Raw genomic sequence first — 115,343 nt, forward strand, 5'->3', positions numbered from 1 at the left:
ACGAGCACGACGACGCACGCTCGCACGGCAATTTTATGAGGTGATGGCTTCGCTTGCGTTCCTTCCGAATTCACCCACCTTGATGAACGCAGGACGGCCGCTTCAGCAGCTCTCAGCCTGTTTTGTCTTGCCTGTGGACGATTCGCTGGAATCCATCTTCGATGCGGTCAAGCATCAGGCACTCATCCATCAGTCAGGTGGAGGAACCGGATTCTCCTTCAGCCATATCCGCCCTCACGCCGACCGAGTCACGACCACCAGCGGACTCGCATCAGGCCCTATCTCCTTCATGCGCGTATTTAACATGTCCACCGATGTCATCAAACAAGGAGGCACGAGGCGGGGCGCCAACATGGGCATCCTGAGGGTCGACCACCCCGACATCCTGGACTTCATCACGTTGAAGCAGCAGCCGAGTGAAATGACGAACTTCAACCTCTCGGTCGGTCTCACGGATCGATTCATGCGAGCGGTACACCGAGACCAGTCTTATGCCTTGATCAACCCACGCACTGCGAAACCGGTTCGGCGTCTTCCCGCCAGGGCGGTCTTCGACCAACTCACAGAGGCAGCCTGGCGATCCGGCGAACCAGGCGTCCTGTTTCTCGACACCATCAACCGGGCAAATCCCACGCCTCATCTCGGCCAAATCGAAGCCACCAACCCCTGCGGTGAACAACCGCTGCTTGCCTATGAATCCTGTACGCTCGGATCGATCAACGTCGCGCGCCTCCTCACGGCACAGCGCGGCAGAGTCGCCATCGACTATGAGCGGCTGGCAACTATCATTCCGCTGACAGTTCGATTCCTCGACAACGTACTCGATCGGACCTTGTTCCCTCTCACATCGGTTGAACGTCATACCAAACAGACCAGAAAGATCGGTCTTGGCATCATGGGCTTCGCCGATGTCTTGATTCGGCTCGGTATTCCGTACGATACCGACGAAGCCTTGCAAGTCGCCGATCAGTTGATGGGATTTATCCGATTGCATGCTCACGAGGCATCTCGCCGACTCGCGCAGGAGCGGGGAACGTTCCCAGCGTACAAAGGCAGCCGACTCGAATCCAGGGGGTCCCGACTGCGCAACGCCACCGTCACGACGGTCGCCCCCACCGGCACCATCAGCATTCTGGCCGATTGCTCTGCCGGAATCGAGCCGCTGTATGGCATCAACGTCGTTCACACCATCATGGAAGATATTCGCCTTGAACGTCTCCATCCCGAATTCCTCAAGCAGGCCAAATCCAGAAGACTGCCTCTCGCTGAATTGCGTCAGGAGATCGGTCGTCACGAATCAATTCAGCACCTCTCCGGGATTCCAGTCGACCTTCGTCGGTTGTTTGTGACGGCCCACGATATTACTCCCGATCACCATGTTCGGATGCAAGCGGTCTTTCAACGGCACAGCGACAGCGGCGTGTCGAAGACGATCAACCTGCCTCCCACGGCAACAACGAAGGAGGTGGCCGCCGCGTTTCTGCTGGCCCACGAGCTCGGGTGCAAAGGCCTGACCGTATATCGATCCGGCTGCCGAGAGCATCAGGTGCTCTCTTGCTCTCACGTGCAATCCTGTTGAGTCTGAATCCGCACCTGGATTGGCACTGCTGAATATTCGCACAAAATTGACAGCCTATACGCTTGGTGATAAGTACTTTTTCAGATTGTACGATGCTGTCCGCTAGAGGGAGGTGCTCGATGTTCGTTATTGCTGGAGGCCCATCATTGGCCGGCAGTCCTCTGACTTGGAACCTATTCTTTGCTCGTCAGCCTGAGCCCGATTTGGAATTCACTGAAGAGGAATTGGAGCAGACAACCACGATTCGATCGCCATCGCCTGTGAAACCCCCCAAGCAATCGGGTGGGCGTCCGGTTCTGTGGGTTCTCTTGTTGGTGCTGATCGGCGGTGGCGCCTACGTTGCGATGGAACCGGAGATGATCATGGATTACATCGGTCCGCTCCTCGGCGAATCACCGGCGCCTCAACCGCAGCCGCCGGTCGCTCGAAAGCCGGCGCCCGTTACTCCGTCCGCTCAGCCTAAAGCTGTCACTCCGCCTCCTGCCATGGCACCAGTCGAGACACCGCAATCAGCAACACCGGCACCAGCTCCCGTTCCCACGCCGCCTTCTGTTCCACCTATGCCGACCGCTTCTGCTCCCGCACCCGTAACGCCGGCGCCTGCAGCTCCCGTCAGCGCTTCACCGGCTCCTCTGTTCAGCGAAGGGCAGCGGGTATTCGTACTGCCGAATCCCAGCGCTCCCGGTGAGAAAGTCGTACTTCATCAGGACGCAGAGGGGACAAAGCCCGGACCGGCCATTCCGCCGAGAACCGTGCTTACGATTCTCGACGGGGATCTGCAGGGTGACGGCTGGGTGTACTCCGTTCGCAGTGACTTCGGCACCAAGGGGTGGTTGGCCGAGCACCAGCTGAAATTGAAACCCTGATCGTCCGGACCACACACGTCATGCACAGAGGGTGGTGATCGCATCACCACCCTCTGTGCTATAATGCCGCCCGTCCACGCCTCCATCAAACAGGTGGTCCATCTCAATTCTCAGGAACCCATGCGCGCGGTGATCTTTGATTTCGACGGTGTCATCGCCGACACCGAGCCCCTCCACTTCGAAGGGCTGCGCCGGACACTTGCGGATATCCAGATCATCTTGACGGAGAAAGACTATTACGCCGACTACCTCGGCTTCGACGATCGCGGATGTATTCGGGAGGCACTGCGGGTCAATCACCGCCCAATCTCGACCCCGCTTGTGGAAGATCTGATGGCCAAGAAGGCTGTCGCTTATTTAGCCTCGATCAAAGACCACCTGGTGATTTTCCCGGGCGTGAGAGAGTTCGTCGAGGAGGCTGCGGCCGCGTATCCCATAGCGATCGCCTCGGGCGCGTTGCGCGCCGAGATCGAGCTGGTGCTGGAACGAATCGGCATCCGCAAAGCATTTTGTCATATTACAAGCGCCGAGGACGTGACGAACGGCAAGCCGGACCCTGAACCGTTTCTGCATGCGCTGGCCGGATTGAACCGACATCATTCGTCCGCACCGATGACATCCGCCTCGTGCTTAGTCATAGAAGATTCCCGTCCCGGCATCCAGGCCGCAAAATCGGCGGGAATGAAGGTCTTGGCGGTGACCAATACACACACCGTGCAAGACCTGCACGAAGCCGATGCCATCAGCTATAGTTTGAGTGAGACACGTCTCGCGGACTTGCGGGCCCGCTTGTGGCCGATATAACCTCGACACCATCATGAGAATCTGCTCACTTGTGCCCGGAGCTACAGAGGTGATCGCCGCCCTCGGTTTGGCCGATCAGCTCGTCGGTATCAGCCATGAATGTGATTTTCCTCACTCAGTTCGAGATGTTCCGGTGATGATCGATCCACTGGTCGAGGCGCACCGGACAACAAGCCAGGCCATCGATCAGCGGGTCAAAGAACTGGTGGCTGCAGGAAGCCCGCTCTACCAACTGAACGAGGAGGCGTTCCATCAGGCTCAACCCGATCTGATTCTCACACAAGACCTGTGTCACGTCTGCGCCGTGACGCCCGACCAACTCACACAGGCCATCCAGTCGCTTCAACACCGACCCCACGTGCTGACGCTGGGCCCGACGACGTTGGAAGAGATGATCCATGATATTGAACGGATCGCCGGGGCCTCAGGGTGTCCCGCCGAGGGACTGGCGCTTGCGAACAGCCTTCGTCAACGATTGAACCGCGTGCACGAACAAATGAGTGCGACTCGCTCGCGTCCCCGTGTGGTATGCCTGGAGTGGCTGGATCCTCTGTACGTCGCGGGCCATTGGGTCCCGGAGATGGTCGACTTGGCTGGTGGCTTCAATGTCCTTGGATCCAAAGATACTCCTTCATACCAAACCTCCTGGCGCGCGGTGGAAGCCGCGCAAGCCGATGTGATCATCGTGATGCCTTGCGGTTACTCCGTGGATCGTGCCGTCAACGAACTCATGCAGACCGGGCAGCTTCGAGACGCATGGCGACGCGCCTGTGATCATTGGCCGAATATTTACGTCGTTGATGCGGCATCATATTTCAGCCGCCCTGGCCCTCGACTCGTGGATGGTGTGGAACTGCTCGCTGCCATTCTGCACCCGGATCCTGATCATCCAATGGACACCGCGAAAGCAATCAAACTCGAGACCGACACACTCGCCGGGGGCTGCACATCATGACGGTCAGGGAAGCGCAGGCCTATTGCACGGCCTACACGAAGAAAAGCGGCAGCAACTTTTTCTACTCGTTTCTGTTCCTTCCCAAAGCGAAACGTGAGGCCATGTATACGGTGTATGCCTTCTGCAAGGCAGTCGACAGCGCTGTCGATGAACCGGACGCCGGCAGCAACCCGAAAGACGAACTGAAGCGTTGGCGGAGTGAGCTTGACGCCGTGTACTCGGGCACTCCTACCGACCCGATCATGGTCAGCCTGGCCCATCATGTGAAGACCATGGGGATTCCCAAGGCGTACTTTGAAGAGTTGATCAAAGGCGTCGAGATGGATCTCTTCAACAATCGCTACGTCACGTTCGACGAGTTGTCCCTCTATTGTTACCGCGTCGCCTCCGTTGTGGGGCTCATTTGCTTGCATGTATTCGGCGTCACGTCCGCCCGCGCACAGGACTATGCGGTGGCACTCGGCATGGCCTTTCAAATGACGAATATCCTTCGTGATGTGGGTACCGATGCCGCCGATGGCCGGATTTACCTGCCGCTGGAGGACTTGCGGAAATGGAACTACCCTGAAAAGGCCATGCTGAATCGAAGCGATTCCCCGGAATTCCGGGCGTTGATGGAGTATGAAGCCTCCCGAGCTCACCACTATTATAAAAGAGCCGATGCGGCCCTCATGGGTCTGCCGCCTTCCGAACGTCGGGCGCTGACGGTTGCTGAAATCATGCGCGGCATATACAGCCGGATTCTGGAACAAATCGAACAGTCGAACTATCAGGTCTTCGGACCTCGGATCAGTCTCACCACGACCCAGCGGGTGGTCATCGCCTTACGGATTTGGGTCCGTTCCCGGTTCTCGTGACCGCTCCACCCTCACACACGGTGCTCATTCTCGGCGCAGGGCTGGCCGGTCTTACAACGGCGTACCATCTGCATCAACAGGGCTATCACGTGACATTGCTCGATCATCCGGACTGGCTCGATGGATTCCGGACCAATGCATCCGAAGCCGCGCCGATTCTGCTTGGATGCCACCGGGAAACCAGGCGGATTCTTGACGCCCTGGAGAAGGACCGCGCTCCGGAAGCAGACCGCACCATTCCTCTCGAATTTCGCCTGCCGGATGGGCGCGTTGTTCCCTATCAGTCCGCCCGTCTTCCCGGAGCCTTCCAATGGATGATGAGTCTCTTCAGCTTCCACGGCCTCGCCTGGCAGGATCGGTGGAGACTCTTCTCGCACGTCGAACAAATTTGGGAACAAGCACAAACGCTCCCGGCAGACCTGGAGAACCGGACCGCAGACGAGTGGTTGACGGCAACCGGGCAGAGCCCCGAAGCACGAGAGCGGATTTGGGACCCGCTCGCTCGATGGTTGACCGGCAATACGCTGGCACGTCTCTCCGCCGCAACGTTCGTCCAGTTGCTTTCAACCGTATTTCTCAGCGACGCATCGGACGCCAGACTCACACACCTCTCCGGATCCGTCGGCCACCGGTTTATCGCACCGATGAAACAGGCACTCCAGCAAAACAATGCGCGGATTCTTCCCCTCACACATCGGCCACACCTCCGGTTTGGGCAGAACGGAGTGAGCGATATCCGGCTTCACGACGGCGCAACGTTGCAGGCACAATGGTACATCGTCGCGCTTTCATACCGGCATCTGCTTGCTCTTTTGCCGGATCGACTGCTGACGCGCTATGCCTACTTTGCGCAATTAACCGAACTGAACAGCGTGAGCGAGATCGTCGTCCAACTGACATCCCGGACAACCGTCCAGTCTCCTCGATTGCTCTTGTTACCAGGCCGACCATTTCAGCAGCTCACCGGATCATCCTTCACGACCGGCGAAATCCGTTATCGGCTGTCCGCCGTCGAAAGCCCGCTTACAGAATGGGACACCGATCAGTTAGTCGACGCAGCGATTACCGAGCTTGGCCTGTTGTTCCCCACCCTGACCAGGGAAAACCTGACATCCCAGGAGATCTTGCATGAGAGCCACGCCGCCCTGCTGCTTGCGCCTGGAGCGGCGCGGCTCAGGCCGCTTCAACAAAGCCCGATCCAGAATCTGCTCGTCACCGGTGCCTGGACCGACACCGGATGGCCCGCCGATCTGGAAAGCACTGTGGTGAGCGCCCGGCGCTGTGCGGAGATCATCGCCGGCCACACGACTTGATCACAGGGGAGTTGGATGGCACAAGGAGCCAATGATGGGAGGGATGCCTCTCTTGCAGAAACACGCTACCGACTAATTCGATCCGATGTGCAAATAGCACAGATCTTCAAACCGTTCGCCGCCTCGATACGTCGCGATTACCATCCATTCCCGTCGCGTATCCGTGAGACTCACATAGGCCGCCCCATCGAGCAGGAATGGTTGAAGTGAGAAGGCTGTCGTCAAGGTGTGAGGGGCTGGAGCCTTGTCGATCCTGAGCGCAGTCAGCGGATAGGTCCCGCCGGTCCGTTCAAACTTATCACGAGTCGCCAATAAGGGACCCGTATCCTGCCAACCCGCCTGTTCAAGGACAGTACTGTCGGCAGGAAATACATAGAGGCTGTCACTCGGCACGCTTTTCATGCAGAAAGTGGCCCTTACCACGAGATCCTCCCGCCCGTCGTTGTTCAAATCCATGCGGGCCTTGTCGAAGCTCGAACAGCGCCGTGTCGTAGGCCCCTGGCCTTTCAACTCGACCGGCGTCCATTCCACCGTCTTCCACAGTTCGGAATCAGAGCCCGTATGCCCTCCCAGCGATGTCACCACTTTTTCACAGAACAGCCTATCCGCGAACGCCGCCAGTTCCACAGAGGCCGCGGTTGCTAGGGCTGGAATCATGGCAATCAACGCCGTCCCCAGGCGTGCAAGGTTCATCGTCACCTCTCCAACAATCTGACCACATCATCTCGATTGACATCACAGCTCGGCGTTTCTAAGATACCCCCACCAGCTGTTTCAACTTGATCACGCATGACACTCACCCCTCTCCAAGAACTTGCCAAATCACTTCACGACTGCCAACGCTGTAAGCTGGCCAAGCTCGGGCGCAGCCAAGTCGTATTCGGCGTCGGTAATCCTCATGCGAGTATCATGTTTGTCGGGGAAGCGCCAGGATTCAACGAAGATCAGAAAGGCGAGCCCTTCGTGGGTGCAGCTGGAAAACTCTTGAACGACCTTCTGACCTCCGCAGGACTCTCGCGTGACCAGATCTATATCGCGAACGTCATCAAGTGCCGGCCGCCGAACAACCGCGACCCCGAACAGGATGAAGTGGAGACCTGCAAACCGTTCTTGCTGCAGCAGATTCAGTTGATCCGCCCGAAACTGGTCTGCACCTTGGGGAATTGGGCCACGCAGACGTTACTAGAACGGAAAGTCGGGATCACCAAAGTGAAAGCGCAGGCCTTCTACATGAAAGATTTCGTGATCTTTCCGCTCCTCCACCCGGCCGCCGCCCTTCATCAAGGGAATCTGCTGGTCACGCTGAAAGAAGACTTCAAGAAATTGAAAGAGTTTCTGGATCGGAACACCAAACCAGCCGAAACCACCAGCACAGCCCCTATCCCAGCCACACCAGTCTTGAATATTGAATCACCCCAGCCAGCGCAAATGGATTTGTTCGGGTAGCAGGCTGGTGAAAAAGTTCGCCAGCTTTGTTCTCGCCTCGCTGGACGACCATTTTGACCAGCCTGAAGATGAATGCGTTGGCCTCTGGTCGCTTCTAAATTCACAGCCTTGCCGTTTCAGTTTTCCCGGCCAAACACCGAGCTGTGAGACCTATGCTTTTGATTTGAGGGTCGGCGAGGAGTCTGGATCTGCGGCTTCGCCGCTTTCTTCTTCGGCAGGTTTCTCTTCTTCCGGCACGTCGAACCACTGGACCAGCATCTCGTCCCACCAGGCTTCGGTGACGTCAGTCCCTGGGTCAGTCCCTAGGAAAGCCACATCATCTTGCTTGATAGACGAACCGACGAGCTGCGGCTGGAACTTTGCTCGATTGATGACTTCCTTCGTGGCATAGCCGCCGATGATCCAAGAATCGGGATCGGCTCGGCGAGACTTGTACGCCTTCAACCCGTGCTTGAGATACATGAAGATTTGCTGCTGAATCGGGTCCGTGACGCCGGACTGCGGGAGGCTAAGAGTTTTTTCGATTCGCTTCCGCCACTGCCGATCGTCGTAGCGCGACGTGATCAGCTGCAGCATTTTCTTTCCGAGGTCGGCATCAAGCGGCATGGCGGCGTCTTCCTGGGCTATACGCAATTCGTGAGGTTGATCAAAATGGCGAACGACTGAGTACGAGACTGGAGGGCATTTTCATCAGCCGAGGTGTTGCTTAAAGAAAGTCTTTGCCCTTCCCCAGGCGTCCTTGGCTGCGTCCGGCCGATAGACGGAGGGGTCGTTATCTCGGAAGAACGCATGAGGCGCACCGGGATAGGTCTTGATCTCCCCCGCTTTCCCGTATTTCTTCAATGCCGACGCCAGTCGTTGCACGTCGGCCTTCGTAATCCAGCCGTCGTCCTCGCCGTAGAAATACAGCACCGGACAAGCCAGCTTCTGAATCGGCGTATCGGGATTGGGCACCTGGCCATAGAAGGGCACTGCCGCTTTGATGTCCGGATTGACGCAAGGCAGCATCAGCGCATAGGACCCGCCCATACAAAACCCGGTAACACCGATCTTTGTTGCATCGACTTCGGGAACTGACTTGAGATAGTCCACCGTCGCATTCAGATCGGTGAGGCCATCCTCTTGTTTGAGGGAATTCATCAGCTTTCCGGCTTCCGCGGCATCGGTGGTGAGTGGATGGCCGAGGCGCGAATAGAGGTCGGGAGCGATTGCAACATAGCCCTCTCCTGCATATCTTCTCGCGATATCTTTCATGTGGTCTGTGAGTCCCCACCATTCTTGGACGATGATAATGGCCGGTCGCTTATCCCTGGTGTGAGGAGCCGCGACAAATGCCCGCATCGTCACCACTTTTCCACTTGGGTATTGAACGGTCGTCTCTTGGATGGATTCAGCCATGAGTCACCTCCGCGCCTTCGCGAGTGCTGAAATTGAGTCCTGCATGCTGAGTGGTGAATTCCAAATTGGATACGTCAGCGGACGTGCGATCCTCAACTCAGGAGTCAACACTCGGGTCTCAGCACGTGTTCAGTTGCCTGCCACCATCAGCTCGGAGATCTTCAGTGTCGGGCTCGCAATGCGCCCCCGGAACACGAGATCGTCCCCGATCACTTCGATATCCTTGAACATCTGTTTCAAATTCCCGGCGATCGTGATTTCTTCAACCGGGTAGGTCAACTCCCCGTTCTCGATCCAGAACCCGCAGGCTCCCCGAGAATAATCCCCGGTCACCATATTGATTCCGAACCCGATCAACTCGGTGACATAGAGCCCGTCCTTCACTGAACCGATGATGTCCTGTGGGCTCTTTGATCCGGGGACGAGATAAAAGTTCGTCGGGCCGACGGAAGGACTTTCGCCCACGCTCCGTGACGCGTTTCCGGTCGAAGGCAGTCCCAGTTTCTTTCCGGAATAGGTATCGAGCAAGTAGCTCTTCAGCACGCCACGTTCGACAATTGTATTTTTCCGCGTAGCCAGCCCCTCGCCATCAAATGGGCGAGACCCCAGACCGCCCACCATCCTCCCGTCATCATAGATGGTCATCAGATCGGACGCGATCGGCTGGCCCAGTTTATCGAGAAGAAACGAAGCCCGTTTGTAGAGACCATAGCCGGAAACCGCACTGCACAAGTTAGCCAGCAGGCTCCCGGCCGTATCTTGATCGAACACCACCGGCACCCGCTTCGTCGCCACCTTGCGCGCACCGAGGCGGCGAACCGCTCGTCGTGCCGCTTCTTGCCCGATCGATTCGGCCGAGGCCAGCCGCGCAAACTTACGCTGCACCTCGTACCAGGCATCCCGCTGCATGGCTCCCGTCTCGGACTCGGTCGCGATCGGAGAGACGGATAGTGAAAAGTTCGAGCTCTTGTAAGAACCGACGAACCCGTGGCTGTTCGCCAGAACTACTCGTCCTGATGACGAATCGAACTCCGCTCCTTCGGAATTCGTCACGCGGGGGTCGGCCGCGAAGGCCGCCGCTTCTCCCCGCTTGGCCCAATCGATCTGAGTTTCCGTATCGAGCACGGTCCCATCATAGAGATCGAGGCCCGGCTGGTCTGTCGCCATCTGCGCAGCCTCAGGTAAGCCCGATACGTCATCCTCAACAACGGCGCCGGCTAGGGTGCAGGTATCTGCCACGAGCCGTTCGAGAGAGTCCTGTGAGAAATTGGACGTGGACGTGGTCGCCGATCGCTTCCCAATGAACACCCGCAAGCCCAGCCGCTTCTCTCGCGCCTTGGTCAATCGATCGACGGTGCCCACCCGCACTTGGACCGAAAAGGTCTCGCCGTCGGCCACCACAATATCGGCTTCCGTTGCGCCGCACGCCTTGGCTCGAGTCAGCACATCGGCAGCGAGCTGCGCATAGCCGTTGCCTGTTTCCTTGAGATGCGAATACGTCTGGAGCATGGTCTTATGACGCCTTCCTATCCCTGGGTCCCGCCGACTGTAATTTCCTCGATCTTGATGGTCGGTAACCCGACTCCGACCGGCACCGACTGGCCGTCTTTGCCGCACGTTCCGATTCCATTGTCGAGTTTCAGATCGTGTCCCACCATCGATACCTTGGTGAGGATCTCCGGCCCATTCCCAATCAACGTCGCTCCCTTCACCGGCTTGGTGATACGGCCGTCCTCGATGAGATATGCTTCGCTCGCAGAAAACACGAATTTCCCGTTGGTGATATCGACCTGTCCCCCTCCGAAGGAGACGGCATAGAGCCCTTTCTTGACCGACCGGATGATATCTTGAGGATCCGACTCGCCGGCCAGCATGAAAGTATTCGTCATTCGGGGAAGCACCACGCTTTGATAACTCTCCCGCCGGCCGTTCCCAGTCAGGGGTATCCCCATGAGACGTGCGTTCAGCTTGTCGGTGATATACCGACGAAGGATGCCCTTTTCAATGAGCGTCGTGCAGCTGGTCGGCGTTCCTTCATCATCCATATTCAACGAGCCGCGGCGGAACGGGAGCGTCCCATCATCGACGATGGTACACACGTCCGACGCCACGCGCTTTCCGATCAAGCTTGAAAAGGCCGACGTTTTCTTGCGGTTGAAGTCGGCTTCCAATCCATGCCCGATCGCCTCGTGCAAGAGGATCCCGGGCCACCCTCCGGCGAGCACGACGGGCATCACTCCGGCGGGAGCGTCGACGGCGGAAAGATTTAGGATCGCCTCTCTCGCGGCCTCTCGGGCATAGCTTAAATGGCGGTTGTCTTCTCGGTAATATTCGAACCCAACCCGGCCTCCCCCACCGAAACTTCCGACTTGGCGATTCTCATGATCTTCAGCGATGCAGGTGATCTGGAGGCGTGACAACGGCTGGATATCGCCGACTAAGGTCCCATCAGATGTCGCAACGGCCACCACCTTATATTCCGTGTTGAACGATGCCATCACGTTCTTAATACGGGGGTCATACCGCCGAGCCTCAGCATCGATTTCATTCAACAGCGCCACACGATCAGCGGTCGCCACTTCGGCCGTCGCTCGCTCGATCGGATACAGGTCTCTCGTCGGTCGTCGCTGTGTGGGGACCGGAACGGGGGACTCTCCCTTCGGTGAATTGGCGATGTAGCGGGCGGTGTCGGCCGCAATCTCCAAATCCTTCTTCGTCAATTCGTCCGAGTACGCGAACCCGGTCTTTTCGCCTGCAGTCGCCCGGACCCCGACTCCTTGGGAGACACTCTTGGCGGCGCGTTTGACGATGCCTTCCTCCATGGAAACCGACTCCGACGTGCGGGACTCGAAATAGAGATCTGCATAATCAACATCCCGCACCTTCAACCGGTCGAGTGCATGCTGGGCTTCAAGTTCGGTGACACCAAAGTTTGTCAATTGGACCGGCTCGGGCATGGTAAGGCTTCCTCTCCGTTTCTGTCGGCTGCTGGCCGAGTATAGCCCAATCATTTCCGCAGTCGCAATGCGATGATTCCTCACACCACGCATTTCTAAGTAGTTACCGAGTTATCGTTTGACATTCCATACCCCCACCAGTAGACTTTGGCCACCGCAGTTCCTCTCACTTTGGACATGAGGCGCTTGCGCAAAACTCTATGGCACACCAGCCGTCCTCAAGCCTCGCCCACCTCTCTGAAAGTGAGCTGACCGCCAAGTTGGAGCCCGAACTCCTCCCGAAACATGTAGCGGTGATCATGGACGGCAACGGGCGTTGGGCGGAGCTTCGCGGTCTCCCTCGCATCGCCGGCCATCGGGAAGGTATCAACTCCGTGAGGGAGATGATTACTCTGTGTCTGGAGCTCGGCATCCATGCCCTCACCATCTATGCGTTTTCGCAGGAAAATTGGAACCGCCCAACGCAAGAAATCAACGCGCTGATGGGTCTCTTGGAACATTACCTTTCTACCGAACGTGCCAGTCTGATCGAGCAGGGTGTTCGCTTCCGCGCCATCGGCCGCCACGATCTTCTTCCTTCATCGGCCCAACACTGGGTTCGCACGACCGAGAAGGAGACCTCACATCTTGACAAATTGATCCTCACCGTAGCTCTCAGCTACGGAGGGCGAGCTGAGATCGTCGATGCGGTGAAGGCATTGATCGAGGACGTCCAGGCCGGGACCGTACAACCGAGCATGGTCGATGAAACCACGATCCAACAGTACCTGTACACTCATCCGCTCTCGGACCCTGATTTACTCATTCGGACGAGCGGAGAAACCAGGATCAGCAATTTTCTCTTATGGCAACTGGCCTACACGGAACTGTGCTTCACCCCGACCTTGTGGCCGGATTTTCGACGACGGGAGTTTCTGCTGGCGCTGATCGAATATCAAAGACGTGAACGTCGCTTTGGCCGAGTCCTAAGCACCGTGTCATCCTAATCCTTGTGGGATATCCCCTCACCACCGACGCTATTGCCCACAGCTTGATATCTGTGACCACCTCACCAGCACGCACTCGTCGATTCGATCTTCGGCGTCTCTACACCGCGGCGGCGCTGATCCCGGCCGTGTATGTCATCATCGCCTATCTTGCTCCCTGGGCCTTGACGCTCCTCTTGATCGCCGTCGGTTCCATGGCCCTACTGGAACTCTATCGCCTCAGTTTCCAATCACGCTTGAACCGTCTCCTTGTCGGCGTCGGGTTGGCAACCTTTGTCATGGTACTCGCCCGCTCTCATGTGTCCCTCAGCTTACCGGAGCTGTTGATCGCCGGTACGCTCGTCGTGGGGGCGACCGTTTTCTTCGTCGCTCCATCGGCGGAGCATCGATGGAAAGATGCGTTTATCATCCTCTTCGGCGTGCTCTACGTCGGCTTCCCCCTTAGCACCGTGGTCTCGACCCGCTCACTGCCGTCCGGTGAATTCCTAGTCCTCTTCCTGGCGGCGGTCACCTGGGCTTCCGACACCGGCGCCTACTACGCCGGAACGCTCTGGGGGAAACACTTGCTTATCCCGTCGATCAGTCCAAAGAAGACCGTCGAGGGGGTACTCGGAGGACTCGCGCTCGCCGCGGGGGCCGCACTCCTGGCTCAGCAGTGGTTTGCCTTTCAGCTTTCATTGTCGGATGCGCTGATTCTCGGCGTGCTCTTGACCGGAGCGGGGCTGATTGGAGACCTGTTCGAATCGGTGATCAAACGTCGGACGGGAGTCAAAGACTCCGGGGGGATCCTGCCGGGCCACGGCGGTATGTTGGACCGGCTCGATAGTCTCTTGTTCACCGCCCCCACCTTCTACTACTATGTCGCCTGCGTCCGCGGCCTGTCGCCGTCTCTATAGAATTGAGAGGAGAGGATATGAAGTCGATTATCATCTTGGGGTCGACCGGATCGATCGGAACCAATACGCTCGATATCGTTCAGCGATTTCCCGATGAATTTCGTGTCGTCGGGCTGACGGCCGGCAGTAATATCGACAAGCTTGAAGAGCAGATCCGCCGGTTCAGACCCAAAGCCGTCGCCGTCTCGACGGAGTCCTCCGCAGCCGTGCTTCAAAAGCGCTGTGCCGGTCTTCCGGTTGAGATCATGGCCGGCGAAGAAGGAATTGCACAGGTGGCATCCGGGCTGGATGCCGAACTGGTCATTTCCGCCATCGTGGGCGCGGCCGGCCTCGTACCAACCTTATCGGCAATCCGCAGCGGAAAGCACATCGCCTTGGCCAATAAAGAACCGATGGTGATGGCCGGCAAGTTGATGCAGGATGAAGCCCGGCAACATGGTGTCCGGATTTTTCCGGTCGATAGCGAACACAGCGCGATCTTTCAGTCCTTGGAAGGGCATCGGATTGAAGATGTCCGGCGACTGATTCTCACCGCATCCGGCGGAGCCCTCTGGACACTTCCGCAAGAACAGCTTCAGGACGTGACCCCCGAACGGGCCCTGCAGCATCCAAACTGGAAGATGGGGTCCAAGATCACCATCGACTCGGCCACGCTGATGAATAAAGGCTTGGAAATCGTGGAAGCCCGCTGGCTCTTCAATATCCCCGAGTCCAATATCGACGTCATGGTTCATCGGGAAAGCATCATTCACTCTCTGGTAGAATATAAGGATCGATCGATCATCGCCCAATTGGGACTTCCGGACATGCGAACTCCTATCTCGTACGCCATGCGCTATCCAGCCAGAATGGCTCTCGACCTCCCCTCACTGGACCTGACGGAGATCGGACAATTGACCTTCTGCAAGCCCGACCATGATCGCTTTCCCTGTCTCAATCTCGGGTACGAGTCGCTTCGAATCGGCGGCACCATGCCCGCCGCTATGAATGCCGCGAATGAAATTGCCGTCGAGGCATTCCTGAACCACGGTCTTCGCTTCATCGAAATCGCTCAGGTCATCCGTAGTACGATGGAGGCGCATCCCCATCGCGAAATCACCTGCCTGGATGACGCATTGGAAGCGGATCGATGGGCGAGAGAGAAGGCGGAAACGCTGGTGCATGCGTTGCCTCGCTGACAATCGTTTTGTATTTCACGCGGCGAATGTTAAAGTAAAGGGCCAACCACTCGACAGGGAGTTCCGATGACGTCCGCATTTGCCTGGTCCCCCGATACCTTGTGGCTTCTCCTCCAGAAGGCCTGGTGGTTCCTTGTGGTGCTCGGCGTGCTGGTCGCTTTCCATGAGCTCGGCCATTTTCTAGCCGCCCGATGGGTTGGAGTCAAAGTCCTCAAGTTTTCGCTTGGCTTCGGCCCGAAACTATTCGGCCGCCAGGTCGGCGAAACCGAGTATCTCGTATCTGCCGTCCCGCTCGGCGGCTATGTCAAATTGTTCGGCGAAGATGAAACGGAAGCGACGACCCCCGACGACCGCCGGCGGTCGTTTTCGCACCAGGGTCTTTGGGGAAAGGTCCTCATCGTAGCAGCCGGACCCGGGTTTAATTTCATTCTGGCGTATTTGATCTTCGCCGGATGGCTGTCGACCGGCGCCCCGCTCTTTGTCCCGACATTCCGCGATCTGAGCGCCGATGTCGAGGCACTTGTTCCCGGTTCTCCTGCATCGGTCGCGGGGATAGAGGTCGGTGACCGCGTGGTCGGGGTCAACGGCAAAGAGATCTCGACCAAGACCGAGCTGCTGGATGTCGTATCCAAGAGCAAAGGGCAGCCTGTCTCCCTCCAAGTCCGACGGGAGGGGCAACTGAAAACCTTCACGGCAACCCCGGTGCCGATGGCGGGAGACGGAGCGGCCGGAGACGAACCGCTGTATACGATTGGCGTTGAAGAAACCCCACCGTTAGTCACCTCAGTCATGCATGGGTCGCCCGCGGCTGCAGCGGGACTCCAGCCCGGGGATCGCGTGGCCACGATAGACGGTCAAGCCATCTATACCTGGGCGCAGATGACCACCCAGGTGAGGGAACACCCGCAGAAGCCCTTGCAAGTCGAGGTGCTCCGCGATGGGAAACGCACTGCGTTGACGGTCACGCCGACCAGCGAAAAAATGACGGTCAACGGACAAACCTTGGAGGTGGGGAAGATCGGCATCTCCGGCCCGGGTCGTTCTTTGATGCGTTCCGACAACGCCGCAGAAGCCGTCTATCAAGGTCTTGAAGCCACGTGGGGATGGACCGAACTGACCGCGATTGGTCTCTACAAAATGATCGTGGGCGACATTTCAAGCAAAAATATCGGCGGACCGCTGACCATCGCCAATATTTCTGGTGAAGCCGCCTCTCAAGGCGCCTCCAGCGTCGTATTCCTCATCGCCATCCTCAGCATCAATCTCGGAGTCCTCAACCTGCTGCCGATCCCCATTCTGGACGGCGGCCACTTGCTCTTTTTCTTGATTGAGGGCATTCTGCGCAAACCGCTCGGCGAACGGCAACGGGAGGTGGCCCAGCAAGTCGGGTTGGTGTTGCTGGTTGGTGTGATGATCTTCGCGTTCTGGAATGACCTGGAACGCATCTTCTCCCGCTAGACAGAATGCTGAAACACGTCCCTAACTTCGTTCTCGGCTCAAAGAAATCCTCAACGTACTCCATCGGGGCAAAGAGCTGTCTTGGCAGCTCGGGGTGGGCGGGTGAGAACAGATACGCCTCCGGTTTCTTATCACCTGCGGCCTCGTTAGGCGCCTCGTTTGAGCATTCTGCGAAATCCTCCACAGTTCGATTCATATCCTAACAGCGACTCCAATGCCATGAAAACATCTCAATTGTTGATTCCCACGCTGCGGGACGATCCCGGAGAAGCGGAAACCGTCAGCCATCGATTGATGTTGCGCGCCGGCCTGATCCGGAAGGTTGCAGCCGGTATTTACACCTACCTCCCGCTCGGTCTCCGCGTGATCCGCAAAATCGAGCAGATTGTTCGCGAGGAAATGAACCGTGCCGGCGCTCAGGAGCTGCTGATGCCGATCGCGTCTCCTGCCGAATTGTGGAAAGAGACGGCCCGCTGGGACTATTACGGGAAGGAACTCCTGCGTTTCAAGGATCGCCACGAGCGTGATTTTTGCCTGGGGCCGACGCATGAAGAAGTCATTACCGATCTGTTCCGCCGTGAAGTACGCTCTTATCGCCAACTTCCGCTGAATTTTTACCAAATCCAAACCAAATTCCGGGATGAGATCCGCCCCCGCTTTGGGCTCATGCGGGGGCGTGAGTTCATCATGAAAGATGCCTATAGTTTCGACGTCGACGAATCCGGCGCCAAGATCAGCTATCAGAAAATGTACGACGCCTATACCCGCATCTTTACGCGGTGTGGACTCACCTTTCGTGCGGTTGAAGCCGACACGGGGTTAATCGGCGGAGATGTTTCGCACGAGTTCATGGTCCTGGCCGACACCGGAGAAGCGACGGTGGCATACAGCGACCAGGGATCGTATGCCGCCAATCTTGAACGGGCCGAAGTGCTCCCTCCCGCTGAGGTCGATGCGACGCCCCTGCTCCCCTTGACTCCAATCGCCACTCCACAGCGCCGGACGGTGGAGGACGTGACGGCCTTTTTGAAGATTTCACCGCGACAATTGGTAAAGACGCTGATCTATCGAGCCGGATCGGAAACCGTCGCCGTGCTGATTCGAGGCGATCATGAGTTGAACGAAGTGAAATTGGCGCGGCTGCTCAAGGTAAACGATGCAGCGCTGGCCGATCCCGCGACGGTACAGCAACTGACGGGAGCCGCTCCCGGATTCGCCGGGCCGGTCGGCTTAGAGAAGGTGCGTCTTCTGGCAGACCACGCCGTCAACGGACTGAAAAACGTCGTGATCGGGGCCAACAAAGACGATACTCACTACCTGAACGCCAATCTTGAGCGCGACTTCACCGTTGAACAATTTGCCGACCTTCGTAATGCGCAAGCCGGCGATCCTTCCCCTCGCGGATCCGGCAAGTTGATGCTCGCCAAAGGCATTGAAGTCGGACAGGTGTTCCTACTCGGCACCAAGTATAGCCAGAAAATGAACGCCACCATCCTCGACGAGCAGGGCAAGGAGCGCCTCGCCATCATGGGTTGCTACGGCATCGGCGTCGGTCGTACCGCCGCTGCTGCGATCGAACAAAATCATGACGAGAAGGGTATCATCTGGCCGTTTCCCATCGCGCCGTTTCATCTGCACCTCCTGACGGTCAGCCAATCGGAAAAGACCACTGAAACCGCCGCACGTCTCTATTCCGACCTCATGGCTGCAGGGTTCGAAGTATTATGGGACGACCGAGCCGATCGCGCAGGCGTCAAATTCAACGATGCCGATTTGATCGGCGCCCCGTTCCAGGTGGTCGTCGGCGATAAAGGTCTTGCGGACGGCATCGTGGAGATCAAAATTCGAAGAAGCGGTATCAAAACCCGCATCGCTCCCGGTGATCTCCTCGCGCATCTCAGGACACTTTCTCACGAATCCGATTCACCCCCGACGTGAGCCGTTTTTCAGTGTTCCGGCCTCACACGACTTTCCGATTTTCTCCGAACTCGACCGGCGGAAACCGCGTTTTCCTTGCCTTCTCGTGCCGTTCGGTTAGACTGAAGCTCAATTCACAACCTGTGACCCGTTCCGGCTGGTGCCTACTGATCCAGCGTACAATCTTATTGGTTCACGTCCCGACCTCGGAGAGAGCGCAGTCGGATGCAAGCCAAGCCGATGACTCAGAACCTTCAGGAGCTGCAGCAAAAGGTCGAGCACGCCGAGCACGTCAAACGGATCACCACTCAGGTTCACGCGGCCAGCAATCTTGATCAAATCCTCCTCGACTTGCACAAGGACATCCTGAGTCTATTCGACGCAGAAGACCTGACGCTCTTCGCATTTGACGCTGAAAAGAAAGAAATCTTCTCCAAAGTTCCGCATATCGACAGCGTCGAAGAAGTCCGCATCCCCATTACCGAGCAGAGTCTCGCCGGTTTCTGCGCCAAATACCTCCGCCCCGTCAATATCACCGACGCCTACAACATGATGGAGCTCCAAGCGATCCATCCGTCGCTGCTTCACGACACATCCTACGATAAGCGCACCGGCTTCAAAACCAAACAGGTTCTGACATATCCCATTGTCGCCGACAACAAATACCTGATGGGAGTCCTGCAACTTCTCAACAAAAAAAGCGGGAGTCGGTTTACCCGCAAAGATGAAGAGGCCGTCGACGAAATCGCGAAGGCGCTTGGAATCGCCTTCTTCAATCTTCGGAAGATCTCAAAAAAGAACCCCACCAAGTTCGATCTCTTGGTCAGCAACAACCGGATTACACAGAATGAACTCGACCAGGCTATCGCGGACTCCCGAAAAGGGATGAGCGACCTGGAGAGCATCCTGATCGAAAAATGCAAAGTCCCGAAGATCGATATCGGCAAATCGCTCGCCCAGTTCTATAAGTGTCCGTATATCGAGTACAGTGAGCGCACCCTTGTCGATGTGGAGTTGCTGAAGAACCTCAACGTCGACTACCTCAAAAAGAACCATTGGATGCCGCTCAAACGAGACCGCACGGCCATCGAGATTCTCACCGACGATCCCGGAGATCTTGACCGCGTCCAAGACATCAAGCGAACGTTTCCCGGGCTCAATATTCGCTTTGCCGTCAGTCTGCGCCGCGACATCGCGCAATTTCTGACCTCCGCCACCGGACAAACCGATACTGGAGGGAGGAAACTCGATGAAAACGTGTCCGATATTCTCGGCGAACTCGTTACCGAGGCACAAGCCGAGGCGATGGAGGATTCCGCCGGAGCCGGAGGTTTGGACGAAAACGACAGCGCGATCGTCCGTCTGGCCAACCAGATCATCGCCGATGCCTACCGTCAAAATGCATCGGACATTCACATCGAGCCGTATGGAGAAAAGCGCGAAACGCTCGTGCGTTTTAGAGTCGATGGGGATTGTTTCGAATACATGAAGATCCCTCAGAGTTACCGCCGCGCCATCGTCTCGCGACTCAAGATCATGGCGAGTCTGGACATTGCCGAGCGCCGCAAACCTCAAGACGGCAAGATCAAGTTCAAGCTTTCGGAGACGAAAGAGATCGAACTCCGCGTCGCGACGCTTCCCACAGCCGGATACAACGAAGACGTGGTCATGCGTATCCTGGCGGCAAGCGAGCCGCTGCCTCTCGACAAGATGGGGTTCTCTGATCGGAACCTCAGAGTGTTGAAGGAGATTTCGGAAAAGCCCTACGGCATCATTCTGTGCGTTGGTCCGACCGGCTCCGGGAAAACCACCACCCTTCACTCGGTACTCGGCAACATCAACACCCCCGACATTAAAATATGGACAGCGGAAGATCCGGTCGAAATTACACAGTATGGCCTTCGACAAGTGCAGGTCCAGCCGAAGATCGGGCTCACGTTCGCCAACGCGATGCGCGCCTTTCTTCGGGCCGACCCCGACGTCATCATGGTGGGAGAAATGCGGGACAAAGAAACCGCCGACACGGGCATCGAAGCGTCACTGACCGGCCATCTGGTATTGAGCACACTGCACACCAACAGCGCCGTCGAAACGGTCACGCGCCTACTCGATATGGGTTGTGACCCGTTCAGCTTCGCCGATGCCATGCTGGGTGTGCTCGCGCAACGTCTCGCTCGCCGTATCTGCAAAGAGTGCAAAGAGCAGTACATTGGAACCAAGGAGGAGTATGAAGAACTCCGACTCGGATACGGGGCTGAGTACTGGGATAAGCTCGGCATCAAACAGGATAATACCTTTCGGCTTTCTCGCGGGAAGGGGTGCGAAACGTGCAACCGCTCCGGCTTCAAGGGACGGGTCGCTCTACACGAACTCCTCTTGGGTACGGACCAACTGAAGCGAATGGTGCAACAGAAGGCTCGCACCGAAGAGATGCTCAAAACGGCACTCGAAGAAGGAATGACGACTCTTGTTCAAGACGGCGTTCAAAAAGTCTTGCAGGGCCATACGACCTATAAGGAAGTCAAAGCCGTCGCGATCAAATAGCACTTTCGATTCAGCCCGCTTGCTGATATCACCCTTTCATTCTTCGGCGGCAACCATGTAGAATGCGGCCCCGTTTAATATGGACAGCCGGCCGATGCGCATATCCAAACTCCTTCTCGCCTCATTGATCCTTCTCGCCGGATGCGAATCAGCCGATCGTGTCCTGACGAACGCCGACCGCGTGCTCGGCAGCCGCACCAGCAGGACTCTCCTTGACGTCGCGACGGGCAAGGATCCCAAGCAAATCCTCAAAGAGCGCGTCGATGCCTATCAGCGAGATCCCCAAGCCGTCATCAGGGACCTCCGGACGATCCAGCGCGACTTCAACACCATCATGGCCGCGCTGACGGGACGGGTGCGACAAACCTGGGGCGAGAAAGAAGTGAAGGTTCCGGAACAAAAGAAATACGTGAAATACACCCAGAACTATATGAGTCGTACCATCGTCGACTTCGACAGCGGGTCGATCGTGGTGGAAACCTTGGACGACAAGGCGCCGAAGGAGAGCTTGAAGAACGCGATCGTCACAACCTTGCTCACACCCGATGACCCGCGCTCCGTCGATCTCTTTTCCGACAAGCCGGTCACGTTGACCAGTGACCGGCCTCCCTATTTATTGGGCTTGGTGCTGGATCAACAAGGACAGCCGATCCGCACTCCCGCACAAGCCGAAGCGTTTGCGGCGTCGACCCTCGAGACCGCCGCCAAAACGAGACCCGTGGACCAGAATGGAGTCACCAAGCAGTCTCTGATCGCTGAGATCAAGATGGTGGCCAATTTCTCGAACCGGCAAGCAGACAAGTATCGGGCGACTGTCACCCGGTTTGCCGAGCAATTCAAGATCAGTCCCAGCCTTATTTTTGCCGTGATCAGAACAGAAAGCAACTTCAACCCCTTTGCGGTAAGCTCCGCCCCGGCTTATGGTTTGATGCAGCTGGTCCCGACCAGTGGAGGCCGTGATGCCTATCGAAAAGCCAAAGGCACGGATACGATTCCTTCACGAGATTATCTGTTCGATCCCGAGAATAATATCGAACTCGGCAGCGCCTATCTCAATGTGCTCTCGTATAATCTGCTCGAACAGATCGACAATGAAGTCTCTCGGGAATATTGCGTGATCTCGGCGTATAACACCGGCCCACGGAACGTCTTCAAGTCATTTGCCAACGACTCCGTAGCCGCCCTCAATCAAATCAATAGCCTCGAGCCACCGGCGGTCTATGACCGGTTGCGGAACAACCTGCCGTATCAGGAAACGAGGGATTACCTCGTGAAGGTCGTCACCTTCCGGAAGCAGTTTGTGTATCTGCCGGAAGGCAATGATCGTTGAGTGATTGCCGCAGCGATTGAGAAGGTCAGACCGTCACCGTCGGTCCAGAATTCGACAGGTGAGTGATGAAGCTCTGGAGATACTTGTTGTCGCTTGGAGAGATGCCCTCGAACTCCACACCGTAGGTGTGTTCTTTTCCCCACCGCACCGTGGCGGCCTCGATAAACATCGAGTTCGTCTGATTGGGCAACCGCAAACTCATCGCGATACGATCTCCGGGCGTGATCACGGCTTCGGTCATCACACGCGCGCCTTTTGCGGATACGTCGTACACGATGCCCAACCCTGCTTCGACAGCCGTCTTCCTCATCGCGCCGACGCGAGTTAAGGAACACGGAAATGGAGCCGTGACGCGAATACGAGGGTGCCTGCGCAGTTGCTGCGTAACAGACACGCTACCTGACTTGAAGATCGGCTCATCCATTTGAGTTACCCTTTCGCCATGGGCCTGCGAACACACCGGTATCAACGGGCCTCGTCAACAACCACTTCCCGTTGATGGACAGTCTGCGTAGAACTTCACCACGTAAGAAGCACTCTATCTCACGTGGTGCGTTCTGCGAACTATTTTCGTAGTTTATGAACGTATTGCGGTCGAGGCCGTGGATAAGGATGCTTCAGCTCGAGGCCTACCGGAGTTCGAACGGCCGTGAGGTCGTGACCGCTTCCACTGATTCGGCGAGGGACGCTCAGTCCGATGAGCCTGTCGGCCTTCCGAAGAAATCGCCGACGAGGGAGCCGCGCTTCCGGAAGCAAGCGGCACCGCATACCCTAACAGACGCTCGATATCTCGCAGTTGATGACGGTCTTCGCCTGTGACAAAACTTGTGGCGCGGCCGGTCGTCTTCATCCGGGCCGTGCGACCGATACGATGGACGTAATCCTCGGGGCAATTGGGCAGATCGAAGTTGATGACGTGCCCGATGTTCGCCACATCGATTCCTCTGGCGGCAATATCCGTTGCAACCAGTACACGAAATGACCCGCGCCTGAATCCCTCCAGCGCCGCGCGCCGCTGCGACAGACTTCGGTCCCCGTGCAGCACGGCCACTCGATGTCCTGCGCTATTCAACATGCGGCCCAGCCGATCGGCACGGTGCTTTGTCCTGGTAAACACGAGCGCCGTATCCTTGTCCGACCCCAAAAGCGACAAAAGCAGGTCACCTTTCGCGTCGTGCGACGTATGATGAATCGCCTGCGTCACGCCATCGGCGGTGGTTGCGGACGGTGTAATCATCACGCGAACGGGATTGCTGACGTTTGCGTGAATCAATCGCGCGAGATCGGTCGGTAGCGTAGCCGAGAACAGCAATGTCTGCCGCTCTTGCGGCAAGGCATCAAGTATCTGATTGATTTGGGGTGCAAACCCCATATCCAACATCCGGTCTGCCTCGTCCAACACCAACACCTTAATGGCCGACAACGAGATTGTGCCGTTCCACATATGATCGAGGAGTCGTCCGGGCGTCGCCACCAAGATATCCGGTCGCTGCCGCAAGCCTCGCACTTGAGCTTGCATGTCTGCGCCTCCCACGATGACCGTGGCTGAGATGCGGCGACGCCGCCCGAGTTTCTCGATGGTGGTTGAGATCTGCAAGGCAAGCTCACGTGTCGGTGCCAAAATCAACGCCTGCGGCTGGTTCTTCGGCAGCCCCGCGAGCCGTTCGACGATCGGAATCACAAAAGCTGCGGTCTTGCCTGTCCCGGTCTGAGCACACCCGATGACGTCCCGCCCGGCGAGCGCAGGTGGGATAGCTTGTGCTTGAATAGGTGTCGGTGAAGCGAACTTGGCATCAGTCAAGTCCTGCAAAAGTGCCTCGGACAAACCGAGAGCGTGAAAATTAGGGTGAACAGACGTATCCACTACGATATCCTTTCAGTTTGATCGCATGATGACGGGATCAGAGAACCGAGGGGAGAGACAACCGGGCAGGGTGCAACTCCAAACTGGACCTGGTCGCGATGCGATCGCGAAGTCCGTTATAGTTTGAGCATCTCCTCGCCGGACTGCCACGAGTGAAATACAGTGTCACCATACAGCATGGCACTCTCGGCGTCAACCTGTTCTTCAATAGATGCGAGAGAGCAGGAGATCGGCATACACACAGGTTATCGTCTATCTCAACGCAACGTGAGTCAATCTTGAGGTTTTGACTCCTTGATACGATACGTGTTAGGGTCATCCATCGTTTAGGTTATTTACCTCTCCGCGCACTCCCCGTACTCAATCTCAGTCTTTGCGCAACAGTCTGTAGTATCACGTTCTGACGCTCATCTGATTGAACGGCACCCGTTGTCTTTCACAGGTGAGAACCATTGTCGGCATAAGAACAGGGCTGCCGGTCTTTTCGCTGGGTGTGGTCCTGGTCAGAGCCCACACAGAAGGAGTATTTATGTATCTCTCTTCGATTCGGAGTCGCAAAACTGGAAAGAAGAAGTCCGCTCATAAGCCGAGAATCCGCTGGCAACTGCTGGGGCTGACTGATCCCGATTTGGCCAACAACGAATCCTCAATCGAAGTCATCAGGCAAGAAGTCGCCTCGTTGGCGAGACAGAGCTTCGGAGAGGAGACTCGCTTGCGTTCATCGTCTGGAAAAGCAAGTCGGTAGACAGAAGCCGACGCCAGCCGGAACGAGAAGCAAGCGCTGCGAAGCCACTGAGCAGACACGCTGCATAGGAATAGCAAACCTATGTCCCTCTTTCAGAACTTCGTCCAATGGTTCGTTCACAATCCTTTGGCTCTGGTAATCTTGCTGTACCTTGCGGGAGTCATCAGCGTCTTTGTCTATGCCTATTTTGAGCCCCAGGATCAGCAATAGCCTTGTCAGTACCGACGATCGCTTTGCGCAATAGGAGGACGATCTTGAATAAATGCGTGCTGTATGTCGGTGGCCTCTCGGACGCCGCTTCCGATTGTCACCTCCGTGACCTATTTGAGGTCTACGGCACCGTCGCGCGCGCCTATGTCGTGCGACACAAACACAGCGGGAGATCGGCCGGCTATGGATTTGTGGAAATGGGCTCGGGCGAGCAAGCCCTCAGCGCGGTCGTCGCCCTGGAAGGTGCGCTGTTTGAGGGCAATCGTTTGCGACTCTACGTCACGCCCCATGTATCCGCTCATACCTGAGATCTGCCCAACCGGACGAGAGGGAGCACACTCATGAGTCGCATCAACTTGGATCCGCTTCTGACCTTTGCGGACGGATCGCACCTGTTGATCAGCACACAGTGTTCAGTAGGTGGAGATTTCTCCTGCGCCTTGTACAGCGCGGTGGTCAAGACAGACGATCAAGCGGCATTCCAGATTGTTTCGAACCACTTTGCGGCCTCGACCTGCATGAGCGCCCAAGAAAACGCCTACAGTTACGCCCTTCGACTCTATCCCGGTTCCGTCGAATCGATGAAAAAACCACCATACCTCATTTGGCCGGGTCCACGTGCCTCCTTCCCCTAGCAAAGATTCGTCTGCTATGGCACCAAGATCCCGGGCACTCTATTAATCATCTCAACCGGACCCGAAACCCTATTTCTTTTTTTGGCAAATCTCGACTGTCGCTTCAACCTGACCATCTCTTGGACTGACCATCAACAGCATGCCCTTATGCTCCAAGGCCCTCTTGAACAGCGTGGCATAGCTATCATCGTATCGACGTTCCTCGATCGTCGTCTCGCCGCTTTGGCGGTCGTATGAACTTTCGACGACAAATGCGTCCACGGTTTGCGTGCCATTCAACCGCGCTTTGCTCGTGACCCGCCAGAAACGATTCTTCGGATCAAACATTCCGTTCGAGGTATCTAGGGTAGCATTGGAACACAGCTTAACACCTTTGGACACCTCCACATACTCACCTCTATCCATAAATTGGGCGAAGCCCGCTGAGGGAAATCCAATAACGATTGCAAGAACCAGCACATACAGAAACATGTCGCCCCTCCTTCATCGGGAAAGCATCAGCGCAATCGAGCAGATTGGTGGCACAGGCTGACGTCTAGACCTTTCCTTTCCAAGAAATTCGTAGAAGCGTTCCGTACTCGTCTCCTTCCAAGCCCCTCTTACAGGATGCTTGGTCTAAGATCTGCTCCCCTCTCTCCTCGATCAAATCCTGCACTAAACCACGTCATGATGTCTGGCCTTGAACCGGATTCTTCTGAGGCACCTTTTCTTCGGTCATCATCATCGATCCTGAAACGGCATCGACATAGACCGTCATAATCGATTCTTTGGCGGTCAGGATTTCGACCATCCATACAGTCTTGTCCGCTCTTTTCTCCAATTTGGCCTCAATGACCTGTCCTGCGACACTGGCCAACGCCGTCTCTGCCGCCCCCTGAACCGTGATCTTGGCGGAGGTTGCCACGGTAATAACATCCGCCGCGTTGAATTTCCCTTTATCGGCGCTCCAAACCATTTCACCCACAATCCCTGCCAGGCCAATCACCGTGGCCGCAATCAAGATTGCTCGCCATATCGTATAGTGCTTGTTCATGATGGCTGTCTCCTTCATGCATGGCCTAACATGTAGGAACATGACCGCAAGGCCCCACGCGATCACGTTCGCTCCATCCGCCGACGATTGCTCGAATTATTCCCATGGCTGCCATCCGTCCCGACGCTTCTGTATTATTTCTTTTGTATCCGCATGTCCTTTTTCACCGGTTGTTCAGCTGCCCCTTTCGACAATGGTTCGACAACTTGGATCTCGTGGGCCTCGGGACCCTTAGGATCGATCAGCACGGTGCTCACGGTTGTATCTCCGGACCTCGCGGCCTCCTCCATAGACTGGCTATAGGTCAAGTTTTTCCGACCCGTATCGTTCGCAAACTCTCCCCTTGACGGATATCCGGGATGCTTGGGGAGCATTACCGGATTCGCCAGAGCAAGTGCTGCCATTCCGAACACGAGTCCCATCAGCGTCATCGTAAAGAGCTTCATGATGGCCTCCCTTTGTTGTACAGCCCACTATCTCCTCGACAGACGACGATCCCGATCTGTGACCGGGAGGTCACCTCTGTCAGCAAAGGCAACAGGCTGAAGCCTCAAGATCGGTCTATGAGGGCACCCTCACAAGACCATCGTCGGCGCTCTGGCATTGAAGCGGCGGAGACTGAGGAATCGATCGCGCTAGGAAGGATGCGGGAAGCGCAAAGGATGGGACAGTCAGCGAAACTGGAACGTCAGAGTTTGAAGCAACACACCAACGTTACGTTCCCAACTTTCATGGCGCGCAAGAATGAGGAACACTTCCCTCCGAGAGTCACCTCTCCTCGCACAAACTAGCATACACAAGTTTACCATATTTAGTCAATTTATATATTTCACGGTCTACTTTTAGCAGCATATATTAACCATTTTTTGTTAATCTTCATGCGCACATGTCTAACCGACCAGTCCCAGCAAGCCACAACGCATGACGTCGTGCACGGAGCGCTCTGATGGATGAGGGGCCTCTGGGGCAGAACTCTATTTCTTCTTCTTCCCGCAAATTTCCACCGTTGCTTCCACTCGTCCATCTTGCGGGCTGATCATGAGGAGCATCCCTTTGTTCTCCGGGGATCTCTTGAAAAACGTGGCATAGTCTTCATCATACTGGCGTTCCTTGATCGTAGTCTCACCGCTTTTGCGGTCATACTGTGTTTCAAGGACAACTGCAACGACGGTCTGCGTGCCATTCGCCCGTACCTTACTGGTGACTCGCCAATAGACGTTCTCTGGATCAAGCATCCCCTTCGATTTTTCCAGGATAACGTTAGGACAAAGCTTCGTGCCTTTGGCCACCTCGACATACTCGCCTTTGTCCACGAATTGAACGAAGCCTGACAGAGGCAATCCAATGACGATTGTAAGAGCCAGCAGCCATACGAACACGTGATCTTCCTTCCTAAGACGGTAGGATGACATAATGGCGTAACTCAGACAGACTTAAAGAGAATGGGCTAAGGCACGTGTTTCAGATGCGCGGTCAATCGAAGATTGTCTCCACAACCACCGGACAATCGATTACGGCCAGACGTTTCGATGTTAGCGCTTCATGCAGGATCGGCGTGAGCGGGAATGCGCCTTGATTCCGGCTTTCTGGACATCCGAAATCAGGCGGTGACTTTGAGCCGGTCAAGAATCGCCAAAAGGACATCCTTTCGCTCTCGCAAGTCTTTCCGCATGGCCTGGTTGTCGGTGTGACCGATCTCGGTACCGAGGTCCGAGATGGCACTCTCGACCGCCCAGGACAATACCTCCTGCTCCTGTTGTGCCAGGGTCAGCTGCATATGATGCTCCTTCCTCAACCACACTCTTTAGCGGACATTGCCTGGAAAGGAAAACATCTGACATCGCGTCCACCACATTCAATCGACAGAGATGTCGACTCTTGTCCTCCGCTTAGCTCTCCCAGTTCGCACGGAGCAGATCTTCATTCTCCTCATAATGACAGGCGAATGTGCCGCGATGGGCATGATGCAACGCCTCACCGATGCGCCGCGCGAGATGGGGGTCCGTCGTGGTGATGACCACCCCTTCGGGTGCTTCGGCGTGGTCCTCGATCTTGATGATTCGAGCCAGCGGATGTTCGGATTTGAGCTGAGCCTCTTCATTGCGGGCAAGACCAAGCACCTCGTCTCGATGCTTGGCGACAAACTCACCCGTCAGCAGAAGCACCCCGCTTGGCACGCGGTCCCGGATCCGTTCACAGGCAGGACACATCACCTCGTGACTATCCGCCGGGACAGGCCCCCACACCCACCGCCCCTTGTGATACACCGCCTGGCACTCACGACACACCGACGGCTCCCGAAGCTTACCCTTGGATTTGTAGGGGTCGTGCTTTCGGGCTCGAACCGATCGATCTTTTTTATCTCGAGGATGGTGTGGTGTCGACATCTTCATTCTCTCCATCGCGTGAGAGATCTCTGATAAATCAGGCTGGGAGGGAATCCTCACTGCGTTGTACTTGTATCAGGCCCGCTTCATGAGTCCTCGTCATCCTACCGAATCGTGAAACTGCATGTGGAATGCCATTCTGTAACGGATATGCGGCATGCTCAAATCCGCGGAACTTCGAAATGACGAGGAGAGTCCATACTCGGCTGTGCGGATCCCCTCAAAGGACACTGTGGCGTTCCGGATCAGAGGAAGGCGGATCTCCTGTCCCCTAATGCCACAACCTAGATGCAAAGAGGCAGGATCAATCTTGACATTTGACTGACAACCATGACCGTGAAGATTCCGCACCGCGACACTCCGAAACAGCCGGTCGCGTGGCACGAAATGAATAGCCCCGGACAGGCTCAGCTCGACCATGACGCGGGTTCCATTTACCCGTCCGCTCTCATCCGTCCTTCCGGATCTCGATCACATTGCCAGCTTCATTTAGTTCGATGGTGATCGGCGTCCCCTCTTTCATCCCAGAGAGTTTGGTTTCTCCGTGCTGTACCGCAAATGTCCGTTCCCCTTCCGGTGTCGTGAGCTTGATCTCTTTCAAGTCCGCCGACGCATAGGTCAGCTTGCCGGAGATGAGGCGATGCACCCCCTCTTTCCCTTTCGCATGGTGGTCGATCGCAACATTATTGCTGCTCACCCAGAGCGTCAGTTTATCGCCGACCGTGACGTCCTGCGGAGCCGTCTTGGCAGTCACACTGTAGCGGCCCATGGATGTCTGCACGAAGACTAACCCGGACTTGATGTCTGCCACCACGCCCTCCAGCTTGATCCGAGAACCAGGGTCGGCATGAGGCATCGGGGCAATGGCAAGTTCCAATTCTAATCGGCGGTGTACATCGATGACTTCACCCTTGTCATTCAACTGCACGGTGATCGGGCTGCCTTCAGCATAGCTCCCGAACTTCGATCGATTTCGTTTCACGATGAAGTCCTTCTTGCCCTCCGGAGTCCAGAGGGTAATCGCTTCCTGATTCCCGGACGTGTAGGTCAGGTTGCCTCTCACCCAACGGTGATGTGGCCGTGCTTCACCCTTGGGGTAGGCATCGATGACGACATTGTTTTCATTCACCCATACGGTAATCTCATCGCCAACTTTAGCCTCGGTCAGCGCATCAGACTGGATACTCATGGAGCCCCAGGACGTGGTGACCATGATGAGACCAGACCGCATCTCGGAGATCACCCCATTTACTTTGGTCGTCCAAACCTGGTCATCGGCATTCACCTGGGTCGCCGTGATAGCGAGGAAACAAGCCGCAGCCAGGAAACACTGAGCAGTAGCTGTTTTCAAGAATGTGGACATGCAAGACTCCTTCTTTCAAATGATGAGCTGTCGCCCTGTGCTCGCTCGCAGGTACTGTCGAGCACCAGCCGCAAAAATCGTCAAACTGGTCGCCCTCACCGCTATGAGTGCTGACCTTCAGAAACCAGAGGACATTCGCGTTAGATGTGGAATGAGTCTACCCTAAAGACAATTCACGGTCTGGTCAGAACGGCTCAGTTCGCCAAGAGGCACCCGTCTCCCTGTGCCTACGAACGATCCTCCCACTCATCGCTCCCCCTACCGGTCAACTTTCCTCCATGCCAGCTTCTAGACCTAGGACCCCAAAGGGGCCGGACCGATCCGGCCTCGGTTGCCCCTTTGTCCGTTGCGAAGGCGACTTTTCTCAGTCCTCGCCCGAAGTGCCGATACCAATCCAGGCTCGCAGGAGATCGTGCCGTGTCACAGAGTAGGCAACCCTCCCATCCTTCTTCACAGGAAGATTCAGCAGGTGCTGTTCCTCCATCGTCTTCACCGCTTCTTCGATCGCGGTCCATGATGTCTTCCTTGGTCACTATCCCACCCCGCCCGTATCAACCGAGCACGATGCGAATCTGGTGCTCGCCGTCGACGACGAGCAGGATGTTCGTATTGTCTGTCGACGCTTTGCCATCCAGTTCAGTCAGCGCCACGCCGCGGCTCACATGACGTGGATTTTCCAATGTGATGTTGTAAACCGCCGAATGATACCGGAAACGAATCGAGTACCCCGGCCAGTGACGTGGAATACAAGGATCGATGGAGAGCATGGCACCGCGCAAGCGGAAACCCAGCATCCATTCCATACCGGCCCGGTAGAGCCAACCCGCTGATCCGCTGTACCAAGTCCATCCCCCGCGCCCAATGTGCGGCGGCTCGGCGTACACGTCACCGGCTACCACGTAGGGCTCGACTTTGTAGCGCTGGACGTTCGCTCGCGAAGAAATTCGATGAACAGGATTTAACATGCGGAACAACTCGCCGGCCTTGTCCCCGTCACCCAGGGCTGCGAATGCCAGCACGGTCCAAACGGATGCATGGGTGTATTGGCCGCCGTTTTCTCGAATGCCCGGGACATAGCCCTTGATATAGCCGGGATCCTTCGGCATTCGGTCGAACGGTGGTGCCAAAAGACGGATCAGCCCGTCCCGCCGATTCACCAGATGCCGTTCCACCGCGGCCATGGCACGTGCCGCGCGGCCTGGGTCTGCCGCGCCACTGATCACTCCCCAGGACTGGACAATCGAATCGATGCGGCATTCTGGATCTCCCGCGGAACCGAGCGGCGTCCCATCATCGAAGTACGCGCGGCGGTACCATTCTCCGTCCCAACCGTCCCGCTCGATCGCGGCTTTCAATGCACTGACGTGCAAACGCCACGTTTCAGCACGACCATGCTCACCGCGTTGGGCCGCCACCTTGGCGAACTCCCAGAGCACGGTATGGAGAAACCAACCCAGCCAGACGCTTTCCCCTTTGCCCAGTTGGCCGACTCGGTTCATCCCGTCATTCCAATCTCCGGTGCCCATGAGCGGAAGGCCGTGACAACCGACGACAAGGCTTCGGTCCAGCGCGCGCGCGCAATGTTCGAAGAGAGTGGCGCACATCTGGGACACTCGCGGCTCAAAATAGGATTCATGTTGTCCATCCACTAACACAGGTCCTTCGAGAAATGGCACCATTTCGTCCAGCACGGTCATATCGCCGGTGACTTCAAGAAACTGGATCACCGCGTACGGCAACCAGAGCAGATCGTCGGAAATGCGGGTTCGCACGCCGCGTCCGGACGGAGGATGCCACCAATGCTGGACGTCACCCTCGAGAAACTGCCGCCCTGCCGCTCGTAGCAGATGCTCGCGTGTGATATCGCGATCCGCCACGCTAAGGGCCATGACGTCCTGGAGTTGATCGCGAAACCCGTACGCCCCGCTCAACTGATAGAACGCCGCTCGTGCCCAGACGCGGCACACCAGCGTCTGATAGAGCACCCAGCGATTCAACAAGACATCCATGGCGCGCTCCGGCGTACGGACCTGTACAACACCCAGCACGTCGTCCCATCGGCGAGTGACCTCACGGAGGAGCGCGTCGACGTCCGCCCCACGGTAGCGATGAAGCAGGAGACGCGCCTGCTCTCTCTCCGCTGTCTGACCAAGAAACCAGATAACCTCCGCTTGTTCGCCTGCCTCCAACTCGATCGACAGTTGAAGAGTCCCACAAGCGTCGAGACCCGCCCCGACCCTACCGGATAATTCACCTCCCTTTTCCAATGCCAGGGGACGGTCAAAAGTCCCATTACGGCCGAGGAATTCCGTGCGGTCGCCGGTCCACGAGGTGTGTTTTCCGGCAAGATCGGAGAAGGCGATGCGACCAGCGAACTCGCCGCCTAACATACTGCGTGCGAAGAGGGCGCCGGTCTCCGGATCGATCTCGGTGATGATGTACGGCGCGGAGTCACTGCGGGAGTTCCCAAGTACCCATTCAGCATAGGCCATGACAGAAAGGCGACGCGAGCGGCCGGACGCATTCTGCAGGGAAAGGCGAGAGATCTTGATCGGATCTTCAGGGGGCACAAATTGCAGCAATTCGAGTAGGACGCCGTGTGAACCATGGTGGAAACGGCTATAACCCTGCCCGTGACAGGCGACATAGGGTGCCGGGTCATCACGAATCGGCAGGGCCGTGGGACTCCAAATCTCCTTCGAGTCGTCATCGCGAAGATAGAGCACCTCTCCCGACGGATCGGTTACAGGATCATTCGACCAGGGTGTCAATTGATTCTCGCGGCTGTTCAGCGACCATGTAAACCCGGAGCCTGATTCCGACACGAGGAAGCCGAACGACGGGTTCGCGATGACGTTGATCCAGGGTCGTGGCGTTCGCAGCCCTTCGCCGAGAATCGTGACGTATTCGCGCCCATCATCTGCGAAGCCGCCCAAGCCGTTGAAGAATTCGAGTTCTCGTTCAGGCAACGGCACGTCCAGACGTCTGCCGGCACGCCGCGTGGGCAGGTTCAACGGCGCCACACTGTGCCTGCGCTGTAACCGTGTAATCTGCTCCGCCAAGGTGCCGCGCCAGCCGAGTAGGACGACCCGAGCAAGCTGCTGCAGCAGGATCCGATCTTGTGCGGAGACCAGGTCGGTCCGCAGAAGATAAATACCACCTCGCGCCCCACCGGTATCCGGGCAGAGACGCAATTGACTGCCCCGCACCAGCCCTTCCAGCACGCCTTGCAGCCCCTGCTCATACGACGTGGCCTTCTCGTTCAGAATGATCACATCGGTCGATAATTGCCTCATCCGCCAGTATTCATGTGCCCGGAGCAACTGCCGGACAATGTCGATGTCATCCGTTTTGTCGATGCAGGCCAACACGATGGGCAGATCGCCTGAAATCCCATGCGCCCACAGCACCGCACGGTCCACCGTACCCTCGCTCAGCACCTCGGAGGACGGCCGCATCGACACATCAGCATACAAGACGGCGTTGGCCAGTCGTTGGAACAACTGCGCTTCATCGGCCCCGATACCGAGGTGATGTAGTTGTACCCGCGATTGCGTCCAAGCCAGCGAGAGGGCACGCTCAAAGACTCTCGGATCGCTGTACTTGTCCGCTAACTCCAACACCTGATCTCTGGCGGGGCCGATGATGGTCGAAAACACCACGCGCACGGTCTCACCTGGGGGCACGCGCACCGTGCGGCGCAAGCTCATCACCGGATCAAGCACAGACCCGACGGTATTCGAAAGCGGCCGCCCTCCAATCACCGAGACCGCCGTGCGCACATGGTGACCGCGGCCGAGAAACCGGGCGCGATCCGTTTCATACTGCAGATCCCCGATGCTCTCACCTTCGACCACAACCACCTGGGCCGCCCACACCGTCGCTTCTTCGTCCGATCGTCGGCGACGAGTAGCAAGCAACACGCCGTAGTCAGGCACAAATTCCGTTTGCACGAACAGATTTGCAAAAGCCGGATGAGCGACATCGGCGGCTTGTGAAACCAGAGACAGTTCGGCATAGGAGGTGACTTGCAGCTCGCGCGCACTGGCGCCCATATTGGTCACGGAGATGCGCCGCATTTCGGCATCATCCTCGGAGGACACCACAACCTCACACGTCGTACTCCAATCGCCATCCCGGCGGATGATCTCGGCTCGTTCTTCTGAAAAGGACGCTTCATAGGCGTCGGCCTCGGCACCACTGGGCTGATACCCGGCCGACCATACAGACCCGGTCACCATGTCGCGCAGAAAAATATGAGAACCCCAGCAGTCCCGCGTCGCATCTTCTCGCCAGCGTGTCACCGCAATATCTTGCCATCTGCTATAACCCGACCCTGCCGTGGTCAGCATAACCGCATACCGCCCGTTGGACAGCAGATGCGTCCGAGGTGTTGCCTCATGCGGCGAGGTAAATCGCCGCGCGACTGGCGGTATGAGGTCGCGGACCTGCGCCGCCGCAGCGACTTCCTCCGCGCGCGGCCGCGTCACCGGCACGTCGCGCGGTGTCCGTTCCTGGAGCAAGAGTTCAGTAGCTCGCACGATCGGCTCGGCATGAAACCGGCTCCTCATCACTCCGTTGTTCAAGACATTTGCGATCGAGACCAACGACATGCCCTGATGATGCGACATATAGGCCCGCACGATGGCCACGTCTTTTCCTTCGGGTACCCGTGTCCCAGTGTAATCCAGCGCTTCATAGAACCCGTAGGTTCCCCTCCCTCCCGCCTCGGCGAGGCGCGCGAAACCTTGCGTGGCTTCCATGGGATCGATCATCGCCGCGAGTGCCGTGGCATAGGGCGCGATGACCACATCCTCACTGAGGCCTCGCTTGAGCCCCAGACCCGGCACGCCAAAGCTGGAATACTGGTACGTCAGATCGAGATCGCGTGCATTATAAGCCGACTCCGACACACCCCAGGGCACGCCGCGCTCTCTCCCGTACTGAATCTGCCGATGAACGATCAGCTCATACGTCCGGCACAGCAAGCTGCCTGCCGGGAAACGCATCACCAACGCCGGCATGAGGTACTCAAAGATGGAGCCCGACCAGGACACAAGCGCCGAACCGTCTCCCACGGGCGTCAGAGCACGGCCCAAGTGGAACCAATGCGATGACGGCACGTCGCCCTTGGCGATAGCGATAAAGCTCGACAGTCTGGCCTCCGACGCCAGCAAGTCGTAGCAACTGGGGTCCAGGCTGTTTTCCGGCACGCGATAGCCAATGGACAACAGTTTGCGTATCGGATCGAAGAGAAATGTGAAATCCATGGCGTGAACCATGTGCTCCACGTTCTGTGCGATCGCCATAAGACGACGAGTCAAGACCGTGATATCCGCAACCGATTGCTGGATGGCATCAGCCAACAGGGTGATTCTTGCCAAGGTGGCCTGATCCTGTATGGGGCCACTGCGCACGTGTTCCCGCAAGTGCTCGAGCGCACGGAGTGCATCCGCAAACCGTTCAGGAGCAGCCGCCAGCGTAGGCATGGGATGGAAGAACGGCGCGATAACCGCCCATTCCGGCGATGGCTCAGACGGATGGTTGAACAGAGCCGCCCGGTCTTTCGCACTGAAGCGGACCCATGGAAGGAACAGCTCCACATCACGGAGATGACTATCCACGCATGCCCGGACCGCATCGGCCCAGGCACGCAACTCTCCATCGGGCTCATCACTGCGCTCCTGTCCCAGTGTCTGAGCCATATCGGAAACCGTATGAGACAAGGCGTTGAGCCTGCCGAACCTGGCCGTCCAGCCGGCGGCATCGACCGGCCTCGATAACAGCTCCATGGCCAGTACGTCGACGGCTTGGCTCAACTGCTTCTTGGTCACCGTATGAGTTTGTCGCTGATCTGAAACCTCCTCCAGCGCACCGCGTAACAATTGGATGGCATCGTCAATTCCGGCAAACAAATCGCCTTCGATGGAAGATTGCTGAATCAGCTCGCGACATCCGTTTCCCAATACCAACAAATGTCCCGCGAGGTTTCCGCTGTCGACGGAGGACACGTACTTGGGATCCAGCGGTTGAAGAGTACGTGTGTCGTACCAATTGTAGAAATGCCCACGAAATAGCTCGAGACGGCTCATGGTCGCCAGCGTGGCTTCCAGCCGTTTGGTGGCGTCGAGGGTGCCCAGCCATCCTAGGTCACGGGCGACCAGAGTTGAGAGCAGATAGAGCCCAATATTGGTCGGCGACGTACGATGGGCGACGACGGGTTTCGGATCTTCCTGAAAGTTATCAGGCGGCAGCGCATGGTCCTCGGGAGACACGAACGTTTCGAAGAACCGCCAGGTCCGGCGTGCGATCGATCGAAGCGTCCGCGCATCCGCGGGAGAAATCGGTTCTGCCCTCGTGAGTCGAGGCGGCAGGCTGACCCAGCGAGCCACGGCAGGAGCTGATATCCAGAGCAGAACGAACGGAGCCGCGGCAGCCCAGGACTCAGAGCGGCCCAACACGGCCACCCCGCCAGCCGCCACGACGGCGAGCATCACACCGCCCGCCATACGACGATACATTCCCGTCAAGTTGCACGTGTAGGCACCTTCGGCTTGAGCCGCAGTCACCCACTCCAACATCCGAGCGTGCGTGAAGACGAGCCGACCGAGCGTGCGAACAATCGCATCCGTCATGAGCCATGCCTGATGCGCGAGGAAGGTGACGGTCAATGCGATCTGTCTCGCGGCCAACGCTAGGTCGATATTTGCTCCACGGAAATGGGTGCGCAAGGCAATCCCGGATCGGCGCGGATAGAGTCCGAGCACGAAGGACAACAGCGAGGGAATCGCGATGGTGGTCAGAATGAACCCGGCCCAGACCCAGGCAGATGTTTCCGGCAGCATCCATCCGACCATCAGGGTCAGAAACGCCGCGGGAGCCGACAGGGTACGGCGGAGGTTGTCGAGGATCTTCCAACGGCCGATGGTGGGAATCACCACCGCGCGATGCGGTTCAGACCCGGTATGCCCTCGCCCAAACAGCCAGGGCAACAGCTGCCAATCGCCACGCGCCCATCGATGCTGTCTGGCTGCTGCCGCTTCATAGTGGTCAGGAAACGCTTCGAACAGCTCGATGTCGGTCGCCAGCGCTGCGCGCGCGAACAATCCTTCAAAAAGATCGTGACTGAGCATCGCGTTGTCCGGCACCTTGCCCGCCAGCGCCGCCTCGAATGCGTCGATCTCGTAAATGCCTTTGCCTGTGTAGGAGCCTTCCTGAAACAAATCCTGGTAGACATCAGACACGGCCGACGCGTAGGGATCGATCCCACTGGGTCCGGAAAACGTCTGTTGATAATACGACCCTGCGCCGCTGCCCGGGAGCGACGGTGTAATCCGCGGCTGCACAACCCCGTACCCTTCTACAACGCGTCCAGCGAAACGGTCGAACCGTGGCCGGTTCAGAGGGTGAGCCATGGTACCGATCAACCGGTGCGCGGCTCCATGAGGCAGCCGTGTATCCGCATCCAGTGTGATGACGAACCGGACCGACGGAATCGCCTCAGGGAACTGCCCGTTGACGGACATGAAGGTCGTGCTCGTCGAACCGCGTAGCCATTGATTCAACTCATGCAGTTTGCCTCGTTTCCGTTCCCATCCCATCCATACCTGCTCGGACTCGTTCCAAACTCGCCTGCGGTGAAACAGGGCAAAACGCGATCCGCCCCCGGCTGCGGCTCCATACCGCTTGTTCAGATGCGCGATCCCCTCCACCGCTCTTGCCAGCAGTTCGGCGTCCCCTGAAATACTTTCGCTTGGAGCGTCTCTCCAGTCTGAGAGCAGCGCGAAACGCAGGTCATCATCCGCATTCGCCAGATAATGCACTTCCAATCGCTCAACCAGCTCATCGATACTGTTCCGGCTCGTCAGCAACGTGGGGACCACCACCATTGTGCGCAATTCTTTGGGAATGCCATTCCGCAATGCCATCCGGGGCAATGACCGCGGCCCGAGGATGGCCATCACGGCACGATTGATAAGCGCCATGGCGAGGTCCGAGGCCGGCACGAGCGCAATGAGACCGAGACACACCAGGCCTGCGACGGTCACACCCGCTTCGGCGGCATGCCACAGCGGGAAGGCCAGAACCATGGCGGTCATCGCTGCGAGCGACCCCAGATAGCCAGGTGCAGACGCCTGGACATACCAGCGGAGGAGGCGTCGCTTCCAGGACACCCGGTAACCGAGTTCGCGTTCAAATGCCCGGCGGCCCTGAGAGATAAGGTAATAGCCGGGATCCGTGTGCCGATCTCGTTCCGGCTGCTCACTCGTGTGCGGCTCAACCCCAGCCAGCCTGGCTCGGTCCACGACCCGCGTGGTCACCTCGAGCTCTGAGAGACCCGTGCCGCGCGAGAGATCTTCGATCGCATGGCGGTACGTGTCCCGCGTGACAAAGTCCATCTCGGCATAGCGGGAGTCGCATCGCAGAATCTGATCGACGAGGCTGACCGCCTCGACAAATTCAGCCCAATTGAATTCAGACGTCAATCGCATGCTCGTAATAATGTTGCGAACCGTGACGCTCATGGCCGCCTGTTGCAGATGCTCGTCGTGCACCATGTCATCGGCGGTCGAGCCCTGCGCCGCCAGACGTTCGTCGAGCCACAGCAACACGGGACGTACCTTCGGGTCCAGGTCACGGAGCCGTTGAACAAGCTGCACGGCAAACGCCGTGTCCAACGGGCTGTGCTCAAATCGGCGTAATGCCTTGGCCGGTGACTCCAGAACCGACGCGCCGCTCCCCAACAAGCTATCCGCCAGTTCATCAGCTTCCAGCCGGGCCTCTCGGCTATGGACGATCCGCTCGGCCAGCCTTCGAAGATTCTCCACCAACACGACACGCAGCGAGATTGCCACAGCCCACAATTCACCGATCGTCAACGGTTGCACCCGTTGATAGGCTGTCACAAAGCGCCGGAGCATGTCAGGGTCGAAACGACTGTCGGTGTGGGCGACGAATGCCCAGGCAACGCCAAATACCCGTGGATGATCCTGCAAATGCCCTGATGTTAGTTTCGGCAATTGCCGGTAATAGCCGGGAGGCAAATCGTCGATGATTTCGCGAAGTTGTTCGTCGACAATATGGAAATTATCGACGAACCACTCAGCCGCGGGAGTAATGGCCTTCTCATCGCGAATCGTACGGGCGATACTCTGGTAAGACTTCACCAAGACTCGTCCATTCGCGAGGACTCGTGGCGTCAGTAACCGGCCCACCCGTGCCTCATCGGTAACGACCTGTGCCGCCGCTAGACTCGCAGCATGCTGTTCGAGCCGTTCGATCCCGAAGAGCTCGGCGCGAATCGGTTCTTCCAGCTCGGCACTCTTGGCAACAGGTGAAAAAATCGTATTCATGAGTTTCCTGCCTCACCCAGAGTCGTCAGGCTGAATCAGCTGCCGAAGCACACCTGCAGCCGAACAATGAGATCATCAAGTGCGGCAACGAGAAGGCTCGATCGGATTAGGAAGTACGGGTGAGACCGCCTTCGATCCATTTCGCATTGTGAGAATAGAATTGTCCGTTACACAAGAACCCGCCGAAGCCCTCTGCCAGCAGGTCACGCTTACGGATTTCAGCCGTTAGGCAGGCTCTGCGCACAGAAGCATTTCGACGCGACGATTCATTTTCCGCCCTTTTTGGGTCTCATTGCTCGCGATAATTGCGTTCTGCCAATCCATTCTGTTGTTATCCGAGACACGTCCCGTCTGAGTCGCGCGTTTGGAGAGGGCTCACACCTCGATAGGCGTGCTGGAACGGTCATAGGCCAAGGCGCTGTCTCCATGCCCTGAACACTCGGACTTCTTGCTCTCCTCTCTCTTTCACGATCAGCCTAGAGCGTCCGGAGCGCCTGCATTAGATAGACCACCGTTGTAAACCATGCACTGATCGAGCCGCCTATGCCTCCCAGAGGTTCCTTCCGCACCACCATTCAGCTATGACACAATGATTTCGACACGACGGTTCTTGGCGCGTCCCTCTGCCGTGTCGTTGCTGGCGACCGGGTGACTGTCCCCGTGGCCTGCTGCTGATACCTGGCTGCTGACACCCCCGTCCCGCAGCGCCTGTGCGGCACTGTCGGCCCGCGCGTTTGACAGCTCCTGGTTGGACGGATATTTCTTTTTCAACCCGTTCCGGACTGGAATGTTGTCAGTGTAGCCCGCCACATGCACTTGTTTTTCCGGGAAGTCTCTGAGGACGACGCCTACTCGATGCAAGACATCAGCCCCTTCGCCCTTCAGCTGGTCTTGCCCGGAATCGAACAGTAGACCGGACGCCAAACTGATCGTCAGGGCACTGCCGGATTGGTGAACCAACACCGTGCCCTTGGAAATTTCCGGTTGCAGCGCCCTTAAGAGGTCTTTCTCGGCCTTGGCTTGTTTGGGCGGCTCCACGGCCCTGGATCGGATTGCCGCGAGTTCACGATCATGATCGGCGAGCTGACGTTGCGCGGCCCCCAGCTCGTCAGCCAGCCGTTGACGCTCTCGCTCTAGCACCGCGAGGCGGTCGGCAGTGTTGTCTGGTACAATCGCGAGTACCGGCTTGGATGGACATTGCCCGCTCCGCTCATAGCCGTACCAACCCTCACTCGTACATACAGCCGGTTGTTTGATATATGAAGAACAGCCTGCGAAAGTGACCAGGCTGGTTACCAGGATGGTGGTTTTTAGTATCTGCATGATGATCTCCTCCTTCTGAATATCGCGGTTTGCATCCAGTGCGTCTCCCCCATCTCCCGCATCATGTGAAACATCTCTCATGACCAAGGCGGCGCTTAGTGGCGGTCTTTCAGCAGGTTGCCAAGTGTGAGAACGCTCTCCGGCCTTCTTTCTTAGCTTGGCTCGTCAGTGCGGCTCGCGTACCTCCGCAGTCGGTAGGCCATTCCCCGCGCGTCTTGGAAGCCTTGTATCTCTGCGGCTTCCCTGAGCTCCCCCCGCGAACCCGATGCGTTACACCGCTGTTGCTCATTGAGGACTCGCTCAACATCCTCCGCTCGAATGAAACCATGTACACAATGCCGGAGCCGAAAGAATGGCCACACTTTCGTGTGAGTCCCATCACATGAGACGACACAGCTTTGGTCCTTATCCCGGCAGAGGCGCTGTACGATCAGAGCGGACCAACACAAGCGCTCGCTCCCATCAAGACTTTTCAGTTGCCGACTGTCCCATCCGACCGATCAGGGTCAGAATAACCAGGACCAGGAGTAGGAAGCCCAGCCCGCCGCTGGGGAGATATCCCCAGTTACCGCTGTGGGACCAGATCGGAAGTACGCCAAGAAACAACACTCCTAATATGCCGATAAGAATAATACTCATCTTGATTCTCCTTTTGTTCGCACGCTCGCCACACAGTCCACCATTTGGTAGCCATGCATTCTGCGGTCACACCTTCTTGTCACCCGACAATCGCTCACGCTCCCTATGCATGGCCGTACGACCGGCTTCGGCAGCCTCAGTGAGGACCGCCCGCTTGTCTTTGATGAACTCGCGGCCCTTATCCAGCGCCTGATCCACAACCTCGGTGGCTTTGTCGGCCAGATCATGGATATTCTCCTCGGCTCGTCGCACATACCCTCTCAACTGCTCCTGCGATTTACGGCCGGACTGTGGGGCCAGCAACAACGCCGCCGCAGCTCCCAGCAACCCTCCGGTCACAAAAGCCAATCCCACCGCTCCTAATGAACACCCTCTGTTATCCGTCATTGATCCTTCCTCATCTTCCATTGAGCATCCCTCCTTCTCGGTGAATATGTGCCTTGACGACGGCCGTCATAGGGTGTCTCGGCTTTCATGTCGACCTGTACATGTCCTCCCTAAACTCCTCCCTCTTAGCCGAGTATGACGAGAAGCGTTGGAGCAGTCCGGTCAATATCGCTCAGTACGCAAGAGCCGAAGCGCGTACCGTTACTTGCAAAAGAATCTTACGTCTACCCAAGGAGGCTCCAATGGTAGCCATTCCAAAACTCGCCGTTGTCCTGTCGTGTGGATTGTTGCTGTGTCTCGGGCTGGCCAACACGGCGCAGGCAAAGCATTCGCCTTCGTCATCAGACGTTATGAAAACTGACTCTCAATCCGACTCCGGGCTAGGCTTTCAATCTGATGATGACAGGCAAAAGCCCGCGGACCATAAGAAGGGCATTAACCGCGTAGAGGACTCCAAGAAGATCACGGGTGAACTGTTCCGTATCAAAGACGGGAACTATTTCATCAAGGTGGAGGAGGGCAGAACAATACGTTTGCATACCGATAAAACAACCCAGATGATTGGGAAAATCATGAAGAGTGACCGTATTGAGGCAATGGTGAACGATCAGAATCACGCGCTGTCCATTCGCTCGGTGCGAAAAACCGATGCTGGGCATGATAATAAACAGGGCCGCGATTCGGTCGGTTCAAAGAACTGATGCCGGGCATGGAAGTGAAGCCGGCCGACTGACGCCACGCTTGAATCAGGTAACAGTGGCTCAAAGAGGCACTATTAATGGGTGGGGCGCTGTAGTCCTGCAGCCACTCGACAGGCGAGAGGGATCATCGAGGATAAAGCGCACGGCCTTCCTCTTCAGAGAACACACCTTTCTGGATGAGTAACTGAATGAGCTTGTCGGTAGGGGTCGTGGTTGGAGTCGGCGACACATTCTCCTTCGTTTTCGCCGGAACGGGCGACCGTTTCGTACCATACACACGAAAAACCGGAGTGAACACGATGAGATAGTCCTTGTTGCGAATGCGCACGGTAGCAGGACTACTTTCGGTGTAGGGGGGTAGGTTTGGACCGGATCCTCGGGGGATGCGAAAGTAAGGTTTGTCGCCGTCTGCTTCGCCGTCCTGTCCCAGAACCTCCATGCGTGTCAGATTTGATTGGCTCGTGCCCGCCATCCATTCGTCGCCACCGATATTGGTGATCTTGTCAAGAACGACGATAAGCGACTCTCCCACCAAAGGATCAGACGACAAGTTCTTCACACTCACATCGTACAGATACTCGCTATTGAAGTTGTCGCGGCCTTTGAGAGTGACCACGACCTGAGCCGCTTTGTCGGTCAAGTCAACAAGTTGGTCCAATACTCCGGCCAGGACGTGGGGAGGAAAGACCGCACTCGCCACCAGACACAGAAGCGCCCCCCGTACTCCGAACCTCCGATGTGAAACACAACGCGAGAACGGTTCAGACGGATGTCTTGTCCGAGCCTGCGAACACACATTCACATTATTTGCCACCATACGGCCCACTTTCTGCCATGCTCGGTTTCACGTTCCGGCGATTCAGGAATACTTTCTGCGACGCACGAGCGAATGTAGAACACCTGGTCAGGACGACGGTATGGTAGTGGCCCCCATCTCTCCGATGATGCCGGGATGCCTTATGCCGGCGGTTCAGGCGACCCGCCGATGTCTCATCGGCTCGCGCGGCGCGTGAGCAGAAAGCGCGAGGCGCGGGCTCACGGACTGAGCGCAGATCGAACACAGATTCGGCCCTAGAGTTCTTGAAACCACAGGCACGCTCACAGATGCCGAGCCACATTTAGAACAGCAAACGGGCTCCATCTGGTCACAGTATTGATACGACCGGGCGACTCGACAGGTCATGATACCACCTCCTCAGCTGAGAAAGACGGCGACTGCATATACATCTGACAGCATGCCAAAATGCCCGATGCCTGTCTGGTCACAATGGATCAGCGAGGAAGAGATTTGCGTGTGGCAGAAAGGACAGGTTGAACTCACATTGGGGAGCGGAGTTTCGTTGATTGACCATGTGAACTCTATGGGAAGTCGACGCAATGTTTTCTGAGGCGTTGGGCTGCTCCCGGGATTGCCTCAATCCTTCTCTCTTAGGAACGTCCCATCCTCCGTCTCCGGGGCTCACTGCGCTCCTGTCGATGATCGAGTTCCTCCAGCACGATCACGATGCTTGAGTCGTCGTGGGAATTGCGATCTGCCAATCCGAATCCACGCATCAGGATCCTGCGCCTTGCCCCAAGAAGGACACGCTTCAATTCGAAAAGCTCAAAGATATTGGCATCTCGGCGATGGTCCAGAGCTGTTTGGATCGCGTTCCGAAGGTCGAGGACGGACGCCGAATGAATCTCGCAGGCCGACCCAATCTCAGCCTGATCGAAATGGCCTGTCAGTTCCAGGGCTCTGCTGTTCAGGTGGAGCAATTGCTGCCGACGAGAGAACATCAGAATACCGGGCCGATAGCACGCTCTGTCATTCAACGGGATCGGCTCAGAGATTGACCCTCGTCCACGTTGCATCCGTAATATAAGGTTTCTCCGCCTTATGGTTTCACCGCTCATTTTGAGTACCTCCCTACGATCAGAAAGCGGGCGGCACATGCCGACACGGTGAGGCTCCTCTCACATGGTTGATCGTGAGATGTGCATTCGATCCAGCGGCATCCGCTCATCGAATCGATACCGACGTTGGAGAGTCAGGCTCGCTGAACACGACCTCTCCTTTCCTGGCCATCCTGCGTGGGATCGCCCGCGTTCTCACCAAACTGCGGAGGTGATTCGCACGAACGACGGCATCCTCGATACACCCACAATTGATGCACCGTATGGCCGTGTCTAGAGAGTTTGTCTCGATGTTCAATTCACCGAAGGTGTCTCGTACAAGCAGCCCTCGACAGCGTCGACAGAGCATACCTCCTCCTTCTGCGCCCAAGGACGCGCACATGAAGCACCAGGCGCCACCGTGCCCCGCACCTCCACCCTCATGACTCGTACGGCGGGTGATCAGCCCGCTGAGGCATGTATCCCTGGACGGCCCGAGCGAGACAGTTTCAGTTGGAGGCTCAGGCCCTCAAGAGGCTGGCCAGGGCTTCGGCATGCTCTTCTTCTTGCACCAAAATCCGCTCCAAGATATGTCGGGTCGTCGGATCATCGGCGCCGACATACGCGATCAGGTCGCGATAGCTGTCGATCGCACTCCCTTCGGCGAGCAGATCCGCCGTGATCATCTCCACCAAAGAATCCCCTTCAACATGTTCTGAATGGTTCCGGTTCAGCAGCCGTTCGGGTGACAAATCCGGCTCGCTCCCAAGCTGCACAATGCGCTCCGCCAATTAATCGGCATGAGCTTGTTCCTCGGTCACATGCTGGAGCAACTTCGCCTTCACGTGGCGAGAACTTATCCCGGCGGTCATGAAGTAATGCCGCTTGTAGCGCAGGACGCAGATAATTTCCATGGCCAGCGCTTCGTTTAGTAATCTGATCACTGCCTCGGTCTTGGCCTTACATCTCAAGGTCACAGCGCCACCTTCAACGTCTTCGCGTCCTACACATGGCCATCACTGGATGAAGCACCCACAATTACTCCCTTATGGATAAGTATACTGGAGTGACCGGCTGCCGTCTGTGCACAATTGCTCAGTAGGAACAATTGTGAGATGGTGGCGAGGCTGGGCGCAGGCTGGCTTGGCTCTCCTGAGTCAGCGGAGCGGAATCAGATGAAGATTCTAGTCGTGGAGCACGACATTGAGGAGAGAACTATGCACGTGCAATCCGTTGTTCCGGCGTAACCCGCCTTTATAATCAATGAACCCCAACTTGCGGAACTTATTCATAAAGAAACTGACGCGAGAGCGGGTGGTGCCGATCATCTCGGCCAACGTTTCCTGGCTGATCTTCGCAATGACCGTCTCCGGCTTACTCTCCTTCCCAAAGTGGGCCAACAACAGTAGCGCGCGCGCCAGCCGCTTCTCACTGGAATTAAACAGTTGATCCACTAAATCCTCTTGGACTCGAATCGAGTGCACCAGTAAATAGGACGTAAATGCCTCGGCGAACGTGGGTTGATCGCGAAGCATGCAGAGCATGACGGCTTTGTCGATGCGGAGAATCTGGGAGTCTTCCAGGGTCGTCGCCGTCGCCGGCCGAACAGTCTGTCCCACCAGGCAGGACTCTCCTAAAAAGGCACCGGACTCAAAGATCGCCACGACGGCTTCCTTGCCATGTGTCGAGACCACGGTCAGTTTAACCTTGCCGGCCTGGATATAGAACACCTCGTCAGCTGTATCCCCTTGTGCGAAGATAATCAGCTTCTTGCGAAACGTGAGCATCGTTTTGCCCTTGTCGATCTTCGTGAGGAAGGTGTCCAGATTGAACGGTATGTGCATGCGTGCCATAGGTCACCCTCCTTTTCATTTCGAGCGACTGAGCCAGTTATTGACGTAACAGAATGCTATGTCGTATCCAAGAGCCGTTAGCCATCCATCAGGGACTATGCACTCGTATCCACTCTGGGCTCACAGTCTCCCCGATCTCGATCTATACTCACTCGGCGAGGACATGACGCTATCGACCGCGGTTCAGGGAATAGGATCCCCCGGCCGATGGGACTGGGGCATGCAGGCTATCCACATTCTGTTGCATTTCCCTCAATGCCAGACCGATCTGTTTGACCGAGCAATGACGCAAGGCATGGATGCTGTCCCCCATCCATAACCGAAGGCCTTTTCGTGACGGTGAATTCAGTGTCAACACATAAGTCCGTGATATGGTCTTCATATTGTCCTCCGTGGTAATGGTGGCCCACCGCTTCACGCTCGAGACGAGCCTGAAACAACGGACTATGCTCCGTTTCCTGTCATGCCGCCCGAAATACCGCAAGCAGATCACTCAATGCCATGGTCTTGTGTTTCAGCATGGCCCGTTCTACCTTCAGCTCATTCAGAGCGACCGCCTTCGCGTCTCCTTCCGCGAGGCAGGACTCGATAAGCGAACACACCCGATTGCACTCCTGCTCGACCTTCGCCTTGACGACCTGATTGACAGACAGCATGTCCAGCACAGTGGCCTTGGTCGAGGCGAGATGCGACTGTAGTTCGGCTTCCGGATAGCTGATACGTGCTGCCTCGCTCACACAGCGATCCATGCTTTGCGCTAAGAAGACGTACAATCTGGCCAGCGTATCCGTGACCTCGATATGATTATGAATGACAGATGGGGTCTTCATTCTTCGTGCTCCTTCTCGTTACAGACGCTCGTGCGTCGCGGTGGTCGAGTGAGTAACCCGAGGTGACTAGTTACCCGGTCGCGGCGGGGTTTCCAGGGAAAGACTCGGCTCCGACGACCCCTGCATCGACGCCTTCAGTGCCTCGATAGCCTTCCCGACATCCTGTTCCGTCGATCCAAACCGGTCTCCCATCACCTTGATGGCCTGAGTGATCGCTTTCTTCATCTTCGAGATTTGTTCTTCAGGTGTCATGAGCCCTCTCTCGTTTGTAAGTCTCCGCGACCAATCTGACCGGTCAGGACATTCGAACGGTGCGTCGCGCCACCAGGTGAATCGCGAGCAAGACGATCCCACCCAAAAGCAGCGTCCAGGAACTCTGGGTCGCAACCGGGGCCACTCCAGCCAAATTCAAGGCTCCGGCAATCAACCCGACGAATAAAAACACCGCTGCGTAGCACACCATATTGAACTCCTCTCCAGAGTTGCGCACCGCTATTGGGAACATCTCCGCGCGCCTGCCCCCACTTCAAGTCGACTTGTGCCTGGCGGGCATACCCGATGAATCGCCATCGGGGAAAGCGATCATCGCCTGGAAATCCTCTCTGGCGTAGAAGCGGCGGAGACTGAAGAATCGGTCGCGCCAGTGAAGGAACCGAGTCGCGCGAGGGACTTAGGACAGTCGGCGTAGCTGGAACGTCAGAGCCTACAGCGATGCATCGATCATGCTACCCGTCACTACCCGCATCAGAAACATCACCGTGCATCAACCACGCTACGCGATTTAACTATAACTAGTCAAGTATTATGTTGCTATACACTTCTTCTGCTTCTATTATTGACCACAACTAGTTAACCCATTCGTTACATTGCAACAGGACGATCATTATGGACGTTGCGCTGCTCATCAGGAATCGATTGAAAGAGCTGGGGCTGGGTCAACGGACTCTCGCCCGTGCGGCTCACGTGACCGAATCATATATCTCGCAGTTACTCACACAAAAAAAGCTCCCGCCGGCGCCGAATCGGACTGACATGTACGATAAGATCGGACGAGTACTGAAATTGCCGCCGGGACAACTTGCCAAACTCGCCGATCAACAGCGCCGAGAACAGCTCAGAAAACGGCTGGGAGATCAGCCGAATCCGTTGCTGCATGACGTGCGAGAATTGATCCTCCGCAAATGTCATCCCGGGAAGACCCGGCAGATCCGCGCGATTTTTGAGAAGCAACCTTTCGGCGAACTCGAACGCTTCGTCACACAGAAACTCCTCGGCGTCGTCAAAAGTGTGGCTCGGCAGGAACTCGACAATCCGATGTGGGTACGCCAGGTGGCTCGACTGAACAAGAAAAGTTACCCACAGATGCGCGTCACCGTGCTGGAGTTCCTGGATACGACGATTTTCGATCTCTCGAACGAGAACTGCATCGCGTTTCTCGATCCCTTGATCGAATCCTGGAATATTGACCTCGTCACTTTTTGCATAGAGATTGTCTTGAACCGCCGGGTGGCATCAGGCCACCACAAGACATTCGAGTTTATGGAAAGAAGACCGGACAAGACTTCGGGAGAGGAGCCCGGGCTTAAGGAGTTTCTCCAAGATCCCTTACTGAGCGGGGATGCGACCGAGGAGGAGCTCATCTTTCTGCGCACACTGACGTTTGACAACAAACGACCAACCCCACTCTACTATTACCGTGAGCTTCAGAGCCTGAGAGACCCCTTGCATTTTCAGGCCCCTGACAAGAAAAATTCTCCAAGGTAACAACGCATTGACACCTTGTTACTTGGTCAGAAGGACAGTCACAAGCAGAGCAACCCCCCAGGCAATCGCATACGCAAGCAAGAGGAGTTCTGCTGCCATGTCACGCCTAAAATCACGCCACCTGCTCATAGTTTCCTCACGGTATTAACCTGTCGCCTTATGGACTGAATGAACTGTCTTATCCTCACGTCGTCTTTGCTGTCGGATTCTTCATCGCAAATCCTGAGCTGCGTGTGGTCTACATAATCTACTTTCGTACTGACCAGCAAAGGAGCGCTCTGTGATGATGACCCTGCGGTTCACCTCACTCGACCTTTTCCAGACCTGGCCGCCGGTGACCCAGGTGGGCGTGCACTGCTCCGAGCCGGTGGACTGTGACTCACTTGATTCGCCTCAATCCCTGGGTCCGTCGTCGCACCGCAGAGGAGGCAACGCCACCCCAATATCGGAGGCTGCCCCATGTCTCTCATTTGGATCGCGATCAAGAGACCTTGGCAACGTGGACAGCGCATGACATCTCCTATGGGCTCTTTCTACAACACCCTTCTCAAGGTCCCATTCCAGATAAGCGATGCATATATGGAATCTGAGTAACTTCGAAAGAAGCAATACCACCACACCTCGGCGATGAAATCCCATGGCCTGATCATGTCAGGCCTCCTTCCCGGAACACTAGCAAGCTTTGGATGGATGGTTGGCGGAGGCGACATTAAAGACCGCGAGATTTGGATGTTGGAACTCCAGTCGTTTCTCGCGTATCTGAAACGCACGATCCCCAATTGCCAACAGCTGTTGTTTGTTGAGGTACAGGTCCCGCTTGTCATAGACAGCCCACTCGTATTCCCGAGTCATCGCCAGGGCATCCACCGGACAGGCTTGAACACACAGTCCACAAAATAAACAGCGTGTCATGTCCATCGAATACGCACGTGCGTATCGCTTCGTCGGTTCTCCCGGTACTTCTGCGCTCTCAACGGCGATGACGCGAGAGGGACAAGCAGCCTCACAAAGATCACACCCGACGCACTTCTCGGTTTCATCCTCATACCGCAACAAGGCCAACATGCCCCGATAATTGTCCGGCAGAATCCGCTTCTCGTGTGGATACTGAAGCGTGATCGGCTTGTAGTGAATGAGATGGCTCATGGTCGACTGCATTCCCACAGCAATCTCATAGAAGGTGATCAGCTTGATCCACGCTGTGAATCCTCGATACTGCCTTGCCAATTTCTCGCTCAGTCTCATGTGTATTCTTTCTTGAACTTGACGAGCGGTCCGTCGATTCCCCACCGACACGATTCTGCGCTCTCGCCCTTGCGATCAAGTCCTCGAGTCACTTCAGTCCGTTCCGTCATGGCCGGGAGGGATGCCCGCCGCGAGACATAGATGGCTACAATCAAAACCAGGACCACTTTGGCCGCGAGTCTGATTGACCGATCAAGAGCGTCTATTTGCCTCTTCCTCTGGAATCGAGGCCCAAATGGTGATGCCCCACAGCAACACGACGATCGCGACGAGGCTATAAATCTGATACATGTTCATCACCTCCGGTTTGAGGTCCCTTCGAATGTGCTCGTGTGCCTCGTTTCATCCATCCTGCCTTCATCAGGTGGTGTTAAGAATGCTTCTTCAAAATGTCGGTGCCGACCGGATCGCCTTCCTCGTCTGTTCTGCACCGGCACAGCTTTGTTCAGCCAACATGCGTTGCCCAACACTGGCCAACTCCGGGATTCTGGCCTGACAGGCCGTGAGTGTATCCTCGGCTGCACCTGATGCGATGACGGAAAATTCTCCTCTCGAAATGCCACGCGCTTCTGACGGGGAGATAATCATGGTTCCTTTCACGTGCGAATCTTCTGCTTGAGCAGGCGGAATTGACGATAGGGATAGGGCTGCGAGCAGCACCACCATCCAAAGGGCTGCTCCTTGTGTTGTGATCGTGGCCATCATGATTACTCCTCCTCTCTCAATGTCCGCGCCCCGTGCACTCCAAGCGCAGATGACACCAACCCTCTGAAATGCGCTTTCGCCTCTTGCATCGCTGGACTCGATGACGGTCGTGTTTCGAAGAAACGGAAGCAGAGACTGAGGAATCAGACGCGCCGGAGTGGGGAGGAGGGAATGCGCGAGAGATGGGACAGTCGACGCGGTTCAATACGTCATAGCATCACCCTGGGCGCATTCAGCACCGGAGTCAAGCGGTATTATGGTTGAGGACGGTCTCTATCCTCTAATGAGGCATTCTTCATCTCCTTCTAACTCCTTCTTCATCCTGTGGGGCTACGTTACGGATATGTGGAGTGGAATTTGTGATTTTGCCGATACATGGAGGTGACATCATGGATGCAAACTGATTGACATTCAGTGCGGCGATTCTTGGAGTGGTAGTGGCGGCAGTCGTCGTCTACAAAAAGGATCAGAAGTCGGAGGGAGGGTGGCTAACCATATGGCCCTTCCTCGTAGCCTGTGAACTGTCTCGGACGTGCAGCCTGGGACGGTTCCTAGGTTTTCACCGTTTTGCCACTGACACTTGTCCGGCGTCTTGCAGCGCGTTCATCAAGGCTTGAATCGTAAGCGGGGCATTAGCTTCTGATTGTTCCTTGATGATCACATAGGTCTTTCGCTGAAAGCTTACATCCACAAACTGGTGGACCATCACTTGGCTGAAAAGGATAGGAAGTGGGCATCTGCCGAAGGGGGAGGAATCACCCAAACAAATCTATGAAGGTTTTCCCGAGGCTTGAGCTGAAAAGCGTATCCCCAGGACCCTCACCTTCTATGAACTGGAAAATTTAAGTACCCGCCGATTCCATATGCACACACGGCTTAGAATGGTCTATCGAAACAGACTGGTCTGTTCGGTTTAACCATTCTGGTCTCATTGGTCTCTATCCAGTTCATATTACGATTTTGGAGCGGCAGAACCCGACCGACCGGACAGCGTCAGGGCAACTAGAATCGCTAGGAGGAAAGCCACCCCACCCGTGGGCTTATAGCCCCATTGCGCACTGTACGGCCAAAATGGAAGTACTGACAGGAGTACGACCCCAAGTACGACGATCACGATAGTAGTCATTTTAGTTCTCCCTTGTTAGACGATTCACCCCGTCCGATTGAAACGCGTTTCCGGATCGAGGAACGCGCTCGAGATGTCTAAGCTAGTATTGGAACACAACCTCGCACCTTTCGACACCTCCACATACTCACCTCTATCCTCAAATTGAGCGAAGGCTGTCACGGGCATTCCAATCATGATTCCAAGAATAAGGAGGTACAGAGACATGGTGCCCTCCTCCATTCAAAATGGCATGTTCATGAATGCTCCTCAATCGACCTGTACCATCCGCTCATCGCATCGAGACAGGCGCGTGAGAGGCAGGCTTGCTCCGCGAGATCCCTCGCGTTCTCCCCACACTCTGAAGGCGATTGGCACGAACGACGGCATCCTCGATACACCCACAACTAATGCAGCGGGTCGCCATGTCTAAAGAGTTGGTCTCGATGTTCCATTCACCGAAGGTATGTCGTACCAGGAGCCCTCGACAGCGTTGACAGAGCATACATCTTCCCTCCGCACCCATTGGGTACAAGGCGGTTCCCATCGAATGGAAAGTCATTGTCACGAGCATCCACCCATTTTATGGAGAAGCATAATGGAAAAGCTGGCTGCCGTCTGTGCACAATTGCTCAGGAGGGAACGAATACATGGTGGGCCGGATGCGACGTGGCTTCCGTAGTTCTGCCGAATCGTCGATACTTGGACAACGAACTAGTCAACCGTGGTCGTCAGCATCGTCCTGCAACGCCACTTTCTCAGAATCATGGCTTAGTGAAACTCCACCATCCTTACGGATAGATGCAGGCGACTCTCAATCGCCATAACACTCAACCCATCCCAGACCGCCTGGACAGGACCTGGTGAATCTTTCCGTGAACAACGGAAGCTTGATCAAATGCCCAAGCGGCTTCCGCGCCCAATACAAAGACCACTGATGCGTAGTAGAGCCATAAGAAAAACAACAGGAAGGTTCCCAGTGCGCCATATAGAGGGATGCTGGACTGGGCAAAGTGTACATACCAGGCAAACCCCTGCTTGGCAAACCCGAACAGAATGACCGCCACGCCGGCGCCGACCGTGAGAGAACTGAGTTTCAACGTCGTGACGGGAGAGAATCGATAGATACCCAAGATCAAACTGCCGCCGAGTATGACCGCCATGATCTGATGAAGTACTTGCATGCCCTGTCCCCACAAAGCCCCCGCCCAGGGAACATCCTCACCAAGATTGCCGATGATGGTCTCCACCGATGCGAGGCCGATCAGCACAATCAGCAGAGCGACGCAGAAGCCCATCATCAACAGATCCTGGGCCGTCCCACGCAGGAAACTCCTCGCGGGGCCAGCTTGGAATACGATATTGAGCACATGCCGGGTCGAACCAAAGACCATCGTGCTCAACAGAAGAAACGAGATGAATCCGGCGATCCCCAGCAGTCCCCGATCGGCGACGATCGCTCCCACATGTTCCGCAAAGATCTGTTCCGACCGGGGAAGAAATTGTCGAATGACGGATTGCACTTCTTCCATGGCTTGCCCTGACTCCAGCACCGTGTAACCCAGAATGGATATCATGAGGAGCGCAAGCGGGATCACATACAGCAGCAGGCTGAAGGCCAGACCACTCGCGAGAAACAGTCCGTTATCCTGACTGAACTTGCTGACCATTGTGCGGACGATCGTCCATACGATGGTGCCGCCTCGATTCACGTGTGTGCGCACAGACACTTTCCCCAATGGTTTCACCCTGATTCAAGAGCGACGGCATCAGTTCACGCTCGATGATCTGCCATCCATTCGCAGGATAGATATACGGAAGTGGTTCTTGTCGTGGGTGCCGAATCATGGAATACGAGAGAAGTCTCCGGGCTGGTGTACGAGTTCATTTGAGCCAAACCTGTACCGCAATTGTTGTCAGTAATTTGTAACGCGATGATAGCAACAGGCTCTGACAGGTATACCCTGTCCATAAATATCCACTCTCTCCATGACAAGACTTTAGATTTGATTCAAACGATGAAACGGATCACGGGCGTCGGAGAACAGTCAAATCGGTGTTCCAAATATTTCGCAAAAAGCGACCGTTCTCAATCTTCGCCAGAAGTACCGAGACCAATCCACGCTCGCAGCAGATCATGCCGCGTGACAGAGTACGCAACCTTTCCATTCTTCTTCACTGGGAGATTATGGAGTCGCATTTCTTCCATCATCTTCACCGCTTCCTCAATTGTGGTCTCGGCTGTAACGGAAATGTGCTCGCGGACCATGATGTCTTCTGCCGTCAACTTCTAAAGATCCCTTCCGGCTTTCAATGATCGCAGCACATCAAATTCGCTAATAAATCCAATAAACGCGCCTTGATCATTTATCACTGGGGCGCCGGGAGTGTGAGTCGTGAGTAGTTCCAGTGCCACGAGCATTCCATTTTGGTTGGCACGGAGGAGCAACGCATTCGTACCCCTGATCTGCCCCACAGTACGTATACCTCCGGCTGGAACTCCGGATAATTCCCACGTGGATGTCTTGTTTTTGTCTTCAATCACCAGTTCCTCCTCTAGCGTGCCCTACAAGTTCCCCTACTATCCCGTTATATCAACTGAGCACCATATGAAGCCAATTATTTCGTATCCCCGATATCGGTTCTTATCGGTGCCTCTCTCGCTCCCATGAGTCCAGCATAGTGTGGACTGTTAATCATGATCGGTGCTGAGGCGAGCACGAGTGATGATGTGACGGAAGATATGAACAAACGACTGGGAGAACCCCGAGGGGCAGTGGCTTTTCGACAGTAAACCGGTTTCATTCCTTCCTGCCCACCTTTTGCTTTGGTGGCGCATTGCATAAAAGAGTGTAGAACCAAACCGGGTGTTAGCTTGAGTGGAGAGGACTGGAGTGGGCTTGATCACAAAATCAGCACACATTTCGCTGTCTGATCAATTCCTGCAAAGTGATCAAAGTTGACCAGTCCCCCTATTGTCTCTCGGGCATGATGTTCCCGCTCCTGAGTTTATACGCGTGAGGTTTTCTATACTCCTCGGACAAATCGAAATAGCCTCACTGCTTCCTTACGGGGATGCACATGAACCGCCCAAACAACACGAACGAGTTCGAACCTCATGATGATTCAGTCTTACGCGAAAGCCAGCGGCGCTATCGGACCTTATTCGACATGGCCCCTATTGCTGTCTATTCCTGTGATGCCTCCGGTATCATCCGGGAGTACAACAACCGTGCAGCGGAACTGTGGGGCCGCAAACCCGCTCCGGACGACAGCGATGAGCGGTTCTGCGGCTCATTCAAGCTGTACCGCCCGGACGGCAGTTTTATGCCACACGAGCAATGTCCTATGGGCGACGTGCTCTGTGGCAACGTACCGCAGATTCATGACGCAGAAGTGCATATCGAACGGCCCGATGGCTCGCGGGTTATCGTCATCGTCAATATTACTCCGCTGACTAACAAGCAAGGACACATCACAGGAGCGATCAATTGCTTCTACGATATCACGGAACGCAAGCAGACCGAGCAAACGTTGCGTGCGTCTGAGGCACGTTACCGGCATCTCTACGAGTCGATAGATGAAGGGTGTTGCGTCATTCAAGTGGTGCTTGATGCGAACAATATGGCGGTGGACTACAAGTTTCTCGAAGCCAATCCGGCCTTTGAAAAGCAAACTGGCATTACTCATGCCCCTGGCAAAAGCTTACGAGCAGTGGCCTTCTATCATGAAGACCACTGGTTTGAAATGTTCGGCCAGGTTGCCTTGACTGGTGAAGCGAGGCGATTCGAGTTTCCCACTGCCGACCTGCAGCGCTGGTACGAAGGGTATGCTTACCCTTTTGGCGAGGCGCGTGGGAGAAAGGTTGGAATTCTCTTTAATGACATTACGGAACGCAAACGAACAGAAGCACAGCTGCGGCAGCTGAACAACAACCTGGAAGCACAAGTGACTGAGCGGACCGAGGAATTGGCCGCAACGCAGACTCGGCTACGAGGCTTGGCTGCGGAACTCACCGATACGGAACAGCGTGAGCGCAAGCGGCTGGCGGCGGATCTGCATGATGAACTCGCACAGCTTCTGGCCCTGACCCGGATGAAACTTACCTTAGCGAAACGGCAGGCCATGCCGCCTCCGCTCGCGAAGATCATTACTGATGTGGACGGGTTCACAGACAAGGCCCTGACCTACACGCGAACGTTGATTTCACAGCTCAGTCCTCCGGCTTTAGCCGTGTCTGGCCTCCCGGTGGCACTGCAATGGCTCACGGATCAAATGCAGCAGCACAATCTCGCCGTCTCGATACAAGTCAAGACGCCGATTCCAACGATCCCTGAGGATCAAGCGCTGCTCCTGTTTCAGTCGATCCGTGAGCTTCTGTTCAATTGTATTAAACATGCTGCGTCGCATGAGGCGATGCTTACGCTCGACCTGCGTGACGGATCGTTGTACGCACAAGTTTGCGACCATGGTGTAGGATTTGACCCATTGTGCGCGACTAAGACAGCAAATGCTCCGGCACGCGGGTTTGGCTTGTGTAGTATACGCGAGCGGATGTTGTCGTTAGGCGGCCATTTCGAGCTCAGATCCTCGCCAGGGAATGGTACGACGGCTACGCTGGTGCTGCCACTGTGTGAGAGTCATGGCATCCCATCTTCGCTGACCGCCAGTCATGGATCGATCATGAATAATGGTGCTTCGGGCCGATGATGCCGTAAGTTGGGTGGCTCTCGTTCTGAAGAAGATTTGGGCTCGCCTAAGATTGCACCATCTGTTTCCTCGACTCTTTGGCATGAGCGGCTTCCTCGGCGGTTTTGACATCTTGTGCTTCCTCTGGCGGCGGAAGCACAGCCGGCAGTCCGAGCGACTCCATCCACAACTCCCGGCTCCAGCCCATGGAGTGGTAGAGGTGTTCGTCCTCTTGGTCCTCAATCTGTCCGCAGGCCTCCTTGAGAGTCTTCGCTTCAGCGGCGGGAAGTTTTTTGGCCGCTTCCCCGAGCAGCTCCCAGTTTTGGTGGTCTTTGGTTTCTGCGGTGACTACGCATTCCGCGGCCACGAGTTGAGCCGCCTGAGGGTTGTTGCCCTTGAGCGCCATTTTCATCGCCTCGACTAAGGCTTCGCCCTTGTGCCTGACGACCTGCCGCCCCAGCGTCTCCTTCGCCGGATCCAATCCCATCGACTCCAGGATCGATCGCATCATGCGCTCGTGGGTGCGCGTCTGCTCCAGGTACTTCTCCCATTCTTCCTTTAAATCTTCGTTGATTGCGCAGCGGACGGCGGTTTCGTAAACTTGCACGCCCCCGGCTTCCGTCTCTAGGGCCTGGTACAGCAGTTCCCGCAATTGTTCTTTTTTCATAATGTTCCCCTTATAAAACTTTGTTGTCCTGTGCCGTCGGCACAACGCATTATGCCGACATTTGTCCTTTGCTCTCCCTGTCCCAGTGCCGATGTTGAGCCAACGCCTTGATGAACTTGCCTGCAACTTGAACAATCTGTGTTCCTCGCCCCGTGACGATGCCTTCATCTCCCGCGAGCAGTTTGGTTTCATCGTGCACGACGCCTTCGGCGTGACTTATGGCCTTCTTGTCTCCACCCGGCTGAGCCGCCAGCAATAGTTCGAGACCGGCATCGGTCGCAGCAATTGGTTTACAGTGGAGATACGCTTCTTTGACGAAGACGATTGCTTTCGCATCACCCTTAAGAATTTCCACACTCTGTTCGCCACCAGGCACATACACGGCATCAAAGAGGACAGACCCAGCGGTCAAAAAACTAAAATCGATGACGATCTGCGCCCCCTTCGCTCCCTTCAGGAGTCCAAGTCTCGGCGCTACCACTTTGGCTTGAGCCCCGGCCGCCGTCAGAGCCTTCTTCATCCCGGTGAGAGCGGTCTCGTCGACGCCATCCGCGGCGAGAATGGCGACCTTCCGTGTCGCGATGCCTTTTTTCACTGTATTCGCCATGCTCAACGCAGGGGAACGATCAATGGTACGCACAGGCGGTTCCGGCTGAAACTGCTTCGGCTGACCGTCTGCAGGGACGCTCTGGTTGAGGGGACCCTCGACTTTCATAGGAACAGCCATACCCAGGCCCTGCGCCACCATACCCGCGAGCGTCTTGTCCACTTGTGCGAGCAAGAAGACCATGCGCTCGCGAATCGCCGGCACCGCCACCTTGCCCAACTCGAAGCGCAAGGCTTGCACGATGTGCGCCTTCTCGGCATGGCTCTGACTGTTCCAGAAGAGAGACGCCTGGCTGAAATGGTCGAAAAACTTCTCGCTCCGGGCGCGCACCTTCGCCCCTTCCACCCGCTCTGCATAACTGACAAACCCGCCTACATCGGCCTTGGCCTGCATTGGACAGCCGCCGCTCAACGAATTGGGATGATAGCTGACCCTGCCCTGATTGATGGTTTGCCGCATATGCCCGTCTCGCTGATTGTTGTGGACAGGGGCCACTGAACGGTTGATCGGGATCTCATGAAAATTCGGGCCACCGAGCCGGATGAGTTGCGTGTCTGTGTACGAGAAGAGGCGGCCCTGGAGAAGCGGGTCATTAGAAAACTCGATTCCGGATACCAGGTGGCCTGGATGAAACGCCACCTGCTCCGTTTCGGCAAAGAAGTTTTCCGGGTTCTTGTTCAACGTCAACTTTCCAATGCGTCTCACCGGAACGAGTTCTTCAGGAATAAGTTTGGTCGCGTCCAGCAGATCGAAATCGAAGCGGTGCTCGTCCTTTTCCTCAACCAGTTGGACACCGAGTTCCCATTCAGGAAAGTCGCCCCGCTCTATCGCGTCCCACAGGTCGCGACGATGAAAGTCGGGGTCCACCCCCGAAATCTTTTGGGCCTCATCCCAGGCGACGGAGTGCACGCCCAGGAGAGGTTTCCAATGAAACTTGACGAAGCGCGACGTGCCCTTCTCGTTGACGAACCGGAACGTATGCACGCCGAACCCTTCCATCATCCGGAGGCTTCGTGGAATCGCTCGGTCGGACATGACCCACATAATCATATGCATTGATTCCGGCATTAAGGAGATAAAATCCCAGAAGGTATCGTGTGCACTCGAGGCTTGCGGAATTTCTTGATGCGGTTCCGGTTTGATCGCATGGACCAAGTCGGGAAATTTCACCGCGTCCTGAATAAAAAACACTGGAATATTGTTTCCGACGAGGTCAAAGTTTCCATCATGCGTGTAAAATTTGACGGCAAACCCACGTGCGTCCCGCGCCAGGTCCGAGGAGCCGCGCGATCCCACCACGGTTGAAAAGCGCACGAAGACTGCCGTCCGCTCCGAAGGATTGTGCAGGAATCCCGCTTTGGTCACGGAAGCCATCGACTCATAGACCTGAAAAACGCCGTGCGCGGCCGCACCGCGCGCATGTACCACGCGTTCAGGAATGCGTTCATGGTCAAAATGGGTGATCTTCTCGCGTACATGAAAATCTTCGAGTAGCGAGGGCCCGCGTGGGCCAGCTTTAAGAGAATTCTGATCATCGTTGATCCGAAGGCCCTGGTTGGTTGTGAGGATCTGTTCGTCGTTGGTCTCCTGAAATGGAGCCAGGTCGCTTGTCTTTGGAGTATCCCTATCCTTCTTGTTCCGTTTCATTCTTCCATCTCCTTCATACCGATCATGTCACTCACAGACTGCTTACCCTTGCCGCTGAACGCAGACGGTCTATCAAATAGGATCCTCCTACTGAACATATGAATGTACTATTCGGATAGAGCTGCTGCCGCTAGGCCGTTCCCTAGCGTAGGGATAATTTTCAAGCACAGGACGATTGACGGTTAGATACGCCTGTTTAAGGCACGGGCTCACCGCGCCATGCGGCAATCGGGCATACAGAAAAGAAGAATTTCATATTGTGGTATAACCCAGCGCTGTAAATAGAAAATTTGTGAGTTTAGCCGATGCACGGAAGGAACATGATAGATGCAAATTGATTGTTATTCGGTGCGGCGATTCTTGGAGTGGTAGTGGCGGCAGTCGTCGTCTACAAAAAGGATCAAAAGTCGTAGGGAGGGTGGCTAACCATACGGCCCTTCCTCGTAGCCTGTGAACTGTCTCGGACGTGCAGCCCGGGACGGTTCCATAGGTTTTTTCTTGTGTCCTACGGCGAGTGATAGCTGGCCCTTACACAACTCATTGGCGCGGATTGATCCAATCCCATCTACCTGCCCCGCATACATCAAAACCTGCATCGTCCCGTTGCATTCCGTTGTCCTACTGTTGAGCGCATAGACACGTCAATCCGCGGCCACCCTCCACAATCTGCTGAGATCGTTTTTCCCGTCGTGGTGTTGATTTCCGGATCATTTATCTTCTCCCTACTATAGGTCTTCCTAGTACGACCTCATGGCAAGTCCTATAGGATAGGCGAACATTCACACAACAAATTAACATCTGGAGGTAACTATGTCAGGCAAAGCCGCAGTCGCACCCGGAGTGATCGACATGTTGAAAGAGGATCATGAGAAGGTAAAAAGGCTCTTCGAGGAGTTCGAATCAGCAGAGGGGAAAGCGCAGGCAGACATTGCCGCTACCGCAATTATGGAGCTGGAGGTCCATGCAGATTTGGAGGAGACGCTCATCTATCCTGCCATTCGTGAGGCCATTGACGAAGACGAACAGATGAACGAGGCCGTCGAAGAGCATCATCTCGTTCACGTGCTCATCAAGGAACTGAAGAAGCTCGCACCAAAGGATGACGCCTTTCAGGCCAAATTCACCGTCCTGGGGGAGTTGCTGAAGCATCATATTGAGGAAGAAGAAGGGGAAATGTTCCCAATGGCACAAGAAAGCAAACTCGACTGGGCAGCACTGGAGACGGCGGTGATGAAGCGCAAAGAGACCTTGGTGAATAAGTTTACTAGGGGCAAGAAGCCCGTTGCCAAAGCCTAGCAACTCTAGGGCCGCTTTTCTCCACACCATGAGAGAGAAGCGGCCCTGCCTACTCTCCCATTACAAGAGTACATAGCGAGTGAAGACGACCGTCTCAAACCGATCAGGCCAGAGCGTGCTGTATGGAACAATCACCCGACTCTCTCAGCGGAACGGACACAGCACCCTGTCCATCCGCACATGACCCGGCCACTCGTTGGGACGGTCATAGAAGCCTCGCTCTCATCCGACCACATCCTCCACCGTAGAGCCCTTCCGCGATGGATCATCGTTCAACTGCACGTCCCGAATGAGACCTCCGAAGGGAATAAATGCGGGCATCGATTCTCGTGTCCATGCGGTGCCAATGAGTGGCGAGTGCGATCATCGCCCACGTGATGGCCAGCATCCGTGCTGCGGCTTCGCTGTCGACATGGATCACTCGCAAAACCCCGGAGACGCTCAGAGTTGCGTCTTTGGCCGGATTGCAGACTCCGGTTGATAAGTATACAGCCAATTTATAGTTCCGCATTCACGGCAGATACCGAACGAGGCCCCTCTGGGCGGAAGCAGCCTGCTTGGATTTTCAACGATCCAACATTTCCAGCAAAGGAACGTCACATACGGAGGCAATCTGACTTTACGCATGAGAAGAGGGGTCCTCGAAAGCGGTTCGAACGTCAACGAGGAGAGAGTCTAGGTTTATACTCATACCTTAAAGCTCAAATTCTCTCGCGCTGCTTCAATGGATCGGTACCGATCATCTGGACCCGCCGACCCAAAATAGCGTGTCTATAACCTTAACCTTATCCAAGCAGGGTTCTGTATATAGATTCCTACTCGATTTCATGGTGATTTCAGCAGCTAGTAACGTCACAAACACGGCTCCCCACGCCACCGCATAGGCAAGGACAACATGTTCAGCCCGCATCTATCAGCCATGTGACACGAACTTTGTAGCGATTGAGTTTCACCCCGCCACAAACAGAAAGCTCCATCCTTTTTCAAGAACGGAGCCCTCCGCGAAACAGCGCAATTTTTATATCATGTATGCGCGATAACGTTTCCATTACCTTTCACAATATGTCCACTGCGTTCATTCGAGTCGCATGCTAACGTCACCACGTCCCAACGGGTACTGGGAGGGAACCTAGTTCATTGCTTATGTTAGGAGCATCGATTCAGTTCACTCGTTGCAAGGTTGTCGTATGGCCTTGATCCGTGACATAGGCTTTGACCAGGTCGCCCGGTTTCACCGTGTCCAACTTCGTGCTCTTATCGACATGGATCCTATGCTCTTTGCCATCATCATCTTTTATCGAGTAATACTCTCCCTCAATTCTCAACAACGTTCCCTTGAACGAATCGTTCGAGAAGCGCTCTTTGATCGTGGGACTCGCTTCTTTCTCCGCCATGGGATCAGCAGCGTAGGTCATGCCAGCTCCGGATCCCAACAATCCAACCACCAACATCGATAATATTCCTATTTTCATCGTGTCCTCCGTTTAGATTGAACTCATTCTCGCATGCGGCCATCGTATCCGCAGCTGGGAGAATACCGTGGATAAGCATTAGCTAACCAATTGATGGAGCGTGAACCTAGGGAAAAGCATCGTCGATCATGTGACGATAAAGAAAGAGGTTGCAGCATCTCCACAAGGCTACGTATGTCCGGCGCCTAAAGAATTCCAGCGGGGAAAGCATCAGTATTCCCACATTCTCTGTCGTGCCTCGCTTAGGAGATGATTGGCCTGGGCTTGAAATGCCAGCGTGCTGCCTTCTACGGCCGTGAGCGTTTGTTCGCACATCACTCGGTTGTCTTGTCTGGTATCGCTCAGCATTCTGGACTTACGAATGAGGTTCCTCCGAAGTTGATGGCTATACTTGGTCGTCCACGTCGCGCCACGTTCAAGAGAACAACGCAATTGGTAGAGTGACAACAGGTCTTCAATGATGCAGATGATGTTCGGGGTCGTCGTGGTTCCGTGCAGGAACCCAAGGGCGCCCTGCTCTATGGCTTGCCGCACGGCAGCGACTTCCTCTCGCTCCGTCGTGACAATAAAGGGCGAGCAAGGATGGTGAAGCCGATTGAGGCTGAGTAAAGAATACCCGTCGACTGAAGCAATGCGCTGAGGACAGATGACGACTTGGTAGAGGTTCAGCGGTATATACATCACAGCTTTCTTATACGAGGAACACACATTCACCAGAGCGCTCGAAAAGTATCGGCGGATGATTTCGTGGAGCTCAGGAGCAGGATCTATGAGTAAGATTGAGGCTGATGCGATAGATGCGGCCATGATCTCCGCTTTCCCACAGGTCGGCGGTCAAGACACTTCAGCAGGCCGCTGACTATGTGCAAGGAGTGTTTTGGAACTGTCGATGTAAGATTCTCGCATTAAACGCCAATGTAACCACTGGTATGTTCCCGAGGGCCTTCTCCATGCTAACCCGATGGATGTGGGTTCGTTCTCTAGTTAGCCTTATTTAGGAGTGGAATCGATGCGGACGGCTCCTTCGCCCGTCATCACCTGGCTGGAGGGAGTTTGATAGTTGTCACAGTAGATCTTGAAGGCAGCGATAGCGATCCCCAAGAGAATCGGGCCCAAGAATAGTCCGATAAAACCAAAGTACATCAGGCCACCGACGGAGGCAAAGAAGAGAAAGAGAACGGGTAAATCTGCGTCTGAGCCGACGAGAATCGGCTGTAGGATATTGTCCATGAGCCCAACGAGCCCCACACCCACGACGATCATGACGATCATTTTCCAAAGCGCAGCGGTCCAGAACAGATACGCGGCCACGGGAATCCATACCAATGCCGTGCCTCCGAACGGCAACAAAGATAAGAGAGCGCTTATCGAACCGAGAAATACCGGGAATGGGACATCAAGCACCCAATAGGTCAGCCCCGCTACGACGCCTTGTGCCAGAGCTGTGAGCAACGTGCCACGCACCACCGCCCGCATGGTCTGGATCAGGCGATCAAAAATGACCGTTTTATGACCCGCCTCGATGGGCATCGCATTATAAAAGCTAGTGTAGAGACGCTCGCCGTCGCGAAAGAAAAAGAAGAGGGTGAATAGCATAATGAAGAAGTCTGTGATGAGTTCAAACGTATTCTTGGCAAGCCCGCTGACGCCCGTGAAGAGGACTGCACTGACCGCCTTTCCTCCTTCGAGCAATGATCCTTGGAGGTCCCCATAAGCTTCTACAAATCGTTCTAGCACCCCTTCCGAAAGAGGGCCGATCACGGGTACGTGCGAGACCGCAGCAGGAACGCGCTGGATTCCACCGCTCTGCACCCAGGCCATGCCGGTTTGATAGGCATGAATAGTTTCTGTCACCGCCAAGAAGGCGAGATACGCCACCGGCAAGATGGCAATAAGTGTTACCACGATCGTACTCAACGCAGCAGAGAGCGTCCGCTGTCCACGCAGGAACCGTAACAGGTACTCGTAGAGAGGGAAAAAAAGCCGCGCCAGGATGAGCGCCCACAGAATTGGGGTAAAAAAAGGCGCGAAAATCAAGGCGAGCTGGTACAGCACCAATGAGCACAAGATCAGGAAGGCCGTCGAAAGTGTTTGCGGAGACATCTGGCGACGCTTTTCTTCGCTACGTTCTCACGACGTTTTCTCGTTCTAGCTCTAATGCATGATTTCTTATTGTTCACCACCATCGCGAATCCTGCTCGTTGAGGAGCCAATCTCGTGGCGACGTTCGAACCATTTGTCGGCTATTTTTACTCCTGGTTCTCCCCCGTCCTCTCGGTTGCGGCATTCCCTGAGTCTGGTGAAGGAGGGGCTGCATCCGGATTCGTCGACATGGTGGGATCACGGTTCGGTGGCGCTACAGAAGCCCGTGAATCTGGCTGCCCTCTTTGCATATGTTGCATCCCGGGGTCCATAACCGAAGGGGCTGCCTCTTGACTCGACTTAGACCTCCCTTCTGGATTCGAGTTTTGAGTGGATTCGGACGAATCTTCAAATGGTTCTGCGCACGCAGGGCCGATCCCCACCATCACTGACGTCAAGGCCAACGTCGCAACCGTAGGGAATACGTATCTGGTCATGGCGCACCTCTGCCGCAAGGGCATGTTCATTGTCCATCAATCGACCTGTTCCGTCCTCTACACGGTGACCATTACCATCTGTTCATCGCATCGAGACAGACGCTTGAGAGGCATGCTCTCTGTGCGAGATCTCCCGCATTCTCACCACACTCTGGAGGTGATTCGCGCGAACGACGGCATCCTCAATACACCCGCAATTGATACAGCGTGTGGCTGGGTCTAGAGAGTTTGTCTTGATGTTCAATTCACCGAAGGTGTCTTGTACAAGGAGTCCTCGACAGCGTTGACAGAGCATACATCCTCCCTCCGCACCCAATGGCGTGCTAGGCAGATTCCCATCGAATGGAAACCAGGCCTCTTGTCTGCGTCACACGCATCGACCTATTTATGGAGAAGCATAATGGAAGGGCTGGCTGCCGTCTGTTCACAATTGCTCAGGAGGGAACGAGTACGAAATGGACCGGACGTGGCCTGGCTTGGCTCCACCGAGGCCCGCCGCCTCCGGAGCTCAGCAATCCAACTACCAACATAAATGGTACCGTTGTTTACATAGAATCTCCGTTTAGTGTCGAATCATTCACCCATGAGACCACTGAATCGGGAGCTGGGAACACCGTGGGCATAGGAGTGAACGCCCTGATACCGAACTACTTCCCCATGCGTATTGGAGTATCGCCCCATCAATTGATGTTGACTGCTCGTGATCTCGCCTATGGTCTTTCCTAGTACGAGGCCCCGTTCAGATTCGCTATAATACATCACGGAGTGTTGAGGTCTTTGACGGGTATATTCATGAACTGGACTCGGAAAAGGTTAAGCTGTCTCGGTTTTTGGGATTGGTCGAAGGCAATGCACTTTACTTGGTGAAGATTTGGAGAAAGAGAAATAATCGGTGTGAATGCTCTTTTGTAGATGCCGACGTATCTATCGAGACAAGGTTACTCAAATAAGTGATGAGAAGGTGGGGCATGTGATGCTCGTGGACGTTGAATGGAATGCCCCTTGGAGCAGCCGCGATGATTGAGGACAAACTGGCGGGTATCAATTACAAAAAGTTGAAGGCTAAGTGTTTGGAAATGATGATGAGAGTCTTTTGGGTTTCTCATGAAGATGCAGAAGCGATCTATTGCCAAGTGATGAAAGAACAAGCATCTGGGCCACTGGCAGAGGCATCGACCTGGACGACAGAGAGGCCGGTGAAGAAAGGCTGGTATTGGCATCGTCGTTCCGACAAAGAACAACCATCAATTGTGCTCATCAACAATTATGATGATAAAGGATTCTCGATGTTCACTGCAGGAAACATTGAGCGATGGCCGATTCCTAACGGTGAATGGATAGGTCCCCTGAAGCCAACGCCATAAAAGTAACGGCCGCCGAGAAATCGGGAGCACGAGCCTGGAGAATGTCAACCAGACTCCTCACTCTCGAACTGGGGGCCGTATCGCGCAACGCAAGGGTATCGAGCGATCTTGGGGAGAAGCGCCTGGCATTGACCAATGCACAGCCCGAGAAAGTTGCACAATCAGGCTGAAGAAACACTGGGAAAAGAGAAATAACAACCCATGCTGGAACTCGGAAATTATGGTTTGCACGGTCCAGGGATGCTGGTCTACTTCATCCCGAGCTTTGTCGCCGTGGCGCGCAACCACGACAAGCGTTTTCCGATCTTCGCCCTCAATCTAGTTTTGGGCTGGACAGTGATCGGATGGATAGGCGCCCTGGTGTGGTCGTTGATGCGACAGGTGAAAGGATTGGAACGGAATTCAGCTGCTCCGTCGCGGTTGTCTACACTCCAGAATCTGAAGTCATATCTGGCAGTGCACGCAAAGGGTCGCGCCATGCTGGAGTATCCCGTGCATCGGCATCAGTATAAGGACCGCACAATCCAATTGTATGCGAACAAACGCGAAGATGACCAATGGACGTGTAGCTATTTGGTCAGTGAGAAATTCCGCCAAACACCGTGGGTCGAAAACACCGCCTGCCCTAACGGCCCATTCGCGTCTCGCCACGAAGCCGAAGCAGCGGGGCTGAACCAGGCGCAACAGATCATCGATTCAATAGTTCCTCATCCCTGCCCCGCCACCACTTAGCTCGCCCTCCTGCGCAACAAGCCGAAGGATCACTGAAAGAAGATCGGGCCTGGAATCGCAGGCCTGTCGCCAGTGGGCGCATCGACCCCGCCACGGTGGGCCCATTGCGTTTTAGCCTCACCATCGTAATCGACCCGCATATTGATGGAGGTCGTCGCTCCATCTTCGGTGTATCACCAGCCACGATCCGCCGTGGTGATAACATCGCAGGAAAACCGTGTGGCTAGATAGAACCGACGACAATCGGCCAATTACCGACCTCGGTCTACAACATCGCCCCAATCTCCTGTTCGGCACTGCAAGATTGGAGCAGCAGGAGAATACCAACAAAGAGGGTAATGATCACGGGCCAGATCATCGAGAGCGCACCGAGTACTAAAATAACCGTGCCCCCCGCCAACGCCTGCTGAACGAGCGCGCTCTTGACTCTCATCTTAACCTCCTCTCTCAACTAAAGCCGTGAATCCAGGAGACGGCTATGGCCATCTCTCGCTCAGTCTCATGTGTATTCTTTCTTGAACTTGACGAGCGGTCCGTCGATCTCCCGCCGAGACGACGCTGCGCTCTCGCCCTTGCGATCAGGTCCCTGAGTCACTTCAGTCCGTTCCGTCATGGCCGGGAGGGATGCCCGCCGCGAGACATAGATGGCGACAATCAAGACCACGACGACGAGCACATTCGCCCCAAGATCCATGAGATAGCGGTTGAACACCACATCGGTGAGTTCATTCATATACGAAATTTGAGCTCCGGTGGTCAGAATGCGCCGCGTTGACGCGATCACGCAGATATACAGAAACGGTTCCAGGGTAATCACTCTGGTCTTTACGAAATTGATGGTGGTCCTGAACAGCTCCAACAAGATGATGACCAATAAGAGATCATGCACCAGGCCGAGGACCGCGAGCACCGCGTCGGATCCCACTCCACTCATGAAGGCATACCAGGCACGGACAAACAGCACGACGCTGACGGCCAGGAAACTCACTCCTGTCGTGACGTAGCCGAGCCCGTCCAGGGTCTCCATCACTTTGACCGCCTTATCGCCGAGGACCCCGTCCAAGAAGGACCATCGAGTTGTCGGGCTTCGGCTGCTCGTTGCGATCGTACCGTCCATCATTTCCCCTTCTGTGCTGTTCGGTGTCCTGTTCTCGCAAAAGAACTACTGCTCACCATAGACGAACACCGCTCTCTGCCAACTACATGCGCCCGACTTTGGCCACGAGTCTGATTGACCGATCAAGAGCGTCTATTTGCCTCTTCCTCTGGGATCGAGGCCCAAATCGTGATGCCCCACAACAACACGACAATCGCAACGAGGCTATAAATCTGATACATGTTCATCACCTCCGGTTTGAGATCCCTTCGGATGTGCTCGTGTGCCTCTGTTCACCCATCCCCTCCTCCATCAGGTGCAAGTTAGAATATCCATTCACAATTTCGGTGCCAATCGGATCTCGTTCCTCGTTTGCTCTGCACCGGCACAACTTTGCTCAGCCAACACGCGTTGCCCGGCACTGGCCGACTCCGGGATTCTGGCCTGACACGCCTTGAGCGTATCCTCCGCTGCTCCGGAGGCCACAACAGCACGTTCTCCTATCGGAACGGCACGCGCTTGTGTTGGAGGGACAACCATGGATCCTTTCATGTGCGAATCTTCGGCTTGCACAGATGATGTTGACGGTATGGATAATGCTGCGAGCAGCACCACCATCCAAATAACCGCACCTTTTGTCGTGGTCGTTCTCATCATGATTCCTCCTCTCTCATTGTCGGCGCCCCATGCACCCCAGGTGCAGAAGACACCAACCCTCTGACATGCGCGGTTGGCCATGCAATGCTGGACTCGATGACGGTCGTGCTTCGAAGAAACGGAGGCAAAGACTGAGGAATCAGACGCGCGGGAGTGGGAGGGAATGCGCGAGAGATGGGACAGTCGACGTCGTTCTGGACGTCATGGTATCACCCTACAGACCCCCGCCATTTGCTGTCAATGCGTTAAAGAAGAGCGGGCCATATAACGCCTTGATTCTATGGTGGTATATTTATTTGTCTGGGGGAAGATAATCAATCGATCAGAGAGGCGGCCGGCCCTATGCAGCGTGTTTCATTTGTTCGTGCGCAGAACGCGGAGGAGTTCACTATCCGCCGGAGCTTTGCCCTTTCGATTCTCGTCGTACCGGAATTCTCTTAACATGAGACGGTCTCACAATCGCTGAACATGGCAACAATCACTAAAATTGTCACCAACCTGAGTCTTTCGCCCTACGGCCGAGGCCATCTTAACATTCTCCCATTTGGGAAGTTTATGCGATAATCCCTCCATGATCCTGAAACGCTGGCTCGTCGGAGATCCGCTCAAGACTGCTCAAGCAAGGCACGAACGGCTATCGAAAACGATCGCCCTTGCCATCTTCTCATCGAATGCCATTTCCTCCGTCGCTTATGGGACCGAAGAAATCCTGCTCGTGCTCATGCTCGCCGGAACTGCCGCAGTCGCCTGGTCGATCCCGGTCAGTCTGGCCATTCTTTTCTTGATCTTGGTCTTGACCATCTCCTATCGCCAGATCATTTATGAATATCCGCAGGGGGGCGGTGCATACGTGGTTGCCCGATCCAACCTGGGCGATATACCGGCCCTGGTGGCTGCGGCGGCCCTGATGATCGATTATGTCTTGACTGTGGCCGTCAGCGTGGCGGCAGGCATCGCGGCACTCACGTCGGCCATCCCGAGTCTGTTCATCCATCGCGAAGCCTTGGGCCTTGTCGCCATTCTCTTCATGATCGTGATGAATCTGCGCGGGGTTCGCGAATCAGGAAAGTTCTTCGCCGTCCCAACCTATTTTGCCATTGGAGCGCTGGGCCTCCTTGTCATCGTGGGTACAGTTCGGTCCCTCTCCTACTCCGGATCCCCTCCCCCTCCGACACACCCTATGGAAACAGAAACTCTTACCCTATTCTTAGTGCTTCGAGCCTTTGCTGTAGGCTGTTCGACGGTCACTGGCATGGAAGTCATTTCAAACGGGGTAAGAGCCTTTCGAGCCCCGGAATCCCAAAATGCCGCAATCACCATGGTCTGGATGTCCACGATCCTGGCATCGCTGTTCATGGGGATCAGCTGGATGGCCTATCACTACGGCATCCTGGCCAAGGTGGATGAAACGGTAGTCTCGCAATTGGCTCGCGTCACGTTCGGCACTGGGCTCATCTATTATGCGGTTCAGATCGGCACTATGGCATTGTTGGTGCTGGCGGCGAACAGCGCCTTCGCAGGCTTCCCGAACCTGGCGTCGATCCTGGCGCGGGACGGATTCATGCCCCATCAGATGGCCACGTTCGGTGATCGCCTGGTCTTCTCAAACGGTATCATCATTCTCGGAGTCTTCGCCTGCCTCTTGCTTGTCGTATTTGAAGGGGATACTCACGCGCTGATTCCATTGTATGCCATCGGCGTGTTCATGTCGTTCACCCTCTCCCAAGCCGGCATGGTGAAACGGTGGCTCGTCAAGAAAGGCCCGCACTGGCAGACCAAACTGATCGTCAATGGGGCCGGCGCCCTGACTACCGGTATCGCGACCATCATCATCGCCAGCACCAAGTTCACGCAGGGCGCCTGGATCGTGTTCCTGCTCATCGCCGTCCTTCTTCTGATGTTTCAAGGGATTCGCTCGCACTACAAGGCCGTCACGGAGCAGATCGCACTGGACCGTCGAGGGGAACGGCCTCCATTGCCCCGTCGCAATATCGTGATCATCCCGATCAGCGGCTTGAATCGCGCCGTCGTCCGAGCATTGGACTATGCCAGAAGTCGACCTGGTGAGGTTCGTGCCGTCTATGTGGACCTTGACCAGGAAGAAAGCGCCAAGGTCAAGATTCAGTGGGCCCAATGGGGTGGTGGGGTCAATTTGATCGCTCTGTCTTCCCCTTACCGCTCAATCCTGGGATCGCTGCTCGATTACATCGAGGAAGTACTGGAGAAAGACCCGAACACCTGGGTGACCGTCGTGATCCCGGAGATTCTTCCTGCCAGGTGGTGGCAGAATATCCTGCACAATCAGCGGGCGCTGATGCTCAAAGCCGCACTGCTCTTCAAAGACCGCGTCATTCTCACCGATGTCCCGTACCACCTGACAAGGTGAGTGTGGGTCATAGAAAGCTTAACGTGAACTGCCATCAGGTTGAGAGCAACCTCTTCTCTCCCCTTCTCGTCAAACTATTCATCTTCACGCTTTACTTTTGTTTCCTGACTGGACAGTCGTTCGCCTTCAATATCGCGTGGCCGAAGGAAGGGTCCACGGTCACGTCAGGAAGCACTGTTACGGCCCGTGTGGATTTGGGAAAAGACATGGGTCTCGTCAAGGTCCGCTATTATTGGTACGGCGAGCAGGACGACACACTGGTCGAACAGGATGATTCGACGGCCACCGGTTCGATCGTGGCGCCCGTGGCCATGATTGGACTGCCTGAACAGGACCCCGCCTTTGGCGGTCCGCTGAAAGTGCCTCACGACGGCATCGGACCGATGCGATTATTGGCCGTGGCCGAAATCTCCCGCGGGCGGTTGGGCACGCGATCGATTTTCGACGAGGTGATCGTAAATGTGGAACCGACTGCCGCCCTCACTGCCATTGATTTTGAGACGGATAAACCTTTGCAACTGGGACGGGCAGGACAATCCTCCGCGTTCGGCCACGTCGATTCGCTGGGCAAGGTTTTTGAACTCCCGGTTGTCGGCGATTTCGCCGACGGCGTCACCCGGGGTATCAGCACACCGGCCAGCGGCACCAGCTACACATCATCCAATGACAAAGTCATTAAGATTGTGAAGGCCGGCCTGCTTCAGATTGTCGGCAATGGAAAGACCACCATCACCGTCACCAATCGAGGCAAACAAGGCTCTCTTGACGTGGACGTGAATGTGAACGATGAACCAAACGACCCGCCGATCGCCGACGCTGGGACGAACAAGTCGGTCAAGGCCGGCTCCAGAGTGAAACTGAGCGGCCTCAAAAGCCGCGACCCGGAGGGCGAGGCCTTGTACTATAGTTGGAGCCAAGTACGCGGCAGCAAAGTCTCCCTCCTTGATGCCAACAACTCAGAGGCCTCCTTCCTAGCACCGTTGGTTTCAGAACCACGTACCTACCGCTTCAAACTACGGGTGACGGATAAAAAGGGAGCGGATAGCTTGCCGGCCTTTGTGGATGTGACGGTGGAACCGTAGTAATAGCTTCAGTCTCTAGGCGGCCCCGATGAACCACCACCATGCCGCCTACGCCTTGCTGAGCTTCACCGGTCCGTAGGTTTGGCGGGCTTGCTGGAGCTCTTTGATATGTTTCCGTAGTGTCGGGCCGAACTTGGAACGATCCACATCGCGCTTGAATCGCTTGCTCTCTCGCTCGACGTGATTGATGGCTTCCTCCAGCTGTCCGACTAAGCGCTGACCTGAACCGGTGAGCCACCCGAGATGATGATCGGCATAGTGCAGGTCTTGTAGCGAGTAGCGGACGGACTCGACCTCCTCCAAGCAACGAAATCGCGCTCGTTGCAGGTCTCGCCGGGTGAGCCCCGCGCTCTTCCATCTTTTTGCCCCGTCTCGCCCTGCGGACCAGGACACGAGCCGCTCGAACAAGAGCGCACCCATGGTAAACGTGAACGTGGCATGAAGAATACCGCGTAGCGGGCGAAGGCTCCGCCGCCAAGGCGAATAGAAGATCTGCTGATTATGGTCGCCCAAAAACATGACATGCTTGCGCAGCAGGAGATTCAAATGGTGATGGCTATTCTCATGAACGAGATCGTCGATCAAATCCAGATTGCCGCGGTCGAAACAGTTGATGAAGGACAGCCCAGGCCGATGCCGATAGCTGAAACTGACCACGCCCTTTGCCCGGAGTGGAACAATCCGCGAGGTCAATAGTGCCAACACTTCATGGCCTTCCGGCCAAGCGCACTGGATGGTCCGCCAGGCGCCGGCGATGCGCTCCACCTGTCGCCGTGCCGTGAGCTTCATTGTCTTCGGCTGGCGATCCTTTCCGTAGACAAGGGATGGGCCGACGGTGATTGGGTTGTTCTCGTTTTGGATGGCAACCACAGGTGAATGGTAGGTCCACTCCCATCGCCCCTTTTCTCCCCATCTCGACCAGATTGAGGATACGGTCTTTCCGACCTTCACAGTGATGCCGGTCGGCTCCACTCGAAACGTGACGCGTCCCGGCGACTGCCGCAATGCGCGTTGAACCTGGGACGGCGCTGAACACCATGCTCCATCGAGGTCACCAGCGAGCGTTCCCGCGACTTCGCCACGCTCAAAATGATCGGTCAGCGATCCCGACACATCCCATGGTCCCATCCTCTTCTGGCCACACCATTTGAGCAACGACGCCGGGTCAAACCACAAGGACTCCTGGGTCAATTCCTGGGCCAACCGACGACACAGAGCGAACAACCGCTTTTCAAGTCCACCGACATGAGGTCGCCCGGTCGGGAAGAGATCGTCAAGATAGCCATGTTCAAAAAACTTCTCCTGACATTCGTCATATAACTGCGCCGCAAAATCGGGTCGATCCTGCTCCATCTTCAATTGCCCGAGCACATCGAGGAGATAGACCAGATCATTGAGTGTTTCGATCCACCCGACAACTTTCCAGCTGGAATAGGTCTCTAACTTGAGGCTTGAATGAAGGACGTCGAAGAACCCGGTGGGAAGCCAGAACTCTCTCGCCAGATCGGAATAGTCGGCATGCAGTTCTTGGCACAGCTCGATGAGCAACCGCCGCATCGACAGACGAAACTCATCTCTTAATTGCGCGAGCGGCTGCGGATCAAGAAGGAGCATACCGGGACGACTACGCAAGTAATGCTCCCCAGACTCTAGCGTAATAAGAAGTCGGGCGCAACTTCGAGCTCTGCATCGATACGACCCGCTCTGAATGGACGCAATGCCGATGACAAACAGTTGGTCCCGCTCTTGCGGCTTCTCACTCCACATCGTACAGTGTCCGCTACAACACTTACCCGTACCAATTACACTTGTGCCCGGGCTGCTCGTATGAGACACCATGCGAGTAGGCCGCAACCTACAGAACGGCGTTGGCATTGACTCATGACCCTCAACTCTTCCGACCTGTCACAGATAGTACAGGAGCTTTCTAGGTCGTTACTCGGAGGATGGATTCAGAAAATTCATCAGCCGACAACTTGTACGTTGGTGCTCGACATTCGAGTACCCGGACAGACACATCGGCTGCTTATCTCATCCGAACCGGAAGCTGCTCGTCTTCATCTCACCGACCGCTCACTACCCAATCCCTCGACACCTCCGCCATTCTGTCAATTTCTTAGAGCTCACTTCCAAGGAGCGAGGGTCGACGATCTTCGTCAGATTTCGAATGATCGTATCGTTGAACTCCAGATCACAGGCAAGGGAGGGGCCGGGACGATCGTGTGTGAATTAACCGGGAAAAGGGCCAACGTACTGGTCCTCGATGCCGAACGACGAGTGCTGAGGGACCTGCTCCACCAGCAAGCTCTTGTCGGACAACCCTATGCGTTGCCGGCAGCACACACGACCGGACGGGAACACGCACCTGCCAGATTCACCGGAGCTGCCGGCTCCCTGTTCCCGATTTCAAAGGAAATCGATGCCTACTACCAGCGCCAGGATGCCGCACGAGAGATTGCTCAGGCCAAGGATGTACGCGTGCGATTCCTCAAGAAAACACTCAAGAAAGAGCTGCGATTGATTGAGGCCTGGCGGGGTGATCTGTCAAAAGCGAATACCTATCGAGACTATGCCCGGTATGGAGAATTGATCAAAGCCAACCTCAGCTCAATCAAGAAAGGGACTGATCATATTGAGGTGACAGACTACTTCGATGACAAGTTACCCGATATATCCATTCCGCTTGATCCTACGAAATCGGCCCAGCGCAACATGGATGAATACTTTCGGAAGCATCGCAAATATCTCGCTGCCGAGCGCGAGCTCAAACCGCGCATCGAACGGGCGGAGCAGCAGGTACATACACTTCGTGACGAGCTCAAAGAGACCGAGCTAGGAACTTGGACGCCTGCCCCCAGAGTTCCTACCCGCCCTGCCTCCGGCACCATTGCTTACCCGACTTCTGATAGATGTCGCTCAGCCAATGACCGGCGAGGCCCCTTTCGGCGGTTTACGTCGACGGACGGACTCCCGATCTTCGTCGGACGCAACGCCCGGGAGAATGATGAATTGACGTTCGGCCTGGCCAAGAGTGAGGATCTCTGGTTACATGCCCGCGGCACACCCGGCTCTCATGTCGTCGTGAGACTCGCCAAAGGCACTGAGCCCCCACCCGAAACCCTTCGCGACGCGGCAACCTTGGCCCTCCTCTATAGCGATTTGAAGAAGAGCGGCAAGGGCGATGTCATCTATACACGCCGCAAATGGGTCAGGAAAGCAAAGGGCCAGGCAGCCGGCGCCGTGAACGTCACCCAAGAGCGATCACTCCACATCAGTCTTGATCCGGTGCGGCTTGCGGCGCTCAAGAGCCGAGGACTTCAAGAGTAATCACGCCTTTCTCGCACTGATGCGAGCCTCAGCAGGACCTCCATCCTAACCTTAGGTTGGATTACGTGCACAAATACAAGTTTCTCTCGCCCCTTAGAGCGTTCTGAACTATGATGCGAGCAGGAGGACCCACACATGGAGGGTCAGCGGGCCGACAGGCCATCAGAAGCTTCATCGACCATCTTGGTCGTCGACGACGAATTGTCGATCGTCAAACTCTGCAAGGCTTTGCTTGAAGGAGCGGGGTTTCACGTGATCGAAGCGGAAGGCAGTTCCGAAGCCCTAAAGATTTGCACGCAGCATGAGGGGCCGATTGATCTCTTGCTGACGGACCTTGTCTTACCCCCTCCGGACTTTCAGCTTTCCTCTGCGTCCAACCAATTTCCACACGTCAACGGCCATCAGCTGGCCATTCGCGCCGCGACGATCCGGAACGGCCTCCGCATCATCCTGATGTCAGGAAACCCTGATAAAGAGCTGGCCAGTCATGGGATTACACGAGGAGCGTTACCGTTTCTCGCCAAACCGTTCGGAAAAGATGAGTTGGTGACCTTGGTGCGGGAGGTACTCGCACAACCGGCATCAGCACCCAATCTCGCGGAGCAGGGCAAAGCGGCGAACGACGTCGACTGGTTCGGCTAAACCGGAAAAAGGTTGTGGCCTTCTATGTCTGCTAAGAGACTAGGCATGCTCTGTCATGAACCATCCGGCGATCGACAATCGGCGATGCCGGCCCGCCATGGTATCCACACGACAGACCCGATGGAATCGAGGCACGGTGAACATCACAAGCGACCCGGGGCGGGGCTCGATACAATACATTGGGACAAGGTTGACGGAACCGTCAGCACGATCTACTCGTCGCTCGTAAATGATTAATTCTCCGCCCCAATCGGGCTTCCATTCTTCGTGAAAATACGTGACGACTGCAATGCGGCGCTGCAGCCTTCTGCGGCCCTCGACAAGACGCCCCTGATCCGTGTCATCATGAGTCAAGAGACAATCCCCTGCAGCATACGAATAGTAACTGAATCCCACGTGACGTCCGACGATGTTCGGGAAAGACTCGATACACTCTCGAATGCAGGGAAGCTGTAACCGCGAGAGAAACCGCTCACCCTCCAGCGAGCCGATTTCAGCCTTTGCCCAGTTGCCGGAATTGGGAAAATCGTCCCGAACGTTCGGCAGATCGGAGAGACTTTTCCAGGCCGCCTGGTTCATCCCTTCACGAAAGAATCGTCGTTCCTCCGCAGACCAAAAGTTCTCCACGACCACGACCGGACATCTCTGGAAGGAGAATGAGCGTAAATCGGTGATCTCTATCGTCGATTGAGCAACATTCATATCTTGTCACGGTCCCAGCGACCGGGCGTATTCATTATCGGCTCCGATCTAGTATCCTCCTGCCCAGTTCGCAAAGAAAGAAGGGGTTGCCACTCTCGATGGCAACCCCTTCAGTAGACTGCACACTGAACCGATCAATTACCAGCGATCGCGCTTTCCTCCCCCTCCGCTTCGGCCACCGCCTCCGCCGAATCCACCACGACCACCACCGCCACCGGTGCGCGGTTCCTGGGGGCGCGCTTCATTGACAGTTAGAGTCCGGCCACCCATCTCCGATCCATTGAGGGCCGTAATCGCAGCTTGAGCTTCAGCATCCGAAGACATCTCCACAAAGCCGAATCCACGGGATTGGCCGGTGAACTTGTCCGTAATGATCCGCGCCGAGGCCACTGCGCCATGGACCGCGAATAAATCACTCAATTGCTGCTCGGTCGCCGAATAGGGCAACCCACCGACATAAATCTTCGAACCCATCGGGGTTCCTCCTTTAGAATAATGACATTGTCTTGAGCACGAGGAACGGGGAAGGAGCGGGCCGAAGACGCGATCGATGCAGCGACTTAGGTCTGACTTCCGACGAGATTCCCGGACAAGGCAACATCGGCATTGTGGGCCTCCTCTCATAGACACTTGGTATCGCGAGGCCCGGGGCGATCCAAGTCAGGCATACACTAGCACAGCGATCTGTGGATTACAACCTTACTCCCCAACTCGGACCAGAAGTCCTTGGTCTTTACAGTACGCAATGGTGCGATAAAACCAGGCGATGACACCCACCAGCAACACACCGTTGAGCCCAACGGCCCAGACAAGATTTGAAAACGGAGCACTGCCTGTGCTCAAGACCGCCCGCATGCCCTCAAAAATGTGCGCGGCCGGGTTCGCCCATGCAATCCCCTTGAGCCACGTCGGAAGCACTTCCATGGGATAGAAGACGCAGGAGATCGGCTGAAACAAAAATACCATGCTCCAAGCGAGCACTTCAGCTTCTTGCCCGAATCTCATGATAAGTGAGGTCGTGAACACGCCGATAATCCACCCGGTGACCACGAGGTTCAGCACAAATGGAACAAGCCATACCCCGATCATCAAGACGTTATAAGAATAGAAGGCGACCGCACATACGCCCATGACGATCGAAACGACCGTAACCTTCAGCACACTCATCGCCATCGTCGCAGCCAAGAACTCGCTGGGCTTCAGGGGACTGGCAAATAGATTCATGAGGTTGCGCGCCCAGAGCTCCTCGAGGAAGGTGATGGTGATCCCCTGCTGAGCGCGAAACAGCATGTCCCAAAGAATCAGGGCTCCCAGGAAAAACGTGACGAATCCAGGAACCTGGCTTTGGTATCGACTGAGATAGAGCGTGATGAATCCCCAGATGACGAGATCCAAGAACGGCCAGTAAAAAATTTCCATAATCCGCGGTAAACTGCGGCGGTAAAGATACAAATGCCTGATCATCAATGCCGTGACGCGATGCAGCTTCATCGACAGGTCTCATGATCGTGCTCATGGTCGCAACCGCCGCAACCTTGATGTGTTCCCAGGATGTCCCCCATGAGATATCGAATCCCTTCAATCAGGTGCGTACCGGCTAGTTTTCCATCAGGCATCCGTCTCAAGCCGAGGGCCAACAACACCATCGGTACTCCCGTCAGGCCAATCCCGAACCACAATTTCTCACGCCCGGTTCCGCTCTCCCACCACACGAGCCCGACCAGCAGGAACATCGGCACAAGGCCTCCCATCAGACTCTTCAATACAACCCCCCATCCACAGGTACCTCGGCTCAATCCGATCACCCCGATAGCAAGCCAAAAGAATCCCCAGGTAGCGCTGACGACAAGCCCCCCCGCAAGGAACCCCACGCAAAGGTCGACGACTGTCTGCGTCATGATGGCAACAGGCTGTTCGATTCCCGTGCAAGCTTCAAAAAGACCTCCTCCAAGTCGGCTTTGCCGAACCGTGAAACGATGGCCTGTGCCGTCCCTTCAGCCACAAGCCGTCCGCGTTGAAGAAAAATAATGCGATCCGACATTTCCTCCATCTCCCGCATATTGTGCGAGGTATAGAGGATGCTCAAGCCGGATGAACGCCGCTCTTCTTTCAGCAAGGACCTGATTTTGTAGGCGATGTCGGGATCCAAACTGGCAGTCGGTTCATCGAGAAAGAGAATGCGAGGCTCCGTGAGAAAAGCCTTTGCCAACGTCAGTCTCGTCATCTGGCCGGACGACAACTTGCGGGTCACTTTGTGCCGAAATTCACCCATCTCCAGTTTTTTGACGATATGGTCCACCCGACGAACGATATCGGACAATCCATAGAGCCGCGCCACCACATACAGATTTTCCTCGACGGTCAGTGATTGAGGCATCGCAATATACGTGGAGGAGAAGTTGACCTGCTGCAAAACCGCCTCCCGATGAGCCGAAAGATCCAAGCCGAACGCTTCGATCACTCCCGCCGTAGGTGTGACCAACCCCAATAGCATCTGAATCGTGGTGGTCTTGCCGGCTCCGTTCGGCCCCAATAATCCAAGAATTTCGCCAGGTCTGATCTCAAAGGAGACTCCATCTACCGCCGTGAAATCCCCAAATCGCTTCGTCAGGTTCGACACTTTCAGCACGGGAGTCGTCATGAGGCTCATCGCGCCGTTCGGTTAATTGAACAACAAGGTGCCACTGATCCGATCCGGGATGTGGCAAGTCTCGCACTTTCGGTTCAGCACCTTACCGCGATATTCTGTTTTCCCATCGTGACAGCGGAAACAGTCATTGAGGCCCCTCACACGAAGGTGAGTTCCCTCCGGATGGGTCGGATACCAAGGTTTGCTGTCAGTGGACACATGGCCTCGAGGTATGACGATGGGATAGCCCTTGATCGGTTCATCATGCACCACACCGGCATGACAGGTCGTACACCCTTCCTCCTGTCCACGAGCCTGGAACGCCTCCATGTGTTGTCGATGGCCCATAATCAGCCCCACCTCTCTCACCGGTTGGGGGAGATCGCGCGGCGCCATCTCGGACTCTCGAAGGATATGGCGATGGCAGCTGAGACAGACTCCTGAATCCACTTTTGCCTGAAGATTGTGCGCATCGGTCGGCGTCCCGAACAAATAAATGGCCGCGTCTGTGGCGCCTGCCCAGACCTTATCGTGCAACCACCCATCGAGACCGGGCCTCACATGGCACGCAACACAGCTCACGTCTTTATGGGAGGATTTGGCCCAGCTCTCATAGGAAGGCGCGATGGTGTGACATCCGGCGCAGAACTTCGGCTGATCTGTATACGGCGTCGCAATTCCAACCAGAGCCGCAGCTCCGGCAACGAGGCTCAGGACCAGCGTGGCCTTAGACTTCCAGTTCATGCTCCCGGCGTCTAAGGGGGAATTGCTCGATCAAGAGGGCAGCGACACCGGCCACATCGTCGAGATGCAGCACCGGCACCGGCAGATCCATTGGTTTATCGGTGACCACTGCCAGCAGGCCGTCCGCAGAATAGGCGATCTCACCGAGTTGATCGCGGACAATCATGACTTTCGGGTAGCCCTCGCTCTTCCACCCTTCCGCGATGATCAAATCATACGAGCTATCCAAGAACCGGTCTCGGACTTCCTCCACCTTCATCTGCTCAGAGACGTCGGCAAACAGGGCAAGACTCCCTTTCGACACGACCACCACACTGCTGGCGCCGGCACGTTTATGGCGCCAGCTATCTTTTCCCTCCGTGTCGAGATCAAACCCATGACCCGCGTGTTTCACCGTCGCGACACGGTACCCGGCCTTCACCAACTCGGGGATGACTCGTTCGATCAAGGTGGTTTTGCCGCTGTTCGAACGGCCGATAAACGAAACGATGGGAATGGACATAGGAATCAATCGTCGCGCCTCAATCGTCATTCATCCAACCGCCGTGATTGATCACCGGCTCTGTGGACTCACAACCGATGAGGTCTGACCGCCTTTCTAACAACAAGAGACGCCGTGTGCGCCGGCATGCACATGCGAGGTCGTGCTGAGCCACGCGTCACCGCTTAACAACTGAACCGTTACTTCATCACCTGGATTCAATCGCTCGACATCTACGGGTACGTCGATGAGACAGTTGGCTTTCACCATCGACGTGAGAATACCTGATCCTTGATCTCCGGTCGTGCGGACTTTGAAGACGCCTTCTTCTCTGGTGAGGATCCCGCGTAAAAAGTGACGGCGATCACCGCGCTTGGAGAATGTCTCCTGGAAAACTGCCTGCACGACCGGACGGCCGTATCCTCGACATCCGCTCATCTTCAGCAGGGCAGGCCGAACCAACTGCTCGAAGGTTACCATCGAGGAGACCGGATTGCCCGGGAGACCAAAAGCGAGCTTGCCCTGAATTTTTCCGAAGGCCAATGGCTGACCCGGCTTGATCGCAAGCTTCCAAAAATTCATCTCGGCGCCGAGTTCAGAAAACACCGCTTTTGTGAAGTCATAATCGCCCATGGACACGCCACCGGACAAGACGAGAATATCCGCGTTCAACCCTTGAGAAATTTTTTCCTTGAGCGCCGTCGGCGTATCACGGGCAATGCCGAGCAACAATGGAACCCCGCCGGCTTCTTGCACAGCCGCAGCAATACCGTAACTATTCGAATTGATGATCTTCTCTTCACTGAACCGCTCATCCAAATCTGCCAACTCGTCACCGGTTGAAAGGATCGCAACCCGAGGCCGCTGGTGGACAAACACGAATGACTTCGCGAGGATTGCCAGCATCCCCGCTTCACCGGGACGAATTCTGGTCCCTTTCGCGATGATGCATTCCCCTTTCTTGACATCCTCACCCTGAGGTCTGATGTTGGCACCATGTGATTCCGTCTTGAACACGCGAACCGAATCAGGTGTATGTTCAGTATCTTCGACCTTCAGAACTGTGTCAGCCCCTCGGGGAAGCGGCGCCCCGGTCATGATCCGAATTGCCTGACCCGAACCGACCGTTTTCGACGGCATCATCCCGGCCGGCACATCTTCAATGACCGAGAGAGTCACCGGTTTCTGTATCGAGTGCTCCGGCTTGATATCCTCCCATCTGACAGCGAACCCGTCCATGGCTGAATTGTCCCATGGAGGATTGTCTCGCTCAGCAACGATGTCCTCACCGAGCACACGGCCCAACGCATCAAGAATCGAGATTTTTTCAAGCCCCAATACCGGCGCCGCATCGAGCACGACCTGTTGTGCGTCGTGCAATTGAGTCAGTCCGGTCATCGCATCGGCAGCCTTCACTGGGTGACTCCCTTCAACAATCCCATACCGGATCGTCCCGGTTTAGGCAACGACCCGCCCTTCTTACAGAACGCTTCAATCTGATTGGCGATTCGGTGGTATGCTTCAGCCGTCGGTGTGTCGGAGTTGAACATGGCAAAAGGCTCGCCCGCGTCCGACTGCGTCACCACATCCGGATCGAGCGGGATCCGACCCAAAAACGGAACCCCCATGTCCAGCGCGGAGGCCTCCCCTCCACCCTTGCGGAACACATCGATCTGGGCGTGGCAGTGAGGACACTCCAACCCGCTCATGTTTTCCACGATGCCGACGATCGGCACTTCGCTGTCCTTACAGAAGGTCACGGACTTCCGTGAATCGAGCAGCGCCACCTCTTGCGGAGTCGTGACGATGACGGCGCCGCTGACATTGCCGAGTAGGTCGATCGTCGTGACCGATTCGTTTCCGGTCCCCGGGGGAAGATCGATCAAGAGAAAGTTCAGGTCTTGCCAGTCTACCCCACCCAGCAGTTGATTGATGAATTCGTACTTATAGGCATCGCGCCAAATGATGGGATCATCCGAGTTCTGCAGCAAAAACGACATCGAGGCAATCTTCAAATTGTAGGCTTGGAAGGGAATAATTCCACCGGAGGTGCTGATCTTGAGCTTCTGACCTTCAGCCCCGACCATTTTCGGGATGTTGGGGCCATGAATATCCATGTCGCAGATCCCGACATGCCATCCTTTAAGCGCAAGGCTGACGGCGATGTTCGTGGTACAGGTACTCTTCCCTACGCCGCCCTTATTGCTCATGATCAGCACTTTGTATTCGATACGCTCCATCCGCTTGGCGACCAGCCAGCGACTATGTCCCTCCTTATCCTTTTGGCACCTCTCGTTTTCGTCGCAGATAGCGCAGGCCCACATATACGTGCAGGCATCCCCATTTCCACTGTTGATCACATTGAGTTCACGTGCCATAGAATTCTTTCCGGCGACTATATGATGTCCTTCGCCCGTACGACTAGTGGTGACGACCTCCAGGAACGTTCACATAATCATCGCCCGAGGATTTCGGCATCGCCATACCAGAGGCTGCTCCCCCGGCCCCAGCAACAGCCATCGCGACCGTTGGAACACCAGGTTGACTCCCTTCGGCGGGCGCTTTCTTGCCAAACACCTTAGCGCCAAAGATGCCGACCCAGTAAAGCAGGAACATGGGACCGGCCATAAGAGTTTGATTGAACGGGTCAGGCGTGGGAGTCAGGATCGCCGAGATGACGAACGATCCTAACAAGGCCCACTTCCAGTATTGTATTAGGAATGGCGCATCGACCCAGCCCAGCTTGGCCATAAGGGTGATCGCCAACGGCACCTCAAAGATGAGTCCAAAAACCATCAAGAACCAGAGGGCAAATCCGACGTATTGCGCGATCGAGATCTGAGGTACAAATCCGGCGTTGACGCCATACGAAATTAAGAAATTCAAGGCAAATGGAAGCACGAAGAAAAATGAAAATCCTGCCCCGGCGTAGAACGCCAGCGTGCTGACACACACAAACGGCCCGACGAATCGACGTTCCTGAGCGTGAAGTCCTGGAACCACGAATCGCCAGATCTCAAATAAGAGATACGGCATGGCGATCACGACGGCACACAATCCCGCCACCTTGACGTTCTGCCAGAGGGCCTCCGCCGGCGCGAGGAAGACAAAAGGCACGGTCGGCAAATCAGTAGGTTCCCAGGTCAATTTGCTTGGCACGAACATGTTCTGGAGCGGAACGCGCAACCATTTGACCAACGCATCGGCATACAGAAATGTCCCCATGAAGATGACCGCCATGGCGATCACCGCACGGGTGAGCCGGACCTGGAACTCCACGAGGTGCTCCATGACCGGCATCTTTTTGTCTTCCAGCGGCTTGAAAACCGAGTCTTGCAGCCACCGGTTCAGCTTGTTCAGCACAGGCCCTCGCAACGATGAGAACCCGTCCAACCGACGATCTGACGATCGCGGTTGTGGATTTCAACAGATCGACAGATCAACCCGTCCGACCTTTCTTCTACTTGGGATTAATGGCCACGAACAGGCTGTTCCCTTGTCGATTGACCAGCAACACCGCGAGCTCGTCTTTCTTGATCTTCTCCGCGGCCTTCTGATAATCGCTGATCGTCTTGACTGTCTCGTGATTGATCTCTTGAATGACGTCACCGCGCTGCAGCCCGGCCGCCTCTGCCTGTCCACCCGGTTCAACCGATATGATAACCACTCCGACGGTTTTCGCGGAAATGTTCAGTTGGCTCATCAGCGCATTGTCTAACGTTTGCACACGAAGTGACGCCAACACATTATCCGGGGGCTTGATCAGCTCTCCCGACTCCTTGGGCGGCCCCGGCTCCTTCTTGGCCAGCATTTCGTCCGATGGACGTTCAGCAACCTTCACCGCGATCAGCTGTTCCTTGCCTTCTCGTACAACCTTGACCTGCGCGTCCTTTCCGACCACCGTTCTCGCCACCAGGTTACGCAGCTGACTGACGCTCTGCACCTCTTTACCGTTGAACGCCACCACCACATCGCCCCGTCTGATTCCGGCGGCATGGGAAGGACCATTTTCATTGACATCGCTGATCAGCACACCCTTCCGCTGCTCCGGAAGTTTGAACGACTTGGCCAGCGCCGGTGTAATCTCCTGAATCGCGACCCCCATCCATCCGCGTACGACCTTGCCCGTTCGCTGGAGACTGTCCACGATATCAAGCGCAATGCTGCTGGGAATGGCGAATCCGATTCCTTCCGATCCGCCGGTTCGAGAAAAGATCGCCGTGTTGATGCCGATCAGATCCCCGTTCATGTTGACGAGCGCTCCGCCTGAATTTCCAGGATTGATCGCCGCGTCGGTCTGGATGAAATCTTCATAGTCGGCGATCCCAACATTGCCACGCCCCAGCGCACTGATGATTCCGAGCGTGACAGTTGAGCTCAGGCCGAATGGGCTTCCAACGGCCAACACAAGGTCGCCGACCTGTAGCTTTTCGTATTCAGCCCACTTGAGTGACGGCAAATCCTTCGCTTCAATCTTGACCACCGCTAAATCCGTCTTTGGATCGGTGCCGACGACCTTCGCGGCAAACTCGCGCCGGTCGCTCAGCGTCACGGTAATCTGCGTGGCTCCTTCAACGACGTGATTATTGGTCACGATGAAGCCGTTTGAATCCAAGATGACCCCGGAACCTGCACTCTGATCTGGGCGACCATGCGGTGCGGGCGGACCGTGAGGGCTCGGGGGAGGTGTCGGTAATTCTCCCCCGCCCGGCTCATCCCCTGGAGGAGGTGTCCCGAAAGGACTGGGTGGCGGAGTTCCACCACGGCGCCGGCTGCCCTCTCCACCGCCGGTCACGGCGATATTCACAACAGCTGGAGTCGTCTTTTTCACAATCTCCGAAAAGCCTTGAGCCCAGGCGGGAGGTACCCCGGCGGCTGAAGTCGGGGACACGTTTCCGCCGCCGACAAAACCGCACACTATCAGTCCGCTACCGATGAGCACTTTCGTCGCTTGTTGACGCCAATTGGTCATAACCGAATTCCTCCAGGATGAGACTCTCCCTGAGAGTCCTATTGGAAATGAGCATCTGCACCGACTCGAACACTACATATTACACCACTCTTTCAACAGGCTTCAAAGAGGAAAAGTCCGCTCCACAAGAGCGTGAAGTGGATCAAAGACACGCTCGATCCAATTCCTCGGTGCGGGAATGGCTTCGCCCCATACTGCACCGGCGGTCCGGTTGCTTTCATGCGGTCCTTCCAGTACGGTGACGCACGGCCAGAGCGCGATCATCATCATAGGCCAGGCAGTGATCCCCGAGAAACAGCTCAATCATAAAGGCTTTGTGGCAGGCGCATGGCTAGGTTGCACTCTGCTCTTTCTGGGCGCCTGTGCCGGCCACCTGGAGAATGCCAGATCGGCGGTTGGTGGCCAAGAAGTCACCCTCGATTCAACCCAACCAAATCCGTCAACCTTGCCTGCGTCCTCAACTTCAGCCTCGTCTCTCGCAGAACAGCCTCGTTCTGCGGCGTTGCCACCGTCAGCACTTCGATTCAAGGCGATGATCCTCGACGAAAACAGCAATCTGATTCTTGAAGGTGGCGAACATGTGCGAGTGCGTCTGGATGTCATCAATACCGGAATACACCTGATTGAAAACGCTTCCGCCTCGCTGACGGGAACTCCGGCGGTCATTGAGCAGTTTCCTACCACCCGCTTGGAAATTCCACCTCTGCCACCCGGCCAAACGAAATCTCTGGAATTTGTCGCGACCTTACCCCTTCTGACCCAACCACTGCATACCGAGATTCACGTCCACGTGGCGGAAGGAGATAGATCGGCAGCTCCCTCGCAGACCCTTTTGTTTACGGTCGCGCCGACAAGACCCGGATCCGACGATATCGATCAGCTTCCGACAGAAGCTTCGAGTCTTCAGCGCCGGCACACTTATCTCATTTCTATCGGACTCAGCTCCTATCTCGACCGTCGAATACTATCTCGCAAGTATGCCTCACGAGATGCAGAGATGGTCGCCAGGTATTTTCAGACTTTCGGTGGGGTCCCATCATCTAACATCCATCTCCTGGTTGATTGGAAGGCGTTTCATTCACATATGGAGAAGGCGTTCTCCGGCTGGCTCCGTTCGCAACCAACGAGCGATGCCGTCGTGATTGTCTATTTCTCCGGACACGCCATGGTCTCCCAGACCGGGGAAGTCATGCTGATCCCATACGACGGTGCCGCAGCAGCCACAACACTCTACCCGCTCAAGGCGGTTGAGTCAGTCCTTGCTAAGCTGAACCCCAAGCAGGCCATTCTCATTTTTGACGGGAAAGTGTCTCAACTTCAGAGCGGTTCCGAGATGAAGGTCACCCCTCGATGGGATTTGACTGGCGGCAATACCATTCGGTTGATCGCTGGTGAGGGACTGAGTCCCGGGCTCGACGACGACAGCCATCAGCATGGACTCTTCACCTATTACCTGTTACGAGGACTTCGTGGAGAGGCGGATTCGAACCGAAATGGGGAAGTGACACTCGGAGAGATCACCGACTACGTGCGACAAAAAGCTACTTGGGCGTCCAAATCGCAGTTTGACTCGGCGCAGCGCCCACAGATCATTCCCGCGCTGAAGCCGGGCGATTCAGCCGCCTTGCTCGTACTGACCGCACTTCCTTCCCTCACCGCTTCCGAAATGCCATAATCCGCGCGATTCCTGACGTTTCACCGGCAAGTGGATCCTCAGCAGCGCTCGCTACCCATTCCCATATTCACGGAGCCTATATAGGCAATGGCCGTCGCGGTCGGTTCGCGGCAAAAAAGAGGGTGGGGAGTTGCCTCCCCACCCTCTTTTGATCTGTAGCAAGTCTCAGTGCCCTGCAGAGTGTCGCCTCTATTGGTTTGCCACCTGCAGGTGAATACTCCCCGTTTCAGTCAGCGCAGGATTGATGGTCACTGTGTATGGTTCTGCTGAAGCCAGGGTCACCGGGTTGAGAGTAAAGCTCGATGCTGAACTCGTCATCCCAGCTTGCAGGATACCATTCGGGCTATAGAGATTGACTGTCACGTTGCCGAGATTATTGTTCGTGACCTTGATCGTGGCCTGTTGATTCGCGGCACCGGTAAACGTATAGCGCCCATTCTGGCCCGCGCGGCTGACCGTGATCGGCCGAGGAGCCGCATTCACCTTGAGCGAATCCGAAACCTCGCTCGAAAGAGTCAAGGTCATTTTGCCAGTGTAGCTGCCGACAGGATCAACGAGAACCGTGTACGTGCCGGTGGTCGGCAAAGGATTTTGATCTGCGAGGCCCCCGCCCGCCGTACCCACAGCCGTTGAGGCAAGAATGGTCCCATCGGATGTCAGAAGCGTGACCGCGGTGGATGTAATACTCACCCCCGTCAGCCCGAGATTCACCCATTGTCCGGCGTTGCCATTGAACGTGTACCGCGCCGTCTGGCCCGCCTTGTTCAGGCTGACCGGCACTGAGGCTCCATCGATTGCGATCGTACCCGTGACGGGAGAGGAAAGGGCGAGGGTCATACTGCCGGTGTAGTTACTAACCGGCTCGACCGCAATGGTATACGTCCCCGTCACTGGCAGAGCCGTCAACGGATCAAGACTGCCGCCACTTGGACCAACGGTGGTCGCTTCCCACTTGCTGCCATCCGGTTTCAGAATGGACACAGCAGTCATGGGAATTGACACCCCGGTCAGACCGAGATTCACCCATTGCCCTTCCGTCCCGTTAAATGTATAGCGTGCCCGTTGACCCGGCACCGTCAGGTTCGGTGTCACGGTTCCTTGGTCAACCGCGAGGGTGCCGGTCAGTTCTGGAGCGTTATACAGCGCGAGCTTGAGCTTCCCGGTATAACTCAGGTCCGATTCAATCAGGACAGCATAGGTTCCGGAAGCCGGAAGAACCTGCCCCGGAATCATAGTGCCACCACCCGCAGAGACAAATGAGACCGGCTTACCCAATAAACTCCCGTCCGGACCAACAATAGAGACATATCCGCTCCGGATTGTCACCTCACTCAACTGCAAACTCACCGATTGGCCACTTTGTCCCGAGAATTTATAGCGGGCCTTCTGCCCAGTCCGATCAATACCGACTGTTACAGCTGAACCATGAGGGACGATATCACCGCTAAGCTCGCTTGAAACCGAGATCTTGAAACTCCCCGTATACGTACTGAGCGGGTCGATGAATATTGTATAGGTTCCGGTCACCGGCAATTCTTCAAGATCGACGCTTGCGCCGTTCATCTCACTGGAAGAGATCGTGGCCGCCGAATCGGTTGAAAACTGGTACGCTGGCATGGAGGTATGCACCGTTGTCAGTGAGGAGACGGGCCGCTCGCCCATCGTCGCATAATAGTTCTTCACTGCGGAGACATGTCTGGGCATCACCCCGCCATCAGGCCGATAGACTGAAACGTAAAACTGTGTGAGCGTGACACCGCTGAAGCCGATATTGATCCGCTGGCCGGCTGTGCCGTCGAAGACCAGCAAGCCGTTCTTATTCGGAGTGGCAATTTTTACTGTGGCTGGTTCCCCATTGACTGCGATGCGACCGTTGTATTCAATGTCCGCGGCCGCGACGCCTGGCGGCGTGGCACTATCGCCGCCATAACTGATACCGATGGGTAGGAGAGCTGCCACGACAATCGCGAGCGCGGCTGTCGTAATCCCTGATCGACGGTTCACCCACTGTGAGAGGCTGCACATAGTCATCCTCCTATTGCAATATGAAAACCGACGGCTCGTTGTGGTTCTCACCTCGCTTGAGTACCAATCGCCACCCTGACCTGACGGGCGGACTTTACCCTTTTTTGTGTCCGCGGCGCAATCCCCTAGAGCGCTTTTTACTCTGATAACCTATACGCTCCCCCCTTTGGGGGGTGCAAACCACTGAACCACGGAGCGAGTGTTCCAGAACGCGAAGAGGTATGGACTTGTAGTGATGTTGAACGGTTGGAACCAGTCTTGAGGCGACGGTGAGAGGCACCGTCGGGCAGAGGGATAACGAATAAAAAAGGGTGGGGAGCCGCCTCCCCACCCTTCTTATGATTCTCTCGGACCTTCCGGACAACGACTCTTATTCGCCCTTGCAGAAGCTCCGCTCATAATTGATGATCGTCCAGGCTTCTTCCTCGGTGATTGCAGCCGGGATTAAAGAAACCATTCCCGTTCCAGGGCTGCCGTTCTTAATCACCCAGAAGAGCTCGCCATCTTTCCGTTTCTTGTGGAACTTGCAGTTGGTGAAGTCCCGTGGGCTGGGATTCAAAATCTTGCCGGCTTCGCCCTGGCCATCTCCGGCTTTACCATGACAGTTGAAGCAGGTCCCCTTCCCCTCGTACAATGCCTTGCCTTTGGCGATGCTTTCTGGGCTGGAGGCAACCGGATTCTTCATGCCCTTGGCATCTGCCGCTTGATCGGGCGGAACGCGAGGCTTCAAAGGATCTTTCTCCTCAGCCCCAACTACCGAGACCGAGAGGAATACAACTGCTGCGGTAATTCCTAAAAACTTGGACAAATACCCCATCACACATCCTCCTTTGTGTTTAACCTACCGACATCAAATTCAGCTCCAAATATCTATTTGCATGCGCAACGTTCGGAAGTCAGGTAAAACCGCTGGACTATACCAACGCCCTTGAATTCCTGTCAAGAAAACAACTATCTCATATCTACTGTATTCATAGTCTCTTGGTCTGAGGAAGATCAAACCTCATGCCAACATGAACTCAAAAAGAGGCAAGAAAAGGTTGGCATTTATGCGATGACCGCAATCCCATTCCAGGCTTTCATCCATTTCGTGACACCTTTGGGCCTCACCGACATCATCCATGCCTCATGGGCAGACGCGTGAAATCAACGGGGGATTCATTTACTGGCTAGAATAAGGAATACGCTCGAGAGAGGACTACCGCTTCAACACAATGTCGCGGGCAACTTTTCCGCTCGGCCCGAACGGCTTTTGAGGCTTCCCGTTTAACTCGGCCTTCACCCCTCCGGCGTTCCCAAGGGTGAGGATGAATTGGTCCTGCCCCTTCCAGTGAGCCCTTTCGCCCGGCCGAAGCAACGATTCCTGAGGACTCCCGTTGTCGATCTGCACAACGACCCAGCTCAACTCCGTCGCTTCAAGGTCCAAGACCAGCTGCCCATCGCCTTGACCCTCGATTGCATTCAATGAAATTCCACCCAATGGGCCATCGCTGCCGGGAGAAGCAGTCGATACCGACGAAACGATTTCTGGTTCCGGTCTGGAAGCCGCAACGACGGGTGGAGCCGCTTCGTGGCGCTGCGGAGCTTCGGTCACTGCCTTTGGCGCGACAGCAGGCATTTCGCTTGGCTTCGGAATCTCCGCCGGACGCTCAGGCTCGCGGATGATCGATTCTGCAGCATCTTTCGCCGGTGGGGTCGTTCGTTTGGCCACCGGAGCCGGCTCAGGCACGCCCCGCCGAAATACAGAAGATTGCTCTCGGCTTAAGAGAAAGATCAGGGTCAATACGGCGATCCCGATTGCAATAGTCACCGCTTTGCGATTGGCCTGACGCTTCCGATCCTCCTCGACCTGTCTTACCTTGAGCCGTTCACGCTCATCCTGTTTCTCGTAAAAGGAACCGGCCGATTGGATAAACCGGTGAATCGCATCTTCTTCATCCAATCCGAGCGATCTGGCGTAGGAACGCACAAAACCTCGAGCAAATACTTGGTCGGGCAACTTGGCGAAATTGCCGTCCTCCAGGGCTTTGACGAAATCCGTGCGAATCCTGGTTTTTGACGCGACTTCGTCTACGGTCAACCCTTTGGTCTCCCGGACTTGCCTAAAGAATTCGCCCACCGACTCCATAAGTCTCCTACTTCAATCGGGTCAAGAGTTCCGATGCGGCCGCCGCAAACTCCCCGCCTTTATCCAAAGTCGCAACTTTTTTCAGTACCTCGCGGGCTCGCGTCGTATAGCCCAGCTTATAGTATACTCGACCGAGTTCCAAATGAGTCATCGCCGGCGGCACACTGGGGGGACTGGCCGATGTTGCATCCTCCAACGCTTCCATGGATCCCTGAAGATCACCCTGGTGGGCAAGCGCGCGGCCGAGGTGAAATCGAGCTAAATCCGGCGTAGGGTAGAGTGGATTCGCCAGTGCCAGCCGGTAGGACTTGATGGCCTCCTCCCAGTGGTTTTGATTGGCCAAGACTTGCCCCAGATAGGTATGCGCCTCGGAATAGTTGTCATCGATCTTGATGGCTGCGCGAAATTGTTCTTCGGCGTTGGACAGCTTGCCTTGAAGCGCATAGACGTGTCCGAGCGCATACCGGGCTTCCTTGTTGTCCGGATTCAGTTGAACGGACTTTTGGAATGAGACAAAGGCCTTCTGGCGATCTCCTGGGAGACTGGCCACACCTTCCTGGTAATATCCTTGTGATTTCCGCAACGCTTCTTTGTCGGTCGCACAACCTCCCAAAATACTGATGAGTCCTAACCACACCAGTGTGGAGCATCCTCGCGGCCAATGAAACCGGCGGTTCGTCCTGTTCATTGAACATCCTCGAAGTGCGTTAACCGCTTGAACTCGGCAAACCGAGCCTGAATCTCTTTGTAATCCAGGATTCGCAATCGGTCAAGACTAAAGGCTTCTACTGTAAATGAGGCCATGACGCTTCCAAAGATGATTGCCTGTTTCATGGCTTCAGGCGAGTGATTTCCGGTCGCCGCCAAGTAGCCCAAAAATCCGCCGGCGAAGGTATCTCCGGCACCGGTCGGATCGCGCACGTCCTCGAGCGGAAATGCCGGAGCGCCGAAGACCTGCCTTTCGTTGAACATGAGCACGCCATATTCTCCGCGTTTCACGATGAGATGCTTGGGCCCTCGCGAAAGCACGAGCTTCGCCACTTTCACCAGATTGGAATCCTGGCCCAGCGCCCGAGCCTCACCGTCGTTGATGATCAGCACATCGACCTTCTCCAGCACCTTCCAAAGCGCCTCACGCTGGCCGTTGATCCAGAAATTCATCGTATCGCAGGCCACCAGCGCGGGACGTTTCACTTTGTTCAAGACATCCAACTGAAGCTCCGGGTGGATGTTTCCCAGGAACAACACATCCGGCGCGCGATAGGCGTCAGGAATCTGAGGACGAAACGTCTCGAACACATTGAGCTGGGTATCCAAGGTATGCGCTTCGTTCAGCTGATGGGTATACTCACCCTTCCAACGAAAGGTCGCCCCTGGGCGCCGTTCCAGACCCGTGAGATCGATTCCTCGGCTTTTGAGAAACGCAATATGCTGCTGAGGGAAGTCCTCTCCGACCACGGCAATGAGCGCCACCGAGGTGAAGAAGCTGGCCGCCGTCGAGAAATACGTAGCCGACCCCCCAAGAATTTCAGTTCCCTCGCCGAACGGAGTTTTGACCGTATCAAGCGCAACCGATCCAACAACCAACAGTTTCCCCATGACTAACAGGCTCCTTTCTTAGGTGTCAGCGCTCGGTCGACAAGCACGGCGAGTTTCCTCCGAACCGCTGCAGGGATTCGTTTCGGCGCCGTCAGAATGGCATTGTCCAATGCCCGATGACAGGGACACTCGATCGGATTGACGAACGACGGCATTGCCGAGCGGAGGATGTATTTGGCCAAGGCCACGTTGCGATGAAGGGTGGCCAACACGGCTTCCACCGTCACGGCTTCTTCCGTCTCATGCCAGCAGTCATAGTCGGTGACCAGCGCCAACGTCGCATAACAGATCTCCGCCTCGCGGGCCAGCTTCGCTTCCGGCATGTTGGTCATACCGATCACATCGACCCCCCACTGCCGGTAGAGCCGTGATTCCGCTTTAGTCGAAAACTGCGGACCTTCCATGCAGAGATAGGTCCCGCCGCGATGCAGTTTGGCACCCGCTCGCTCTCCAGAGGAGTGGAGAGCCTGGGCCAGCTCAGCACAAATCGGGTCACCGAAGGCGACATGCGCGACGATCCCACTATCAAAATACGTCGACACGCGCCGTTTGGTGAGATCGACAAACTGATCCGGGAGCACCACGTCGCCCGGCCGGATCGACTCTTTCATACTGCCTACTGCGCTGACTGAAATGATATGAGACACACCCAAAGACTTGAGCGCAAAGATGTTTGCACGATAGTTGATTTCGCTCGGATTCAAGACATGCCCACGCCCATGCCGGGAGAGAAACGCCACCCGAATCCCCTCGAGTGTCCCGACCGTGATCGTGTCCGAAGGCGGCCCGAACGGCGTACGGACACGGATGGACCGAGGTGACTTGAGCCCCTCAATGTCATAGAGACCGCTCCCCCCAATGACACCGACCATAGCCCGCTCAACCGTTTTTTTTCTCTTCATGCAGATCCTTTTCCCCACGTCGACTACTGCGACACCGCGGGCTGCTCCTGACGCCCAAGGGTTCCCAGAAATCGCTCAATATGCGCGGTTACTCGCTCGGCGGTTCGCTCATACGACTCGTCCTCTTTGATTGACAACCACACAACCCCCGATTCCTTTCGAAACCAGGTCATCTGTCGTTTCGCAAAGCGTCTGGTATCGCGCTTGAATCGACGCACCATTTCCGCGTAATCAGACTCGTTTGCCAGAAAGGCTCCCACCTGGCGATACCCCAGACCTTTCATCGCCCCAAGTTCTCGCCCGTATCCACTGTCGAGCAATGACCGAGTCTCTTCTACCATTCCATGAGTCAGCTGCCAATCAATTCGTTCTTCAATCCTTCGATAGAGCGCCTCTGCGGTTCGCTGAAGGCCTATGAGAAAAGCGGAAAAGGGCATCTCTTGAAATTGGTGTTCATCATGCATGGCGGACATTGGGCGTCCTGACAATCGGTACACTTCCAATGCCCGAATGACTTTGGATTCGTCATTCGGGTGCAACCGCGCCGCAGTCTGAGGATCGACACGCATCAACTCCGCGTAGAGGCCGTCGCGGCCCCGTTCTTCCTTCAACTTCTTGAGGTCTGCTCTCACCAGCGGGTCTGCCTGGGGCGCTGGACACAATCCCCTTACCAACGTTCTGATGTATAACCCCGTTCCACCGACAATGAATGGCAGCCTGTTGGCCGCATATAGCCGGTCGATTTCTTCCAGCGCGGCACGCCGATACCAGCCTGCGTTGAACGTTTGACCGGGATCGACCAAATCGATGAGCCGGTGCGGCACACCCTGACGTTCTTCGGTGGTGGGCTTGTCCGTTCCAATGTCCATCCCCCGATACACTTGACGTGAATCTGCCGCCAGCACCTCAGTATCGAAATGTTTGGCCACCTGCGTCGCGATCCGGCTCTTTCCGACGGCTGTCGGACCGAGAAGCACGACTAAGGGACGGTGGCGACGCACAAGTTCCGAAAGCATGTTCACGTAAAGGCCGGCGAAAATAGATCGGACGAGGCCACCGCTCTCAACCCTCCGTCCATCACCCTTTCTCCTCAGACTGTCTACGATGGTCTACCAGCCAACTCGCCCAAACATTTTCTCCAAATCATCGGTGCTGAGCCGGAATGAAGTCCTTCGTCCATGAGGGCAAGTTGTGATCTCCCCTTCCGCATGCCATTCCTCAACCAGGGCTTTGATTTCATCCAATTTCATCGGGCGGCCGGCTCGGACGGCGCCGTGGCAGGCCAACGATGCCAGCACCGACCGAACTCTTACCTCCAGACTGGGAACACTGTTCCATTGATTCAGATCGTCGACGAGGTCTTGCAGAAACGCTCCCGGATCGACTCGGCCAATGCCTACCGGGATCGACCGGATCAAGACCGTTGAGGCGCCGAACGGTTCGATCTCTAGTCCCAACTTCTCCAGATCATGCTGATACCGCTGGACCAGCGCAGCATGAGACGGGGACAGTTCCAGCGAATCCGGAATGAGGAGAGGCTGAGCCTGTATTCCCCGCGTGGTCCACGCGCGATACAGTCGTTCAAACAGGACCCGCTCGTGGGCCGTATGTTGATCAACCACCGTCAAATCGTTCCCGACCTGTGCGATCAAGAACGTGCGGTTGATCTGCCCCAACGCAATCACCTCAGCCGAAGGGGCTCGGACATAAGGCTCCGCGGCTTCGCTCACAAAGGCCAATTGAGCTTCAGACTCGGATCTCGTGCGGTTCGCTTCATCCGTCTCACGGAACTCGCCTGCATGCGAAGGCTCTACAGCCGAAACCATGGTGTATGGGGTGGACCGCTCCAATGACCGAGCCTCCTCGGATTCGTTCGTCGGTTCTCCACCACTCAACCTCTGGCGAACAGCTCGTCGAACGAGTTGATGTATCGTTTCGTTGTCCGAGAATCGTACCTCTCGTTTTGTGGGATGGACGTTCACATCGAGACGGTCCGGATCGACATCCAAAAAAAGCACAAATCGCGGATGACACCCTTTGGCAAGAAACGATCCGTACCCTTCACCGACGGCATGGGACACCGCCGGGCTACGCACCGGACGATAGTTCACAAACAGCTCTTGCGGGATGCGCGAGGACTTTGCATGGACCGCATCGACAATATATCCGCTGACGGTCGCCCCAGGGAGCGTGGCCTTGATCCAGAGGCTCTGATCGAGAAACGGTTGTCGATAGACTTGAGCGATCCGATCCTGCTCCGACGAGGCAGCCGGATAGTTGAAAATCTCTTCCGTGTTATGCGTCAAGCGAAACTGGATGGACGGCCAGGCCAGCGAGGCCTGCTGCACCACCCGGCTGATATGTGAAAATTCGGTGGAGATGGACTTCAAAAATTTCTTGCGAGCCGGCTGATTGTAGAACAGGTCCGCCACTTCAATTCTTGTCCCGGTCACCGGAGGAGCATCGGCAATGTCCCCGACGATTCCCCCCATGACTTCCAACTCGGTTCCCATCTCGGCGGAACGAGTCGCGGTCAGAAGACGGACCCGTGACACGGCGGCAATGCTCGGCAAGGCTTCCCCTCGAAAACCCATCGTGCGGATGGACCAGAGATCTTGATCCGACCGAAGCTTGCTCGTGGCATGCCGCAGAAAAGCTTGTGGCGCATCGTCAGGGCTCATCCCCTCGCCATCATCGATCACGCGGATCAACGAAAGACCTCCGTCCTTCACGTCAATCGTGATCGACCGGCTACCGGCATCGATGCTGTTTTCGAGAAGCTCTTTGACGACGGCCGCGGGGCGTTCAACCACTTCTCCGGCTGCAATGCGACCGACGACTTCTTCCGACAGAATGGAAATCTTGCCACTGCCGCCAGTTCTCAGCACGGCACAACGCTCCTCATGAGTGATGAGTCGGTGACGAGGCAGGGCATCAGGCCGCGGCGTCGGTCATCGGAGATCGGCCAACTTGTTCTTCGCCAGTTTGGATTCGTCCGACGAGGGGAACTCTTCGAGCACACGCTTCAGATTCTTTCTCGACTTCGCAAGGTCGCCGGTCTCGGCCGTCGCCAGACCCAGCTTGTACAGCGCGGCGGGCACTTTTTCGTTTCCAGGGTATTCCGCCACCAGATAATCGAATGTCTGGATGGCCCGACCATAGTCCTTCATATTGTAATACGACTCGCCCAACCAATATTGGGCATTCGGAGTCAGCGAAGTCCCGGGAAAGTCTTTGATGAACCGCTGAAACCCCGCTACCGAAAGCTCATACTTCCCGTTGAGATAATCGTTATACGCCAGATTGAATGCGGAGGTCGGCGTAATTCCCAACGCCGTCGCCATCGGTTCCGCCGATTGTGTCGGTTTGACCGGCTTCGATGCGCGCGGCTCACCCGAAGAATCCAGCCTAGCCGACAATTGACTCGACGTTTCTTCAAGCTTTGCAAGTCGATGTTCCATCCGTTGAAAGCGAGCCGCCAAATCATCGATTCGCGGCTTCGTCGCCTCCGAATCCTTGCTCCGCTCCATCGCCTCCACTCGACGGATCACAGTATCCACCCGTTGATGGTCCTGGTCCTGGGTTCGCGAGATCGTCGAGAGCTGATCGCGAATTTCCATAAAGTCCGCATGTTTGGCACAACCGGCGAGAACCACAGCCGACACCATCAGCCCCCATGTCACGGAACCGGACAGCACTGTACGGACACGCATGGTGTTACCGCACCTCTTTGAGTTGAGCCAGTTTGTCCGACGCTTTTCCCGCTTCGCTGCTTTTCGGGTACAGCGTGACCACTTGCTTGAATGCCGACGATGCCCGCTTCTTGTCCTTCAACGCCAAATAAGCAAACCCCTTTTTCAGGATCGCGGCGGGTACCTTCTCACTGCTGGGATAGTCGATCTCCACCTTGTCGTACGCATCGATTGCTTTCTGAAAATCCTTCTTCCCGAAGTACGATTCGCCCAGCCAAAAGCGGGCATTCGGGGCGAGGGTGGAGTTCGGATACTCGGAGAGAAAGCCGGTGAATCCTTGACGGGCTCCTTCCAGATCTCCCTCTCTAAACAAAGTCAGCAGTCGTTCATAGCGCACCCGATCAGGAGGATCGGCGCTGGCCTGCGTGGTTTCGAACGTCGGTGATTCTTGAGGCGGCACAATCGTCGTCACGCCTGCGGTGGCCTCCGGTCCACCGGATGAAGCCGACGCCTGGCCGCCTTCCGGTGTGGTCTCATTCGGGCCCGGCGTCGATCGCTGAGCCGGCTTGGCGCCTTGTTGCCGAGGAGCGGGCTTATTCGAAATCTGCTCCACGGCCTTCAGAAGCGAGTCGATCCGGCTGTCTTGCTCGTCAAGACGGGCGGTCATTTTTTGCCCGACGGCTTCCAGCGCCTTCGTCACAGAGAGCACGCTTCTGTTGACTTCCTCCGCATGAATGGCCGTGGTCTTTGAATCGCCGTCGAGCTTCGCCGCGACGTTCTTCGTGGCCTGTTCTTCCTCACCCACACGATCATTGAGGCCGGTCAATGCTTCTCGAAATCCGGTCAGCGCCTGATTAAATTGGGCAAACTTTTGTGAGACCTGCTCGATCCTATTGTGATTTTCCGTCGCTTCTTTTCGTTGTTCATCAAGTTTCACGTCTACCCGCTTGGCGAGACCTTCATTGGTACGCTGGACGACTTCGATGATGTCCTTCTTCATGGCCTCCATGGTCTTGGACATTTCATCCAGTCTGGCCGAAAACTTGGTATCCTGAGTCTCGAAACTCTTTTGCACCCACAGATGGCGCGTGCTGCCGTCGGTTTCAAGCTTGGCCGCCAGTTGCTCCAACTTCTTCGTCTGCTGCTCCAGCTGCGCCGACCGATGCTTGAGGTCCTCCTGTCTGGCCTGAAGCTCTTGTGTTTGGTGCAGAACCTTTTCCAGCTCTCCCCGCAGTTGCGGCAGCTCGTATTCTCGGAGAGTCGTAATCTCCTGACCTTGCCGAGCTCTGGTCTGTGAGAGCTGCTGCTGAAGAACTTTTTCGGTCTGTTTCAGGTCAGCCTGCTGTGCGACACAGCCCGACAAGACGGCCCCTACCGTTGCGATGCTGAGGATCACACCGTGCGTGGCTCGCCGTTGAGGTTTCATATCCAATTTCTTTTCTCCGACCGATTCACGAGAGGCGAAGCCGCCTATGCGGCGACACCCTTCCTACTTCCCCGTCTTGACGACGAGATGACCGCGGCGATTCTGCGAATAACAGGATTCGGCATGCTCATTACAGAATGGCCGTTCCTTCCCGTAGGAGATGACCGATAAGTGATTGGAGGCCACACCCAGCTCAACCAGATAGTTCCGAACTGCTTTTGCGCGTTTCTCACCCAATACCAAATTATAGGCTGAGGTGCCCCGTTCGTCACAATGTCCTTCGATTTTCAGTTGCACGCTCGGATTCGATTTGGCCCATTCCGCATCACCGGACAACGCTTGGCGTCCTTCATCCGTTATTGAAAAACTATCGTAAGCGAAAAAGACATCCCGCAGTCCGGCTGCCGCCGATGCCGCCTGCTCGGCACGCATTTCGTCCAACTGGCGAGCGGCGGTCCCGGGATCGGATTTCGCCACCAAGGTATTCCCGGAGCTGCCGGTATTCCCGTTATTGCCGCCGAGCCGTTCCTCGGAAGGATTGCGATCCAATCCGCGTAGACTGCTCGAATCCTCACGGCCGGAAAGGGACGTATCGGGAAAGCTCGAGCCGGTTCCTTCCTTGGCCATGCCTCCTTTGGCCATGTCTTCCTGTAACGACTGGGTCCCTCCTCCCGATTGAACCGCCTTTTTCGAACACGCAGGGGTACCTAGTACAAGGACCCCAAGAATCAATGGCAAGTAGCTGGCTGATAACTTTTTCATTGGATTCATTCCCTCCTCATAAGATGTCCTCTCCTTCATACAGCGGAGGACGATTATCGTCAATGCCTCATCAAAAAATCACGAAGCCGGCGACCATGTCGGCGCGCTGTTGTGAGTGCCCGTGAACGTAATGCGCTCGAAATCCTTGCCATCCGCATTGATCATGTAGATCTGGCTCTTTCCGTCCGCCGTCGAACTGAACACGAGATGGCGCCCATCCGGAGACCAGGAGGGAGAATCGTCCACGCCCGGTCCCGTCGTGAGCTGTACATGCTTCTGGCCGTCCGGTGTGATCAAACACAGTTTGTATTCTTTCTTGGAGGTCCGGCACACATAGGCGATCCAATTCCCTCGAGGCGACCACGCCGGCGCGGCATTATAGTCACCATCAAACGTCAATCGACGCACGTTGGATCCATCCGCACTCATGAGAAAAATTTGCGGGCCTCCGCTCCGATCCGACGTAAAGGCGAGCTCACGACCGGAAGGAGACCAGGAAGGAGAGAGATCTCCGGCGGCGTTCGTCGTCAGTCGTTGAACGGCTTTTGTGCGGGGATCCAAGCGGTACAGCTCAGCGTTTCCTTCATGGCTTGAAGAATAGGCCAGCGCATTTCCATCCGGAGAGAGAGCCGGCGTGATGTTCAACCCTCCCTGCGCAACCAGCGTCCAGCGCTTTCCAGTGGCAAGCTCAATCATGTCGATATTTTGAGCGTTTCGATTGCGGTACGCGGTGAAGACCAAGAATCGGCGATCCGGCGACCAGCGTGGCATCAGGTTCAAGAAGCCGTCCGCCGTCAGCTGACGCGGCTCATACCCATCGTAATCCATCACGAATAATTCGCGGGCCGATCCTTGCTCCGAGACGTAGGCGATCTTCGTCCTGGCAATTCCCGGCTCACCCGTATACCGGAAGACCAACTCATCCGCAAATCGATGCGCCATAAGCCGGACGACCGACGTGGAGCCGACGTATCGTTTGCCACCCACCACTTCATCGGTGCCGGCATCATACACGTACCCATCCATGTTGACATCCGGGTCCTTGTTTCCGTTCTTCATCCCCGCCTTGCCCCACACGATGACGGACACCCCGTTCTCCGCAGCTTGCTTGAAGGACGGATCAGGCTCTGCTCCCGATTGACTGACTTTAATGCCCAGGCTCGACAAATCGACAAGAGAAAACACGAGTGAGCGTCGCACATCCGCCTTGAGTACCTCTTCGATGCGTGTGCCCAGTTTGACACGCCCTTCAGGCGACTCCGATCCGCCGATATTATCGATCCCGGCGACTCCCAACGGAATCTTCTGAAAATCCGGTCTTGTGGCTTCAAGAAATACGTCCGCGGCACCGGATTCGATGATCCATACCAGACCGGCCAATGCACAAAAACCGACGATCACGAGAGCTCGAAACGTCATAGGTTATCCTTGAGGTTCACCGACGGTAAAAGTGAAATGCGCGTCGAAATAGGCATCCGTGATGTCCGGCGGGAATACAGGCAAGGGAACCGCGTTGAGCACAGCCCGTTTTCCGGCCAAGTCATAATATTCATTTCCGGAGGACCGTTCGATCGATACCCCGGTCACCGACCCATTTCGATGCAGTCTGAATTGCACAATGACGACATAGGCCTGCCCGGTCACATCCACCGGAGGGGCGCTCCAGAAGCCACTGATGCGTTGACGGACCAGCCCCAGATACGCGTTGGACCCCGGAGCCATCCCCGGAACCTTGAGCGTGGTGTCGACAGTTTTAATGCTCACCGCTTTCGCCTCCACTTGGGGCGCGGGCTTCGGCGGCACGTCAGCGGGAGCTGTTGCCTTGGGAGGTTCGAGCTTCCTGATCTTCTTGAGTTCTTCGTCCAATTCTTTCGCGACATCTTCCGTCAAGGATGAAGACGGCGCGGGAACGACCGGTTTTCTCTCCGTCGCTTCCCTTGTCTCCGCAACGACCGGCACATCGGGCAGTTTCATGGCCGGCAGCTTCTTAGGTTTGTCCTCTGGACTGATGTCCCCCAACCTCGGAGCGTCGGGCGGCAATTCAATGTCTTTCATGACATCGCGCATGATGTCATTTGACGGCTTTGCGGGAGCCACCGGAGGAGGAATCGGCGCTGCTTTCACAGGCGGTGCCGGCGACGGCGCTGCTTTGACTGGTGGTGCAGGCTTGGAGCGCTCAATGGGCTTGGGCTGCTCAACCGGTTTGGGTCGCTCTACCTCTTTTTTACTCGGCGGACTCTTCTCGGGTTCAACGGTCTTTACCGGAGGCGTCTGGAGATTCGCGAGGGATATTTCAATGGAAGCCAGAGGCCGCTCACCATGTTGAGGCAGTCGTATCCACCCGACAACGGCCAGTATTCCCACATGGAGCACCAGAGAAACGACGACGGCACCGGCCAAGCGACGAGTCAGCGTCGCCTGCCATTCATCATCCGCTAACATGCCGGCTGATGTCCAAGCCTGCACCGTGAACCTTATCCTACTGGTTATGTGGAGGGGACGATGGACCCTCAACTCGTTCAGGTCCCGTCGGGTCAGTTACCATACCGAGTTTCTCGATACCGGCTTTCTTGACGCCATCCATCACCTGAACCACAATGCCATACGGCACGTCGCGATCGGCGCGCAGATACAGTGAGACATCCGCATGCTCTTCTTTCAACACACGCAGCTTTCGCTCGAGTTGAGCCACACTCACTTGATCTTTGTCGAGGTAGAGGCGCTGGTCCTTCTCGATCGTCAGCACCGCCCGGATCTCCGGCTTGATGGTGTTCGACGCTGAAGTCGGCAGCTTGATGTCCATTCCCCGATAGAGCATCGGCGCGGTGACCATGAAGATCACCAGCAGCACGAGCACGACATCCACGAGCGGAATCACGTTGATCTCCGCCAAGAATCGACGTTGTCGCGTCTCGAAAATCATCCCTTCGCCCCAACGGGAACCTGAGCGACAGGTCTGGTTTGGGCTGGGACCAAGGCCAGGAGTTCCACCACGACGGAATCCATGTGCAATGCGGTTCGCCTGATGCGGGTGAGAAAATAATTATAGGCGATGACGGCAGGAATCGCGGCGAACAATCCGGCGGCGGTCGCAATCAACGCTTCCGAAACCCCCGGCGCAACGGCCGCAATACTGGCCGTGCCTTGTGTGCCGATTTCCCGGAATGAGTCGATAATGCCCATGACGGTTCCCAAGAGGCCCACGAATGGGCTTATGTTCCCGGTGGTCGCCAGAAACGGCAGATACGACTCCAGTTTGGAAATCTGACCTTGGGCCAGATGTGCCGCCGTCCGTTCCATCACATGCCGATCAAAAGCCATGGAGCCGGTGTCATTCAGTTCGGTGGGGATATGGCCCAATCGCTGGACGACGGTATGAAAAATTTTCGCACAGGGGCTTCCGGCCGTTTGTTGCGCGTGCCGTGTGACTTCCTCGACATCTCTTGCCCGAAGCAATACGGCCATGAAACGGCGGTCCTTTGCCTCGGCCGCACGAAACGTCGCCCATTTATAGAAAATGATCGCCCATGAAATGATGGAAAAGCAGACCAGAATCAGCAGAACCACCTTCGAGACAATCCCGAGCGACGCAATAATTCCCAGTGGACCGGCTTGAAACATACGAGTCTAGACTCTCCCTCCTCAGCGCTCAACGCTTCTTGGTAAAGTGGATTGTACCAAACACTGGGGAAAATGGCGGGGCCGACGGGATTTGAACCCGCGACCTCCAGATTGACAATCTGGCGTCCTAACCAGGCTGAACGACGGCCCCGTAAAGTCTCTCAATAGCGGAACAACAGCAGGACAAGTGGATATCGTTGGTCGCCGCTCAACTCCCGAGTGTAGGAATCGGATCCTTCGTTACGGAAGTGCTCTTCCTGTCGCTGCTTACCAGAGTCTTCCAATGGTAGGCGGAACAGGGATTGAACCTGTGACCTCTGCCTTGTAAGGGCAGCGCTCTCCCAACTGAGCTATCCGCCCGATTTTCTTGGCAACGTCCGCGGAGCGTACCAAGTCCGCATCTCCTTGTCAACCAGGATGCGCATAGCTCGTGCTGCTTTCTTTGCCATAGACGACACCATTTCATTCCTATGGTTTCCTCACCTTCTCTGAGTCAGTTCGTCGGCGACTGATCTGCCGCGGGAAAAATTGCCGATGGACTTGCTTAAGCCGGCTACGCTCCACATGCGTATAGATTTGGGTCGTCTCGATATCCGCATGTCCCAGCATCGATTGAACGGCTCGGAGGTCGGCCCCGCCTTCCAGGAGATGCGTCGCAAACGAATGCCGGAGCATATGCGGCGAAATCGGCTTGGAAATACCCGCGCGTCGCGCGCGGTGTAGAAGAAGCTTCCAACACGCCTGCCTCGTGAGTCCCTGCCCACGCCTGCTGACGAAGAGGGCACGGGACGATCGCCGTTTGAGCAGGGCTGGTCGTACCTGCTCGAGGTACTCAACTAATAGCTCCCGCGCTGTCTGTCCCACCGGCACGACTCGTTCCTTAGCGCCTTTCCCCATCACCCTGAGGCAGCCGAGAGTCATATCGATCTGGGAGAGATGCAGCCCCACGAGTTCTGAAACGCGCAGACCCGATGCATACAGCAATTCCAGCATGGCACGGTCACGTTGGTCCTCAAGGCGATCCCGCGCGGGCAACTCCAGCAACGCCGTCACTTCCTGATGCGTCAGCGTCCTCGGCAATCGGACCGGGCGACGCGCCGCCGTCACATCACGAACTGGGCTTGCGTCCACGATTTTTTCTCGAACCAGAAACCGATACCATCCTCGAATCGCCGAGAGTATGCGGGCAACCGATGATGCCGCAAGCGCGTCCTGTTTGAGGACCGCCAGGAACGACCGCACAGTATGCGGTGGAATGGAATCCTTCATGCTGAATTGATGCTCCCGCAGATACTCCTGCAATCGGAGGAGGTCCCGCCGGTAAGCCTCCAGCGTATTGGTTGCCAACCTTCCTTCAACCCTCAGCTGGCAGAGATATCGTTCGACCAGAGGATCCAATAATGGTGGTGAAGAGTGAGCCATAGCCATCGGATAATGGACTATAGCCAAGTCACTTGCTCGGTACAATGACGCCACGGTAGTTCTCCTTGACAGGTCGCACCCTTTCCGATACTAGTCACGTACGGCCTACCACGGGCCGAACGTAATGCTCGCCTACTCGTATAACCCTTTCCCCGTTTCAGCCAAGCCGCCGCTGATGGTCATCATCGCGCTTGCGGCGATGCTCGGTATTACTCTGCTATCAGCTGGATGGAGTGAAGCGGCGGATCCCGCTAAGAATCTTTCTCCTATTCCGCCGATCTTGAATCAGGCCAAACAACTGATTGAAAAAGGCGATCCCGAGTCCGCCGCCTCCACCTTGCGTCGATTCTTGACCACGACTCCACCGCCTGAACACCTCGATGACACCTACCTGCTGCTCGGCGCAGCCCTCTACGGCATGAAGGACTACGGCGAGGCGCTCCGCTATCTCAACCAGCTCCAGACAGAGTTCCCTGAATCCGAGCTTGTAGATCGAGGCAAGCTGCTGCTGGCCCGGACCCACGTGGCAATGGGCAATATCGACTTGGCCCTGCCATTACTGGCCCAGGTACGGACGACGACGCTGGACGAAACCACCAGGCATGAGGCTCAGCAACTGACTGCGGAAGCATTCGCTCAAAAGAAAGAATATGTCCGGGCCATCCACACATTACTGGAGGGAATGGCAGGCAGTTCGGGGGAACAGGTCAAGGAAACGCGGGAGCAGATTCGTCAATTTATCTCCGAGAAGTTGGACAAGAAAGGGCTGGCCCGAGTACGGGACGGATACCCGCGCTCTTATCCGGGTGACCTCGCGTCGATCCGTCTCATTGAGTATTACACCGGACGCGGCGAAGACCATTTAGCGGAACGGGAGATTCGACAATTCCTGGCCTCATTTCCAGGCCATCCTTATAGCCCAAAGGCCAGCGAGACCCTGGACCTCTTGAGGGCCAGATTGAAAGCCAATCAGTATTTCCTCGCGGCGGTCCTCCCACTGTCTGGAAACCTGTCCGTGTTTGCGAACGACGTCTTGGAAGGTATTCAGCTCGCAGTGGAACGGGCCCGCGAGCAGCCCGGTACTCCAACCGTTGGGTTGCTCGTGAAAGATCATGATGCCGACCGGCAGGGATTTTTAGATGATCTCTCAGAGCTGCTGAACGACGATCGTCCGCTCGCCGTCATCGGGCCCATGTTGTCAAAGAATCTGCCGGTCATGGCAGAAATGGCGCAAAGGACGAGAGTGCCCTTGATCACACCGGCGGCAACGCTCCCGAACGTCCGCCGATTGGGCACCTATCTGTTCAGCACGTCGCTGACCTACGCGATGCAAGCCCAGCGTATCGCCGCGTATGCCGCGAAAGAACGAGACTATCGACGGTTCTGCATTCTCCACCCTGACACAGTCTACGGGCGGGAACTGGCCCGCCTCTTCATTCAGGAAGTGCGTCAGCGCGACGGCGAAATCATCGCGATCGAAACTTTCAAGGAAGGGGAAACCGATTTCGGACCTCAAATCCAGCGGCTCAAGGCCGAGGACCTGAAAAAGTATGGGCTGGCCATTCCGGTGGATGTGCCGCGTCTACCCGGCAAACCGATCAGCCGAACAGAAAAGCGCGTCCTTTATACTCCGGGATTCGACGCCATCTTCATCCCGAGTCGCTCTCATGAGATCGGCCTCATCGCCGCCCAGCTGGCCTATCACGACATTAAAGCTCCTCTATTGGGCACGAACGGCTGGAACTCGCAGGATTTCGCCCGCACCGCCGATCGAACGGTCGACGGCGCCACATTCGTCGACGGCTTCTTCGTCGACAGTCCGACCCCTGCCGTGCAGGAGTTCGTCCAGCGATACCAGAAGCGTTTCCAAACCACCCCTTCCCTCTTTACGATGCAGGGATATGATGCGGCTCGAATCGTGATCGAAGGAATCCGTCACGGTGCAACCTCCGGCGAAGCCCTCCAAGAATTCTTGATGACGCAGCACAACCTGCCGACACTTGCCGGTCCCGCCAGTTTCGGACCGGACGGCACCCTGCACCGACCGCTCTTTCTTCTGCAGGTCAAACAGGGTAAGTTTGTACAATTGGACTGACGAATTTCCATGAACTCCCTCTCACACATCATCCACACGATCTCGTATATGGCGCTCCCTCTGCTGTTCGCGATGGTGCTCCATGAATACGCACACGGATGGATGGCAGAGAAGTGCGGCGATTCGACCGCGAAAAATGAGGGTCGGCTCACCATCAACCCCCTGGCTCACATTGATCCCTTCGGGACCGTCATTCTGCCCTTGATCTGTTTGGTGTTACCCGGAAGCTTTCTGCTGGGCTGGGCAAAGCCGGTTCCGATCGACCCTCGGAATATGCATCGACCTCGGCGGGATATGGCGCTTGTCGCCGCGGCAGGTCCGGGGATGAATCTGCTGCTGGCAGTCGCAAGTGCCTTGCTCTTGGCCTTGCTGCTGACCATCGAACCAACCTTATCCCTCAGAAATGCATCTGAGGCTGATGCGTCATCGAGCCTCCTCGCCACCATGATCTTGCGTCCGATTGCCGTCATGGCGCTGTATTCTGTGTTGATCAACGTCTTTCTCGCGCTGTTCAACCTGCTTCCGATCCCGCCGCTCGACGGTGGCCGGATTTTGACGGCGCTGCTCCCTGCCAAACCGGCCATGGCATTGGCACGATTGGAGCCCTATGGGATGCTCATCTTGGTGGGCCTAATCGTATTTGACAAGGAATTACACGTCATCCATACGATTACCGGCACCTTCGCCTCAGGTGTGTCCGGGACGATTCTGTCGACCGCGCTCGGCCTCCGCCCAGGAGGTGCGGAATGACGGCGCCACGGAGCCGCGTGCTCAGCGGCATGCAGCCCAGTGGCCTCATGCATCTCGGGAATTACCTCGGAGCCTTGGAGAATTGGAAGGCGCTACAGGCACAATACGACTGCTACTTTTTTGTCGCCGATTGGCACGCCCTGTCGACCAACTATGCCGACACAAGCCGCATTCGCATGTTTGTTCGGGAAATGTTGATCGATTGGCTGGCCGGCGGCATCGACCCGGATCGGTCTACGATCTTTATCCAGTCGCGTATTCCCGAACATGCCATCTTGCACCTGCTGCTCTCCATGATGACTCCAATCTCATGGCTCGAACGTAATCCGACCTATAAAGAGAAGCAGGACGAGATCAAAGAGAAAGATCTCACCACCTATGGCTTTCTCGGTTACCCGGTCCTGCAGGCTGCCGATATCCTCTTGTACAAACCGGATTTTGTGCCGGTAGGGAAAGATCAACTCCCTCATCTCGAATTGACAAGGGAGATCGCTCGGCGGTTCAACGACATCTACAAAGCACCCGTGTTCCCCGAACCGAAGGAACATCTGACCAAGTTCCCCAAAGTAGTCGGCACCGATGGCCGAAAAATGAGCAAGAGTTACCACAATACAATCAACCTGTCGGACCCGGAGCCGGTTGTCCGGCAAAAGCTCAAGACCATGGTGACTGATCCCGCCCGCGTAAGACGCACCGATCCCGGCAATCCAGACCTCTGTCCTGTTTATGAATTTCACAATATCTATTCTTCACAGGCGGTCAAAGACCAGGTGAACCGAGAATGCCGGACCGCCGCGATCGGCTGCATCGACTGCAAGAAACTCGTGGCGGACCGTATGGTGGAACAGTTGATGCCGATCTGGGACGCTCGCGCCAAGCTGACTCAGCATCCATCCCGCGTTGACGAGATTGTCGAAGCCGGCAGCAAGCGGGCTTCCGCGGTCGCCCAGGCGACTTTGCGCGAAGTGAACGAGTCTATGAAGATCTAGCCAAGTCTTTCTCGTCTCGAACCTCCTCCTGCAAGATTTGCGAATCCACTAGAAGAACACCCGAGACAGTGGAAAAATGCCTCGCAGGGCATCTATCAGCGGGAGAAATCGCTATGGCTTGCAGGACGATTGAGGTCAAAATCATAAAGAGTGCACTGCTTGTGGGACTGGTCTCGCTCACCGGGTGCGGCTCCTGGTGGCACGGCGACCATCAGTCCGTCACCATTTTCACGACGCCGCTGGATGCAGAGGTTGTCGTCGATGACCGCGTCCACTTGCTCGCACCAGGAACCGTCTCTTTGAGCCGAAAAGGCGACCATCAGGCCATCATCACCAAAGAGGGGTACGAGCCGAAGACCATGGCCCTCACGAGAACCTGGTCGTGGTGGGTTCTTGGCGATATCTTCGGCTGCGTCATCATCTTCTCACCTTCGTGCATTTCAACCGACAAAGACAACGGCGGGTATTACATCTTCGCCGACAAGGTTTACGTCACGTTGGAGCCGAAATCGGCCGCGGCACTCCCTTCTAATCAATGAGACGGCACTGAGCCATCGGGACGTTACTCGCTCGTAAAACCTTAGTCAGCCAGAGATTCAGCCTCTCGCTCTCGTAGCAATCACATTGAGCCATCTTCCCTTGCGTTCTTGATTGTTCACGACTCGCATCGATAGCACCGTCCATCCTGCTCGACAGAGTGTCCTTGCGAGTTCGTCTTTTCTCCAGCGCGCAAAATACCGGCCCGGCATCCAACCTGTCCGTTTGACGCGGCTGAGGCGTCCATATGTCAGCGTCGCGGCAAAGAAACCCTCTGGTCTCACAAGACGGTGAAGCGTAACCAACACATCCGTCATGCTTCTCTTCGGTAGGTGAATCAATGAGGCCGCCGCCCAAATTCCGTCAATGCTGTCGGCTCGAATGGGAAGCGCTCTGATGTCCGCGAGGACAAGCGGCACGAACGGGGATTGCCTTGTCGCAAACTGCAACAAGGGCATGGTTCGATCCAGACCGATGACTCGGTGCCCTTGCTTCGTGAGATACCGGGCGTCTTGACCAGCACCGCAACCCAGGTCGAGGAGCACACCTTGTCTAGGAAGGAATGTTAACCACTCAGTCAACAGGGGTGGCCGCTTGTATCTCCTCTTTCCCCAATGTTTCAGGAAACGCTCGGCATCCTTCTCATAAGTCTGAAGGGTCTGCGAGATTTCAGAACTTGTGGTATGGTGCTGCGGCCGACGGACAGACATTCCGATGGAGAAACGAATGATTCACTCGTGGCGATACTGGTCGGTTCTGATCATCAACCTGGCCGTTCTACCTTCGATTTCTTCTGCCGCCGATCCACCCTGCGACAAGTACCCGCCGGCCAAACAGCCACGCTGTGCCGAAATCTGGAAAGAGCTCAACAAAGAAGACGGACCGATCATCGCGCAGTTCGGACTCGATCAGCAAAAGCGGCGCGACGAAGGAAAGATCACCGCCCAGCAACATCTCGCCGAGAACATGATCTTCATCAAACAATCCACTGAAAAGCGGCTTGAGCGACTCAAGGAACGCCTCGCCAAAGAATAGCGCAGCGATTGAAAATGCCGCTTGCGTTGTTCTCGTATCACTTAGAGGGCTTACCGTACAGCCCAACGTACAATTCGCCGCTTCGTTCGCTGCGGCCTAGGAGGACGACCTTTTTCAATCGCTGCGCATCTTGCAACAACCTGAGACATTACAGCTCCGTTTCTTTTTCTTTTTCCGGAACCTTCCCGGCTGATTCGAGCAGATCACGCCCGACGAGAATCGGCGCATTGAAATGTATCGCCAGGGCGATTGAGTCGGATGACCGGCTGTCGAACACTTTGACCTGATCGTTGAGCGAGACAGTGAGTGCTCCAAAGTACACACCGCCTCGCAACGTGATGACCGTCTGGGTCACCTTCCCACCATAGGCCTCCAGGATCGCGCGCATCAGATCGTGCGACATCGGACGAGGCAATTGTTCCCCATTCAACACACCTTGAATCGAGAGAGCCACCGTCACATCAACGAAAATTGGAATGGTGCGGCCTTCGGCCTGCAGCAACACGACCGGACCGTGATCCGAGACACGAACCTTGACCTCGGTAATCGTGATTGGATCAGGACGAGCGGTTGGTGGCTCATCCGTCAGGGCAAGCGCATGAACCGGCACGAGACAGAGCAGCGTAACAAGTACCAGCAGCCTGTATGGAGCCATGGTCCCTCCCCGTCCTGTCATGCACGGACAAACTGATTCGTCTCCTTTTCGACGCCGATTTCAGTTTCCGGCCCGTGTCCGGTCACCACGGTTGTGGCTTCGTCGAGCGTATAGAGTCGCTCGCGAATCGATTCCTCGATGGCCTCAAAGTTGCCGCCCCATAAATCGGTCCGGCCGATACTTCCCCGAAAGAGCGTATCGCCGGCCAGCACGAGTTGTTCATTCGGCACATGAAAACTCATCGACCCGGGCGTATGGCCCGGCGTGTGAATCGCCACGATCGGGATCTGACCCAGCATGACCTGTTCCTCATCTTGAAGCCAATGGTCCGGAGGCAGCGCCGGGACATAAGAAACCCCGAACACGCGACATTGCAATTCCAGATTTTTCCACAGATCGAGATCACCCTGGTGCAGGCAAATCGTCGCGCCGGTCGCCTTCTTGATTTCGCTGGACGCTAAAAAGTGGTCGAGATGGGCGTGCGTATGGAGGATGTGACTGACGGTGAAACCCAGTTTCTGCACCTCATGGAGAATTCGCTCCGGCGCCCCACCGGGATCGATGACAACGGCTTGCTTCGTGATCGGATCGCCGATGATCGAACAGTTACAGCCAAGCGGAGGGACGGAGAAGGTTTTCCGAAGCAGTGAAGGCATCACTGAGGCATGCTACAGCTGGACGGCACTGCGGTGCAAGCTAGTGACATTCATGATGCTGCCGCAGTTCTCATCGTAAAGAACATACCGCTGAGGAGGCGGAAGGATCAAACACTCGAATCCCACGTGGACAAGTCGGGCTAAAGCGTGGATAATCCCCGCACTTTATTCGGAGGACACTCGCGTGAAAGACGACATGTCTGTGCCCCAGTGGTCATTGCGGATCGGATCCATATTGGTCTTGGCCATCTCGGGATGCGCCCCGGACGACAGTCCCTTTCGCGCCGAGAACGACGCCCTCAAGAAGCAAATCACCAAACAAGAATCCCTTCTCGGCTCACTGCAGGACGGGAATAAGGTGATGCAACAGCAAATCGACCTGCTCAATCAGGAACTCCGTGACGCGCGGCACACGACCGAGAGCGCCAAGACCGAGACCAAACAGCTCACCGAGCAACTGGAACTGCAACTGGCGCAAACCAAACGCATGAGCGCGGAAGTCCAACGCACCACGGCGGCCCAAGCCGCTCAATCGCTCAATATCGATGAGAAGGGGGCACAAGTCGATACCTTACCTCGACCCATGACGACCGTTGCAAAGGCTATTGAGGAGACACTCACGCGGAACGGCTATCAACTCAAGCTGAGCGCCAAGACCGATCAACGGACGGCCTATGTTACGGCACGCAAGGTGTCGACCCCGACTTCACTCGAAGTGGCCGGCTTTCGGAATCAATATGTCATCTCCCTCCAGGCTCTTCCCGCCAATGTCACCAAACTCAGCGTGAAAGCGGAATTTGAAAAACTCGCGCAGGGCGGGCGTATCTTGACTGTCAGTGCTGAGGAAACCAGTGAAATCGAGCGCCGTCTGATCGGGGAAATCAACAAGGCGCTCGAAGCGCCAAGCAAAACATAGGGTTCCGTCTTCTAGGTTGATACCCCGCAAGAGCTCCACTTCAACGATGGGTTCATCAGGCAAGATCTACTTGTACCTTCGTCCGCCCAACATCCGGTGACATTCACCGGTTTTCTTGGCCCGGCCGATACCTCGTGCTAGCATTTCCACGCCATGGCCTTGTCGACCAGCGTGCACGATCTCCGCACCCTGATCCGTTCCTCCCACCCTCTTGTCGTCATCGAAACGGTGGAAGAAGAACGGGTACTGGCTTTGCTCCAATCGGTCACGGCACAAGAGCGCATGCCGCTCTTTGAGTGGTCCGTCACGAGAGGGCTCACCCGCGCCGACGAAGCCCCGACCCTCAGCAAGTTGACCGCCACTCCATTGGCGGTTCTTCAACATCTTCATGGCCTCACCGTGGAGGCGGTATTCTGGCTCAAGGATCTCGCGCCGCACCTTCAAGACCCAGCCGTATGCCGTCAGCTTCGAGAGGTTGCAGCAGCGTACAGCCGATCTCGTGCGACCTGTGTGCTCACCGGCCAACCCATCGCGCTGCCGTTGGACCTTGAAAAACTTGCCGTGCGGCTCGATCTGAAGTTGCCGGATCGAGCAGAACTCCAGTCCATGTTGCGCGGTCTCCTCCAATCGCTCGGCCCTCGAACCACACCTCGCGCCCGTTCGACGACCCTTGCGCAAAGCATCCTTAGTTCAATCAGCGAGGCCAGGGCGGCAGACAAGGGACCCACCACCCAGGAGTCTGACGCAATTCTCCGTGCCCTACAGGGCTTGACCCTCCATCAAGCGCGCCAAGTCATCGCTCAATGCATCGTCGAGCGCGGCACCCTCTCTGCCGAAGATGTACAGACCATCCTCAAGCGTAAGGTTCAGGCAATCAAGGATGGCGGCTTGTTGGAATATTATCCTTTGGAGGACAATCGGTTTGAGTTGGGGGGATTCACCAGTCTGAAGTCCTGGCTGGAACGCGCCCAAGTCGGATTTACCGCCGAAGCCAAATCGCTCAACCTCACACCCCCTCGCGGCATTATGCTGGTCGGTGTGCCGGGCTGCGGCAAGTCGCTTGCCGCGAAGGCGATCGCACGCGAGTGGAAGCTTCCGCTCCTGAAACTCGATGCAGGTCGGTTGTTCGACAAGTTCGTCGGCGAATCGGAAAAGAATTTCCGTAAGGCGATTGAGATGGCGGAGTCCTTGTCCCCGATCGTCCTGTGGATCGATGAAATCGAGAAAGCCATGGTGGCCGGCGGAGGAAGCGGCGAAGCCGACGCGGGCTTGAGCCGCCGACTCTTCGGCGCCTTCCTCACCTGGCTGCAGGAAAAGAAGCAGGACGTGTTTGTCGTCGCCACGGCCAATGATCTGTCCTCGCTGCCACCCGAACTCCTTCGCAAGGGCCGGTTCGATGAAATCTTTTTCGTCGACCTGCCGGACGACGCCGAACGCGAAGCCATCTGGAAAATTCACCTCGGGCTGCGCAGGCAAGACAGCAAGAAGTTCGACCTCGGCAAGATTGTCAGTGCCAGCGACGGCTTTAGCGGCTCGGAAATCGAACAAGCAGTGGTGGCGGCTCTCTATCGGGCTCTCCATCAGAAAACGCCGCTCACAACCGACCTACTGGTCGAAGAATTGACCCACACCATCCCGCTCTCCGTCACCAGGCGCGAAGACATCGATGCGCTTCGACAGACGGCCAAAGACCGATTCGTGAACGTGCGGTAACCGCAAATGCGATTCCTGTTCATCATGGCCACAATCGCGATTGCCACCCTCGTGGGCTGCACCAGGCCGGCCCAGAAGCCGGACCGGAACGCCTTTGAACCACCGACACCGGCGGATAGCACTGCGCCGCCGGAATCCTCTATATCGGTCCAGCGCACAGCACCAGCCATGCCGGCCCCGGAGCATCCCCCCTTGCTCCTGAGGACATCGCTTCCCAGCCGATCCGCCATCGTTCAGTCCGCTGCAAGACTGGTCGGCGCACGAACGATCACAAGCCAAGGCAGGCGCATCGCTTACGACTGCGCCGGAGTAGCGCGCGCGATCTTCCTGGAACATGGCATCGATCTATATCGTGGACCTATCGATGATCAGAAAGGGAATGGCGTCCGGCTTATCTACAATCATGTGCGTCAACATGGTGTTGTGCATCAAGGGTCGGATGTCCACCCGGGCGACCTCGTATTTTTCGATAA

The 115,343-nt window shown here is 56.0% G+C and carries 106 protein-coding genes, 2 tRNA genes and 1 pseudogene (2 of these 109 cut by a window edge); 37 read left to right on the top strand and 72 right to left on the bottom strand.

Annotation, left to right across the window (positions count from 1 at the left end):
- From H8K03_04940 to H8K03_04965, 6 genes are all read left to right on the top strand, one after another.
- Positions 1 to 1,579, top strand: partial view of an adenosylcobalamin-dependent ribonucleoside-diphosphate reductase gene (locus H8K03_04940; protein ID UVT21262.1) — the 3' portion only. 152 nt of this gene lie to the left of the window's left edge; 1,579 of the gene's 1,731 nt are visible here — the last part of the coding sequence; the start codon falls outside the window, past its left edge; it ends in the stop codon at positions 1,577 to 1,579.
- Between the two features lie 119 nt (positions 1,580 to 1,698).
- Complete coding sequence (locus H8K03_04945; protein ID UVT21263.1) at positions 1,699 to 2,445, top strand: hypothetical protein; 747 nt, start codon at positions 1,699 to 1,701, stop codon at positions 2,443 to 2,445.
- A 120-nt stretch (positions 2,446 to 2,565) separates the two neighbouring features.
- Positions 2,566 to 3,249: an HAD family phosphatase gene (locus tag H8K03_04950; protein ID UVT21264.1), complete on the top strand. Its 684-nt coding sequence runs from the start codon at positions 2,566 to 2,568 to the stop codon at positions 3,247 to 3,249.
- Positions 3,250 to 3,262: 13 nt separating this feature from the next.
- Positions 3,263 to 4,204 (top strand): cobalamin-binding protein, encoded by a 942-nt coding sequence (locus H8K03_04955; GenBank protein ID UVT21265.1) that lies wholly within the window; start codon positions 3,263 to 3,265, stop codon positions 4,202 to 4,204.
- Positions 4,201 to 5,061: a presqualene diphosphate synthase HpnD gene (gene hpnD / locus H8K03_04960; protein ID UVT21266.1), complete on the top strand. Its 861-nt coding sequence runs from the start codon at positions 4,201 to 4,203 to the stop codon at positions 5,059 to 5,061. The genes H8K03_04955 and hpnD overlap by 4 nt, the downstream gene beginning before the upstream one ends.
- Positions 5,058 to 6,374, top strand: coding sequence for an FAD-dependent oxidoreductase (locus H8K03_04965; protein ID UVT21267.1), 1,317 nt, complete (start codon positions 5,058 to 5,060; stop codon positions 6,372 to 6,374). The genes hpnD and H8K03_04965 overlap by 4 nt, the downstream gene beginning before the upstream one ends.
- Before the next feature lie 72 nt (positions 6,375 to 6,446).
- Here H8K03_04965 and H8K03_04970 read toward each other — a convergent pair whose 3' ends face one another.
- Positions 6,447 to 7,067: a hypothetical protein gene (locus H8K03_04970; GenBank protein ID UVT21268.1), complete on the bottom strand. Its 621-nt coding sequence runs from the start codon at positions 7,065 to 7,067 to the stop codon at positions 6,447 to 6,449.
- A gap of 96 nt (positions 7,068 to 7,163) precedes the next feature.
- On the opposite strand from H8K03_04970, the gene H8K03_04975 reads away from it, so the two are divergent.
- Positions 7,164 to 7,820, top strand: coding sequence for a uracil-DNA glycosylase (locus tag H8K03_04975; GenBank protein UVT21269.1), 657 nt, complete (start codon positions 7,164 to 7,166; stop codon positions 7,818 to 7,820).
- Positions 7,821 to 7,970: 150 nt separating this feature from the next.
- On the opposite strand, the gene H8K03_04980 is transcribed toward H8K03_04975, so the two are convergent.
- The 4 genes from H8K03_04980 to tldD form a co-directional block, all read right to left on the bottom strand.
- Entirely contained in the window at positions 7,971 to 8,426 is a 456-nt protein-coding gene (locus H8K03_04980; GenBank protein UVT21270.1) for a hypothetical protein, read from the bottom strand.
- Between the two features lie 84 nt (positions 8,427 to 8,510).
- Entirely contained in the window at positions 8,511 to 9,218 is a 708-nt protein-coding gene (locus tag H8K03_04985; protein ID UVT21271.1) for a dienelactone hydrolase family protein, read from the bottom strand.
- A gap of 129 nt (positions 9,219 to 9,347) precedes the next feature.
- On the bottom strand, positions 9,348 to 10,727 hold the full coding sequence (locus H8K03_04990) for a TldD/PmbA family protein (GenBank protein UVT21272.1): 1,380 nt from the start codon (positions 10,725 to 10,727) through the stop codon (positions 9,348 to 9,350).
- A gap of 17 nt (positions 10,728 to 10,744) precedes the next feature.
- Entirely contained in the window at positions 10,745 to 12,175 is a 1,431-nt protein-coding gene (gene tldD / locus H8K03_04995) for a metalloprotease TldD (GenBank protein ID UVT21273.1), read from the bottom strand.
- Positions 12,176 to 12,375: 200 nt separating this feature from the next.
- On the opposite strand from tldD, the gene H8K03_05000 reads away from it, so the two are divergent.
- The 7 genes from H8K03_05000 to H8K03_05030 all read left to right on the top strand — a co-directional run bounded on the left by H8K03_05000 (position 12,376) and on the right by H8K03_05030 (position 22,484).
- Positions 12,376 to 13,161 (top strand): isoprenyl transferase, encoded by a 786-nt coding sequence (locus tag H8K03_05000; protein ID UVT21274.1) that lies wholly within the window; start codon positions 12,376 to 12,378, stop codon positions 13,159 to 13,161.
- 53 nt (positions 13,162 to 13,214) lie between these two features.
- Positions 13,215 to 14,057 (top strand): phosphatidate cytidylyltransferase, encoded by an 843-nt coding sequence (locus H8K03_05005; GenBank protein UVT21275.1) that lies wholly within the window; start codon positions 13,215 to 13,217, stop codon positions 14,055 to 14,057.
- 17 nt (positions 14,058 to 14,074) lie between these two features.
- Positions 14,075 to 15,235: a 1-deoxy-D-xylulose-5-phosphate reductoisomerase gene (locus tag H8K03_05010; GenBank protein ID UVT21276.1), complete on the top strand. Its 1,161-nt coding sequence runs from the start codon at positions 14,075 to 14,077 to the stop codon at positions 15,233 to 15,235.
- 66 nt (positions 15,236 to 15,301) lie between these two features.
- Complete coding sequence (gene rseP / locus H8K03_05015) at positions 15,302 to 16,693, top strand: RIP metalloprotease RseP (protein ID UVT21277.1); 1,392 nt, start codon at positions 15,302 to 15,304, stop codon at positions 16,691 to 16,693.
- Positions 16,694 to 16,912: 219 nt separating this feature from the next.
- On the top strand, positions 16,913 to 18,631 hold the full coding sequence (locus tag H8K03_05020; protein ID UVT21278.1) for a proline--tRNA ligase: 1,719 nt from the start codon (positions 16,913 to 16,915) through the stop codon (positions 18,629 to 18,631).
- Positions 18,632 to 18,835: 204 nt separating this feature from the next.
- Positions 18,836 to 21,154, top strand: coding sequence for a GspE/PulE family protein (locus tag H8K03_05025; protein ID UVT21279.1), 2,319 nt, complete (start codon positions 18,836 to 18,838; stop codon positions 21,152 to 21,154).
- Positions 21,155 to 21,248: 94 nt separating this feature from the next.
- The gene (locus H8K03_05030; GenBank protein UVT21280.1) at positions 21,249 to 22,484 is read left to right on the top strand and encodes a DUF3393 domain-containing protein; all 1,236 of its coding nucleotides are present in this window, start codon (positions 21,249 to 21,251) and stop codon (positions 22,482 to 22,484) included.
- 25 nt (positions 22,485 to 22,509) lie between these two features.
- Here H8K03_05030 and H8K03_05035 read toward each other — a convergent pair whose 3' ends face one another.
- Together H8K03_05035 and H8K03_05040 are read right to left on the bottom strand one after the other, a co-directional pair.
- Positions 22,510 to 22,908, bottom strand: a complete 399-nt coding sequence (locus H8K03_05035) for a PilZ domain-containing protein (protein ID UVT21281.1) — start codon at positions 22,906 to 22,908, stop codon at positions 22,510 to 22,512.
- A gap of 153 nt (positions 22,909 to 23,061) precedes the next feature.
- The gene (locus H8K03_05040; protein UVT21282.1) at positions 23,062 to 24,348 is read right to left on the bottom strand and encodes a DEAD/DEAH box helicase; all 1,287 of its coding nucleotides are present in this window, start codon (positions 24,346 to 24,348) and stop codon (positions 23,062 to 23,064) included.
- A gap of 529 nt (positions 24,349 to 24,877) precedes the next feature.
- Between H8K03_05040 and H8K03_05045 the strand changes: the two genes are divergently transcribed.
- From H8K03_05045 to H8K03_05055, 3 genes are all read left to right on the top strand, one after another.
- Positions 24,878 to 25,093 carry a hypothetical protein gene (locus H8K03_05045; GenBank protein UVT21283.1) on the top strand — a complete coding sequence of 72 codons (216 nt, stop codon included), beginning with the start codon at positions 24,878 to 24,880 and terminating at the stop codon, positions 25,091 to 25,093.
- A gap of 254 nt (positions 25,094 to 25,347) precedes the next feature.
- Positions 25,348 to 25,611, top strand: coding sequence for an RNA-binding protein (locus tag H8K03_05050; protein ID UVT21284.1), 264 nt, complete (start codon positions 25,348 to 25,350; stop codon positions 25,609 to 25,611).
- A gap of 33 nt (positions 25,612 to 25,644) precedes the next feature.
- Positions 25,645 to 25,938 carry a hypothetical protein gene (locus H8K03_05055; GenBank protein ID UVT21285.1) on the top strand — a complete coding sequence of 98 codons (294 nt, stop codon included), beginning with the start codon at positions 25,645 to 25,647 and terminating at the stop codon, positions 25,936 to 25,938.
- Positions 25,939 to 26,007: 69 nt separating this feature from the next.
- Here the strand turns inward: H8K03_05055 and H8K03_05060 are convergent, their stop codons facing one another.
- The 11 genes from H8K03_05060 to H8K03_05110 all read right to left on the bottom strand — a co-directional run bounded on the left by H8K03_05060 (position 26,008) and on the right by H8K03_05110 (position 42,423).
- Positions 26,008 to 26,409 carry a hypothetical protein gene (locus H8K03_05060; GenBank protein ID UVT21286.1) on the bottom strand — a complete coding sequence of 134 codons (402 nt, stop codon included), beginning with the start codon at positions 26,407 to 26,409 and terminating at the stop codon, positions 26,008 to 26,010.
- Between the two features lie 193 nt (positions 26,410 to 26,602).
- Positions 26,603 to 26,971, bottom strand: coding sequence for a PepSY domain-containing protein (locus tag H8K03_05065; GenBank protein UVT21287.1), 369 nt, complete (start codon positions 26,969 to 26,971; stop codon positions 26,603 to 26,605).
- Between the two features lie 134 nt (positions 26,972 to 27,105).
- Positions 27,106 to 27,417 (bottom strand): hypothetical protein, encoded by a 312-nt coding sequence (locus H8K03_05070; GenBank protein UVT21288.1) that lies wholly within the window; start codon positions 27,415 to 27,417, stop codon positions 27,106 to 27,108.
- A gap of 528 nt (positions 27,418 to 27,945) precedes the next feature.
- Positions 27,946 to 28,350, bottom strand: coding sequence for a hypothetical protein (locus tag H8K03_05075; GenBank protein ID UVT21289.1), 405 nt, complete (start codon positions 28,348 to 28,350; stop codon positions 27,946 to 27,948).
- 221 nt (positions 28,351 to 28,571) lie between these two features.
- On the bottom strand, positions 28,572 to 28,748 hold the full coding sequence (locus tag H8K03_05080; protein ID UVT21290.1) for a hypothetical protein: 177 nt from the start codon (positions 28,746 to 28,748) through the stop codon (positions 28,572 to 28,574).
- A gap of 112 nt (positions 28,749 to 28,860) precedes the next feature.
- Positions 28,861 to 29,364, bottom strand: coding sequence for an ATPase (locus tag H8K03_05085; GenBank protein ID UVT21291.1), 504 nt, complete (start codon positions 29,362 to 29,364; stop codon positions 28,861 to 28,863).
- 442 nt (positions 29,365 to 29,806) lie between these two features.
- Positions 29,807 to 30,721 (bottom strand): hypothetical protein, encoded by a 915-nt coding sequence (locus H8K03_05090; GenBank protein UVT21292.1) that lies wholly within the window; start codon positions 30,719 to 30,721, stop codon positions 29,807 to 29,809.
- Positions 30,722 to 31,272: 551 nt separating this feature from the next.
- Entirely contained in the window at positions 31,273 to 40,074 is an 8,802-nt protein-coding gene (locus H8K03_05095; GenBank protein UVT21293.1) for a hypothetical protein, read from the bottom strand.
- 579 nt (positions 40,075 to 40,653) lie between these two features.
- Positions 40,654 to 41,397 carry an OmpA family protein gene (locus tag H8K03_05100; protein UVT21294.1) on the bottom strand — a complete coding sequence of 248 codons (744 nt, stop codon included), beginning with the start codon at positions 41,395 to 41,397 and terminating at the stop codon, positions 40,654 to 40,656.
- Positions 41,398 to 41,859: 462 nt separating this feature from the next.
- Positions 41,860 to 42,036, bottom strand: a complete 177-nt coding sequence (locus tag H8K03_05105; GenBank protein ID UVT21295.1) for a DUF3309 domain-containing protein — start codon at positions 42,034 to 42,036, stop codon at positions 41,860 to 41,862.
- Between the two features lie 66 nt (positions 42,037 to 42,102).
- Positions 42,103 to 42,423: a YtxH domain-containing protein gene (locus H8K03_05110; protein UVT21296.1), complete on the bottom strand. Its 321-nt coding sequence runs from the start codon at positions 42,421 to 42,423 to the stop codon at positions 42,103 to 42,105.
- A gap of 242 nt (positions 42,424 to 42,665) precedes the next feature.
- Between H8K03_05110 and H8K03_05115 the strand changes: the two genes are divergently transcribed.
- A complete protein-coding gene (locus H8K03_05115) occupies positions 42,666 to 43,124 on the top strand; it encodes a hypothetical protein (protein ID UVT21297.1) in 459 nt (152 codons plus the stop codon).
- 124 nt (positions 43,125 to 43,248) lie between these two features.
- Here H8K03_05115 and H8K03_05120 read toward each other — a convergent pair whose 3' ends face one another.
- Complete coding sequence (locus H8K03_05120) at positions 43,249 to 43,824, bottom strand: hypothetical protein (protein ID UVT21298.1); 576 nt, start codon at positions 43,822 to 43,824, stop codon at positions 43,249 to 43,251.
- A gap of 818 nt (positions 43,825 to 44,642) precedes the next feature.
- Between H8K03_05120 and H8K03_05125 the strand changes: the two genes are divergently transcribed.
- The gene (locus H8K03_05125; protein ID UVT21299.1) at positions 44,643 to 44,960 is read left to right on the top strand and encodes a hypothetical protein; all 318 of its coding nucleotides are present in this window, start codon (positions 44,643 to 44,645) and stop codon (positions 44,958 to 44,960) included.
- A gap of 560 nt (positions 44,961 to 45,520) precedes the next feature.
- Here H8K03_05125 and H8K03_05130 read toward each other — a convergent pair.
- From H8K03_05130 to H8K03_05155, 6 genes and pseudogenes are all read right to left on the bottom strand, one after another.
- Positions 45,521 to 45,913, bottom strand: a pseudogene (locus H8K03_05130) (hypothetical protein).
- Between the two features lie 270 nt (positions 45,914 to 46,183).
- Positions 46,184 to 46,852, bottom strand: coding sequence for a Crp/Fnr family transcriptional regulator (locus H8K03_05135; protein ID UVT21300.1), 669 nt, complete (start codon positions 46,850 to 46,852; stop codon positions 46,184 to 46,186).
- A 169-nt stretch (positions 46,853 to 47,021) separates the two neighbouring features.
- The gene (locus tag H8K03_05140) at positions 47,022 to 47,234 is read right to left on the bottom strand and encodes a hypothetical protein (protein ID UVT21301.1); all 213 of its coding nucleotides are present in this window, start codon (positions 47,232 to 47,234) and stop codon (positions 47,022 to 47,024) included.
- 79 nt (positions 47,235 to 47,313) lie between these two features.
- The gene (locus H8K03_05145) at positions 47,314 to 47,682 is read right to left on the bottom strand and encodes a hypothetical protein (GenBank protein UVT21302.1); all 369 of its coding nucleotides are present in this window, start codon (positions 47,680 to 47,682) and stop codon (positions 47,314 to 47,316) included.
- 66 nt (positions 47,683 to 47,748) lie between these two features.
- Positions 47,749 to 47,934 carry a hypothetical protein gene (locus H8K03_05150; protein ID UVT21303.1) on the bottom strand — a complete coding sequence of 62 codons (186 nt, stop codon included), beginning with the start codon at positions 47,932 to 47,934 and terminating at the stop codon, positions 47,749 to 47,751.
- A gap of 43 nt (positions 47,935 to 47,977) precedes the next feature.
- Positions 47,978 to 48,145 carry a DUF1328 domain-containing protein gene (locus H8K03_05155; GenBank protein UVT21304.1) on the bottom strand — a complete coding sequence of 56 codons (168 nt, stop codon included), beginning with the start codon at positions 48,143 to 48,145 and terminating at the stop codon, positions 47,978 to 47,980.
- A gap of 422 nt (positions 48,146 to 48,567) precedes the next feature.
- Between H8K03_05155 and H8K03_05160 the strand changes: the two genes are divergently transcribed.
- A complete protein-coding gene (locus H8K03_05160; protein ID UVT21305.1) occupies positions 48,568 to 49,446 on the top strand; it encodes a helix-turn-helix transcriptional regulator in 879 nt (292 codons plus the stop codon).
- A 672-nt stretch (positions 49,447 to 50,118) separates the two neighbouring features.
- Here the strand turns inward: H8K03_05160 and nuoI are convergent.
- The 6 genes from nuoI to H8K03_05190 form a co-directional block, all read right to left on the bottom strand.
- A complete protein-coding gene (gene nuoI, locus H8K03_05165; GenBank protein UVT21306.1) occupies positions 50,119 to 50,691 on the bottom strand; it encodes an NADH-quinone oxidoreductase subunit NuoI in 573 nt (190 codons plus the stop codon).
- Positions 50,692 to 51,075: 384 nt separating this feature from the next.
- The gene (locus H8K03_05170; GenBank protein ID UVT21307.1) at positions 51,076 to 51,396 is read right to left on the bottom strand and encodes a hypothetical protein; all 321 of its coding nucleotides are present in this window, start codon (positions 51,394 to 51,396) and stop codon (positions 51,076 to 51,078) included.
- A gap of 952 nt (positions 51,397 to 52,348) precedes the next feature.
- The gene (locus H8K03_05175) at positions 52,349 to 52,522 is read right to left on the bottom strand and encodes a DUF3309 domain-containing protein (protein ID UVT21308.1); all 174 of its coding nucleotides are present in this window, start codon (positions 52,520 to 52,522) and stop codon (positions 52,349 to 52,351) included.
- An 809-nt stretch (positions 52,523 to 53,331) separates the two neighbouring features.
- The gene (locus H8K03_05180) at positions 53,332 to 54,225 is read right to left on the bottom strand and encodes a YihY/virulence factor BrkB family protein (protein ID UVT21309.1); all 894 of its coding nucleotides are present in this window, start codon (positions 54,223 to 54,225) and stop codon (positions 53,332 to 53,334) included.
- A 365-nt stretch (positions 54,226 to 54,590) separates the two neighbouring features.
- The gene (locus H8K03_05185; GenBank protein ID UVT21310.1) at positions 54,591 to 54,770 is read right to left on the bottom strand and encodes a CBS domain-containing protein; all 180 of its coding nucleotides are present in this window, start codon (positions 54,768 to 54,770) and stop codon (positions 54,591 to 54,593) included.
- Between the two features lie 21 nt (positions 54,771 to 54,791).
- Positions 54,792 to 55,046 carry a hypothetical protein gene (locus H8K03_05190; protein ID UVT21311.1) on the bottom strand — a complete coding sequence of 85 codons (255 nt, stop codon included), beginning with the start codon at positions 55,044 to 55,046 and terminating at the stop codon, positions 54,792 to 54,794.
- Positions 55,047 to 55,582: 536 nt separating this feature from the next.
- Between H8K03_05190 and H8K03_05195 the strand changes: the two genes are divergently transcribed.
- Complete coding sequence (locus H8K03_05195; protein ID UVT21312.1) at positions 55,583 to 57,211, top strand: PAS domain S-box protein; 1,629 nt, start codon at positions 55,583 to 55,585, stop codon at positions 57,209 to 57,211.
- 46 nt (positions 57,212 to 57,257) lie between these two features.
- Here the strand turns inward: H8K03_05195 and H8K03_05200 are convergent, their stop codons facing one another.
- Entirely contained in the window at positions 57,258 to 57,857 is a 600-nt protein-coding gene (locus H8K03_05200; protein UVT21313.1) for a hypothetical protein, read from the bottom strand.
- Positions 57,858 to 57,906: 49 nt separating this feature from the next.
- Complete coding sequence (locus H8K03_05205; GenBank protein ID UVT21314.1) at positions 57,907 to 60,111, bottom strand: catalase; 2,205 nt, start codon at positions 60,109 to 60,111, stop codon at positions 57,907 to 57,909.
- Between the two features lie 810 nt (positions 60,112 to 60,921).
- Between H8K03_05205 and H8K03_05210 the strand changes: the two genes are divergently transcribed.
- A complete protein-coding gene (locus H8K03_05210; protein UVT21315.1) occupies positions 60,922 to 61,407 on the top strand; it encodes a hemerythrin domain-containing protein in 486 nt (161 codons plus the stop codon).
- 1,160 nt (positions 61,408 to 62,567) lie between these two features.
- Here H8K03_05210 and H8K03_05215 read toward each other — a convergent pair.
- The 3 genes from H8K03_05215 to H8K03_05225 form a co-directional block, all read right to left on the bottom strand.
- Entirely contained in the window at positions 62,568 to 62,879 is a 312-nt protein-coding gene (locus tag H8K03_05215; protein ID UVT21316.1) for a hypothetical protein, read from the bottom strand.
- Between the two features lie 210 nt (positions 62,880 to 63,089).
- The gene (locus H8K03_05220; protein UVT21317.1) at positions 63,090 to 63,686 is read right to left on the bottom strand and encodes a response regulator; all 597 of its coding nucleotides are present in this window, start codon (positions 63,684 to 63,686) and stop codon (positions 63,090 to 63,092) included.
- Between the two features lie 183 nt (positions 63,687 to 63,869).
- Positions 63,870 to 64,982 (bottom strand): AI-2E family transporter, encoded by a 1,113-nt coding sequence (locus H8K03_05225; GenBank protein ID UVT21318.1) that lies wholly within the window; start codon positions 64,980 to 64,982, stop codon positions 63,870 to 63,872.
- 1,492 nt (positions 64,983 to 66,474) lie between these two features.
- Between H8K03_05225 and H8K03_05230 the strand changes: the two genes are divergently transcribed.
- Together H8K03_05230 and H8K03_05235 are read left to right on the top strand one after the other, a co-directional pair.
- Positions 66,475 to 66,822, top strand: a complete 348-nt coding sequence (locus H8K03_05230) for a hypothetical protein (GenBank protein ID UVT21319.1) — start codon at positions 66,475 to 66,477, stop codon at positions 66,820 to 66,822.
- Positions 66,823 to 67,023: 201 nt separating this feature from the next.
- Entirely contained in the window at positions 67,024 to 67,554 is a 531-nt protein-coding gene (locus H8K03_05235) for a superinfection immunity protein (protein ID UVT21320.1), read from the top strand.
- A 265-nt stretch (positions 67,555 to 67,819) separates the two neighbouring features.
- Here H8K03_05235 and H8K03_05240 read toward each other — a convergent pair whose 3' ends face one another.
- The 3 genes from H8K03_05240 to H8K03_05250 form a co-directional block, all read right to left on the bottom strand.
- Positions 67,820 to 67,987, bottom strand: coding sequence for a hypothetical protein (locus tag H8K03_05240; GenBank protein UVT21321.1), 168 nt, complete (start codon positions 67,985 to 67,987; stop codon positions 67,820 to 67,822).
- 66 nt (positions 67,988 to 68,053) lie between these two features.
- Complete coding sequence (locus H8K03_05245) at positions 68,054 to 68,674, bottom strand: phosphate-starvation-inducible PsiE family protein (GenBank protein UVT21322.1); 621 nt, start codon at positions 68,672 to 68,674, stop codon at positions 68,054 to 68,056.
- Between the two features lie 312 nt (positions 68,675 to 68,986).
- On the bottom strand, positions 68,987 to 69,307 hold the full coding sequence (locus tag H8K03_05250) for a hypothetical protein (GenBank protein ID UVT21323.1): 321 nt from the start codon (positions 69,305 to 69,307) through the stop codon (positions 68,987 to 68,989).
- A 571-nt stretch (positions 69,308 to 69,878) separates the two neighbouring features.
- On the opposite strand from H8K03_05250, the gene H8K03_05255 reads away from it, so the two are divergent.
- The gene (locus tag H8K03_05255) at positions 69,879 to 71,693 is read left to right on the top strand and encodes an APC family permease (protein ID UVT21324.1); all 1,815 of its coding nucleotides are present in this window, start codon (positions 69,879 to 69,881) and stop codon (positions 71,691 to 71,693) included.
- A gap of 23 nt (positions 71,694 to 71,716) precedes the next feature.
- Positions 71,717 to 72,775: a hypothetical protein gene (locus H8K03_05260; GenBank protein ID UVT21325.1), complete on the top strand. Its 1,059-nt coding sequence runs from the start codon at positions 71,717 to 71,719 to the stop codon at positions 72,773 to 72,775.
- Positions 72,776 to 72,823: 48 nt separating this feature from the next.
- Here the strand turns inward: H8K03_05260 and H8K03_05265 are convergent, their stop codons facing one another.
- On the bottom strand, positions 72,824 to 74,542 hold the full coding sequence (locus H8K03_05265) for a hypothetical protein (GenBank protein ID UVT21326.1): 1,719 nt from the start codon (positions 74,540 to 74,542) through the stop codon (positions 72,824 to 72,826).
- Between the two features lie 114 nt (positions 74,543 to 74,656).
- Here H8K03_05265 and H8K03_05270 point away from each other — a divergent pair, with 114 nt between their 5' ends.
- Positions 74,657 to 76,102, top strand: a complete 1,446-nt coding sequence (locus H8K03_05270; protein UVT21327.1) for an NFACT family protein — start codon at positions 74,657 to 74,659, stop codon at positions 76,100 to 76,102.
- Positions 76,103 to 76,237: 135 nt separating this feature from the next.
- On the top strand, positions 76,238 to 76,744 hold the full coding sequence (locus H8K03_05275; protein ID UVT21328.1) for a response regulator: 507 nt from the start codon (positions 76,238 to 76,240) through the stop codon (positions 76,742 to 76,744).
- 39 nt (positions 76,745 to 76,783) lie between these two features.
- On the opposite strand, the gene H8K03_05280 is transcribed toward H8K03_05275, so the two are convergent.
- The 11 genes from H8K03_05280 to H8K03_05330 form a co-directional block, all read right to left on the bottom strand.
- Positions 76,784 to 77,446: a 2OG-Fe(II) oxygenase gene (locus H8K03_05280; protein ID UVT21329.1), complete on the bottom strand. Its 663-nt coding sequence runs from the start codon at positions 77,444 to 77,446 to the stop codon at positions 76,784 to 76,786.
- A 138-nt stretch (positions 77,447 to 77,584) separates the two neighbouring features.
- Positions 77,585 to 77,920 carry an RNA-binding protein gene (locus tag H8K03_05285; protein ID UVT21330.1) on the bottom strand — a complete coding sequence of 112 codons (336 nt, stop codon included), beginning with the start codon at positions 77,918 to 77,920 and terminating at the stop codon, positions 77,585 to 77,587.
- Positions 77,921 to 78,145: 225 nt separating this feature from the next.
- Positions 78,146 to 78,937, bottom strand: coding sequence for an ABC transporter permease (locus H8K03_05290; GenBank protein UVT21331.1), 792 nt, complete (start codon positions 78,935 to 78,937; stop codon positions 78,146 to 78,148).
- Positions 78,934 to 79,344 carry a hypothetical protein gene (locus tag H8K03_05295; protein UVT21332.1) on the bottom strand — a complete coding sequence of 137 codons (411 nt, stop codon included), beginning with the start codon at positions 79,342 to 79,344 and terminating at the stop codon, positions 78,934 to 78,936. The genes H8K03_05290 and H8K03_05295 overlap by 4 nt, the downstream gene beginning before the upstream one ends.
- Positions 79,341 to 80,087, bottom strand: a complete 747-nt coding sequence (locus H8K03_05300; GenBank protein UVT21333.1) for an ABC transporter ATP-binding protein — start codon at positions 80,085 to 80,087, stop codon at positions 79,341 to 79,343. Before H8K03_05300 ends, H8K03_05295 begins: the two co-directional genes overlap by 4 nt.
- Before the next feature lie 21 nt (positions 80,088 to 80,108).
- On the bottom strand, positions 80,109 to 80,819 hold the full coding sequence (locus H8K03_05305; protein UVT21334.1) for a NapC/NirT family cytochrome c: 711 nt from the start codon (positions 80,817 to 80,819) through the stop codon (positions 80,109 to 80,111).
- Positions 80,803 to 81,321: a molybdopterin-guanine dinucleotide biosynthesis protein B gene (mobB, locus tag H8K03_05310; protein ID UVT21335.1), complete on the bottom strand. Its 519-nt coding sequence runs from the start codon at positions 81,319 to 81,321 to the stop codon at positions 80,803 to 80,805. Before mobB ends, H8K03_05305 begins: the two co-directional genes overlap by 17 nt.
- A gap of 96 nt (positions 81,322 to 81,417) precedes the next feature.
- Positions 81,418 to 82,698, bottom strand: coding sequence for a molybdopterin molybdotransferase MoeA (locus tag H8K03_05315; protein ID UVT22376.1), 1,281 nt, complete (start codon positions 82,696 to 82,698; stop codon positions 81,418 to 81,420).
- Positions 82,699 to 82,712: 14 nt separating this feature from the next.
- On the bottom strand, positions 82,713 to 83,678 hold the full coding sequence (locus tag H8K03_05320) for an Mrp/NBP35 family ATP-binding protein (GenBank protein ID UVT21336.1): 966 nt from the start codon (positions 83,676 to 83,678) through the stop codon (positions 82,713 to 82,715).
- A gap of 43 nt (positions 83,679 to 83,721) precedes the next feature.
- Positions 83,722 to 84,600: a twin-arginine translocase subunit TatC gene (tatC, locus tag H8K03_05325; GenBank protein UVT22377.1), complete on the bottom strand. Its 879-nt coding sequence runs from the start codon at positions 84,598 to 84,600 to the stop codon at positions 83,722 to 83,724.
- Between the two features lie 160 nt (positions 84,601 to 84,760).
- Complete coding sequence (locus H8K03_05330; protein UVT21337.1) at positions 84,761 to 86,272, bottom strand: Do family serine endopeptidase; 1,512 nt, start codon at positions 86,270 to 86,272, stop codon at positions 84,761 to 84,763.
- 178 nt (positions 86,273 to 86,450) lie between these two features.
- Here H8K03_05330 and H8K03_05335 point away from each other — a divergent pair, with 178 nt between their 5' ends.
- The gene (locus H8K03_05335) at positions 86,451 to 87,947 is read left to right on the top strand and encodes a hypothetical protein (GenBank protein ID UVT21338.1); all 1,497 of its coding nucleotides are present in this window, start codon (positions 86,451 to 86,453) and stop codon (positions 87,945 to 87,947) included.
- Positions 87,948 to 88,136: 189 nt separating this feature from the next.
- Here the strand turns inward: H8K03_05335 and H8K03_05340 are convergent, their stop codons facing one another.
- The 18 genes from H8K03_05340 to xerD form a co-directional block, all read right to left on the bottom strand.
- Entirely contained in the window at positions 88,137 to 89,972 is a 1,836-nt protein-coding gene (locus H8K03_05340) for a hypothetical protein (GenBank protein ID UVT21339.1), read from the bottom strand.
- Between the two features lie 370 nt (positions 89,973 to 90,342).
- Positions 90,343 to 90,789, bottom strand: coding sequence for a c-type cytochrome (locus H8K03_05345; GenBank protein ID UVT21340.1), 447 nt, complete (start codon positions 90,787 to 90,789; stop codon positions 90,343 to 90,345).
- 381 nt (positions 90,790 to 91,170) lie between these two features.
- Positions 91,171 to 92,100 (bottom strand): helix-turn-helix domain-containing protein, encoded by a 930-nt coding sequence (locus H8K03_05350; protein ID UVT21341.1) that lies wholly within the window; start codon positions 92,098 to 92,100, stop codon positions 91,171 to 91,173.
- Positions 92,101 to 92,107: 7 nt separating this feature from the next.
- A complete protein-coding gene (locus tag H8K03_05355) occupies positions 92,108 to 92,788 on the bottom strand; it encodes a tetratricopeptide repeat protein (protein UVT21342.1) in 681 nt (226 codons plus the stop codon).
- On the bottom strand, positions 92,785 to 93,699 hold the full coding sequence (locus H8K03_05360) for a sugar kinase (protein UVT21343.1): 915 nt from the start codon (positions 93,697 to 93,699) through the stop codon (positions 92,785 to 92,787). Before H8K03_05360 ends, H8K03_05355 begins: the two co-directional genes overlap by 4 nt.
- Positions 93,700 to 93,701: 2 nt before the next feature.
- Complete coding sequence (gene mtnP / locus H8K03_05365) at positions 93,702 to 94,571, bottom strand: S-methyl-5'-thioadenosine phosphorylase (GenBank protein UVT22378.1); 870 nt, start codon at positions 94,569 to 94,571, stop codon at positions 93,702 to 93,704.
- Between the two features lie 53 nt (positions 94,572 to 94,624).
- Positions 94,625 to 95,623 carry a tRNA (adenosine(37)-N6)-dimethylallyltransferase MiaA gene (miaA, locus tag H8K03_05370; GenBank protein ID UVT21344.1) on the bottom strand — a complete coding sequence of 333 codons (999 nt, stop codon included), beginning with the start codon at positions 95,621 to 95,623 and terminating at the stop codon, positions 94,625 to 94,627.
- Between the two features lie 87 nt (positions 95,624 to 95,710).
- The gene (gene mutL / locus H8K03_05375) at positions 95,711 to 97,489 is read right to left on the bottom strand and encodes a DNA mismatch repair endonuclease MutL (protein ID UVT21345.1); all 1,779 of its coding nucleotides are present in this window, start codon (positions 97,487 to 97,489) and stop codon (positions 95,711 to 95,713) included.
- A 63-nt stretch (positions 97,490 to 97,552) separates the two neighbouring features.
- Positions 97,553 to 98,314, bottom strand: a complete 762-nt coding sequence (gene ybgF / locus H8K03_05380) for a tol-pal system protein YbgF (protein UVT21346.1) — start codon at positions 98,312 to 98,314, stop codon at positions 97,553 to 97,555.
- A 4-nt stretch (positions 98,315 to 98,318) separates the two neighbouring features.
- Positions 98,319 to 99,719, bottom strand: a complete 1,401-nt coding sequence (gene ybgF, locus H8K03_05385) for a tol-pal system protein YbgF (GenBank protein ID UVT21347.1) — start codon at positions 99,717 to 99,719, stop codon at positions 98,319 to 98,321.
- 63 nt (positions 99,720 to 99,782) lie between these two features.
- Positions 99,783 to 100,481 carry a peptidoglycan-associated lipoprotein Pal gene (gene pal, locus H8K03_05390; protein ID UVT21348.1) on the bottom strand — a complete coding sequence of 233 codons (699 nt, stop codon included), beginning with the start codon at positions 100,479 to 100,481 and terminating at the stop codon, positions 99,783 to 99,785.
- Positions 100,482 to 100,559: 78 nt separating this feature from the next.
- The gene (gene tolB, locus H8K03_05395; protein ID UVT21349.1) at positions 100,560 to 101,900 is read right to left on the bottom strand and encodes a Tol-Pal system beta propeller repeat protein TolB; all 1,341 of its coding nucleotides are present in this window, start codon (positions 101,898 to 101,900) and stop codon (positions 100,560 to 100,562) included.
- A gap of 3 nt (positions 101,901 to 101,903) precedes the next feature.
- A complete protein-coding gene (locus tag H8K03_05400) occupies positions 101,904 to 102,947 on the bottom strand; it encodes a TonB family protein (protein ID UVT21350.1) in 1,044 nt (347 codons plus the stop codon).
- Between the two features lie 13 nt (positions 102,948 to 102,960).
- Positions 102,961 to 103,404 carry a biopolymer transporter ExbD gene (locus tag H8K03_05405; protein UVT21351.1) on the bottom strand — a complete coding sequence of 148 codons (444 nt, stop codon included), beginning with the start codon at positions 103,402 to 103,404 and terminating at the stop codon, positions 102,961 to 102,963.
- The gene (locus H8K03_05410) at positions 103,401 to 104,102 is read right to left on the bottom strand and encodes a MotA/TolQ/ExbB proton channel family protein (GenBank protein ID UVT21352.1); all 702 of its coding nucleotides are present in this window, start codon (positions 104,100 to 104,102) and stop codon (positions 103,401 to 103,403) included. The genes H8K03_05405 and H8K03_05410 overlap by 4 nt, the downstream gene beginning before the upstream one ends.
- A gap of 73 nt (positions 104,103 to 104,175) precedes the next feature.
- Positions 104,176 to 104,253 (bottom strand) — tRNA-Asp (locus tag H8K03_05415).
- Between the two features lie 133 nt (positions 104,254 to 104,386).
- Positions 104,387 to 104,462: transfer RNA gene (locus H8K03_05420), tRNA-Val, on the bottom strand.
- 108 nt (positions 104,463 to 104,570) lie between these two features.
- Positions 104,571 to 105,500, bottom strand: coding sequence for a site-specific tyrosine recombinase XerD (gene xerD, locus H8K03_05425; protein UVT22379.1), 930 nt, complete (start codon positions 105,498 to 105,500; stop codon positions 104,571 to 104,573).
- Positions 105,501 to 105,648: 148 nt separating this feature from the next.
- Between xerD and H8K03_05430 the strand changes: the two genes are divergently transcribed.
- The 4 genes from H8K03_05430 (at position 105,649) to H8K03_05445 (ending at position 109,897) form a co-directional block, all read left to right on the top strand.
- Positions 105,649 to 107,619: a penicillin-binding protein activator gene (locus tag H8K03_05430; protein ID UVT21353.1), complete on the top strand. Its 1,971-nt coding sequence runs from the start codon at positions 105,649 to 105,651 to the stop codon at positions 107,617 to 107,619.
- A gap of 9 nt (positions 107,620 to 107,628) precedes the next feature.
- Positions 107,629 to 108,369, top strand: coding sequence for a site-2 protease family protein (locus H8K03_05435; GenBank protein UVT21354.1), 741 nt, complete (start codon positions 107,629 to 107,631; stop codon positions 108,367 to 108,369).
- Entirely contained in the window at positions 108,366 to 109,358 is a 993-nt protein-coding gene (trpS, locus tag H8K03_05440; GenBank protein UVT21355.1) for a tryptophan--tRNA ligase, read from the top strand. The genes H8K03_05435 and trpS overlap by 4 nt, the downstream gene beginning before the upstream one ends.
- Before the next feature lie 113 nt (positions 109,359 to 109,471).
- Positions 109,472 to 109,897 carry a PEGA domain-containing protein gene (locus H8K03_05445; protein ID UVT21356.1) on the top strand — a complete coding sequence of 142 codons (426 nt, stop codon included), beginning with the start codon at positions 109,472 to 109,474 and terminating at the stop codon, positions 109,895 to 109,897.
- Between the two features lie 57 nt (positions 109,898 to 109,954).
- Here the strand turns inward: H8K03_05445 and H8K03_05450 are convergent, their stop codons facing one another.
- Positions 109,955 to 110,440 carry a class I SAM-dependent methyltransferase gene (locus H8K03_05450; GenBank protein UVT21357.1) on the bottom strand — a complete coding sequence of 162 codons (486 nt, stop codon included), beginning with the start codon at positions 110,438 to 110,440 and terminating at the stop codon, positions 109,955 to 109,957.
- Positions 110,441 to 110,621: 181 nt separating this feature from the next.
- On the opposite strand from H8K03_05450, the gene H8K03_05455 reads away from it, so the two are divergent.
- The gene (locus H8K03_05455) at positions 110,622 to 110,930 is read left to right on the top strand and encodes a hypothetical protein (protein UVT21358.1); all 309 of its coding nucleotides are present in this window, start codon (positions 110,622 to 110,624) and stop codon (positions 110,928 to 110,930) included.
- 148 nt (positions 110,931 to 111,078) lie between these two features.
- Here the strand turns inward: H8K03_05455 and H8K03_05460 are convergent, their stop codons facing one another.
- Together H8K03_05460 and H8K03_05465 are read right to left on the bottom strand one after the other, a co-directional pair.
- Positions 111,079 to 111,585, bottom strand: coding sequence for a bifunctional nuclease family protein (locus tag H8K03_05460; protein ID UVT21359.1), 507 nt, complete (start codon positions 111,583 to 111,585; stop codon positions 111,079 to 111,081).
- 17 nt (positions 111,586 to 111,602) lie between these two features.
- On the bottom strand, positions 111,603 to 112,241 hold the full coding sequence (locus H8K03_05465) for an MBL fold metallo-hydrolase (protein UVT21360.1): 639 nt from the start codon (positions 112,239 to 112,241) through the stop codon (positions 111,603 to 111,605).
- 184 nt (positions 112,242 to 112,425) lie between these two features.
- On the opposite strand from H8K03_05465, the gene H8K03_05470 reads away from it, so the two are divergent.
- The 3 genes from H8K03_05470 to H8K03_05480 form a co-directional block, all read left to right on the top strand.
- Positions 112,426 to 113,157 (top strand): hypothetical protein, encoded by a 732-nt coding sequence (locus H8K03_05470; protein UVT21361.1) that lies wholly within the window; start codon positions 112,426 to 112,428, stop codon positions 113,155 to 113,157.
- Positions 113,158 to 113,310: 153 nt separating this feature from the next.
- Positions 113,311 to 114,870 carry an AAA family ATPase gene (locus tag H8K03_05475; protein UVT21362.1) on the top strand — a complete coding sequence of 520 codons (1,560 nt, stop codon included), beginning with the start codon at positions 113,311 to 113,313 and terminating at the stop codon, positions 114,868 to 114,870.
- Positions 114,871 to 114,894: 24 nt separating this feature from the next.
- On the top strand, positions 114,895 to 115,343 hold the 5' portion of the coding sequence (locus H8K03_05480; protein ID UVT21363.1) for a CHAP domain-containing protein. The gene runs 361 nt beyond the window's last position; the window shows 449 of its 810 coding nt (coding positions 1-449); its start codon is at positions 114,895 to 114,897; its stop codon lies beyond the right edge, outside the window.

This window comes from Nitrospira sp., from assembly GCA_024760545.1.
Taxonomy (GTDB): domain Bacteria; phylum Nitrospirota; class Nitrospiria; order Nitrospirales; family Nitrospiraceae; genus Nitrospira_D.

What these genes read in the sequence shown, in the direction of transcription:
- H8K03_04945 (UVT21263.1), top strand. Translation starts at nt 1,699, where the DNA reads ATGTTCGTTATTGCTGGAGGCCCATCATTGGCCGGCAGTCCTCTGACT.
- H8K03_04950 (UVT21264.1), top strand. Translation starts at nt 2,566, where the DNA reads ATGCGCGCGGTGATCTTTGATTTCGACGGTGTCATCGCCGACACCGAG.
- H8K03_04955 (UVT21265.1), top strand. Translation starts at nt 3,263, where the DNA reads ATGAGAATCTGCTCACTTGTGCCCGGAGCTACAGAGGTGATCGCCGCC.
- hpnD (UVT21266.1), top strand. Translation starts at nt 4,201, where the DNA reads ATGACGGTCAGGGAAGCGCAGGCCTATTGCACGGCCTACACGAAGAAA.
- H8K03_04970 (UVT21268.1), bottom strand. Translation starts at nt 7,067, where the DNA reads ATGAACCTTGCACGCCTGGGGACGGCGTTGATTGCCATGATTCCAGCC.
- H8K03_04975 (UVT21269.1), top strand. Translation starts at nt 7,164, where the DNA reads ATGACACTCACCCCTCTCCAAGAACTTGCCAAATCACTTCACGACTGC.
- H8K03_04980 (UVT21270.1), bottom strand. Translation starts at nt 8,426, where the DNA reads ATGCCGCTTGATGCCGACCTCGGAAAGAAAATGCTGCAGCTGATCACG.
- H8K03_04985 (UVT21271.1), bottom strand. Translation starts at nt 9,218, where the DNA reads ATGGCTGAATCCATCCAAGAGACGACCGTTCAATACCCAAGTGGAAAA.
- H8K03_04990 (UVT21272.1), bottom strand. Translation starts at nt 10,727, where the DNA reads ATGCTCCAGACGTATTCGCATCTCAAGGAAACAGGCAACGGCTATGCG.
- tldD (UVT21273.1), bottom strand. Translation starts at nt 12,175, where the DNA reads ATGCCCGAGCCGGTCCAATTGACAAACTTTGGTGTCACCGAACTTGAA.
- H8K03_05000 (UVT21274.1), top strand. Translation starts at nt 12,376, where the DNA reads ATGGCACACCAGCCGTCCTCAAGCCTCGCCCACCTCTCTGAAAGTGAG.
- H8K03_05010 (UVT21276.1), top strand. Translation starts at nt 14,075, where the DNA reads ATGAAGTCGATTATCATCTTGGGGTCGACCGGATCGATCGGAACCAAT.
- rseP (UVT21277.1), top strand. Translation starts at nt 15,302, where the DNA reads ATGACGTCCGCATTTGCCTGGTCCCCCGATACCTTGTGGCTTCTCCTC.
- H8K03_05020 (UVT21278.1), top strand. Translation starts at nt 16,913, where the DNA reads ATGAAAACATCTCAATTGTTGATTCCCACGCTGCGGGACGATCCCGGA.
- H8K03_05025 (UVT21279.1), top strand. Translation starts at nt 18,836, where the DNA reads ATGCAAGCCAAGCCGATGACTCAGAACCTTCAGGAGCTGCAGCAAAAG.
- H8K03_05030 (UVT21280.1), top strand. Translation starts at nt 21,249, where the DNA reads ATGCGCATATCCAAACTCCTTCTCGCCTCATTGATCCTTCTCGCCGGA.
- H8K03_05035 (UVT21281.1), bottom strand. Translation starts at nt 22,908, where the DNA reads ATGGATGAGCCGATCTTCAAGTCAGGTAGCGTGTCTGTTACGCAGCAA.
- H8K03_05045 (UVT21283.1), top strand. Translation starts at nt 24,878, where the DNA reads ATGTATCTCTCTTCGATTCGGAGTCGCAAAACTGGAAAGAAGAAGTCC.
- H8K03_05055 (UVT21285.1), top strand. Translation starts at nt 25,645, where the DNA reads ATGAGTCGCATCAACTTGGATCCGCTTCTGACCTTTGCGGACGGATCG.
- H8K03_05060 (UVT21286.1), bottom strand. Translation starts at nt 26,409, where the DNA reads ATGTTTCTGTATGTGCTGGTTCTTGCAATCGTTATTGGATTTCCCTCA.
- H8K03_05065 (UVT21287.1), bottom strand. Translation starts at nt 26,971, where the DNA reads ATGAACAAGCACTATACGATATGGCGAGCAATCTTGATTGCGGCCACG.
- H8K03_05070 (UVT21288.1), bottom strand. Translation starts at nt 27,417, where the DNA reads ATGAAGCTCTTTACGATGACGCTGATGGGACTCGTGTTCGGAATGGCA.
- H8K03_05080 (UVT21290.1), bottom strand. Translation starts at nt 28,748, where the DNA reads ATGCAGCTGACCCTGGCACAACAGGAGCAGGAGGTATTGTCCTGGGCG.
- H8K03_05085 (UVT21291.1), bottom strand. Translation starts at nt 29,364, where the DNA reads ATGAAGATGTCGACACCACACCATCCTCGAGATAAAAAAGATCGATCG.
- H8K03_05090 (UVT21292.1), bottom strand. Translation starts at nt 30,721, where the DNA reads ATGTCCACATTCTTGAAAACAGCTACTGCTCAGTGTTTCCTGGCTGCG.
- H8K03_05095 (UVT21293.1), bottom strand. Translation starts at nt 40,074, where the DNA reads ATGAATACGATTTTTTCACCTGTTGCCAAGAGTGCCGAGCTGGAAGAA.
- H8K03_05100 (UVT21294.1), bottom strand. Translation starts at nt 41,397, where the DNA reads ATGCAGATACTAAAAACCACCATCCTGGTAACCAGCCTGGTCACTTTC.
- H8K03_05105 (UVT21295.1), bottom strand. Translation starts at nt 42,036, where the DNA reads ATGAGTATTATTCTTATCGGCATATTAGGAGTGTTGTTTCTTGGCGTA.
- H8K03_05110 (UVT21296.1), bottom strand. Translation starts at nt 42,423, where the DNA reads ATGACGGATAACAGAGGGTGTTCATTAGGAGCGGTGGGATTGGCTTTT.
- H8K03_05115 (UVT21297.1), top strand. Translation starts at nt 42,666, where the DNA reads ATGGTAGCCATTCCAAAACTCGCCGTTGTCCTGTCGTGTGGATTGTTG.
- H8K03_05135 (UVT21300.1), bottom strand. Translation starts at nt 46,852, where the DNA reads ATGGCACGCATGCACATACCGTTCAATCTGGACACCTTCCTCACGAAG.
- H8K03_05140 (UVT21301.1), bottom strand. Translation starts at nt 47,234, where the DNA reads ATGAAGACCATATCACGGACTTATGTGTTGACACTGAATTCACCGTCA.
- H8K03_05145 (UVT21302.1), bottom strand. Translation starts at nt 47,682, where the DNA reads ATGAAGACCCCATCTGTCATTCATAATCATATCGAGGTCACGGATACG.
- H8K03_05150 (UVT21303.1), bottom strand. Translation starts at nt 47,934, where the DNA reads ATGACACCTGAAGAACAAATCTCGAAGATGAAGAAAGCGATCACTCAG.
- H8K03_05155 (UVT21304.1), bottom strand. Translation starts at nt 48,145, where the DNA reads ATGGTGTGCTACGCAGCGGTGTTTTTATTCGTCGGGTTGATTGCCGGA.
- H8K03_05160 (UVT21305.1), top strand. Translation starts at nt 48,568, where the DNA reads ATGGACGTTGCGCTGCTCATCAGGAATCGATTGAAAGAGCTGGGGCTG.
- nuoI (UVT21306.1), bottom strand. Translation starts at nt 50,691, where the DNA reads ATGAGACTGAGCGAGAAATTGGCAAGGCAGTATCGAGGATTCACAGCG.
- H8K03_05170 (UVT21307.1), bottom strand. Translation starts at nt 51,396, where the DNA reads ATGATGGCCACGATCACAACACAAGGAGCAGCCCTTTGGATGGTGGTG.
- H8K03_05175 (UVT21308.1), bottom strand. Translation starts at nt 52,522, where the DNA reads ATGACTACTATCGTGATCGTCGTACTTGGGGTCGTACTCCTGTCAGTA.
- H8K03_05185 (UVT21310.1), bottom strand. Translation starts at nt 54,770, where the DNA reads ATGGTCCGCGAGCACATTTCCGTTACAGCCGAGACCACAATTGAGGAA.
- H8K03_05195 (UVT21312.1), top strand. Translation starts at nt 55,583, where the DNA reads ATGAACCGCCCAAACAACACGAACGAGTTCGAACCTCATGATGATTCA.
- H8K03_05200 (UVT21313.1), bottom strand. Translation starts at nt 57,857, where the DNA reads ATGAAAAAAGAACAATTGCGGGAACTGCTGTACCAGGCCCTAGAGACG.
- H8K03_05205 (UVT21314.1), bottom strand. Translation starts at nt 60,111, where the DNA reads ATGAAACGGAACAAGAAGGATAGGGATACTCCAAAGACAAGCGACCTG.
- H8K03_05210 (UVT21315.1), top strand. Translation starts at nt 60,922, where the DNA reads ATGTCAGGCAAAGCCGCAGTCGCACCCGGAGTGATCGACATGTTGAAA.
- H8K03_05215 (UVT21316.1), bottom strand. Translation starts at nt 62,879, where the DNA reads ATGAAAATAGGAATATTATCGATGTTGGTGGTTGGATTGTTGGGATCC.
- H8K03_05220 (UVT21317.1), bottom strand. Translation starts at nt 63,686, where the DNA reads ATGGCCGCATCTATCGCATCAGCCTCAATCTTACTCATAGATCCTGCT.
- H8K03_05225 (UVT21318.1), bottom strand. Translation starts at nt 64,982, where the DNA reads ATGTCTCCGCAAACACTTTCGACGGCCTTCCTGATCTTGTGCTCATTG.
- H8K03_05230 (UVT21319.1), top strand. Translation starts at nt 66,475, where the DNA reads ATGATTGAGGACAAACTGGCGGGTATCAATTACAAAAAGTTGAAGGCT.
- H8K03_05235 (UVT21320.1), top strand. Translation starts at nt 67,024, where the DNA reads ATGCTGGAACTCGGAAATTATGGTTTGCACGGTCCAGGGATGCTGGTC.
- H8K03_05240 (UVT21321.1), bottom strand. Translation starts at nt 67,987, where the DNA reads ATGAGAGTCAAGAGCGCGCTCGTTCAGCAGGCGTTGGCGGGGGGCACG.
- H8K03_05245 (UVT21322.1), bottom strand. Translation starts at nt 68,674, where the DNA reads ATGATGGACGGTACGATCGCAACGAGCAGCCGAAGCCCGACAACTCGA.
- H8K03_05250 (UVT21323.1), bottom strand. Translation starts at nt 69,307, where the DNA reads ATGATGAGAACGACCACGACAAAAGGTGCGGTTATTTGGATGGTGGTG.
- H8K03_05255 (UVT21324.1), top strand. Translation starts at nt 69,879, where the DNA reads ATGATCCTGAAACGCTGGCTCGTCGGAGATCCGCTCAAGACTGCTCAA.
- H8K03_05265 (UVT21326.1), bottom strand. Translation starts at nt 74,542, where the DNA reads ATGTGGAGTGAGAAGCCGCAAGAGCGGGACCAACTGTTTGTCATCGGC.
- H8K03_05270 (UVT21327.1), top strand. Translation starts at nt 74,657, where the DNA reads ATGACCCTCAACTCTTCCGACCTGTCACAGATAGTACAGGAGCTTTCT.
- H8K03_05275 (UVT21328.1), top strand. Translation starts at nt 76,238, where the DNA reads ATGGAGGGTCAGCGGGCCGACAGGCCATCAGAAGCTTCATCGACCATC.
- H8K03_05280 (UVT21329.1), bottom strand. Translation starts at nt 77,446, where the DNA reads ATGAATGTTGCTCAATCGACGATAGAGATCACCGATTTACGCTCATTC.
- H8K03_05285 (UVT21330.1), bottom strand. Translation starts at nt 77,920, where the DNA reads ATGGGTTCGAAGATTTATGTCGGTGGGTTGCCCTATTCGGCGACCGAG.
- H8K03_05290 (UVT21331.1), bottom strand. Translation starts at nt 78,937, where the DNA reads ATGAAGCTGCATCGCGTCACGGCATTGATGATCAGGCATTTGTATCTT.
- H8K03_05295 (UVT21332.1), bottom strand. Translation starts at nt 79,344, where the DNA reads ATGACGCAGACAGTCGTCGACCTTTGCGTGGGGTTCCTTGCGGGGGGG.
- H8K03_05300 (UVT21333.1), bottom strand. Translation starts at nt 80,087, where the DNA reads ATGACGACTCCCGTGCTGAAAGTGTCGAACCTGACGAAGCGATTTGGG.
- H8K03_05305 (UVT21334.1), bottom strand. Translation starts at nt 80,819, where the DNA reads ATGAACTGGAAGTCTAAGGCCACGCTGGTCCTGAGCCTCGTTGCCGGA.
- mobB (UVT21335.1), bottom strand. Translation starts at nt 81,321, where the DNA reads ATGTCCATTCCCATCGTTTCGTTTATCGGCCGTTCGAACAGCGGCAAA.
- H8K03_05315 (UVT22376.1), bottom strand. Translation starts at nt 82,698, where the DNA reads ATGACCGGACTGACTCAATTGCACGACGCACAACAGGTCGTGCTCGAT.
- H8K03_05320 (UVT21336.1), bottom strand. Translation starts at nt 83,678, where the DNA reads ATGGCACGTGAACTCAATGTGATCAACAGTGGAAATGGGGATGCCTGC.
- tatC (UVT22377.1), bottom strand. Translation starts at nt 84,600, where the DNA reads ATGCCGGTCATGGAGCACCTCGTGGAGTTCCAGGTCCGGCTCACCCGT.
- H8K03_05330 (UVT21337.1), bottom strand. Translation starts at nt 86,272, where the DNA reads ATGACCAATTGGCGTCAACAAGCGACGAAAGTGCTCATCGGTAGCGGA.
- H8K03_05335 (UVT21338.1), top strand. Translation starts at nt 86,451, where the DNA reads ATGGCTTCGCCCCATACTGCACCGGCGGTCCGGTTGCTTTCATGCGGT.
- H8K03_05340 (UVT21339.1), bottom strand. Translation starts at nt 89,972, where the DNA reads ATGTGCAGCCTCTCACAGTGGGTGAACCGTCGATCAGGGATTACGACA.
- H8K03_05345 (UVT21340.1), bottom strand. Translation starts at nt 90,789, where the DNA reads ATGGGGTATTTGTCCAAGTTTTTAGGAATTACCGCAGCAGTTGTATTC.
- H8K03_05350 (UVT21341.1), bottom strand. Translation starts at nt 92,100, where the DNA reads ATGGAGTCGGTGGGCGAATTCTTTAGGCAAGTCCGGGAGACCAAAGGG.
- H8K03_05355 (UVT21342.1), bottom strand. Translation starts at nt 92,788, where the DNA reads ATGAACAGGACGAACCGCCGGTTTCATTGGCCGCGAGGATGCTCCACA.
- H8K03_05360 (UVT21343.1), bottom strand. Translation starts at nt 93,699, where the DNA reads ATGGGGAAACTGTTGGTTGTTGGATCGGTTGCGCTTGATACGGTCAAA.
- mtnP (UVT22378.1), bottom strand. Translation starts at nt 94,571, where the DNA reads ATGGTCGGTGTCATTGGGGGGAGCGGTCTCTATGACATTGAGGGGCTC.
- ybgF (UVT21346.1), bottom strand. Translation starts at nt 98,314, where the DNA reads ATGCGTGTCCGTACAGTGCTGTCCGGTTCCGTGACATGGGGGCTGATG.
- ybgF (UVT21347.1), bottom strand. Translation starts at nt 99,719, where the DNA reads ATGAAACCTCAACGGCGAGCCACGCACGGTGTGATCCTCAGCATCGCA.
- pal (UVT21348.1), bottom strand. Translation starts at nt 100,481, where the DNA reads ATGAAAAAGTTATCAGCCAGCTACTTGCCATTGATTCTTGGGGTCCTT.
- tolB (UVT21349.1), bottom strand. Translation starts at nt 101,900, where the DNA reads ATGACGTTTCGAGCTCTCGTGATCGTCGGTTTTTGTGCATTGGCCGGT.
- H8K03_05405 (UVT21351.1), bottom strand. Translation starts at nt 103,404, where the DNA reads ATGATTTTCGAGACGCGACAACGTCGATTCTTGGCGGAGATCAACGTG.
- H8K03_05410 (UVT21352.1), bottom strand. Translation starts at nt 104,102, where the DNA reads ATGTTTCAAGCCGGTCCACTGGGAATTATTGCGTCGCTCGGGATTGTC.
- H8K03_05430 (UVT21353.1), top strand. Translation starts at nt 105,649, where the DNA reads ATGCTCGCCTACTCGTATAACCCTTTCCCCGTTTCAGCCAAGCCGCCG.
- H8K03_05435 (UVT21354.1), top strand. Translation starts at nt 107,629, where the DNA reads ATGAACTCCCTCTCACACATCATCCACACGATCTCGTATATGGCGCTC.
- trpS (UVT21355.1), top strand. Translation starts at nt 108,366, where the DNA reads ATGACGGCGCCACGGAGCCGCGTGCTCAGCGGCATGCAGCCCAGTGGC.
- H8K03_05445 (UVT21356.1), top strand. Translation starts at nt 109,472, where the DNA reads ATGGCTTGCAGGACGATTGAGGTCAAAATCATAAAGAGTGCACTGCTT.
- H8K03_05455 (UVT21358.1), top strand. Translation starts at nt 110,622, where the DNA reads ATGATTCACTCGTGGCGATACTGGTCGGTTCTGATCATCAACCTGGCC.
- H8K03_05460 (UVT21359.1), bottom strand. Translation starts at nt 111,585, where the DNA reads ATGGCTCCATACAGGCTGCTGGTACTTGTTACGCTGCTCTGTCTCGTG.
- H8K03_05465 (UVT21360.1), bottom strand. Translation starts at nt 112,241, where the DNA reads ATGCCTTCACTGCTTCGGAAAACCTTCTCCGTCCCTCCGCTTGGCTGT.
- H8K03_05475 (UVT21362.1), top strand. Translation starts at nt 113,311, where the DNA reads ATGGCCTTGTCGACCAGCGTGCACGATCTCCGCACCCTGATCCGTTCC.